General features: G+C 71.1%; 97 protein-coding genes, 1 pseudogene and 1 riboswitch (1 of these 99 cut by a window edge). Of the genes and pseudogenes, 58 read left to right on the top strand and 40 right to left on the bottom strand.

Annotation, left to right across the window (positions count from 1 at the left end; translation table 11 throughout):
• The 3 genes from ABZ826_RS03695 to ABZ826_RS03705 form a co-directional block, all read right to left on the bottom strand.
• Positions 1–40, bottom strand: the 5' end (the start) of a protein-coding gene (locus ABZ826_RS03695) for a sugar ABC transporter permease (RefSeq protein ID WP_361441556.1). The gene continues 854 nt to the left of window position 1, outside the view; 40 of the gene's 894 nt are visible here — the first part of the coding sequence; the start codon lies at positions 38–40; its stop codon lies off the left edge, out of view.
• The gene (locus tag ABZ826_RS03700) at positions 40–1,368 is read right to left on the bottom strand and encodes a sugar ABC transporter substrate-binding protein (protein ID WP_361441559.1); all 1,329 of its coding nucleotides are present in this window, start codon (positions 1,366–1,368) and stop codon (positions 40–42) included. The genes ABZ826_RS03695 and ABZ826_RS03700 overlap by 1 nt, the downstream gene beginning before the upstream one ends.
• A 231-nt stretch (positions 1,369–1,599) precedes the next feature.
• On the bottom strand, positions 1,600–2,682 hold the full coding sequence (locus ABZ826_RS03705; protein ID WP_361441562.1) for a substrate-binding domain-containing protein: 1,083 nt from the start codon (positions 2,680–2,682) through the stop codon (positions 1,600–1,602).
• A 198-nt stretch (positions 2,683–2,880) separates the two neighbouring features.
• Between ABZ826_RS03705 and ABZ826_RS03710 the strand changes: the two genes are divergently transcribed.
• Positions 2,881–4,410: a right-handed parallel beta-helix repeat-containing protein gene (locus ABZ826_RS03710; RefSeq protein ID WP_361441565.1), complete on the top strand. Its 1,530-nt coding sequence runs from the start codon at positions 2,881–2,883 to the stop codon at positions 4,408–4,410.
• A gap of 8 nt (positions 4,411–4,418) precedes the next feature.
• Here the strand turns inward: ABZ826_RS03710 and ABZ826_RS03715 are convergent, their stop codons facing one another.
• Together ABZ826_RS03715 and ABZ826_RS03720 are read right to left on the bottom strand one after the other, a co-directional pair.
• Positions 4,419–5,192 (bottom strand): SDR family oxidoreductase, encoded by a 774-nt coding sequence (locus ABZ826_RS03715; protein ID WP_361441568.1) that lies wholly within the window; start codon positions 5,190–5,192, stop codon positions 4,419–4,421.
• A 70-nt stretch (positions 5,193–5,262) separates the two neighbouring features.
• Positions 5,263–5,937, bottom strand: coding sequence for an MOSC domain-containing protein (locus ABZ826_RS03720; RefSeq protein ID WP_361441819.1), 675 nt, complete (start codon positions 5,935–5,937; stop codon positions 5,263–5,265).
• A gap of 90 nt (positions 5,938–6,027) precedes the next feature.
• Between ABZ826_RS03720 and ABZ826_RS03725 the strand changes: the two genes are divergently transcribed.
• Entirely contained in the window at positions 6,028–6,918 is an 891-nt protein-coding gene (locus ABZ826_RS03725; protein WP_361441571.1) for a LysR family transcriptional regulator, read from the top strand.
• A gap of 86 nt (positions 6,919–7,004) precedes the next feature.
• Here the strand turns inward: ABZ826_RS03725 and ABZ826_RS03730 are convergent, their stop codons facing one another.
• Entirely contained in the window at positions 7,005–7,337 is a 333-nt protein-coding gene (locus ABZ826_RS03730; RefSeq protein ID WP_361441574.1) for a WhiB family transcriptional regulator, read from the bottom strand.
• Between the two features lie 413 nt (positions 7,338–7,750).
• Between ABZ826_RS03730 and ABZ826_RS03735 the strand changes: the two genes are divergently transcribed.
• From ABZ826_RS03735 to ABZ826_RS03750, 4 genes are all read left to right on the top strand, one after another.
• Positions 7,751–8,362, top strand: a complete 612-nt coding sequence (locus ABZ826_RS03735; RefSeq protein ID WP_003948568.1) for a response regulator transcription factor — start codon at positions 7,751–7,753, stop codon at positions 8,360–8,362.
• A gap of 298 nt (positions 8,363–8,660) precedes the next feature.
• Positions 8,661–9,236 (top strand): sigma-70 family RNA polymerase sigma factor, encoded by a 576-nt coding sequence (locus ABZ826_RS03740; protein ID WP_093893485.1) that lies wholly within the window; start codon positions 8,661–8,663, stop codon positions 9,234–9,236.
• Positions 9,237–9,363: 127 nt separating this feature from the next.
• A complete protein-coding gene (gene guaB / locus ABZ826_RS03745; protein ID WP_361441578.1) occupies positions 9,364–10,869 on the top strand; it encodes an IMP dehydrogenase in 1,506 nt (501 codons plus the stop codon).
• Between the two features lie 105 nt (positions 10,870–10,974).
• Complete coding sequence (locus tag ABZ826_RS03750) at positions 10,975–12,099, top strand: GuaB3 family IMP dehydrogenase-related protein (RefSeq protein WP_361441581.1); 1,125 nt, start codon at positions 10,975–10,977, stop codon at positions 12,097–12,099.
• A gap of 72 nt (positions 12,100–12,171) precedes the next feature.
• On the opposite strand, the gene ABZ826_RS03755 is transcribed toward ABZ826_RS03750, so the two are convergent.
• Both ABZ826_RS03755 and ABZ826_RS03760 read right to left on the bottom strand, forming a co-directional pair.
• Positions 12,172–12,780 (bottom strand): hypothetical protein, encoded by a 609-nt coding sequence (locus ABZ826_RS03755; RefSeq protein WP_361441584.1) that lies wholly within the window; start codon positions 12,778–12,780, stop codon positions 12,172–12,174.
• A gap of 105 nt (positions 12,781–12,885) precedes the next feature.
• The gene (locus ABZ826_RS03760; RefSeq protein ID WP_361441587.1) at positions 12,886–14,148 is read right to left on the bottom strand and encodes a nucleotide sugar dehydrogenase; all 1,263 of its coding nucleotides are present in this window, start codon (positions 14,146–14,148) and stop codon (positions 12,886–12,888) included.
• Between the two features lie 251 nt (positions 14,149–14,399).
• Between ABZ826_RS03760 and ABZ826_RS03765 the strand changes: the two genes are divergently transcribed.
• The gene (locus ABZ826_RS03765; RefSeq protein ID WP_361441590.1) at positions 14,400–16,106 is read left to right on the top strand and encodes a glycerol-3-phosphate dehydrogenase/oxidase; all 1,707 of its coding nucleotides are present in this window, start codon (positions 14,400–14,402) and stop codon (positions 16,104–16,106) included.
• A gap of 96 nt (positions 16,107–16,202) precedes the next feature.
• Here ABZ826_RS03765 and ABZ826_RS03770 read toward each other — a convergent pair whose 3' ends face one another.
• A complete protein-coding gene (locus tag ABZ826_RS03770; protein ID WP_361441593.1) occupies positions 16,203–17,282 on the bottom strand; it encodes a serine hydrolase domain-containing protein in 1,080 nt (359 codons plus the stop codon).
• A gap of 120 nt (positions 17,283–17,402) precedes the next feature.
• Between ABZ826_RS03770 and ABZ826_RS03775 the strand changes: the two genes are divergently transcribed.
• The 5 genes from ABZ826_RS03775 to ABZ826_RS03795 all read left to right on the top strand — a co-directional run bounded on the left by ABZ826_RS03775 (position 17,403) and on the right by ABZ826_RS03795 (position 27,828).
• Positions 17,403–19,379, top strand: coding sequence for a serine/threonine-protein kinase (locus ABZ826_RS03775; protein ID WP_361441596.1), 1,977 nt, complete (start codon positions 17,403–17,405; stop codon positions 19,377–19,379).
• Positions 19,380–19,561: 182 nt separating this feature from the next.
• Complete coding sequence (locus ABZ826_RS03780) at positions 19,562–22,381, top strand: protein kinase (RefSeq protein WP_361441599.1); 2,820 nt, start codon at positions 19,562–19,564, stop codon at positions 22,379–22,381.
• A gap of 131 nt (positions 22,382–22,512) precedes the next feature.
• A complete protein-coding gene (locus ABZ826_RS03785) occupies positions 22,513–24,183 on the top strand; it encodes a serine/threonine-protein kinase (RefSeq protein ID WP_361441602.1) in 1,671 nt (556 codons plus the stop codon).
• A gap of 141 nt (positions 24,184–24,324) precedes the next feature.
• Positions 24,325–25,953, top strand: a complete 1,629-nt coding sequence (locus ABZ826_RS03790; protein WP_361441605.1) for a succinic semialdehyde dehydrogenase — start codon at positions 24,325–24,327, stop codon at positions 25,951–25,953.
• A gap of 48 nt (positions 25,954–26,001) precedes the next feature.
• Positions 26,002–27,828 (top strand): GMC family oxidoreductase, encoded by a 1,827-nt coding sequence (locus ABZ826_RS03795; protein WP_361441608.1) that lies wholly within the window; start codon positions 26,002–26,004, stop codon positions 27,826–27,828.
• A 113-nt stretch (positions 27,829–27,941) separates the two neighbouring features.
• Here the strand turns inward: ABZ826_RS03795 and ABZ826_RS03800 are convergent, their stop codons facing one another.
• Both ABZ826_RS03800 and ABZ826_RS03805 read right to left on the bottom strand, forming a co-directional pair.
• Positions 27,942–28,949, bottom strand: a complete 1,008-nt coding sequence (locus ABZ826_RS03800) for an LAETG motif-containing sortase-dependent surface protein (RefSeq protein ID WP_361441611.1) — start codon at positions 28,947–28,949, stop codon at positions 27,942–27,944.
• A 682-nt stretch (positions 28,950–29,631) separates the two neighbouring features.
• On the bottom strand, positions 29,632–29,955 hold the full coding sequence (locus ABZ826_RS03805) for a chorismate mutase (RefSeq protein ID WP_361441614.1): 324 nt from the start codon (positions 29,953–29,955) through the stop codon (positions 29,632–29,634).
• Positions 29,956–30,317: 362 nt separating this feature from the next.
• Here ABZ826_RS03805 and guaA point away from each other — a divergent pair, with 362 nt between their 5' ends.
• From guaA to ABZ826_RS03835, 6 genes are all read left to right on the top strand, one after another.
• Positions 30,318–31,913 (top strand): glutamine-hydrolyzing GMP synthase, encoded by a 1,596-nt coding sequence (gene guaA / locus ABZ826_RS03810; RefSeq protein WP_361441617.1) that lies wholly within the window; start codon positions 30,318–30,320, stop codon positions 31,911–31,913.
• A 114-nt stretch (positions 31,914–32,027) separates the two neighbouring features.
• Entirely contained in the window at positions 32,028–32,636 is a 609-nt protein-coding gene (locus ABZ826_RS03815) for a Uma2 family endonuclease (RefSeq protein ID WP_361441620.1), read from the top strand.
• Between the two features lie 116 nt (positions 32,637–32,752).
• Complete coding sequence (locus ABZ826_RS03820) at positions 32,753–33,523, top strand: class II aldolase/adducin family protein (RefSeq protein ID WP_361441623.1); 771 nt, start codon at positions 32,753–32,755, stop codon at positions 33,521–33,523.
• A 113-nt stretch (positions 33,524–33,636) separates the two neighbouring features.
• Positions 33,637–34,905, top strand: a complete 1,269-nt coding sequence (locus ABZ826_RS03825) for a hypothetical protein (RefSeq protein ID WP_361441821.1) — start codon at positions 33,637–33,639, stop codon at positions 34,903–34,905.
• Between the two features lie 122 nt (positions 34,906–35,027).
• Positions 35,028–35,537 (top strand): DoxX family protein, encoded by a 510-nt coding sequence (locus ABZ826_RS03830; protein ID WP_361441626.1) that lies wholly within the window; start codon positions 35,028–35,030, stop codon positions 35,535–35,537.
• Positions 35,538–35,552: 15 nt separating this feature from the next.
• Positions 35,553–35,699, top strand: a complete 147-nt coding sequence (locus ABZ826_RS03835) for a hypothetical protein (protein ID WP_361441629.1) — start codon at positions 35,553–35,555, stop codon at positions 35,697–35,699.
• Here ABZ826_RS03835 and ABZ826_RS03840 read toward each other — a convergent pair.
• Positions 35,694–37,031, bottom strand: a complete 1,338-nt coding sequence (locus ABZ826_RS03840) for a PspC domain-containing protein (protein WP_361441632.1) — start codon at positions 37,029–37,031, stop codon at positions 35,694–35,696. The two genes, ABZ826_RS03835 and ABZ826_RS03840, sit on opposite strands and share 6 nt — an antisense overlap.
• A 180-nt stretch (positions 37,032–37,211) precedes the next feature.
• On the opposite strand from ABZ826_RS03840, the gene ABZ826_RS03845 reads away from it, so the two are divergent.
• Together ABZ826_RS03845 and ABZ826_RS03850 are read left to right on the top strand one after the other, a co-directional pair.
• Entirely contained in the window at positions 37,212–38,510 is a 1,299-nt protein-coding gene (locus tag ABZ826_RS03845; protein ID WP_361441635.1) for a PspC domain-containing protein, read from the top strand.
• Positions 38,494–39,189, top strand: coding sequence for a response regulator transcription factor (locus ABZ826_RS03850; protein ID WP_361441638.1), 696 nt, complete (start codon positions 38,494–38,496; stop codon positions 39,187–39,189). The genes ABZ826_RS03845 and ABZ826_RS03850 overlap by 17 nt, the downstream gene beginning before the upstream one ends.
• Before the next feature lie 50 nt (positions 39,190–39,239).
• Here the strand turns inward: ABZ826_RS03850 and ABZ826_RS03855 are convergent, their stop codons facing one another.
• Both ABZ826_RS03855 and ABZ826_RS03860 read right to left on the bottom strand, forming a co-directional pair.
• Positions 39,240–40,013 (bottom strand): GNAT family N-acetyltransferase, encoded by a 774-nt coding sequence (locus tag ABZ826_RS03855; RefSeq protein ID WP_361441641.1) that lies wholly within the window; start codon positions 40,011–40,013, stop codon positions 39,240–39,242.
• A gap of 109 nt (positions 40,014–40,122) precedes the next feature.
• Positions 40,123–41,169 (bottom strand): C40 family peptidase, encoded by a 1,047-nt coding sequence (locus ABZ826_RS03860; RefSeq protein ID WP_361441644.1) that lies wholly within the window; start codon positions 41,167–41,169, stop codon positions 40,123–40,125.
• 356 nt (positions 41,170–41,525) lie between these two features.
• Between ABZ826_RS03860 and ABZ826_RS03865 the strand changes: the two genes are divergently transcribed.
• Complete coding sequence (locus ABZ826_RS03865) at positions 41,526–41,879, top strand: hypothetical protein (RefSeq protein WP_361441647.1); 354 nt, start codon at positions 41,526–41,528, stop codon at positions 41,877–41,879.
• A gap of 123 nt (positions 41,880–42,002) precedes the next feature.
• On the opposite strand, the gene ABZ826_RS03870 is transcribed toward ABZ826_RS03865, so the two are convergent.
• Positions 42,003–43,151 carry a C40 family peptidase gene (locus ABZ826_RS03870; RefSeq protein ID WP_361441650.1) on the bottom strand — a complete coding sequence of 383 codons (1,149 nt, stop codon included), beginning with the start codon at positions 43,149–43,151 and terminating at the stop codon, positions 42,003–42,005.
• 6 nt (positions 43,152–43,157) lie between these two features.
• Positions 43,158–43,323, bottom strand: a riboswitch (cyclic di-AMP (ydaO/yuaA leader).
• Positions 43,324–43,744: 421 nt separating this feature from the next.
• Between ABZ826_RS03870 and pcrA the strand changes: the two genes are divergently transcribed.
• A complete protein-coding gene (gene pcrA, locus ABZ826_RS03875; protein ID WP_361441653.1) occupies positions 43,745–46,189 on the top strand; it encodes a DNA helicase PcrA in 2,445 nt (814 codons plus the stop codon).
• A 172-nt stretch (positions 46,190–46,361) separates the two neighbouring features.
• Here pcrA and ABZ826_RS03880 read toward each other — a convergent pair whose 3' ends face one another.
• Positions 46,362–48,071: a M23 family metallopeptidase gene (locus tag ABZ826_RS03880; RefSeq protein WP_361441656.1), complete on the bottom strand. Its 1,710-nt coding sequence runs from the start codon at positions 48,069–48,071 to the stop codon at positions 46,362–46,364.
• A gap of 378 nt (positions 48,072–48,449) precedes the next feature.
• Between ABZ826_RS03880 and ABZ826_RS03885 the strand changes: the two genes are divergently transcribed.
• The gene (locus ABZ826_RS03885; protein WP_361441659.1) at positions 48,450–49,583 is read left to right on the top strand and encodes a winged helix DNA-binding domain-containing protein; all 1,134 of its coding nucleotides are present in this window, start codon (positions 48,450–48,452) and stop codon (positions 49,581–49,583) included.
• A 63-nt stretch (positions 49,584–49,646) separates the two neighbouring features.
• Here the strand turns inward: ABZ826_RS03885 and ABZ826_RS03890 are convergent, their stop codons facing one another.
• Complete coding sequence (locus tag ABZ826_RS03890; RefSeq protein WP_361441662.1) at positions 49,647–50,603, bottom strand: alpha/beta fold hydrolase; 957 nt, start codon at positions 50,601–50,603, stop codon at positions 49,647–49,649.
• A 320-nt stretch (positions 50,604–50,923) separates the two neighbouring features.
• Here ABZ826_RS03890 and ABZ826_RS03895 point away from each other — a divergent pair, with 320 nt between their 5' ends.
• A complete protein-coding gene (locus ABZ826_RS03895; RefSeq protein WP_266748044.1) occupies positions 50,924–51,337 on the top strand; it encodes a cobalamin B12-binding domain-containing protein in 414 nt (137 codons plus the stop codon).
• Between the two features lie 307 nt (positions 51,338–51,644).
• Here the strand turns inward: ABZ826_RS03895 and ABZ826_RS03900 are convergent, their stop codons facing one another.
• Together ABZ826_RS03900 and ABZ826_RS03905 are read right to left on the bottom strand one after the other, a co-directional pair.
• Positions 51,645–53,279 (bottom strand): DUF5691 domain-containing protein, encoded by a 1,635-nt coding sequence (locus tag ABZ826_RS03900; RefSeq protein ID WP_361441665.1) that lies wholly within the window; start codon positions 53,277–53,279, stop codon positions 51,645–51,647.
• A 22-nt stretch (positions 53,280–53,301) separates the two neighbouring features.
• Positions 53,302–54,750, bottom strand: a complete 1,449-nt coding sequence (locus tag ABZ826_RS03905) for an SWIM zinc finger family protein (protein ID WP_361441668.1) — start codon at positions 54,748–54,750, stop codon at positions 53,302–53,304.
• A 213-nt stretch (positions 54,751–54,963) separates the two neighbouring features.
• On the opposite strand from ABZ826_RS03905, the gene ABZ826_RS03910 reads away from it, so the two are divergent.
• The 6 genes from ABZ826_RS03910 (at position 54,964) to sucD (ending at position 62,841) form a co-directional block, all read left to right on the top strand.
• Positions 54,964–55,320, top strand: a complete 357-nt coding sequence (locus ABZ826_RS03910) for a hypothetical protein (protein ID WP_361441824.1) — start codon at positions 54,964–54,966, stop codon at positions 55,318–55,320.
• Between the two features lie 110 nt (positions 55,321–55,430).
• Positions 55,431–56,543, top strand: a complete 1,113-nt coding sequence (locus ABZ826_RS03915) for an AAA family ATPase (protein WP_361441671.1) — start codon at positions 55,431–55,433, stop codon at positions 56,541–56,543.
• Positions 56,540–59,050 carry a DUF5682 family protein gene (locus ABZ826_RS03920; RefSeq protein WP_361441674.1) on the top strand — a complete coding sequence of 837 codons (2,511 nt, stop codon included), beginning with the start codon at positions 56,540–56,542 and terminating at the stop codon, positions 59,048–59,050. The genes ABZ826_RS03915 and ABZ826_RS03920 overlap by 4 nt, the downstream gene beginning before the upstream one ends.
• Positions 59,047–60,264, top strand: coding sequence for a VWA domain-containing protein (locus ABZ826_RS03925; protein ID WP_361441677.1), 1,218 nt, complete (start codon positions 59,047–59,049; stop codon positions 60,262–60,264). The genes ABZ826_RS03920 and ABZ826_RS03925 overlap by 4 nt, the downstream gene beginning before the upstream one ends.
• 489 nt (positions 60,265–60,753) lie before the next feature.
• The gene (gene sucC, locus ABZ826_RS03930) at positions 60,754–61,935 is read left to right on the top strand and encodes an ADP-forming succinate--CoA ligase subunit beta (RefSeq protein ID WP_361441680.1); all 1,182 of its coding nucleotides are present in this window, start codon (positions 60,754–60,756) and stop codon (positions 61,933–61,935) included.
• A 21-nt stretch (positions 61,936–61,956) separates the two neighbouring features.
• Positions 61,957–62,841 carry a succinate--CoA ligase subunit alpha gene (gene sucD, locus ABZ826_RS03935; protein ID WP_361441683.1) on the top strand — a complete coding sequence of 295 codons (885 nt, stop codon included), beginning with the start codon at positions 61,957–61,959 and terminating at the stop codon, positions 62,839–62,841.
• A 139-nt stretch (positions 62,842–62,980) separates the two neighbouring features.
• Here sucD and ABZ826_RS03940 read toward each other — a convergent pair whose 3' ends face one another.
• Entirely contained in the window at positions 62,981–64,417 is a 1,437-nt protein-coding gene (locus ABZ826_RS03940; protein ID WP_361441686.1) for a helix-turn-helix domain-containing protein, read from the bottom strand.
• Between the two features lie 125 nt (positions 64,418–64,542).
• Here ABZ826_RS03940 and ABZ826_RS03945 point away from each other — a divergent pair, with 125 nt between their 5' ends.
• The gene (locus tag ABZ826_RS03945; protein WP_361441827.1) at positions 64,543–66,072 is read left to right on the top strand and encodes a DUF6350 family protein; all 1,530 of its coding nucleotides are present in this window, start codon (positions 64,543–64,545) and stop codon (positions 66,070–66,072) included.
• Positions 66,073–66,106: 34 nt separating this feature from the next.
• Here the strand turns inward: ABZ826_RS03945 and ABZ826_RS03950 are convergent, their stop codons facing one another.
• Entirely contained in the window at positions 66,107–67,036 is a 930-nt protein-coding gene (locus ABZ826_RS03950; protein ID WP_361441689.1) for a hypothetical protein, read from the bottom strand.
• Positions 67,037–67,376: 340 nt separating this feature from the next.
• Between ABZ826_RS03950 and purN the strand changes: the two genes are divergently transcribed.
• Both purN and purH read left to right on the top strand, forming a co-directional pair.
• On the top strand, positions 67,377–68,033 hold the full coding sequence (gene purN / locus ABZ826_RS03955; RefSeq protein ID WP_361441692.1) for a phosphoribosylglycinamide formyltransferase: 657 nt from the start codon (positions 67,377–67,379) through the stop codon (positions 68,031–68,033).
• A complete protein-coding gene (purH, locus tag ABZ826_RS03960; RefSeq protein WP_361441695.1) occupies positions 68,020–69,573 on the top strand; it encodes a bifunctional phosphoribosylaminoimidazolecarboxamide formyltransferase/IMP cyclohydrolase in 1,554 nt (517 codons plus the stop codon). Before purN ends, purH begins: the two co-directional genes overlap by 14 nt.
• An 82-nt stretch (positions 69,574–69,655) precedes the next feature.
• Here purH and ABZ826_RS03965 read toward each other — a convergent pair whose 3' ends face one another.
• Positions 69,656–70,378, bottom strand: coding sequence for an RDD family protein (locus ABZ826_RS03965; RefSeq protein ID WP_361441698.1), 723 nt, complete (start codon positions 70,376–70,378; stop codon positions 69,656–69,658).
• Between the two features lie 228 nt (positions 70,379–70,606).
• Here ABZ826_RS03965 and ABZ826_RS03970 point away from each other — a divergent pair, with 228 nt between their 5' ends.
• The 3 genes from ABZ826_RS03970 to ABZ826_RS03980 all read left to right on the top strand — a co-directional run bounded on the left by ABZ826_RS03970 (position 70,607) and on the right by ABZ826_RS03980 (position 73,845).
• Entirely contained in the window at positions 70,607–71,470 is an 864-nt protein-coding gene (locus ABZ826_RS03970) for a bifunctional methylenetetrahydrofolate dehydrogenase/methenyltetrahydrofolate cyclohydrolase (RefSeq protein WP_361441701.1), read from the top strand.
• Positions 71,471–71,499: 29 nt separating this feature from the next.
• Positions 71,500–72,342: a DUF3017 domain-containing protein gene (locus ABZ826_RS03975; protein ID WP_361441704.1), complete on the top strand. Its 843-nt coding sequence runs from the start codon at positions 71,500–71,502 to the stop codon at positions 72,340–72,342.
• Positions 72,343–72,855: 513 nt separating this feature from the next.
• Positions 72,856–73,845 (top strand): malate dehydrogenase, encoded by a 990-nt coding sequence (locus ABZ826_RS03980; RefSeq protein WP_266358614.1) that lies wholly within the window; start codon positions 72,856–72,858, stop codon positions 73,843–73,845.
• Between the two features lie 260 nt (positions 73,846–74,105).
• Here ABZ826_RS03980 and ABZ826_RS03985 read toward each other — a convergent pair whose 3' ends face one another.
• Together ABZ826_RS03985 and ABZ826_RS03990 are read right to left on the bottom strand one after the other, a co-directional pair.
• Positions 74,106–74,840 (bottom strand): isocitrate lyase/phosphoenolpyruvate mutase family protein, encoded by a 735-nt coding sequence (locus ABZ826_RS03985; RefSeq protein ID WP_361441707.1) that lies wholly within the window; start codon positions 74,838–74,840, stop codon positions 74,106–74,108.
• A gap of 78 nt (positions 74,841–74,918) precedes the next feature.
• The gene (locus ABZ826_RS03990; RefSeq protein WP_361441710.1) at positions 74,919–75,431 is read right to left on the bottom strand and encodes a carboxymuconolactone decarboxylase family protein; all 513 of its coding nucleotides are present in this window, start codon (positions 75,429–75,431) and stop codon (positions 74,919–74,921) included.
• A 47-nt stretch (positions 75,432–75,478) separates the two neighbouring features.
• Here ABZ826_RS03990 and ABZ826_RS03995 point away from each other — a divergent pair, with 47 nt between their 5' ends.
• Complete coding sequence (locus ABZ826_RS03995) at positions 75,479–76,897, top strand: PLP-dependent aminotransferase family protein (protein WP_361441713.1); 1,419 nt, start codon at positions 75,479–75,481, stop codon at positions 76,895–76,897.
• Between the two features lie 86 nt (positions 76,898–76,983).
• Here ABZ826_RS03995 and ABZ826_RS04000 read toward each other — a convergent pair whose 3' ends face one another.
• On the bottom strand, positions 76,984–77,847 hold the full coding sequence (locus ABZ826_RS04000) for a hypothetical protein (RefSeq protein ID WP_361441830.1): 864 nt from the start codon (positions 77,845–77,847) through the stop codon (positions 76,984–76,986).
• A 125-nt stretch (positions 77,848–77,972) separates the two neighbouring features.
• Here ABZ826_RS04000 and ABZ826_RS04005 point away from each other — a divergent pair, with 125 nt between their 5' ends.
• Both ABZ826_RS04005 and ABZ826_RS04010 read left to right on the top strand, forming a co-directional pair.
• Positions 77,973–78,248: a hypothetical protein gene (locus ABZ826_RS04005; RefSeq protein ID WP_361441716.1), complete on the top strand. Its 276-nt coding sequence runs from the start codon at positions 77,973–77,975 to the stop codon at positions 78,246–78,248.
• A gap of 48 nt (positions 78,249–78,296) precedes the next feature.
• A complete protein-coding gene (locus ABZ826_RS04010; protein WP_361441719.1) occupies positions 78,297–79,472 on the top strand; it encodes a glutathionylspermidine synthase family protein in 1,176 nt (391 codons plus the stop codon).
• A 162-nt stretch (positions 79,473–79,634) separates the two neighbouring features.
• Here ABZ826_RS04010 and rocD read toward each other — a convergent pair whose 3' ends face one another.
• A complete protein-coding gene (rocD, locus tag ABZ826_RS04015) occupies positions 79,635–80,840 on the bottom strand; it encodes an ornithine--oxo-acid transaminase (protein ID WP_361441722.1) in 1,206 nt (401 codons plus the stop codon).
• A gap of 221 nt (positions 80,841–81,061) precedes the next feature.
• Between rocD and trpS the strand changes: the two genes are divergently transcribed.
• On the top strand, positions 81,062–82,075 hold the full coding sequence (trpS, locus tag ABZ826_RS04020; RefSeq protein WP_361441725.1) for a tryptophan--tRNA ligase: 1,014 nt from the start codon (positions 81,062–81,064) through the stop codon (positions 82,073–82,075).
• A 112-nt stretch (positions 82,076–82,187) separates the two neighbouring features.
• On the top strand, positions 82,188–82,778 hold the full coding sequence (locus tag ABZ826_RS04025) for a 2'-5' RNA ligase family protein (RefSeq protein ID WP_361441728.1): 591 nt from the start codon (positions 82,188–82,190) through the stop codon (positions 82,776–82,778).
• A 45-nt stretch (positions 82,779–82,823) separates the two neighbouring features.
• Here ABZ826_RS04025 and ABZ826_RS04030 read toward each other — a convergent pair whose 3' ends face one another.
• Together ABZ826_RS04030 and ABZ826_RS04035 are read right to left on the bottom strand one after the other, a co-directional pair.
• Positions 82,824–83,624 (bottom strand): decaprenylphospho-beta-D-erythro-pentofuranosid-2-ulose 2-reductase, encoded by an 801-nt coding sequence (locus ABZ826_RS04030; protein WP_361441731.1) that lies wholly within the window; start codon positions 83,622–83,624, stop codon positions 82,824–82,826.
• Positions 83,625–83,772: 148 nt separating this feature from the next.
• On the bottom strand, positions 83,773–85,122 hold the full coding sequence (locus ABZ826_RS04035; protein WP_361441734.1) for an FAD-binding oxidoreductase: 1,350 nt from the start codon (positions 85,120–85,122) through the stop codon (positions 83,773–83,775).
• Between the two features lie 142 nt (positions 85,123–85,264).
• Between ABZ826_RS04035 and ABZ826_RS04040 the strand changes: the two genes are divergently transcribed.
• Positions 85,265–86,194: a YihY/virulence factor BrkB family protein gene (locus tag ABZ826_RS04040; protein WP_361441737.1), complete on the top strand. Its 930-nt coding sequence runs from the start codon at positions 85,265–85,267 to the stop codon at positions 86,192–86,194.
• Here the strand turns inward: ABZ826_RS04040 and ABZ826_RS04045 are convergent.
• Positions 86,142–87,410: a D-alanyl-D-alanine carboxypeptidase gene (locus ABZ826_RS04045; RefSeq protein ID WP_361441740.1), complete on the bottom strand. Its 1,269-nt coding sequence runs from the start codon at positions 87,408–87,410 to the stop codon at positions 86,142–86,144. The two genes, ABZ826_RS04040 and ABZ826_RS04045, sit on opposite strands and share 53 nt — an antisense overlap.
• Before the next feature lie 121 nt (positions 87,411–87,531).
• Here ABZ826_RS04045 and ABZ826_RS04050 point away from each other — a divergent pair, with 121 nt between their 5' ends.
• The 3 genes from ABZ826_RS04050 to ABZ826_RS04060 all read left to right on the top strand — a co-directional run bounded on the left by ABZ826_RS04050 (position 87,532) and on the right by ABZ826_RS04060 (position 90,934).
• Positions 87,532–87,777: an SCO4848 family membrane protein gene (locus ABZ826_RS04050; RefSeq protein ID WP_351074418.1), complete on the top strand. Its 246-nt coding sequence runs from the start codon at positions 87,532–87,534 to the stop codon at positions 87,775–87,777.
• A 54-nt stretch (positions 87,778–87,831) separates the two neighbouring features.
• Positions 87,832–89,190: a metallophosphoesterase gene (locus ABZ826_RS04055; protein WP_361441833.1), complete on the top strand. Its 1,359-nt coding sequence runs from the start codon at positions 87,832–87,834 to the stop codon at positions 89,188–89,190.
• A 187-nt stretch (positions 89,191–89,377) separates the two neighbouring features.
• Positions 89,378–90,934 carry an ABC transporter substrate-binding protein gene (locus tag ABZ826_RS04060; protein ID WP_361441836.1) on the top strand — a complete coding sequence of 519 codons (1,557 nt, stop codon included), beginning with the start codon at positions 89,378–89,380 and terminating at the stop codon, positions 90,932–90,934.
• Positions 90,935–91,020: 86 nt separating this feature from the next.
• Here ABZ826_RS04060 and ABZ826_RS04065 read toward each other — a convergent pair whose 3' ends face one another.
• The 4 genes from ABZ826_RS04065 to ABZ826_RS04080 form a co-directional block, all read right to left on the bottom strand.
• The gene (locus tag ABZ826_RS04065; RefSeq protein WP_361441744.1) at positions 91,021–91,731 is read right to left on the bottom strand and encodes a TetR family transcriptional regulator; all 711 of its coding nucleotides are present in this window, start codon (positions 91,729–91,731) and stop codon (positions 91,021–91,023) included.
• A 23-nt stretch (positions 91,732–91,754) separates the two neighbouring features.
• Entirely contained in the window at positions 91,755–92,192 is a 438-nt protein-coding gene (locus ABZ826_RS04070; protein ID WP_361441747.1) for a DCC1-like thiol-disulfide oxidoreductase family protein, read from the bottom strand.
• 7 nt (positions 92,193–92,199) lie between these two features.
• Entirely contained in the window at positions 92,200–92,631 is a 432-nt protein-coding gene (locus tag ABZ826_RS04075) for a hypothetical protein (RefSeq protein ID WP_361441750.1), read from the bottom strand.
• 67 nt (positions 92,632–92,698) lie between these two features.
• Positions 92,699–93,925 carry an MFS transporter gene (locus ABZ826_RS04080; protein WP_361441753.1) on the bottom strand — a complete coding sequence of 409 codons (1,227 nt, stop codon included), beginning with the start codon at positions 93,923–93,925 and terminating at the stop codon, positions 92,699–92,701.
• Positions 93,926–94,012: 87 nt separating this feature from the next.
• Here ABZ826_RS04080 and ABZ826_RS04085 point away from each other — a divergent pair, with 87 nt between their 5' ends.
• Entirely contained in the window at positions 94,013–94,522 is a 510-nt protein-coding gene (locus ABZ826_RS04085) for a MarR family transcriptional regulator (protein WP_361441756.1), read from the top strand.
• Between the two features lie 234 nt (positions 94,523–94,756).
• On the opposite strand, the gene ABZ826_RS04090 is transcribed toward ABZ826_RS04085, so the two are convergent.
• The 6 genes from ABZ826_RS04090 to ABZ826_RS04115 form a co-directional block, all read right to left on the bottom strand.
• Positions 94,757–95,323, bottom strand: coding sequence for a hypothetical protein (locus tag ABZ826_RS04090; RefSeq protein ID WP_361441759.1), 567 nt, complete (start codon positions 95,321–95,323; stop codon positions 94,757–94,759).
• A 181-nt stretch (positions 95,324–95,504) separates the two neighbouring features.
• Positions 95,505–96,263: a succinate dehydrogenase iron-sulfur subunit gene (locus ABZ826_RS04095; RefSeq protein ID WP_361441762.1), complete on the bottom strand. Its 759-nt coding sequence runs from the start codon at positions 96,261–96,263 to the stop codon at positions 95,505–95,507.
• The gene (gene sdhA / locus ABZ826_RS04100) at positions 96,263–98,017 is read right to left on the bottom strand and encodes a succinate dehydrogenase flavoprotein subunit (RefSeq protein ID WP_361441765.1); all 1,755 of its coding nucleotides are present in this window, start codon (positions 98,015–98,017) and stop codon (positions 96,263–96,265) included. The genes ABZ826_RS04095 and sdhA overlap by 1 nt, the downstream gene beginning before the upstream one ends.
• A gap of 29 nt (positions 98,018–98,046) precedes the next feature.
• Positions 98,047–98,523, bottom strand: coding sequence for a succinate dehydrogenase hydrophobic membrane anchor subunit (locus ABZ826_RS04105; protein ID WP_361441768.1), 477 nt, complete (start codon positions 98,521–98,523; stop codon positions 98,047–98,049).
• Positions 98,524–98,528: 5 nt separating this feature from the next.
• The gene (sdhC, locus tag ABZ826_RS04110) at positions 98,529–98,909 is read right to left on the bottom strand and encodes a succinate dehydrogenase, cytochrome b556 subunit (protein WP_072486591.1); all 381 of its coding nucleotides are present in this window, start codon (positions 98,907–98,909) and stop codon (positions 98,529–98,531) included.
• A gap of 239 nt (positions 98,910–99,148) precedes the next feature.
• Positions 99,149–99,736, bottom strand: a complete 588-nt coding sequence (locus ABZ826_RS04115) for a 2-oxo-4-hydroxy-4-carboxy-5-ureidoimidazoline decarboxylase (protein ID WP_361441839.1) — start codon at positions 99,734–99,736, stop codon at positions 99,149–99,151.
• A gap of 255 nt (positions 99,737–99,991) precedes the next feature.
• Here ABZ826_RS04115 and ABZ826_RS04120 point away from each other — a divergent pair, with 255 nt between their 5' ends.
• The 5 genes from ABZ826_RS04120 (at position 99,992) to ABZ826_RS04140 (ending at position 105,702) form a co-directional block, all read left to right on the top strand.
• On the top strand, positions 99,992–101,596 hold the full coding sequence (locus ABZ826_RS04120) for a glycoside hydrolase family 20 protein (protein WP_361441771.1): 1,605 nt from the start codon (positions 99,992–99,994) through the stop codon (positions 101,594–101,596).
• A gap of 176 nt (positions 101,597–101,772) precedes the next feature.
• Complete coding sequence (locus tag ABZ826_RS04125; RefSeq protein WP_361441774.1) at positions 101,773–102,585, top strand: DUF4328 domain-containing protein; 813 nt, start codon at positions 101,773–101,775, stop codon at positions 102,583–102,585.
• Positions 102,586–102,727: 142 nt separating this feature from the next.
• Positions 102,728–103,297, top strand: coding sequence for a hypothetical protein (locus tag ABZ826_RS04130; protein ID WP_361441777.1), 570 nt, complete (start codon positions 102,728–102,730; stop codon positions 103,295–103,297).
• 438 nt (positions 103,298–103,735) lie between these two features.
• Positions 103,736–104,524, top strand: a complete 789-nt coding sequence (locus tag ABZ826_RS04135) for an RNA polymerase sigma factor (RefSeq protein WP_361441842.1) — start codon at positions 103,736–103,738, stop codon at positions 104,522–104,524.
• Entirely contained in the window at positions 104,524–105,702 is a 1,179-nt protein-coding gene (locus ABZ826_RS04140; RefSeq protein WP_361441780.1) for a hypothetical protein, read from the top strand. Before ABZ826_RS04135 ends, ABZ826_RS04140 begins: the two co-directional genes overlap by 1 nt.
• Positions 105,703–105,932: 230 nt before the next feature.
• Here the strand turns inward: ABZ826_RS04140 and ABZ826_RS04145 are convergent, their stop codons facing one another.
• Positions 105,933–106,790: a L,D-transpeptidase family protein gene (locus ABZ826_RS04145; protein WP_361441783.1), complete on the bottom strand. Its 858-nt coding sequence runs from the start codon at positions 106,788–106,790 to the stop codon at positions 105,933–105,935.
• A gap of 331 nt (positions 106,791–107,121) precedes the next feature.
• On the opposite strand from ABZ826_RS04145, the gene ABZ826_RS04150 reads away from it, so the two are divergent.
• The 7 genes and pseudogenes from ABZ826_RS04150 to ABZ826_RS04180 all read left to right on the top strand — a co-directional run bounded on the left by ABZ826_RS04150 (position 107,122) and on the right by ABZ826_RS04180 (position 112,057).
• Entirely contained in the window at positions 107,122–108,702 is a 1,581-nt protein-coding gene (locus ABZ826_RS04150) for a methylmalonyl-CoA mutase family protein (protein ID WP_361441786.1), read from the top strand.
• Positions 108,703–108,899: 197 nt separating this feature from the next.
• Positions 108,900–109,250 (top strand): annotated as a pseudogene (locus ABZ826_RS04155) (Uma2 family endonuclease); the annotation flags it as partial.
• 223 nt (positions 109,251–109,473) lie between these two features.
• A complete protein-coding gene (gene leuE, locus ABZ826_RS04160) occupies positions 109,474–110,133 on the top strand; it encodes a leucine efflux protein LeuE (RefSeq protein WP_361441789.1) in 660 nt (219 codons plus the stop codon).
• A 9-nt stretch (positions 110,134–110,142) separates the two neighbouring features.
• Positions 110,143–110,358, top strand: a complete 216-nt coding sequence (locus ABZ826_RS04165) for a hypothetical protein (protein WP_361441792.1) — start codon at positions 110,143–110,145, stop codon at positions 110,356–110,358.
• Between the two features lie 232 nt (positions 110,359–110,590).
• Entirely contained in the window at positions 110,591–110,773 is a 183-nt protein-coding gene (locus tag ABZ826_RS04170) for a hypothetical protein (RefSeq protein WP_361441845.1), read from the top strand.
• A 69-nt stretch (positions 110,774–110,842) separates the two neighbouring features.
• On the top strand, positions 110,843–111,289 hold the full coding sequence (locus tag ABZ826_RS04175; RefSeq protein WP_361441795.1) for a DUF6879 family protein: 447 nt from the start codon (positions 110,843–110,845) through the stop codon (positions 111,287–111,289).
• Positions 111,290–111,478: 189 nt separating this feature from the next.
• Positions 111,479–112,057, top strand: a complete 579-nt coding sequence (locus ABZ826_RS04180; RefSeq protein WP_361441798.1) for a Scr1 family TA system antitoxin-like transcriptional regulator — start codon at positions 111,479–111,481, stop codon at positions 112,055–112,057.
• Positions 112,058–112,111 lie beyond the last annotated feature (54 nt).

Below are 112,111 nucleotides of genomic sequence, written 5' to 3' on the forward strand. Positions count from 1 at the left end.
GCAGGATGGCGGCGGCTCTGGTCGTCCGGGCGCGCTTCATCAGCCTGCGTCCTCGACCTTCAGACCGCGCTTCTTCAGCTCGGCGACCGTGGCGTCGTGCCCGGCCTTCACGGCGTCCTTGATGGTGGTGCCACCGCTCGCGACCTTGCCGAACTGGTCCTTCATGGTGGTGTTCGTGGTGCCGGTCGTCGGGCCCCAGTTCCAGTCGGGGCCGATGGACGCGGCGGCGCCCTCGAACACCTGGTAGATGTCCTCGCCGCCGTAGAAGCCGGCGTCGAAGGACTTCTTCGCCACCGGGCGCAGCGCCGCAGCGGCCGGGAAGGCGCTCGACGTGCCGGACTCGATGCGGGCCTTGATGCCTTCCTCGGTGGTCGACATCCAGGTGGCGAACTCGACCGCGGCCTCGGCCTTCTTGCTGGTCTTCGTCACCGCGAAGGTGGAGCCGCCGAGCATGCCGCTGGCCGGCTTGCCGTCCCAGCTGGGCATCGGGGCGACGGCCCACTTGCCGCTCTGCTCGGGCAGCGTGCCCTTGAGGACGCCCGCGCCCCAGGCGGCGCCGAGGTAGCCGACGGTGCCGCCGTTCTTGAGCGAGTTGGTCCACTCGGGGCTGAACGAGGCGTTGGCGCGGATCAGGTCGTCGTCGAGCAGACCCTGCCAGTAGTCGGCGACCTTGTTGGTGGCCGCGTCGGCCGTGCTGACCTTCCAGGTGTCGCCCTCGGGCTTGTACCACTGGGCGCCCGCCTGCCAGGCCATCGCCTGGAACGTGGTCGGGTCGTCGGGGAAGAAGGTGCCGATGCGGGCGTTCTTGTCGGCCTTCTTCACCTTCTCGGCGGCCTTGCGGAAGTCGGCCCAGGTCTTGGGGACCTCGACGCCGTACTTCTTGAACAGGTCCTTGCGGTAGTAGAAGGACTGCGGGGAGGCGTCGAACGGGACAGCCCAGTTCTTGCCGCCGAGCGTGGTCAGTTCGACCGCCTGCGGCAGCAGCTTCTTCCTGATGTCCTCGGTGAAGTACTGGCCGATGTCCTGGAGCGCGCCCTGGCTGACGTACTCCGGAAGCTGCGGGTACTCGATGGAGACCAGGTCGGGGGCGTTGCCCGCCTTGACCGCGTTGGAGATCTTGGCGTAGCCGCCCGCGTTGCCGGACGGGATCTCCTCGTAGACCACCTTGATGTTCTTGTGCGAGGCGTTGAACGCGTCGACGACCTCCTTGGACCCCTTGGTCCAGCCCCAGAAGGTGATGCTGACGGGCTTGCCGTCGCTTCCGGCGGCGGTCTTGTCGTCGCCGCTGCCGCCACAGGCCGTGAGAACGGCGAGGGCGGTGGCGGCGCCGACTACGGCGAGGGACGTTCTGCTCGAACTGCGGCTCACAGCGAGGCTCCTGAACAGGCGACGACATTGGCGTTGGCCGTGATCCTTGGACCAGCCGTGACCGAAGTCAAGAGCGAAAGAGCGATTGAGCGAAAAAAGATCAAACAAGTTGCGTACGGAAGTGGGTGGAATGCTTTGCGTGAGGGGTTCGCGAGCACCGCGGGAAGGCCGGCTCAGGAGCACGCTCCGAGGTCACCGTCTGCGTCTGTGCCTGCGTCCGCCGTCCGCGGCCTACGGGAGGGGCGCCCCGCACGAGTCCCGGACCCGCAGCTGCGGCAGCAGCGTCAGATGGCGCCGGGGTGTGCCGGCGCCCTGGCCGAGCCGCTCGACCAGCAGTTCCGTGGCATGGCGGCCCACGTCGCGCTTGGGCGGCGCCACCGCGGTGAGCGGGGTGTCCGCGAGCGCGGCCACCTCGTCGTCGTAGGCGATCAGCGCCAGGTCGTCCGGCACCCGTACGCCCAGTTCGGCCAGGCGCTGCACGACCTGGATCGCGTCCACGTCGTTGTGGATCAGCGCTGCCGTCGCCACGCCCGAGCGGACCGCCTCGCGCAGTGCCTGCACGGCCTGCTCGAAGGCGTCCGGAGCGAGTTCCGCCGGTACGGACTCGATCACGTCCTGCGGTGCGTCCAGCCCGAGCAGGGCCAGGGCCTCCGCGTACCCGGACCGCACCGCGACGGCGGTCGGGGAGTCCGCGCGGGCCATCAGCAGCGGCGCCCCGTGCCCGAGGTCCACCAGGTGGCGCACGGCGAGCAGCACCCCGTGCGCGTGGTCCGAGCAGACCCGGTCCAGGCCGTCCAGCGGGGAGCCCGCGGTGGGCCTGCGCTCCAGCAGGACGGTCGGCACCGGCAGCGAGGCGATCCAGTCGCCGAACGCGGCCGGATCGCCGGGGTGCTGCCAGCCAGGGGCGACCAGCAGGCCCTCCGCTCCGGCCGAGAGCAGGCCCTCGGTGCGGGCCTGGTCCTCCTGCGGCCGGTAGTCGGAGATCCGCAGGATCAGCCGGGCCCCGGCGCGGGCGGCCGCCTCATGGGCCCCGCGGATGACCTCCGCGAAGTAGTACGTCGACGAGGGCGCGAGCATGCCGAGGACCATGCGGCTGCCGGACCCCGCGGCCGACGCGGGGGCGGCGTCCTGCGGCCAGGAGACCGAGCCGTGGACCCGGTCGAGCAGGCCCCGGCCGGCCAGCTCCTCCACGTCCCGGCGCACGGTGACGGGCGAGACCCCCAGCTGCGAGGCCAGGTCCGAGACCCGGGCCGAGCCCCGTTCCCGCACCAGTCCCAGCAGGCGGTCATGTCGTTCAGCAGCACTTTCGCGCACAGCGGCAGTCCCCTCGCAGTGTGTGGCCCGGTCCCCGGTCCGGCCGATGCCGGGGCCGTTCTCCGACCCTAGAGCAACGTGATCGAACGATGGGAGTTTCGATCATTCAAACGCAATCCATTGACGTTCGATCAATCCGAGTCCAGGATTCCGGCGATGCCGACTCGTCCCGTCACTGACTGTTCGCACGGAGGAATTGTGAGACATCGCGTCACCGCCGCGGCGCTCGTGGCCCTGACAGCCGCCGCCGGGCTGACCGTCGCCGGTCAGAGTGCCGCACAGGCCGCACCCGCCGGCCGCACCTTCCATGTCGACTGTGCCGCCGCGCCGGCCGGTGCCACTGGAGGCAAGCAGCACCCCTGGACCACGCTCGCCGAGGCCAATGCGCACACCTACGGACCCGGCGACCGGCTGCTCTTCAAGCGCGGCGCCACCTGCACCGGCACCCTCGCCCCGCAGGGCACCGGCTCCGCCCGCGCCCCGTTCACCATCGCCGACTACGGGAACGGCCCGGCCCGCGCCAGGCTCGACGGAGCGGGCGCCCACGATGTCGTCCTGCTCTCCAACACGCAGTACGTGCACCTGAAGGCCCTGGAGATCACCAACGCCGACAACCCCGGCAGCGAGCGCAACGGCGTCCGCCTCCGCCTCATCGACTACGGCGTCGCCCGCGGCTTCGACGTCTCCGGCCTCTACATCCACGATGTGCGCGGCGGTGACTACAAGACGGTGTCCGGCTCCAGCGCGATCCATGTCGCGGTCGAGGGCACGGCGAAGGCCAGCTGGTACGACGGCCTGGACATCGGGCACAACCGCATCGAGGACGTCGACCGCGAGGGGATCTACTTCAAGTCGACGTTCTCCAAGCGCGATCTGGTCGGCCAGCAGCAGGACCCGAACGTCTACCCGGGGGAGTGGACGCCCAGCACCGGAGTCCGCGTCCACCACAACACGCTGAAGTCCCTGGCCGGCGACGGCATGAAGCTCGACACCACCAGTGGCGCCCGCGTCGACCACAACCGGGTCGACGGCTTCCAGCTCCGCTCGCCCTCCGCCAACGCGGGCATCTGGACCTTCAACACCGACGACACGACCGTCGAGTACAACGAGGTCTCGGGCGGCGGAAACACTCACGACGGAATGTCCTTCGACGCCGATGGTGCCTCGCAGAACACGGTCTTCCAGTACAACTACAGCCACGACAACAAGGGCGGCTTCCTGCTGATCTGCCCCTACAGCGGCGCAAAGACCATCGGCACGGTCGCCCGCTACAACGTGAGCCGTGACGACGGCGCCCGCCTGATCCAGAACTGCTGGGGCCCGATCCTCGGCACGGAGATCCACAACAACACCTTCCACAACAAGGAGCAGATCCCCGGATACCTCGTCCAGGACGACGCCGGCAGCCCGGCCACCACCCAGCACGAACTGTCCATCCGCAACAACGTCTTCGTGAGCGAGGGCACCGGCGGCTACGCCTTCAAGAACCCGACGGCCGGGCTCTCCTTCGACCACAACGCCTTCTACGGCATCGACATGACGCGTCCCGACCCCGGTGGCATCACGGCCGACCCGAAGCTCCGTACGGACTTCCGGCTCGGCGCGGGCTCGCCCGCCCTCGCCGCCGGAGCCGTCATCGAGAACAACGGCGGCAAGGACTACTTCGGCAACGTGCTGAAGCCCGGCGCCCCCAACATCGGCGCCTACGCGGGCCGGGGAGTGCGGTAACCGACCGCTCACTGAGGACCGTACTTGCGGCCTGTCTTGGAGGTGACCCCTCCGAGCAGGCCGCGCGGCGTCAGCTTCACGAGCCCCATCAACGCCTTGTACCGCGGGTCCGGCACCGAGACCGACTTGCCGCGCGCCAGGTCCACCAGGGCCGCCGCCACGAGCTTGTCCGCGTCGAGCCACATCCAGCCGGGGATGTTGCCGGTCCCCATCCCGGCCCGCTGGTGGAACTCCGTCCGTACGAAACCGGGGCACAGCGCCATCAGCCGCACCCCCGAACCCGCCAGGTCCTTCGCCGCGCCCTGGGTGAACTGCACGACCCACGCCTTGGACGCGCCGTACGTCCCGCGCGGCACGAACGCCGCCACCGAGGCCACGTTGACGACCCCGCCCCGCCCGCGCTCCCGCATCCCGGCCGCGGCCGCCGAGGTCAGCCGCAGCACCGCCTCACAGTGCACCTTCAGCATGTTCAGCTCGTCGGCCATGGGCACGTCCAGATAGCGGCCCTTGTTGCCGAACCCGGCGTTGTTGACCAGCAGATCGACCGGTTGGTGACGGTCCGTCAAGCGGTCCTCGACCGCGGCGATCCCCTTGTCCTCGGACAGGTCGGCCCGGAGCACCTCGGCCTCGATGCCGTGCCGGTCGTGCAGCTCGGTCGCCTGCTCGCGCAGCCGCTCGGTGTCGCGTGCCACCAACACCAGGTTGTGCCCGTCGGCCGCCAGCCGCCGCGCGAAGGCGGCTCCGATCCCCGCGGTCGCGCCCGTAATCAGTGCAGTCGTCATACGCGGCACGTTAGTGCCTGTCCGGCGGATCACGGCCGGACAGGCACCGGTGCCCCGCGCACCCCTGCGATCAGCCGCCCGCCGTCTCCTTCGCCACGTACTTCAGCGCGGCATCCAGCGTCTCGGGATGCAGCGTGTCGCGCGCCGCGAGCAGCTCCGGGAGCAGTTCGCGCCGCGTCGTCGTGGCCCGGAACTCCAGGTCCACGGTGACGTCGTGGCCGGGCCGGTGCACGATCTCGACCGGGTCCCCGGCACGGATCGCGCCCGGCTCGATCACCCGCAGATACGCGCCGGGGGCGGCCGCCCGCGTGAACCGCCTGACCCAGCCGCGCTCGTCGAGATGAGCGGCGAACGTACGGCACGGAATCCGGCTCGACGCGACCTCCAGCACCAGTTCCGGGCCGATCCGCCAGCGCTCGCCGATCTTCGCGCCGCTCACGTCCAGCCCGCTGGTCGTCAGATTCTCGCCGAACGCGCCATTGGGCAGCGGCCGGCCGAGCTCCCGCTCCCAGGCGTCGAGCTCCTCACGGGCGAAGGCGTACACGGCCTGGTCGGAGCCGCCGTGATGACGCAGATCGCACACCGCGTCCCCGGCCAGTCCGCTGCCGCCGGTGCCCTTGGGGCCGGGGTCGGTGACCTGTACCGGGCCGTCGACCGGCTGCTTGTCGATCCCGGTCGCGCCGCCGGGGGCGTCGGTGTAGTCGACGGTCTTGGGTCGTCCCACGTTCACGGTGAGCAACTTCATCGGCTTCATGCGGGAAACGCTAACCATGCCGGCCCCAAAGATGCACAGCAATAATTCGCATCCGATCCAAGAGCAGCTTATGGTTGAAGCGTGATCGAAGCTCGTCATCTCCGTGTCCTGCGCGCCGTGGCCGCCACCGGCTCGTTCTCCGCCGCCGCCCGCGAACTGGGCTGCACCCAGCCCGCGGTGAGCCAGCAGATGAAGGTGCTGGAGGCCTCCGCGGGGACCATCCTGCTGATCCGCACGGGACGCGAGATGCGGCTCACCCAGGCGGGCGAGGCCCTCGTCCGGCACGCCTCCGGCATCCTCGCCGGGCTCACCGCCGCCGAGGAGGAGGTCGCCGCGATCGCCGGACTGCGGGCCGGCCGGGTCCGGCTGGTCTCCTTTCCCAGTGGCAGCTCCACGCTGGTCCCGGGCGCCCTCGCGGCGCTGCGCGCGGCCCACCCCGGCACCCGGGTCTCCCTGGTCGAGGCCGAGCCGCCGCGCTCGGTCGAGATGCTGCGCGAGGGCGACTGCGACATCGCGCTGGCGTTCCGTTACGGCGTCCCCGGCGCCGAGTGGGACGACCTGGTCGTGCGCCCGCTGCTCACCGACCGGCTGATCGGCCTGGTCCCCGAGGGGCACCGGCTGTCCGGTTCGGCGGCGGTCGGCATCGCCGAACTGGCCGAGGAGCCGTGGATCGCGGGCTGCCCGCGCTGCCGCCGCCAGCTGGTGGAGGTCTGCGAGGAGTCCGGCTTCACGCCCCGGATCGACTTCGCCACCGACGACTACCCGGCGGTCGTCGGTCTCGTCGGCGCCGGACTGGGGGTGGCCGTACTGCCGGAGCTGGCGATCGAGTCGGTGCGTCCCAAGGGGGCCCGCACGGTGACGGTGGAACCGGCCATCGAGCGCGAGATCGTCGCCCTGACCCTGCCCGACCTGGCCCAGGTGCCGGCGGTGGCGGCCACCCTGGACCGGCTGTCCCTGGCCGCCGCACGCTGACGGGGGCCTGCCTGTGGCCCGGCCCCCCTCCGTGGCCGGGTGAAGTGCGGAAACGTTTTTCTATTTGGTGGGCGGGGCGGGCGGCGTCAGCCGTGCCCCGACGGGGACGGAAGGCCCGACGGCGCCGCCGCGATCAGACGATTGCGGGCCCGCCCCATGAGCTCCTCGCGCTCGTCCTCGGTCAGTCCGCCCCATACTCCGTAGGGTTCTCGTACCGCGAGTGCGTGGGCCGCGCACTCGGCACGCACCGGGCATCGCATACAGACCTCTTTTGCCGAGTTCTCGCGGGCGCTTCGTGCCGCCCCGCGTTCACCCTCCGGGTGGAAGAACAGCGAGCTGTCGACCCCGCGGCAGGCCGCCAACAGTTGCCAGTCCCACAGATCGGCGTTGGGTCCGGGAAGGCGGGAGAAATCTGCCATTGCTTGTCCCCTCGAAACCTTGCTGTGTCGGAATCGTCGTTGTCGTCCATTGGTGACCGTGTTCATGACACTTACATCTACGGTGTAAGTAGATGTAAATATGACTGATTGCGAATCTAGCCACAGACACCAGCAAAAGGGAAGAAAACCCGCTAAATGGGGCATATCTTTATCTGGAGTTTCGGTTGACTGTTGGATGATCCGCGCCGCTCTCCTCTGTGCACGCGTCCTCACGTAGAGTGCCGAACCCGGCCGTCCGACCCGTAACTCTTTCGAGTGACCGTCGTTGAGAGGGCGGAGGCGGTTGACAGAAAAAGCGATCGGGCAGGTGTCCGAGAGCGTCAACCGCTCAGGTGACGACTTGTAACAGCCTGGAGGCTCAAGGTGACGCGCATCAGCTGCGGAGGACGGTCATGACATCCGTCCTCGTCTGCGACGACTCCCCGCTTGCCCGAGAAGCGCTTCGTCGCGCGGTCGCGACCGTGCCCGGCGTCGAGCGTGTGACGACGGCGGCCAACGGCGAGGAAGTCCTCCGCCGCTGGGGTGCCGACCGTTCGGATCTGATTCTGATGGACGTACGCATGCCCGGTCTGGGGGGTGTGGAGACGGTCCGGCGGCTGCTCTCCGCCGATCCCGGCGCCAGGATCATCATGCTGACCGTCGCCGAGGACCTGGACGGTGTCGCGCTCGCGGTCGCCGCCGGGGCCCGCGGCTATCTGCACAAGGACGCCTCCCGCGCGGAGTTGCGGGCCACCGTCACCCAGGCGCTGGCCGATCCGACGTGGCGGCTCGCCCCGCGTCGGCTGCGGTCGGCCGAGATGGGTGCGGCGCCGACGCTCACCGCGCGTGAGATCCAGGTGCTCGAAGGGATGAGCCACGGCCGCTCGAACGCCGAGATCGGCCGTGAGCTGTTCCTCTCCGAGGACACGGTGAAGACGCACGCCAGGCGTCTGTTCAAGAAACTCGGCGCCTCGGACCGGGCGCACGCCGTCGCGCTCGGCTTCCGCTGGGGCCTGGTCCGCTGAGGTCCTGCCATGGCCGGCAGTCGTGCGGTCCCCCGTCCGCCCACCGGCGGACGGGGGTGATCTGACCGACGTGCGCGGGGCGGGCTCCGCGCCGCCGGTGGTGCCCTCCGCGCCGCCGGCATGTGACGCTTCCCGGCCGATGCCGCATCCTTGAGACGTGGAGTTCCTCGGGAACGATTCGGTCGAGCGGAAGGGGAGGGCGCAGGACATGACTTCCGGCGCACCCGCTCATAACGCTTCGGTGCACAACTACGGACGCGGCGGAGCGGAAGACGCGGCTCCGAGGCACCATGGTCCGATGCGCGACGACGAGACGACGGTGATCGGTGCACTGGTGCACCGTGCTGTCGAGGGGGACGCGCAGGCCACCCATGATCTGCTGGCCCATGTCCACCCCCTCGCGCTGCGCTACTGCAGGTCCCGGCTGAACCGGTTGCCCGGTGATGCCCGCCACTTCGTGGAGGACCTGGCGCAGGAGGTCTGTGTCGCGGTGCTGATGGCGCTGCCGCGCTACAAGGACACCGGCAGACCCTTCGAAGCCTTCGTCTTCGCCATCGCGGGCCACAAGGTCGCCGACCTCCAACGGGCCGCCATGCGCCACCCGGGATCGACGGCCGTGCCCTCCGACGAGATGCCCGAGCGCCCCGACGACTCGCTCGGTCCCGAGGAGCGCGCCCTGCTCAGCAGCGATGCCGCCTGGGCCAAGAAGCTTCTCGCCAACCTCCCGGACAACCAGCGCGAGCTGCTCGTTCTGCGGGTCGCGGTCGGCCTGACCGCGGAGGAGACCGGACAGATGCTCGGCATGTCACCGGGTGCGGTCCGGGTCGCCCAGCACCGGGCGCTGAGCAGGCTGCGGGCCCTCGCGGAGCAGTGAGCCGACTCCCGTCGCGGCCCGTACGAAGCTACAGAACCTCTAGGTGATCTTGCTCGTGGAATGAGACACCCCCGAAGGCCGTTAGCATGGACATCCGCACCGATCAAGGCCATTTGGGGAAGGTGTCATGACTGCAAACGTCGACGGAGTGCCCGAGAAATTCGCGACGCTCGGGCTGACATACGACGACGTGCTGCTGCTGCCCGGCGCGTCCGACATGGCGCCCGACCAGATCGACACCTCCTCGTACATCTCCAGGAACGTGCGGGTGAACATCCCGCTGCTCTCCGCCGCGATGGACAAGGTCACCGAGGCCCGCATGGCGATCGCCATGGCCCGGCAGGGCGGCGCCGGTGTGCTGCACCGCAACCTCTCCATCGCCGACCAGGCCAACCAGGTCGACCTGGTCAAGCGCTCCGAGTCCGGCATGGTGACCGACCCGATCACGGTGCACCCGGACGCGACGCTGCGCGACGCCGACGAGCTGTGCGCCAAGTTCCGCATCAGCGGCGTCCCGGTCACGGATGCCGCGGGCAAGCTGCTCGGCATCGTCACCAACCGTGACATGGCCTTCGAGTCGGACCGTACGCGCCAGGTGCGCGAGGTCATGACGCCGATGCCGCTGGTCACCGGCAAGGTCGGCATCTCCGGCGTGGACGCCATGGAACTGCTGCGCCGCCACAAGATCGAGAAGCTTCCGCTGGTCGACGACGCGGGGGTCCTCAAGGGCCTCATCACCGTCAAGGACTTCGTCAAGGCCGAGCAGTACCCGAACGCCGCCAAGGACAAGGAAGGCCGGCTGCTGGTCGGCGCGGCCGTCGGGGTCGCGGGCGACGCCTTCGAGCGGGCCCAGGCGCTCATCGAGGCGGGCGTCGACTTCATCGTCGTCGACACCGCCCACGGTCACTCCCGGCTGGTCGGCGACATGGTCGCCAAGATCAAGTCGAACGCCTCCGGCGTCGACGTCATCGGCGGCAACATCGCCACCCGTGACGGCGCCCAGTCGCTGATCGACGCCGGTGCCGACGGCATCAAGGTCGGCGTCGGCCCCGGCTCCATCTGCACCACCCGTGTCGTCGCAGGCATCGGCGTCCCGCAGGTCACCGCCATCTACGAGGCCTCGCTCGCCGCCAAGGCGGCCGGCGTCCCGGTCATCGGCGACGGCGGCCTGCAGTACTCCGGCGACATCGCCAAGGCCCTGGTGGCCGGCGCGGACACCGTGATGCTCGGCTCGCTGCTGGCGGGCTGCGAGGAGTCCCCGGGCGAGCTGCTCTTCATCAACGGCAAGCAGTTCAAGTCGTACCGCGGCATGGGTTCGCTCGCCGCGATGCAGACCCGTGGCGACCGCAAGTCCTTCTCCAAGGACCGCTACTTCCAGGAGGGCGTCGCCTCCGACGAGAAGCTGGTCCCCGAGGGCATCGAGGGCCAGGTCCCCTACCGCGGCCCGCTCTCGGCGGTCGTCCACCAGCTCACCGGCGGCCTGCGCCAGTCGATGTTCTACGTCGGCGGGCGTACCGTACCGGAGCTCCAGGCCAACGGCCGGTTCGTCCGGATCACCTCGGCGGGGCTCAAGGAGAGCCACCCGCACGACATCCAGATGACGGTCGAAGCGCCGAACTACAGCAGGAAGTAACGCGTCAGCGCAGCTGAGGGGCGGCCCGGGGTTCCCGGGACCGCCCCTCAGTCGTGTGTCGGGGATACTGGACAGCGCAGACATAGAGGGAAAGGCCACACCATCGTGACTGAGATCGAGATCGGGCGCGGCAAGCGCGGCCGCCGGGCGTACGCATTCGACGACATCGCCGTCGTTCCGAGCCGCCGTACCCGCGACCCGAAGGAGGTCTCGATCGCCTGGCAGATCGACGCCTACCGTTTCGAGCTGCCGTTCCTGGCGGCTCCCATGGACTCCGTGGTGTCCCCGCAGACCGCGATCCGCATCGGTGAGCTGGGTGGCCTCGGTGTTCTCAACCTTGAGGGCCTGTGGACCCGGCACGCCGATCCGCAGCCGCTGCTCGACGAGATCGCCGAGATGCCCGTCGAGTCGGCGACCCGCCGCCTCCAGGAGATCTACTCCGCCCCCATCCAGGAGGAGCTGATCGGCCGGCGCATCAAGGAGGTGCGCGACTCCGGCGTCGTCACCGCCGCCGCGCTGTCCCCGCAGCGCACCGCGCAGTTCTCCAAGGCCGTCGTGGACGCGGGTGTGGACATCTTCGTCATCCGCGGTACGACGGTCTCCGCCGAGCACGTCTCCGGTGCGGCCGAGCCGCTCAACCTCAAGCAGTTCATCTACGAGCTGGACGTCCCGGTGATCGTCGGCGGCTGCGCCACGTACACCGCCGCCCTGCACCTGATGCGGACCGGTGCGGCCGGTGTCCTCGTCGGCTTCGGCGGCGGCGCCGCGCACACCACGCGCAACGTCTTCGGCATCCAGGTCCCGATGGCGACCGCGGTCGCCGATGTGGCCGGAGCCCGCCGCGACTACATGGACGAGTCCGGCGGCCGGTACGTGCACGTGATCGCGGACGGCGGCGTCGGCTGGTCCGGCGACCTGCCCAAGGCCATCGCCTGCGGCGCGGACGCCGTGATGATGGGCTCCCCGCTGGCCCGCGCGACGGACGCGCCGGGCCGCGGCCGGCACTGGGGCATGGAGGCCGTCCACGAGGACGTGCCGCGCGGCAAGCTGGTGGACCTGGGCTCCGTCGGCACGACCGAGGAGGTCCTCACCGGTCCTTCGCACACCCCCGACGGCTCGATGAACATCTTCGGTGCGCTGCGCCGGGCGATGGCGACGACGGGGTACAGCGACCTCAAGGAGTTCCAGCGCGTCGAGGTGACGGTGGCGGACTCGCAGCACCGTCGCTGAGTACGCCCGGCAGCACGCAGGAGGCCCGGACCGCAGACGCGGTCCGGGCCTCCTGTCGTGTCCGGGCAGGCGTTACGCGGCCTTCTTGGCGCCACCGAACGCGGCTACGGCACCGAGCAGCAGGAAGAGGTAGCTCTTGAAGTCCGCCGCCTCGCTCCACGCCTTCGTCAGCACGTCGAAGCGGTCGAGGAAGAGGCTGGAGGCGGACTGGTGGACCAGGTCGGAGAGGATGATCGAGATGCCCACGAGCTGGCCGAGGTAGACGGCGCCCACCGACAGAACGGCGCTGACCACGGGCAGCACCGGGTTCTGTCCGCCGACCTTGCTCGCCGCGAAGCCGACGAGGAGCCCGACGCCGATGGCGATGTAGCCGACCTCGCGCTCGATCGCACCCGCGATGACGCCGTACAGGAAGGCCGCGACGAGCGCCGTGACCACGGCCGTCAGCAGGCCGAGGCCCAGGTTGTCGCGGGCGGGGGCCGGCGGGGAGAGCGGCGCTCCGCCGAACGCGGCGCCGGGCTGACCGGGCTGGCCGTAGGGGCCGGGCTGCTGGTCCGCGAACGGGTTGCCGGTGGGGGCACCGGGCCGGCCGGGCTGCTGGCCGGCGAACGGGTTGCCGCCGCCGGGCTGGACGTCGTACGGCTGCTGCGGCTGGTTCGGCGGCGGCACGGGCTGGCTCATGGTGGTATCCCCCTGGGACGGAAGCGCACGAATGTGCGAGAAGTGACGCCGCAGGCTAGCAGTCACCTGTGACATCGCCCACTGAAATCCCCGGGAAGGCCGTTCCTACAGCCGGTGTGCGGCCCCCGCCGGGGTCGCGCCCCGGGTGTCCAGGAGGAGCTGGGCCTTCACCGCGAGGCCCTGCAGATCGTACGTACGGTGGTGCTGGAGCAGCACCGTGAGATCGGCGCTCGATGCCGCCTCGTACAGCGAGTCGGCGCGCGGAACCGGGAGTTCACGTACCCGCCAGTCCAGGACGTGCGGATCGTGGTAGCCGATCTGGGCGCCCATGTCCATCAGCCGGGTCGCGACCTCCCGGGCGGGGGAGGCCTCCTGGTCCGCGAGGTCCGGCTTGTAGGTGACACCGAGGAGCAGCACCCGGGCACCGCGTACGGACTTGCCGTGCTCGTTCAGGAGGGTGGCGCAGCGCTGGATCACGTACTGCGGCATCCGGTCGTTGATCTCCTGGGCGAGCGAGACCATCCGCAGGGGGTGGCCGGGGGTGCGGCTGTGGTACGGGAGGTAGCCCGGGTCGACGGGGACGCCGTGACCGCCGACGCCGGGGCCCGGACGGAACGGCTGGAAGCCGAAGGGCTTGGTCTCGGCACACCTGATGACGTCCCACAGATCCACGCCGAGGTCGTGGCAGAGCACCGCCATCTCGTTGACCAGGGCGATGTTGACGTGCCGGAAGTTGGTCTCCAGGACCTTCGTCATCTCGGCCTCGCGCGGCCCGCGGGCCCGGACGACCTTGTCGGTGAGGCGGCCGTAGAAGGCGGCGGCGGACTCGGTGCAGGCGGGGGTGAGGCCGCCGATGACCTTGGGGGTGTTGGCGTAGACGTGGGTCCTGTTGCCCGGGTCGAGGCGGCTGGGGGAGTAGGCGAGGTGGAAGTCGCGTCCGGCGCGCAGCCCCGAGCCCTCTTCGAGCAGGGGCAGCACGTAGCTCTCGGTGGTGCCGGGCTGGACGGCCGATTCCAGCAGGACGGTGGTGTGCGGGCGCAGCCGGGCGGCGAGCGCGCGGCTCGCCTCGCCGACGGCGGTGAGGTCGAGGGTGCGGTCGGCGCCGAGCGGGGTGGGCGCGCAGATCACCGCAGTACGGACCCGGCCCAGTTCGGCCGGGTTGGTGGTGGGCCGGAAACCCCCCGAGAGCATCCGGCGGACGTCCGAGGCGGTGAGCGATCCCTCGACGGGGGTGTGGCCAGCGGAGAGCTCCGCGTAGGCGCGTGGGTCGGTGTCGTAGCCGACGGTCTGGACACCGGCGGCTACGGCGGCTTGGGCGAGGGGCAGGCCGAGGTGGCCGAGTCCGATGACAGCGAGGTCTGCGGGCATGTCGATGGGCCGTCCTTCCCTTGGACCGAGAGAGCGGAAAGCGCAACCGCTGGGGACAGCGCAATGTCAGACTAGGCGTAAATATGACCTATATGTCGCATTGTCGGGCTCCTGTCGTCCTGGTGTTGTCCACAGGCGGTGGCCGAAGTCGTGGGCGGCGGACAGAATCGAGGGGTGGGCGCGGGGCGTCCGACCGCTCGGTCGGGTCGCGTTCCGTGCCGGACCACCCCGATCTACCCCGGGAGGCAGCGGTGAGGACAGCGACACTGGGACCCGCGGAGCGCGCCGAGGCGCTCGCCGCGATGGCCGAGCGCGAACTGGACGTGCTGGTCGTGGGGGCGGGCGTGGTCGGCGCCGGTACGGCGCTGGACGCGGCGACGAGAGGGCTCTCGACCGGTCTGGTCGAGGCGCGCGACTGGGCCTCGGGCACATCGAGCAGATCGAGCAAGCTGATCCACGGCGGGCTGCGGTACCTGGAGATGCTCGACTTCGCGCTCGTCCGGGAGGCCCTGAAGGAGCGCGGGCTGCTCCTGGAGCGGCTGGCCCCGCACCTGGTGAAGCCCGTGCCGTTCCTCTATCCGCTGCAGCACAAGGGCTGGGAGCGGCTCTATGCCGGCTCCGGTGTGGCGCTCTACGACGCGATGTCGGTGTCGTCGGGGCACGGCCGCGGTCTGCCCGTCCACCGGCATCTCTCCCGCCGCCGCGCCCTGCGGGTAGCCCCGGCGCTCAGGAAGGACGCCCTGGTCGGGGCGTTGCAGTACTACGACGCGCAGATGGACGACGCCCGCTATGTGGCGACCCTGGTGCGCACCGCCGCCGGATACGGCGCCAAGGTGGCGAACCGGGCGCGGGTCATCGGTTTCCTCCGGGAGGGCGAGCGGGTCGTCGGTGCCCGGGTGGAGGACGTCGAGGCGGGCGGGGAGTACGAGGTCAGGGCCAAACAGGTGGTCAACGCGACCGGGGTCTGGACGGATGACACCCAGGCGCTGATCGGGGAGCGCGGACTGTTCCACGTCCGGGCGTCCAAGGGCATCCACCTCGTCGTCCCGAAGGACCGCATCCACTCCTCGACCGGTCTGATCCTGCGCACCGAGAAGTCCGTCCTCTTCGTCATCCCGTGGGGACGCCACTGGATCGTCGGGACGACGGACACCGACTGGGACCTGGACAAGGCGCATCCGGCGGCGTCCAGCGCCGATATCGACTATCTGCTCGAACACGTCAACTCGGTCCTGGCCACGCCGCTGACCAGGGACGACGTCCAGGGCGTCTACGCAGGCCTGCGGCCGCTGCTGGCCGGCGAGTCGGATGCGACCAGCAAGCTCTCGCGCGAGCACACGGTGGCGCATCCGCTGCCGGGCCTCGTGGTCGTGGCGGGCGGCAAGTACACGACGTACCGGGTGATGGCGAAGGACGCCGTGGACGAGGCGGTGCACGGTCTCGACCAGCGGGTGGCGGAGTGCGTCACGGAGGACATTCCGTTGCTGGGGGCGGAGGGATACCGGGCGCTGTGGAACGCCCGCGCGAGGATCGCGGTCCGGACGGGGCTCCATGTCGCCCGGGTGGAGCATCTGCTCAACCGCTACGGCTCCATGACCGAGGAACTCCTCGATCTGATCGTCGACGATCCGACGCTGGGCGAGCCGCTGCCGTCGGCGGACGACTACCTGAAGGCCGAGATCGTCTACGCCGCCTCGCACGAGGGGGCCCGCCACCTCGACGACGTACTGACCCGCCGGACCCGGATCTCCATCGAGACCTTCGACCGGGGCACGCTCAGCGCCCGGCTCTGCGCGAAGCTGATGGCTCCGGTGCTGGGCTGGGGCGACGGGCAGATGGACCGGGAGGTCGAGCACTACGAGAAGCGGGTGCAGGCGGAGCGGGAGTCGCAGCGCCAGCCGGACGACCTCACGGCGGACGCGGCGCGGCTCGGGGCTCCGGACATCGTGCCGCTGTAGGGCCGCCCGCTCGGATCGGGCCCGGCCGGGGCGCCCGCTCGGATCCTGCCGGGCCGGGCCTCCCGTCCGGATCCTGCCGGGCTCGTGGGGCCGGGCTCAGGCGCGGGGGATGCGACCGCAGAACTCCGCTTCGAGCAGCGCCGGTTCGAGTGCCGCCGCGTCGTTCAGAGTGTCCGTGTCGACGCGGAATGTGAGGGTGTGCCGGCCGTCGCGCGTGGTGGCGGTACGGACGTAACTGCCCGCTATGCGGCCGTTGTGGCCCCAGACGGTGGTGCCGCAGGAGAGCTTCTGCGGATAGATGCCCAGACCGTAGACGCCGTGCGTGGCGCCGGTGTCCAGCAGTCTCGCCAGCTGGGCGGGCGGGAGGAGGCGCCCGCCCAGCAGGGCCGCGTAGAAGCGGTTCAGGTCGGTGAGCGTGGAGATCAGCTCCCCGGCCGCGCCCGCCCTGCGCGGGTCGAGGTCGGTGACGTCGTGGAGACGGCCGTCGGCCGGGTCCCGGGTGAAGCCGCGGCCGTGCGGGGCGGGCAGCGCGGTACGGGCGCCAGGGAGGGAAGTGCCGGTGAGGCGGAGGGGGGTGATGATGCGGCGGCGGATCTCGGTGGCGTAGTCGTGTCCGGTGACGCGCCGGACGACGAGTCCGAGCACGACGTAATCGGTGTTGGAGTAGGCATAGCGGCCCGGCGCGTTCGTCGGGCGGTGGGTCAGGGCGAGACGGACCGCCGCGGTGGCGGAGACGGGGCGGGCGGAGGCGTCGGCGGTGTAGTCGTGGAGGCCGCTGGTGTGGCTGAGCAGGGCGCGCAGGGTGATGTGGCGGCCGTCGTTTCCGTTGCCGTGGATCAGCCCCGGCAGCAGCCGCTCGACGGGGTCCGACAGCCGAAGCCTTCCCTCCCGGGCGAGTTGGAGCACGACGGCGGCGACGAAGGTCTTGGTGATGCTGCCGGCCCGGAATCTGTCCGCCCTGCGGATACCGGGGCCCGTCGAGCGGTAGGTGCCGTACGGTGCGGATGAAGCGCGGTCGGCCAGCAGCGCCGCGGTGGGGGCGCCGCCCACGGCGACGAGCCGGGGAAGGTAGGAGGCCGCGGGCGTGAGATGTGGTTCGCTGGGCAGGGTCGCTGTTCCGAGGCCGAACAGCGCCAGCAGCAACGGGGCGGCGAGCAGCGCCCTGAGTATCGACATGGCAGGGAATCCCTTCCTACGGCCACATCATGACGGGCCCGCGGACCCGGCACCATGACCGGTCCCGGGGTGAGGGACAATGAACGCTCTGCCAGGGCGGGTTGATCGCAGAGGGGACGCATGTCGGAGGCGGAGCAGGCACGGGAGCCCCAACGGGACAAGGACGGACGTCTCCTTGCGGGGCGCTACCGGCTCGGGGAGGTGCTCGGCCGGGGCGGTATGGGCACGGTCTGGCGTGCCGTCGACGAGACGCTGGGCCGCACGGTCGCGGTCAAGGAGCTGCGGTTCCCCTCGGCCATCGACGAGGACGAGAAGCGCCGTCTCATCACGCGCACGCTGCGCGAGGCGAAGGCGATCGCCCGGATCCGCAACAACGGCGCCGTGACGGTCTTCGACGTGGTCGACGAGGACGACCGGCCGTGGATCGTGATGGAACTCATCGAGGGCAAGTCCCTCGCCGAGGCCATCCGCGAGGACGGGGTACTGACGCCCAGGCGCGCCGCCGAGGTCGGCCTCGCCATCCTCGACGTGCTGCGCTCTGCGCACCGTGAGGGCATCCTGCACCGCGACGTGAAGCCGTCCAACGTACTGATCGCCGAGGACGGCCGGGTCGTGCTGACCGACTTCGGCATCGCCCAGGTCGAGGGCGACCCGTCGGTCACCTCGACGGGCATGCTCGTCGGCGCACCGTCGTACATCTCGCCGGAGCGCGCCCGGGGGCACAAGCCGGGACCGCCCGCCGACCTGTGGTCGCTCGGCGGACTGCTCTACGCCAGCGTCGAGGGCTCCCCGCCGTACGACAAGGGGTCGGCCATCGCCACCCTGACGGCGGTGATGACCGAACCGCTCGATCCGCCGAAGAACGCCGGTCCGCTGAAGGAGGTCATCTACGGCCTGCTCGCCAAGGATCCCGATCAGCGGCTCGACGAAGCGGGCGCGCGCGCCCTGCTCGACGAGGTGATCCACGCCCCCGAGAAGCCGGATCCGGTGGTGCCCGCGCCCGCCGAGGCCACCCAGATCATGGCGCTGCCCGGACAGGCCTCCGCGTCCGGCGCCAGGACGGCCCCGAACCCCGGCGAGCAGGGCGAGGGCACACGGGACCGGCTGCGCGGTGCGCTGCGCTCCGTGCGCAGCGCGAAGGGGACGCCGGCCGCGGCCCCGGTCACCGCGCCGACCCCGCCCTCGACGCCCCCGAAGGCCGCCTCGGCGAGCGGCGCCGCGGCCCCCGCGAAGCCTGCCCGGCCGCCGGCCACGGCGACCGGGGGCGCGGCCTCCGCCGCCGTACCGCCGCCGCGCCAGGCCACGTCGTCGGCCACCCCGCCCCGCGCGTCCCTCACGGACGTGGTGCCGCGCCGCACCCTGGCGATCATCGCGGCCGTGATCGTGCTCGCCGTGATCGGCACGGTCCTCGCGCTCACTCTCGGCGGGGACGACAAGAACAACGCGGGCGGCGGCAGCGGCAAGGACGACACGTCGGCCTCGGCCGGGCCCTCTGCGACCGGCAGCGCCACGGACACCGACAGCGGCGGCGGCAAGGCCCAGGACCAGGGCGGCCATCAGGACCAGGGCAAGGGCGACGACTCGGGCAAGGGGTCGGACGGTTCCAAGGGGGACGACCCGGGCGCCAAGGGCGACGCACTGCCCGGCGGATACGGAACCATCACGAACAAGCAGTTCCACTTCACCATTGCGATGCCCGAGGACTTCCGGCTCGACCACACGTCCGGGAGCAACTCCGGTGGCATCTTCAATGCCGACGGGGGCTTCCCGCGCCTCCAGGTCGACTACACCGATTCGCCCGGCGGCGACGCCGCCGCGGCCTGGAACGCCGCGAAGGGCGGTGTCGAGGCCAGCAGCAACGGCTACCACCACCTCGGCGTGAAAAAGGTCCAGTACAACGGCTACCCGACCGTCGCCGACTGGCAGTTCGAGCGCACCCAGCAGGGGCAGCGGATCCGGGTGCTGAACAGGGGCTTCAAGGTCGACGCCACTCATGGCTACGCGATCATGATCAGCTGCAAGGCGGACGAGTGGGACGGCAAGGAGTGCCGGACGCTGCGCAAGACGGCGTTCGACACGTTCGCGCCCACCGACTGACCGATGGGTGAAAAGGGCCGGGATGCACCGACCCCGGCGCGCGCCCGGCACTTGCCACGTATCGTGAGAGCCTGAAGACCGTACGCAGCCGGAACGGCGGATCAATTGCTCGGTGAGTGAGCGCAATTGATGGATTCATACGGGTTCCGTGACCGGGGGACAGCGCGCTCTGGGGAGGCGTCGTGGACGACTACGCGGGTCGGGTGCTTGCCGACCGCTACCGCCTTCCGCTGCCCCCGTCCGACGAGTACGAACTGGTCGAGACCCGGGCGTTCGACACCTACAGCGGGCAGGAAGTCCTGATCCGGCAGGTGCCGTTGCCCGAAGTGGTGGACGCCGAGGTGCTCGACGCCGACGGCCCGGTGCCGACGGCCCGGCGCGTCACGGGGCACGCGGTGCGACGGTCCACGGACCCGGCGGTCCGGCGCGCCATCGAGGCCGCGCAGGCGGCGGCCCAGGTCCCCGACCACCCCCGGCTCGACCAGGTCTTCGACGTGTTCGCCGAGGCCGGCTCGCTCTGGATCGTGAGCGAATTCGTCATGGCCCGCCCGCTCGCCGCCCTGCTCGCGGAGCGGCCCCTCGACCCCTTCCGGGCCGCCGAGATCGGCTCCGACGTGCTGACGGCGCTTCGGGTGCTGCACGCCCATGGCTGGACCCACCGGAACATCACCGTCCGCACGGTGCTGATCTGCGACGACGGCCGCGTCGTGCTGACCGGTCTGGCGACCGGCGCGGCGCAGGAGGCGCTCTGCGGGTACGTCCCGACGCCGCAGCCCGACGACGGGGACGAGATCGCCTTCGGCCGCCCGGCGGTCGGGACGGGCCCGGCCGGGCCGTACGCACCGCCTCCGCTGCCCCCGTCGCCCCCGCCCGTCCCTCCGGCCGAGGTGCCGGCTTCGCGTGGCCCGGCGGCGATCGGGACGGGCCGCACCACGGGCGACCCGTACGGCGATGACGGGGCGCACGCCGATGATGCGTACCTTGGCGACCGGTCCGGCGACGACCTCCACGGCGATGTGCGGGGCAGTGCGCCGGGCGAACTGGAGGCCGTGCCGCGGCCGGTGAATCCCGCCCTTCCCGCGCCCGCCCCTGGAACGGGAAGCGCCGCGCGGTCGCGGGCCGAGCGCGCCGGAGCCATCGCCGCCTACGGCGCGGGCGCCCGCGCCGCCGCCCGGGTAGGCGAGGACCAGCGCCGGGCCGGGGCGGGCGAGGCGGAGGACACCGGCAGCATCCCGGTGCAGCGCGCCGCGCGGCAGCAGGACACGGGACCGTCCGCCCAGGACAGCCGCCCGCAGCCGACCGGCCCCTGGAACCGGGCCGACGAGGACCCCTACGCCAAGGGCCCGTACGCCGAGGACCCGCACGAGCACGACCCGTACGACGACGACCCGTACGACGACAACGACGAGGACGACGACAACGACGACGGCTACGGGGACGACGACCAGGCGCCCCCCGGCCGGCGGCTGCACCTCACCGGCACCTGGAGCGACGGCCCCGGCTCCGGACGTCCCGTCCCGGCCGGAGGCTCGGGCGAGGACGCCCTGCGCGCCGACGCCCGGCGCCACGGCAACTCCCCGGCGCTGCCGACGCATCCCTCCCCGCAGCGACAGCAGCCGGGCCGCTGGGACGACGGCGTCGCGGGCGAGGGTTCGGGCCCCGCCTATCGCGGCCCCACCACCACCCTCGCCGCCGAGCGCGCCCGGCAGACCCGGATCTCCCTCGTCGGCGCGGTCACCGAGCGCTGGGCGCCCGAACAGGCGGGCCCCGTGCACGAGAACTGGCAGCTGGCGCCGCCGATCGGCCCCGCCACCGACCTCTGGGCACTGGGCGCGCTGCTCTACCGCGCCGTCCAGGGCCACGCGCCGTACCCCGAGGAGAACGCGGCGGAACTGGTCCAGATGGTGTGCGGGGAGCCGCCCGCCTTCGCCGAGGAGTGCGGTCCGCTGCGCCCCGTCGTCGAGTCGCTGCTGCGCCAGGACCCCACCGAGCGGCCGGACTTCGAGGAGCTGAGCGGCTGGCTGCGTTCCCTCGTGCGGTCGGCGCCCGAGCCCGAGGCCGGTCTGGACGTCGTACCACTGCCGTCCGCCGACAGCGCCCGGCTTCCCATCGTGCGCCGCCGTGGCGAGCTGGTCCGCAGGCGCCGCTTCGGCCAGGGCTCGGCCCACGGCCGCCACCGCCACACCAAGGAGAAGGCCGACCGGCGCGACAGGCCCGGACCGGAGAGAGAGCCCAGAGCACCGCGTGAGCCCAAGGGCCCCAAGGCGCTGCGCACCCCGCCGCCCGACCCCCGGCAGGGCGAGGGGCGGGCACCGCGACGGCTGGGCCGGCTGCTGCTGGTGCTGATCCTGCTGGCCCTGGTCGCAGCCATCGCGTACGCGGTGCTGTTCATGCCCAAGGCGGACAGCGACTCCGGCGCCCGCTCCTCGGGCCAGGCGTCGTCGGCGTCCGGCTCACCGGAGCCCGGCGACGGCGGGACCGGCGGGCAGTCCTCCACACAGCCCCCCGGCGCCCAGCAGCCGCAGACCAGCCGCTCCGCCGTCGCGCTCGCTCCCGGCTACGCCCTGCGCAAGGACCCGGAGGGGTTCGAGGTCGCGGTGCCCAAGGGCTGGCAGCGCAGCCCCGCCAACGCGGACCGTCAGATCCATTACGACAGCGACGGATTCAGCCTGCTGGTCGTCCCCGGACGCGACACCGTCAAGGCCAATGGCGACGACCCCCTCGTCTACCAGGCCGAGAAGGAACTGGAGTTGCGGCCCTTCCGCGACTCCAGCTGGTCGGGATCGAGCGGGCTGCGCCGGATCGACGTCGGCCGGCAGGCCATGGCCGAGGGCCAGTTCACCTGGCAGGACGCCTCCGGCCGTGAGGTGTACGCCCGTAACCTCGCGATGATCGTCGACGGCCGCTACCACATTCTCCAGGCCATCGGCCCGGAGAACAGGCGCGACAAGGTTTCGGACATCTACGAACAAGCCATCGCGTCCTACCGTGTGACGCACTGAAACATCCCGACCACGCGGCCGGACGACGGCAGAGCGACAAGCATCACAGTGCGGTCTCGTGGGGGAGGCGAGGTTCCGTGGCCGTGCACCCTCTCCGTAATCTGGCCTCCGAAGGAACGGGGCGGGGAAACGTGGATCGATCACAAGGCACGGACGCGGGACTGGTGCTGGCCGGAAGGTACCGGCTCGGTGAAGTTCTCGGACGTGGCGGCATGGGCAAGGTCTGGCGGGCCCACGACGAGGTGCTGCACCGCACGGTCGCGGTCAAGGAGCTGACGGCCGGGCTGTACGTCGCCGAGGCCGACCGGGTCGTGCTGCACGCACGCACGCAGAAGGAGGCCCGCGCGGCGGCCCGGATCACGCACCCGGGCGTGGTCACGGTGCATGACGTGATCGAGTACGACAACCGGCCCTGGATCGTCATGCAGTACGTCGACGGTCCGTCACTCGCCGACGAGGCCAAGGAGTCCGGCGAGATCGAGCCGCGCGAGGCCGCCAGGATCGGACTTCATGTGCTGGGAGCCCTGCGCGCCGCACACGGCGCGGGGGTCCTGCACCGGGACGTGAAGCCCGGCAACGTCCTTCTGGCCAGGGACGGCCAGGTGCTGCTCACCGACTTCGGGATCGCGGCGATAGAGGGCGACTCGACCATCACCAGGACCGGTGAACTGGTCGGCTCCATCGACTATCTGGCGCCCGAACGGGTACGCGGCGGCGATCCGGGCCCCGCGTCCGACCTGTGGTCGCTCGGCGCCACGCTCTACACCGCGGTCGAGGGGCGCTCGCCGTTCCGCCGTACGTCCCCGATCTCCACCATGCAGGCCGTCGTCACCGAGGAACCGCCGCCGCCCGGGAAGGCGGGCCCGCTCGGCCCCGTGATCACCGCGCTGCTCCGCAAGGACCCCGACGACAGGCCGTCGGCGGCGGAGGCGGAACGGATGCTGCTGGAGGCCATGGAGGGCCGCGAACCGCGGGCCGCGCAGGCGTACGTACCGACGCAGCGCGTCCCCGACGAGGTGCTGCGCACGCTGGACGCCGAGTCCGGGGCGGGTGCGGCAAGCACGGCCCAACTGCCCCATCCGGCGGCCGGTTCCACCGCGGGCCCGGTGTCGCCTGCGGTGACCCGGCGCAGCGGCGGCCGGTGGCGTACGACGGTCCTGGTCATCGCCGCCGCCGCGCTGGTCGGCGGCGGCGCAGGGCTCGCCGCGATGAAGTACGGCGACCGCGCGGAGAACTCCGCCGGGCGCGGCGGCACGGGCACCCGTGCGAGCGAGACCCCCACGGCCCCCAGGACGCTCGGCACTCCGTCGGCGCCGAAGCCCGATCGCCCGGTCAACGGCATACCCAAGGGCTGGCACCGGGTGAACGACCCCGAGGGGTTCCGCCTGATCGTGCCCATCGGCTGGGAGCGCCGGGCGGACCGCAACCAGATCGACTACACGCCGGACAACGGGGTGCACTACATCCGGATCAGCGTCGACCCGGCGCCGGACTTCGAGAACTCGTACATGCACATGCTGAACCTGGAGAAGCAGCTGGCCAAGCGGCTGCCCCGGTACGAGCGCAGGACGCTGCATTCCAACACGTACCGCGACCGGGCGGGCTCGCTCTGGGAGTTCACCTGGACCGAGACCAAGACCCATCCGGGGCCGCGCCACGCGATCGAGCAGATGTACTTCGGGGAGGACAGCGGTCCGGAGTACGCGATGTACATGACGGGTCCGGCGTCGGACTGGGACACCACGCGGGAGCAGTTCGACACGATACTGCGCGGATGGCAGGCGCCCGACGACTCCGACTGAGGCCCACCGGATCGTGCCGACGACCGCAGGGGTCCTGATCAGGGGCTTTGTTGCCAGTGATCACTGGCTTGTTTGTGGGGAGTGTGAAAACCCGTTACTCACGGGTACCCAAAGCGTGCGGCTGGACGTACTCTCGCCCTCATGACGGACTCGCAGGCCTCCACGTCCACCTCCTCCGCCCCGGTCGGCACCAACCCCGTGGCCGCCGCCCCCGCGGGCGTGCGCACCGCCGCCGACGTGGTGACGCCCGAGGTGATCGCCCAGCTGACCCGCGGCGTCGTCGGCTCCGGCCGCACGGCCAACCACACCCCCTTCACCGGGGAGAAGCTGGCCGATCTGCCCGAGTCCACTCCCGAGGACGTGGCGACGGCCTTCGAGCGGGCCCGTGCCGCGCAGCCCGCCTGGGCCGCGACCCCCGTCCGCGCCAGGGCGGCCGTTCTGCTCCGCTTCCACGACCTCGTGCTCGGCCGCCAGGCCGAGGTGCTCGACCTCATCCAGCTGGAGACCGGCAAGGCCCGGCTGCACGCCCACGAGGAGGTGCAGGCCGTCGCCGTCGCGGCCCGCCACTACGGGCGCACGGCCGCCTCGTACCTGAAGCCCAAGCGGCACACCGGAGTCGTGCCGACGCTCACGAAGGTCACCGAGCTGCGTCAGCCGCGCGGCGTGGTCGGCCAGATCGCGCCGTGGAACTACCCCTTGGAGCTGTCCGTCGGTGACGCGCTGCCCGCGTTCGTCTCCGGCAACGCCGTTGTGATGAAGCCCGACACGGAGACCGCGCTGACCGCGCTGTGGGCCCGGGACCTGCTGATCGAGGCCGGGCTGCCCGCCGAGGTCTTCCAGGTGGTCCTCGGTGACGGACCGGTCGTCGGCCCCGAGGTCGTCAAGCACGCCGACTACGTCTCGTTCACGGGTTCCACCCGCACCGGCCGCGAGGTCGCGCAGGGTGCGGCGGCCCGGCTCGTCGGGGTCTCGCTGGAGCTCGGCGGCAAGAACGCCATGCTGGTCCTGGAGGACGCCGACGTGGAGAAGGCCGCCGCGGGCGCCGTCCGCGCCTGCTTCTCCTCCGCGGGCCAGCTCTGCATCTCCATCGAGCGGCTGTACGTCCACGAGTCGGTCGCCGACGAATTCGTGGCCCGCTTCGCCGCCCGTACGAAGGCCATGCGGCTCGGCAACTCCCTCGCCTACGGGGCCGACATGGGCTCCCTGGTCGGCGAGCGCCAGCTGGAGACGGTCACCCGGCATGTCGCGGAGGCCGTCGAGAAGGGCGCCACGCTCGTCGCGGGCGGCGTCGCCCGCCCCGACATCGGCCCGCTCTTCTACGAGCCGACCATCCTCGACGGCGTCGAGGCGCCGATGGCCGTCTGTAACGAGGAGACCTTCGGCCCGGTCGTCTCCCTCTACCGCTTCACCGACGAGGACGAGGTCGTCGCCCTCGCCAACGCCACCCCGTACGGCCTGAATTCGAGCGTCTGGACCAAGAACTCCAAGCGGGGCCACCAGGTCGCCGCCCGGCTGCGGACCGGCACGGTCAACATCAACGAGGGGTACGCCCCGGCGTACGGCAGCGTGCAGTCCCCGATGGGCGGCATGAAGGACTCCGGTCTCGGCCGGCGGCACGGCTCCGAGGGCATCCTCAAGTACACCGAGGCGCAGACCGTCGCCCAGCAACGGCTGATTCCGCTTGCCCCGGTCTTCGGCATGGACGACGAGAAGTACGCGGCGTTCATGACCCGCAGCCTGAAGGCGATGAAGGCGTTCCGTCTGCGCTGACTCCCCAGCACCGCAGCACCTTCTGTCCTTTTCGTACCGAGGAGAGTCATGCCCCAGGGCAGCCCTGCCCAGAATCGGCCCGTCTCCCCCGGACCGGCCGACGACGCTGCGTACGACTACGACGTCCTGGTCGTCGGCTCGGGCTTCGGCGGTGCGGTGTCGGCCCTGCGGCTGACCGAGAAGGGCTACCGGGTCGGGGTGCTGGAGGCGGGCCGCCGCTTCACCCCCGGGACCCTCCCCAAGAACTCCTGGGACCTCAAGAACTACCTGTGGGCCCCGGCCCTCGGGCTCTACGGCATCCAGCGCGTGCATCTGCTCGGCAAGGTGATGGTGCTGGCCGGTGCGGGGGTCGGCGGCGGCTCGCTCAACTACGCCAACACGCTGTACGTACCCCCCGCGCCGTTCTTCGAGGACCGGCAGTGGGCGTCCATCACCGACTGGCAGGACGAGCTGAAGCCGTACTACGACCAGGCCACGCGGATGCTCGGGGTCCGGCTCAACCCGACGACGACCCCATCCGACGTCCATCTGAAGGCGGCCGCGCAGGCGATGGGCGTCGGCGACACCTTCCATCTCGCCCCGGTCGGCGTCTTCTTCGGCGACGGCGAGGACGCCGATGGCACGGCGAGGGCGAAGCCCGGCGGCACGGTCGCCGACCCGTATTTCGGCGGCGCGGGCCCCGCCCGCAAGGCCTGCACCGAGTGCGGTGAATGCATGACGGGCTGCCGCCACGGCGCGAAGAACACCCTCAACGAGAACTACCTCCACCTCGCCGAGAAGGCCGGAGCCGTCATCCACCCGATGACCTCCGTCGTCGCGATCACGGATCATCCGGAGGGCGGCCACCGCGTCACCACCGTCCCCACCGACCGCCGCAGGAAGGCGAAGCCGACGCGGCTGCGCGCCCGCGAGGTGGTGGTCGCGGCGGGCACGTACGGAACGCAGACCCTGCTGCACACCATGAAGGACCGCGGTCTGCTGCCCCGGCTCTCGGCCCGGCTCGGCGAGCTGACCCGTACCAACTCCGAGGCGCTCGTCGGCTCGCAGACCAGCGACCGGCGCTACCGCAAGAAGCACGGCACCGCGAAGGCCGACTTCAGCCGGGGCGTCGCGATCACGTCATCGATCCACCCCGACGGGAACACCCACATCGAGCCGGTCCGCTACGGCAAGGGTTCCAACGCCATGGGCGCGCTGTCCATCCTTCAGGTGCCGTACGGCGGACACCGGGTGCTGGGCTGGCTCGGCAGCATGGCCAAGCATCCGACGCTCGCCGTGCGCTCGCTCTCCAACCGGCGCTGGTCGGAGCGGACCATCATCGGGCTCGTCATGCAGTCGCTGGACAACTCCCTGACGACGTACCGCAGATCCGGCGGCATCGGAAAGGGCCTGCTCACCGCCCGGCAGGGGCACGGCGCGCCCAACCCCACACAGATCGAGGAGGCGACGCGCAGCGCCACGCTGCTGGCTGACGAGATCAACGGCTTCGCCGGTTCGAACATCGGTGAGCTGATGGGCACTCCGCTCACCGCGCACTTCCTCGGCGGCTGCCCCATCGGCGCGAGCGCCGAGGAGGGGGTCATCGACCCGTACCACCGGCTCTACGGGCACCCCGGCATCTCGGTGGTGGACGGTTCGGCGGTCTCCGCGAACCTCGGCGTCAACCCGTCGCTCACCATCACCGCTCAGGCCGAGCGGGCGATGTCCTTCTGGCCCAACAAGGGTGAGGCGGACCCGCGCCCGGCACAGGGCGAGGCCTACGAACGGCTGGCCGCCGTCGAGCCGAAGGCGCCGGCGGTGCCGAAGGAGGCCTTCGGCGCACTGAGGCTGCCGTTCCTCGGGTTGCCGACCGTCCCGCCGAAGAAGAAGCCGTAGCGCCGACGGCGGCGGACCGGGACAGCGCAAAGGGGCTGCACCCCCCTCCGAGTGCAGCCCCCACGCCGACGGTGACGAAGCGCCTCAGAGCCTGTCGGCCGCCCGACAGGCTCTTACGCGGCCGCGTCACCGTTCCTGCGGCGCCGCACGATGAACATCGCGCCCGCGCCGAGCACTACGGCCGCACCGCCCGCGGTGGCGAACACCGGCACCGCGGAGGACGAACCGGTCTCCGCCAGCGTGCCGGAGACCTTGCCCGTCGGGTTGTCGGCCGGCTTGGTGGACGGCACCGGAGCGCTGCCGCCGGTCTGCGGCTTCGAACCGCTCTCCCCGGAGTTCACGATCTTGAACTTGTACGCGACGTCGCTGACGCCCGCGCAGTCCTTGTCGCCCACGTAGAGACCGGCACCGAGGGTGAAGCCGGCGCCGATGGGGGCGCTCGCCTTCACGTTGATGCGCAGCGGGATGTCGACCTCGTAGCCCCCGCGGATCTCGTCGGACCGGCCGACGTAGCCGACCGCGCGGCCGTCCTCGCTGAGCTCCTCCCACGTGCCGGTGTCCGTGTCGAGGGCCTGGAGACTGACGTGCTTGGACTTGAAGAGGTCGTCGCCGTTCTTGTCGGAGGCGGCGCCCGCGAAGTAGTCGATCTCCTTCACGGTGGACTTCGACGCGTTGTAGACGTTCATCTTGAACGTGTGCCAGCCACTGCCCCGGGCGATCTTGCCGGGCAGGCCGTTGATGGAGATGTCCAGGTCGGACTTGGCGCACTCCGTCGGCTCGGGGTCCTCGGACGGGGACGCGGACGGCGACGTGGACGCGCTCGCCGAAGCGCTCGGGGACGCACTGGTGACCAGGTCCGGGGCCGGAGAGGTGCTTCCGGTGGCCTCGGCCGTCTCGCTCAAGCCAGGCTCACCGGACCCCTCGGCGGGCGCCGAGGGGGACTCGGTGGCCGACGGGTCGGTCTCCGGGGACGCGGAGCCGCTCGGCTCGGGGGTGGTGGAGCTCTCGGCGACGGTGGTCCCGTCCGCCGAGTCGGCGAACGCGGCCGGGGCGGCCAGGATCGCGGCCGGCGCGATGACGGCCGTGGCGGCGGCGAGCGCCATGGTGCGGCGAAGCTTCATGAAGACCTCAGCAGTCCGGCGTACCGCTGTGAGCAGTACGGATATCGGGACGGGCCAGCCGTGAGGGTCACAGGCGGGGCCGGTGGTTCCGCATGATTGACCCGCGGTCCGGCGCAATGGTTGTCCGGATACTCACAGAACTTTTATGTGACGCCACTCACATCTCTCTCCGTGCGTCGGCCGACCACGGTGTGCCACGCACGGGTGGTGCGCGGTGCGCGAGGCGTCCGGACGGAGAGGCGCACGGTGCAAGAGGTGCGCAGGAGGCGCAGGAGGTGGCATGAGCAAGGGCCCCTGCGGACCGGGAACCGGTCCACGGGGGCCCTGCGTGAATCAGTGCCGGGGCGCGGTGTCGGCGCCGAGCCGGACGGGCTGCCCCACGCGGACCGTTCCGCCCGGATACGGTCGGCTCCGGGCGTCCCCGGAGCCGACCGTTCTTGGGGTGACCGGGCTGCTGTCCCCTGCCGACCGGTCACGCACGCTGGGGCGCGGTCCCACGGCGTACCCTGCAGTACGCCACACGCTCCAGCGGAGCCACGCGTGGTTCCTTCCAAAGCCGCCCCTGGCTGGCACGGACACCGGGACCAACGAAGCCGCGGCTGACCCGGTCACGCGCCGTACGGGTGAGAGTCGGCCCGAACTGGCGAACTGGGATACGCCCGGACACCCGGGCCGCGGGGCGTCAGGCCCGGCCGCGGCAGAGCTCCAGCAGCGTCATGGCGAGGGAGGTGCCGGGCTTCCCGAGCGCGTCCCGGTACTGGCCGAGGATCTCCATCTCGCGGGAGAGATTGATCCGCCGGCCGCCGGAGGTGATCCGTGCCTCCTGGATGACCGCCGAGACGGCCATCCGCTCCTGGACGAGCCCGATGATCCGGTCGTCGAGGGCGTCGATGCGGGACCTCGCGCCGCCGATCAGCGCGGCGGCCTCCTCGGTGTGCGCGCCGGTCTTCTCGGCGGCGGTCTTCGCGGGGGCGGCGGCGGTCTTCGCGGAGGCGGTGCTGGTCATGACGGTGACTCCTCATGGGATGCGGCCCCCCGAAGCCGACCGGTCCGGAACGACAGAACGCCCCGGGCCTTTCGGCCCGGGGCGCCTGGAACGTTGCTTGTCAGTGGATCAAGCAGCACGACCATGGCAGCCGGCGGGCCGGATGCCATAGGTAAAGACGAAGGTCGTGTGCTGACGCATGTTCTCAGTATGGCCCCGCCGCGCATCCGGACCAACACGGGGCCCGGATGCTGAGACACCCGCGGGCCGAGGGCCCGGGGCCCGCGCTTCCCGCACCCCCGTCCGGGCGTGACGACGCCCGCCTTCGCAACCCCGGTAGAATCGACAAAACCGACCCCCCTTCACCGCCGGAAGGCCGCCTCGTGCCAGCAGCACCCCCCGCCGCCCCCGACATCGCCACCGACGTGGTCCTCGTTGTCGACTTCGGGGCGCAGTACGCCCAGCTCATCGCCCGACGCGTCCGTGAGGCCCGGGTCTACAGCGAGATCGTCCCGTCCACGATGCCGGTGGCCGAGATGCTGGCCAAGAACCCCCGGGCGATCATCCTGTCCGGCGGCCCCTCCTCGGTGTATGCGCAGGGCGCGCCCTCCCTGGACCGGGCGATCTTCGAGGCCGGTGTCCCGGTCTTCGGCATGTGCTACGGCTTCCAGCTGATGGCCACCACGCTCGGCGGCACCGTCGACGACAACGGTGCCCGTGAGTACGGCCGTACCCCGCTCACCGTCTCCAAGTCCGGCTCCACGCTCTTCGAGGGCACCCCCGCCGAGCAGTCGGTCTGGATGTCGCACGGCGACGCCTGCTCCGCCGCCCCCGAGGGCTTCACGGTCACCGCGTCCACGGACGTCGTACCGGTCGCCGCCTTCGAGAACGACGAGAAGAAGCTCTACGGCGTCCAGTACCACCCCGAGGTCCTGCACTCCATGCACGGCCAGCAGGTCCTGGAGCACTTCCTCTACCGCGGCGCCGGCATCGAGCCGACCTGGACCACGACCAACGTGGTCGAGGAGCAGATCGCGCTGATCCGTGAGCAGGTCGGCACCAAGCGTGCCATCTGCGGACTGTCCGGCGGTGTGGACTCCGCGGTCGCCGCCGCACTCGTGCAGAAGGCCATCGGCTCCCAGCTGACCTGCGTCTACGTCGACCACGGTCTGATGCGCAAGGGTGAGAGCGAGCAGGTCGAGAAGGACTTCGTGGCCTCCACCGGCGTCCAGCTGAAGGTCGTCGACGCCGAGGAGCGGTTCCTGAACGCGCTGGCCGGGGTCTCCGATCCCGAGCAGAAGCGTAAGATCATCGGCCGGGAGTTCATCCGCGTCTTCGAGCAGGCCCAGGCCGAGCTCGTCGCCGAGGGCGCCGCCGACGGCGAGGAGGTCGCCTTCCTCGTCCAGGGCACGCTCTACCCGGACGTCGTCGAGTCCGGCGGCGGCACCGGCACCGCCAACATCAAGTCCCACCACAACGTCGGCGGTCTCCCCGACGACATCGAGTTCCAGCTCGTCGAGCCGCTGCGCCAGCTGTTCAAGGACGAGGTCCGGATGGTCGGCCAGGAGCTCGGCCTGCCCGACGAGATCGTCCAGCGCCAGCCGTTCCCCGGCCCCGGCCTCGGCATCCGCATCGTCGGCGAGGTCACCAAGGAGCGGCTCGACCTGCTCCGCGAGGCCGACGCCATCGCCCGCGAGGAGCTGACCGCGGCCGGTCTGGACCGCGACATCTGGCAGTGCCCGGTGGTCCTGCTCGCCGATGTCCGCTCGGTCGGTGTCCAGGGCGACGGCCGCACCTACGGCCACCCGATCGTGCTGCGTCCGGTCTCCTCCGAGGACGCCATGACGGCCGACTGGTCGCGACTGCCGTACGAGACCCTCGCCAGGATCTCCACCCGCATCACCAACGAGGTCGCCGACGTCAACCGCGTCGTGCTCGACGTGACGAGCAAGCCGCCGGGCACCATCGAGTGGGAGTGACCTTTTTTGCAGGGTCAACGCTGATGCCGTCGCTCATTCGTTTGGGCGGCGGCATTGTCGTACGGGCTGGGTACGCTGGTTGCGGAGACGAGACTCTGCCCCATGGGAGCAATCATGAGCGCCGCACCCGAGCCCAGGCTTGAGAAGCAGCGGTACCGGTGGCCTGTCCCGCCCGAGGGCGGATGGACAGCGGACGACCTCGACCGGATTCCGGGCCTCCCGCCCCACACCGAGCTGATCGACGGGAGTCTCGTCTTCATGAGTCCGCAGCGGAAGTTCCACACCCGCACCATGTGGTTGCTGGAGCAGGCCCTGCTTGCGCATCTGCCGCACGATCTCGACGTCGACCGGGAAATGACCATCAGACTCGACAAGAGGAATCGCCCGGAGCCCGACATGGTGGTGTACCGGGCGGAGGCGGACACCGGAGCCGACCAGACCTGGTACGCGCCCGAGGACGTGGTCCTGGCCGTGGAAGTGGTGTCACCCGATTCCCAGGACCGTGATCGTGACGTCAAGCCGCGCAAGTACGCCGCCGCCGGAGTAGTTCACTTCTGGCGGGTGGAGGCGGATGCCGACGGTCTGCCGATCGTGTACGTGTACGAGCTCGACCCGGCCCGGCAGGCGTACACCCCGACGGGGATCCACCACAACAAGCTCAGCTTGGATGTGCCGTTCCGGATCGAAGCGGACCTCACGCAGATCTATAGCCGCGGCAGGTAGTGGGCCTTGTGCCCGGGGTGGTTTTCCCGGTGAATCGCCCCCGGCCCCCCTGGCCACTTGCGGCAACCGGCGGTAACTTCCGATCCCGTACGCCCTGGGAGCCCCGAGGAGTCGCCATGCCCGAACCCACGCCCACACCCCTGGACCAGCTCCACTTCGCGATGCCGCCCGTCCACGAGTCCGTGGAGGAGGAGCGCGCGTACCGCAAGGAACGGCTGGTCGGGGCGTTCAGGCTGTTCGGGGAGTACGGGTACGAGGACGGCGTCTCCGGCCACATCACCGCGCGGGACCCGGAGTTCACCGACTGCTTCTGGGTCAATCCCTTCGGGGTGCCCTTCGACGGGCTCGTGACGGACGAACTGATCCTGGTCAACGGGGAAGGACAGGTCGTCGAGGGGTTGCGCCATGTCAATCAGGCGGCCTTCGCCGTCCACGCGCAGGTGCACCGGGCACGCCCGGACGTCGTCGCGGTCGCGCACACCCACTCCGTGCACGGCCGGGCCCTGTCCGCGCTCGGCGAGCTCATCGAGCCCATCACCCAGGAATCCTGTGCCTTCTACGAGGACCACGTGCTGTACGACGCGTACACCGGGGTCGTGGTCGACGAGGAGGAGGGGCGCCGGATCGCCGCCGCGCTCGGCGGGCACAAGGCGATCGTGCTGCGCAACCACGGACTGCTGACCGTCGGCGACTCGGTGGACGCGGCCGCCTGGTGGTTCATCGCGCTGGAGCGCTCCTGCCAGGTGCAACTGGCCGCGCGGGCGGCCGGAAAGCCGGTGCTGATCGAGCACCGGGACGCGGTCGCCACCCGTGAGCAGCTCGGCAGCGATCTGGTGGCCTGGATCAACTACCAGCCTCTGTGGCGCCGGATCAGTCGCACATTCTGACGATCCGCGCCGACAGGCTGCCCCGATGCGGCCCGGAGCCCTCCTGTACGGCACAATTCGCAGCATTAACAGCTGAGTTGGCTGTACCGGGACAGGAAAGGGCGGCGTTCTCCGTGGCGTTGGACGAGGCGAGGGCGAGCAGCACGCACGGCGGCGGCTGCACGTGCGGCGACTGCCCGCACGGGGCGCGCGAGGGCCACCGGCGCGCGGTGGCCGCCTTCCTGACCAAACGGGACGAATTCGCCGCCGGCCAGGGGCTGCCGCCCGGGGTCGCCCAGTCCGCCTCCGCGACCCGCCAGTGGGTCTCCGACGAGCTGACCCAGTCGGCCAGGACCGTCGCCGATCGGGGCCGGGAAGCGGGCGACGTCTGGCTGTACCGGGTGTGGCGGCGCACGCTGATCGCGGTGTGGGGGAGCCTCGTCGTCCTGGTCGTCGCCGAATCCGCCACCGCCATCGGTGCGGGCTGGACCAACGCCCGTACGGCGGGACTGCTCGCCGGACTCGTCACCGCGGGCCTGCTGACCGGTGCCGCCCATGTCCACCGGGCCCGCGGCGGTCTCCTCGCCCCGGTGATCGGCGAGGACAACCGGCTCTCCACCTCCCGGGCGGTCGCCGCGTCCTGGGTGCTGCTCGCGGTCTTCTCCGTACTCGTGCTAGCCCTCCAGCTTGCGGGCGCCTCCGGCCACGCCGAGCGTGACGAACTGATCGAGGGGCTGGATCTGGCCCGGGGCGCCGGGGTGGTGACCGTGCTGGCACTGGTGTGCGCCGTCGCCGTGGTCGTACGCCGGGTGGTGACCGTACGCGCCCTGTCGGGGCGGCTGCAGAAGCTGCGGGCCGACCGGCCGCGCGCCGCCGATCTGCTCACCGACGACTCCGGGCGGGGCAGCTTCACGGATGTGCAGTACGTGCTGGTCAGCACCGTCGCCGTACTGTTCGCCGCGGTCCGCCTGACCCGCAGGCCCGAGCAGTTGCCCGACCTGCCGTGGGGGCTCGCGCTGCTGGTCACCGTCTCGGCGGTCGCGTACTTCGCCGGGAAGTACGCGGAGGGCGGGCGCCCGGTGGTGCTCTCGGTGGTCCGGGCCCGGGAGGCCGGGGATCTGGACGCGCCGATCCGTACCGGCGACGACATCGAGATCCGCGGCGCGGGCTTCGTGCCGCCCGGGGCCGGGACGCCCGACCGGCTGGCCCGCATGGTCGTCCGGATCGGCCGGGTCCATGTGCACGTGCCGCTGATCCCGGTCACCGGCGGCTTCGCCAACCCGACCGACGGAGTGCTCACCGTGCCGGTACCGGTGGAGGTGGAACCGGGGCTGGTGGAGGTGCAGGTCGTGACCGCCGCCGGAGTGGAGACGAACCGCGTCGAGATCGATGTGACGGACTGACGGCCGGGGAAGGCCCAGCCGGGTGGCGGAGACCGGCCGACCGGCCGCCCCACCGGGTGGGCGGCGCGTGCACCGCGTACGTATGGTCTGGTGACGGGTCTACGGAAGGCAGGGCAGCCACCATGCAGGGTTACGGCACCAACGTACGCGGTCTGGGCGAGCCGAGGGGGCTCAGGGAACTGGCGCGGGAGCACGCCCTGCTGCCCCTGCGGATCTTCCTCGGCGTCACCTTCATCTACGCCGGGCTCGACAAACTGACGGACAGTTCCTTCTTCCGCGCGAGCGGCGCCGGATCCATCGGCGAGACGATGCACGCGGTACGCGACTCGTCCGCGATCCCGGCCCTCGTCGACCTCGCGCTGAAGAGCCCCGGCGGCTTCGGGTACACCATCGCCATCGGCGAACTCCTCGTCGGCATCGGCACCCTCCTCGGTCTGTGGGCGCGGCTTGCGGCGCTCGGCGGGGCGCTGATCTCGTTGAGCCTCTGGCTGACGGTGAGCTGGCAGGTCACGCCGTACTACTACGGCAACGACCTGGCCTACCTCATGGCCTGGCTGCCGCTGCTGCTCGGCGGGGCCGCGGCGTTCTCCGTGGACGCCCTGCGCGCGTCACGACGGCGACGGATCCGGTAGTTTACCCAGGTCGCGGTGGCGGCCAGCCAGAGTCCGCCGAAGAACAACGGGAAGAAGAAGACCCACGGGGCGTCCCAGGCCCCCGCCGCGTCCGCCGCGTATCCCGCCGCCAGGACGAGCATGGCCAAGCCCGCCACCGCCCGCCCGGGACGGATCTCATGACGCAGCACGGGTGACCTCCACCTGTCCGATGCCGACTTCGAGGGTGAGCGCGACCGTGCCGGCCGGTTTGCTGCCCGGGGGCGGCGGAAGCGTCCTGTGCTCCTGCCGCGACGGGGTGACGTTCACATCGACCTGCGGGCCCGGCTGCGCGCCGCTCGGCCGGCTGACCGGCAGCGTGATGTCGCCCAGGCCCGCCCGCGCGTCCACCTTCACCGTCACCGCCTTCGGTACGACGACGACCGCGCGGCCCGCCGCGACCCGCACCCGCGTCACGACGGTGTCGCCCCGGGGGACGGTGAGCTCGGTGAGGTCCAGCCGCGCCACCCCGGAGCCCAGTTCGTAGTGCGGCCGGACCGCCGCCACGGAGGCGGGACGCCAGCCCTCGCGCACCCACTGGGTGGTGATGTCCTTCGGCAGCGCGGACGCGCCCGCCAGCAGCGCCGCCGTGATCATCGACAGCATGACCGTGCCGAACCCGGTCCGGCCGAGGAACGCGCTGACCAGCATCCCCAGCCCGAACACCGCCAGCGCACCGGCCAGCCCGATCTGCAGACTCGTGCCCAGGGGGTGGGAGTCCCAGCTCAGGCCCGTGCCCAAGCCGCCCGCGATCAGCGCGAACAGGAAGACCAGGCCGCCGATCGAGGTCGGACCCGTGGTGCCGGGCTCCCGCCGCGGCGGGCGGAACGGGTCGTCCGGAGTCGCTCCGCGCGGGCGCGGCGCCCGCTTGTCGAGCGTCGTGTCGGCCGGGCCCCACAGATAGCCGGGACCCACCGGCCCCGACGTGCCGTCCTTGACGATCGGATCCCGCCACCACGACGGGCTGCCCGGCGACGGCGGGGCCTTCACCTCGGGTGGCGCGTCCGCCACCGCCTGCGCGGTCGCCGGATGCAGCGGATCCTCGGGCGCCGCCGCCCTGCGGTTCTGCGTCCAGACGGCGAATCCGACGACCGCGAGTGACAGCATCGCGGAGAACGCCAGCGTGCCGCCATTGCCCAGCATGGAGAGGAACAGTCCGCAGCCGATCAGCGCGAGCAGCACCGCGATCAGCGACGCGCCCTCGACGCGGCCGGACAGCAGCCTGCGCGCCTCGTTCTCGTCCTCGCCCTCCAGCGGGACCAGCAGCCAGGCGAAGCCGTAGAAGATCAGTCCGATGCCGCCGGTCACGGACAGCACACCGAGCACGATCCGGAAGATCACCGGATCGACGTCGCAGTACCGGCCGAGCCCACCGCACACCCCGGCCACGACCTTGTGCCGTGGGCTGCGCCGCAGCTGCGGCCTCGGTTCGGGGGGCGGTGCGACGCCGGGGGAGGCGTCCTGGGGAACGGTCATGGCTCCATGGTGACGGGCCGAGCGCCCGTCCGGGACCCGCGCCGACCCTGGCCGGTCCCTGATATTGCCCCCACGGACCCCTGGGGGCATGCGGCCACGCACCCCCGGGTCGGGCTCTCAGGGTCGCGTCGGGGGCGGACCCTGATGCCGTCACCCGTTCGGACATGTGACGATCGGTGCATGCCAGCCGCCACGTCCCGAGCCACGGGCTCCCTCAACGCCGACCCGGAGGAGCCGCCGTTGCGCAAGCTGTACCGCAGCGCCGACGGACGGCTGCTCGGCGGCGTCGCGCGCGGCCTCGCCGGGCACCTCGGGCTGCCCGTCGCCTGGGTGCGGTTCGTCTTCCTCGGCCTGTTCTTCGCGGACGGCCTCGGTGCGCTGCTCTACGCCGTGTTCTGGATCGTCGTCCCGCTCGGCGTCGGGGGCGTGGAGGCACCGCGCTCCGTTTTCGAGACCGCTCCGGACGGCAGACGCCGCCTCCGCAAACCCGACAGGGGCCAGGTCTTCGCCCTCATTGCGCTGTTCTTCGGCGCGATGATCTTCGTCGGCAATGTCGACATGGGCAGCAAGGCCGACCGCTACATCTGGCCCACGCTCCTGATCGGCGCCGGTTCGGTACTGGTGTGGCGGCAGGCCGACAATGCCCGGCGCGCCCGCTGGATGGAGGTCGGCAGCCGTCGCAGGGTCCTGCATCTGGCCCGAGGTCTTGCCGGGGTCGCCCTGGTCGGCCTGGGCCTGGCCGTCTTCATGGTGGTACGCGGCTCCGCGGCCCAGCTCGGCAACGTCCTGACCGCCGCGATCGCCGTCCTCACCGGCATCGCGCTGCTGGCCGGCCCCTACCTCGTGCGCATGACCCAGGACCTCTCCGAGGAACGCACGATGCGCATCCGGGCCCAGGAGCGCGCCGAGGTCGCCGCCCACGTCCATGACTCGGTGCTGCACACCCTCACCCTGATCCAGCGCAACGCCGAGGACGCGGGCGAGGTCCGCAGACTGGCCCGCGCCCAGGAACGCGAACTGCGCAACTGGCTCTACAACCCCGAGGGCACCGGCAAGGACGAGGACGACGAGCCCGAGACCCTCGCCGAGGCGGTCAAGCGCGCCGCCGCCGAGGTCGAGGACAAGCACGGCGTCCCGCTGGAGGTCGTCGTCGTCGGCGACTGCCCGCTGGACGAGAAGCTGGCCGCGCAGATGCAGGCCGCACGCGAGGCGATGGTCAATGCCGCCAAGTACGGTGGCGAGGGCGGCGCCGTGCAGGTCTACGCGGAGGTCGAGGGCCGCACGGTCTTCGTCTCGGTGCGCGACCGGGGCCCGGGATTCGATCCGGATTCCGTCCCGGGGGACAGAATGGGCGTACGAGAATCAATCATCGGCCGGATGCAGCGCAACGGCGGTACGGCGCGGCTGCGTTCGGTGCCCGGCGGGGGCACGGAGGTCGAGCTGGAGATGGAGAGGGCGAGCGATGACCAAGACCACTGAGGCGACCGGGGGCCCGGAGCGCCGGGTACGGGTCGTGCTCGTCGACGACCACCGGATGTTCCGCACCGGCGTCCAGGCCGAGATCGGCCGCACCGAGGAGACGGGCGTCGAGGTGGTCGGCGAGGCCGCCGACGTCGACCAGGCCGTCGCCGTCATCACGGCGACCCGCCCCGAGGTCGTCCTCCTCGACGTCCATCTGCCGGGCGGCGGTGGCGTCGAGGTGCTGCGCCGCTGCGCGCCGCTGATGGGAGCCGTGGAGAACCCGGTCCGTTTCCTGGCGCTGTCCGTCTCGGACGCCGCCGAGGACGTCATCGGCGTCATCCGCGGCGGCGCCCGCGGCTATGTCACCAAGACGATCACCGGCACCGACCTGGTCGACTCGGTCTTCCGAGTCCAGGAGGGCGACGCGGTGTTCTCGCCCCGGCTGGCCGGCTTCGTCCTCGACGCCTTCGCCTCCACGGACGCGCCGCCGGTCGACGAGGACCTGGACCGGCTGACGCAGCGCGAGCGCGAGGTGCTGCGGCTGATCGCCCGCGGCTACGCGTACAAGGAGATCGCCAAGCAGCTGTTCATCTCGGTGAAGACGGTCGAGTCGCACGTGTCGGCGGTGCTGCGCAAGCTCCAGCTGTCGAACCGGCACGAGCTGACCCGGTGGGCGACGGCGAGGCGGCTGGTCTGAGACCGACCGGCACATGGGCGGCGGCGCCCCCGTGTGCCGGTCGGTCCGAGTCAGCCGGCCGCGCCGTCGGGGTCGAGCGAGATGTTCAGCTTCTCGCCGACCCGGCGGTAGCCGATGCCCGCGTAGATCCGCTCCACGTCGGCGTCGCCGGGCTCCAGCCACACCACCCGGCAGCCCCGCTCGAAGGCGGTCGCGGTCAGGTGGGCACAGAGTGCGGCGCCGATGCCGCGACGGCGGAACGCGGCCGCGACGGCGAGGCCGGTCAGCTCGCTGAGACCGTCGACCGGGACGGAGCAGCCGCCCGCGCCCGCCGGGACGCCGTCGACGGTGGCGAGGGCCGCGACCCCGCCGCCCCCGGCCGCCTCGCGCAGCCAGGCCGCCTCGCCGCCCTCGGGCTCGCCGGTACCGCCGTAGCCGTGGTGCTGGACGAGTGCCGCGGCGTCGAACTCCGCGTCGGTGACCGGTTCGGCGATCACGACGGAGTCCACCGGCTTCGGCGGCAGCAGATCGGCGGAGGCGCAGGCCATGATCGGTGCCCGGTCCTCGACGGTGAACCCGGCGGCGAGCAGCGCGGGTTCGACGGCGGGCGCCCAGCCCGGCAGATACTCCAGCCGCGGCATCCGGTCGCGCTCGCGGAACGCCGCGATCAGCGCGTCGAGGTCCTCGGCCGTCGGTTCGGCGTCCTGGTCGGGTATCGCGTAATTGGCGTACTTGAGCGACCAGCCGGGGTTGTACCGCACGGTGAAGGGGCCGACCCGGAGGTGGTCGGGGGAGCGCAGGGCGAGCGTACGGGCATGGATCTGGACCTCGACGTCCATGGGCATGTGAGGTGTCCTCCGGTCGGCTGATCGATGGCGGGCCACTGCGACGACGGGCCGTTCCGACGGCGGGAGTTGCCCCGATGGCGGCCCGATCCGGATCGGAGTGGGGAGCCTATGCCACCCGGGTCGCTCCGGCGAAGGGCATCTGGTCGATCGGCGCGATCCTGACCGGCGCCCCCGGGCGCGGGGCGTGGATCATCCGGCCGTTGCCGATGTAGAGCCCGACGTGGCTGACGCCGGAGTAGAAGAACACCAGGTCGCCCGGGGCCAGTTCGGAGCGCGAGATGTGCTGTCCGGCGTTGATCTGGGTGTACGTGGTCCGGGGGAGCGAGACACCGGCGGACCGCCAGGCGGCCTGGGTGAGCCCGGAGCAGTCGAACGAGGACGGGCCGGTCGCGCCCCAGACGTACGGTTTACCGAGTGCTCCGAACGCGAACGCGACGGCTGCGGCGGCACGGGCGTTGGGGGCGAGGACGGGGCCGCGCGCGGTGTCCCGGTCGGCATGGTCGGCGGAACGCGCGCCGTCCGAGGCCTCGTAGGCGCTGCGTTCGGCCGGGGACAGGGTGGCGAGGAGCCGCTGCGCGTCGGCCAGCTTGGTCCTGACCGTCGCCTTGTGCTTCTTCAGCTCGGCCTGACGCGACGCCAGGGCGGCCAGCTTTCCCCCGGCCTGGGAACGGAGCTGGGCGATCCTGGCGACCTGCCGCTCCACCGTGTCGACCTCGGCGGCCTGGCGGTCGCCGATCCGGTCCACGTACGACGCGCGCTCCAGGTACTGGTCGGGGTCGGAGGAGAGCGCCAGCTGCAGGGCGGGGTCGAGGCCGCCCGTGCGGTACTGCGCGGCGGCGAGCGAACCCAGCGCGTCGCGCGAGGCGTTGAGGCGCTCGGTCCGGCGGGCGGCCTCGTCGCGCAGGGTGTCGACGGCGTCGGCGGCGGCAGCGGCCTTCTCCTTCGCGCCGTTGTACTGCTCCGTGGCGACCTCCGCGTCGTGGTAGAGCCGGTCCACCTCCGACCTGACCTGGGCGGGGGTGCGCTGGGGATCGGCGTGCGCGGAGCCCGGCAGAGCAGCAGCGGTGGCGGCCCCGGCGAAGGCGAGGGTGGCCGCGGTGCGGGCAGCAGAGCCGGTGTACGGGCGCTGCTTGGGTTTCCGATGCGCTGCCACGGGGGCGTGCGTCCTTCCTGGCGACTGCCCGACGGGGACTACCGGCGGGCTCGCCCGGGATCCGGTGGCGGGTCACCCACGGCTGGGCGGCCCGTCGCCGGATCCCCGGCGGGGTGACCGGCGTGCCGTCCGGGGGCGGAGCGACGGTGAAGACGGTCACCTGGTCAGGGACGCTAAACCCGGGGGATGGGGAAGAGTCGTAATGACGCTTATTGCCTGAATTTGGCGCGGCGCTGTCTCTGCTTGATCGGAAAAATGACAACAGAGTCAGGCAATTGGTGCAGACACGAGTGAAGTGCCAGGAAGCCGCACCTGCCTGCGGAGTGGTGATATAGGCGGGGCTAGGCTGCGGCCTCATGGACGTACTCATTCATGTCTTCGTCGCGCTGCACATCATCGGTATCGCCTCGCTGCTGGGCGGCTTCCTGACCCAGATGAAGGCGATGGGCGCGGGCGCGGCCCGGTTCGTCCCGGCGATGCTGCACGGCGCACTGACGATGCTGGTCACCGGGGTCGCGCTGGTCGGGCTCAACGAGGCCGACGACCACCATGTGAACAACATAAAGATCGGGGTCAAGCTGCTGCTCCTGGTCTTCATCCTCGCGCTCGTCTACGTCAAGCGGGACGAGGAGAAGGTCGACAAGGGCGCCTTCGCGGCGGTGGGCGGGCTGACCCTCGCCAACATCTTCATCGCCACGCTCTGGACCTGAGGGCCCGAAGGCCTGAGGGCCGCGGCCTGGTGTCCGGCGGTCGGGGCTGAGCCGGGCCGAGGCGATGTCCGGCCCGGCCGGCACGTGGGGCAGCCCACGCGCCGGCCGCTGGGGAGCGGGCCGTTACGCCGGCCGCACGCTGCCGTAGATCGGCATGTAGTAGATCGACTCCTCGCGCACATTCGCCCCCGGCTTCGGCGCGTGGATCATCATTCCGTCGCCCTGGTACATGCCGACGTGGCTGATGTCGTCGTAGAAGAAGACGAGGTCACCCGGGCGCAGATCCGCCGTGGCGACCTTGGTGCCTGTCTTCACCTGGTCCCAGGTGGTGCGCGGGATGTCGACGCCCGCGGCCTTCCACGCGGCCTGGGTGAGTCCGGAGCAGTCGTACGAGGACGGGCCCGTCGCGCCCCAGACGTACGGCTTGCCCAGCTGGGCCCTGGCGAAGGCGAGGACCTTCTCCGCCTTGGTGGTGGCGCTGCTGTCCGAGCCGGTCCCGGTGCCCGTCCCCGTACCACCGCCGGACCCCGCCGCCTTCGCGGCCTCCTCGGCCTTGCGGCCCGCCGCCGCCTTGGCGGCGGCCTGCTGCCGCGCGAGTTCCTCGGCCTTGCGCTCGGCCTCCGCCTCCTTCTTCCGCTCCAGCGCCGCCAGTCGCTCCTTCTCCTCGGCGGTCAGCTTCGACAGCGTCGCGCGCGCCTCGCCCAGCTTCCGCTGGACGTTCTGCTTGCTGGTGCGCAGCGTGGTCTGTGTCGTGGTCAGTGTCTCCAGGCTCTGCACCGCCTCGGCGCGCTTCTTCGAGGCCTTGACCTGCTGTGCGCGGAAGTCCGTGACCGCCTTCTGCTGCTGAGCCGTCATGCGGTTCATCAGCTGGCTCTGGTCGAAGTACGACTGCGGGTCGTCGGCCAGGAAGAAGGTGGCGTTGGGGGTGAGCGAGCCGGTGCGGTACTGCGCGGCCGCGTAGGCGCCGAGCGTCCTGCGGGCGTCGTTGAGTTTGTCGGCGCGCTTCGCCACGTCCTCCAGGAGGGCGTCGACCTCGGCGCGCTGGGAGGCGGCGTCCTCCTTCGCCTGGTTGTACCGCTGGGTCGCGGTGCCCGCCTGCCGGTAGAGGTCGTCGACCTTCTTCTGGACGTCCTCGATGCTGGGCTTCGGCGCGGGGGCCGCCGTGGCGCTCTGCGTGGAGAGCAGGGTCACGGACGCCAGCGCCGCCGTCGTGAGACCGACGGCCGGTGTGGTGGTGCGCACCCGGGTACGCGGTTTGCGATGCGATGCCAAGACGGCATCTCCTTCCGTGGACCGCCTACCGGGTTAGCTGTCGGGTTCGGGCGGAACGGAAGGCTGCCCTACGGTCCGAGTGGGGGATATGGGCCGATTCACCCCGGTTGTGCATGTGGGTCCCCGGTTCCGAACGCCCGCGTGGACAGCCCGGATTCGGCGAGGGCGCCCGCTCGGCGTGGTTCGCCTCAGGGGGTACGGGCCGCCCGGTCGAGCACGCTAGCCAATCCATGGTGCTGCTGTGAAGGTCGATGTTCGATATGCCCGATACATTTTCGTGACCTTCGTGGGGTGGGGGCGACGGGGCCGGCGGAGGCCCGGAAATCCCTACGGAATGTGGGTGTCCGCTTTCTTTGTGTACCTGGCTGCCGGGTGCGGTTCGCCATGCGGCAGCCGTGTGTCGGTGCGGCGGCCTGAGGGCTGTCCCGTAATCCCTGGCGGAACAGCGCGGGGCGTCGGATGCGGTGCATCGCAAGGCGGAGGAACATCCGCATACTGGACGTATACGGACGTTCCGACAGCGCAGCGAGGTGCCGTAGCTGTGGTCGTGCGCCCGCCCGGGATTACGGGACAGCCCTTAGACTCGACAAGCGATGAGCAGCCTCTTTGACGACAGCTTCCTGGCCGGCCTCCAGCACTCGGAGGAAGAGCCCCCGCCGCCTCCCGAGGACTCCGCACCCGAAGCGGTGCCGGAGGGCCTCTTCGCGGGCGTCTTCGACGGGCCCCCGCCGCCCCGGGACGCGTACTACCGTGACGGTGCGCACCGCCCCGTCATCGACTCCGCGGCGCTCCTCGACGGGCTGAACACCGAACAGCGCGCCGCGGTGGTCCACGCCGGCTCCCCGCTGCTCATCGTGGCCGGGGCGGGCTCCGGCAAGACCCGGGTGCTGACCCACCGGATCGCCCACCTCCTCGCCGAGCGCGGGGTGCACCCCGGCCAGATCCTGGCGATCACCTTCACCAACAAGGCCGCGGGCGAGATGAAGGAGCGCGTCGAGCAGCTCGTCGGACCGCGCGCCAACGCCATGTGGGTCATGACCTTCCACAGCGCGTGCGTACGCATCCTGCGCCGCGAGTCGAAGAAGCTCGGCTTCACCTCGTCGTTCTCGATCTACGACGCCGCCGACTCCAAGCGGCTGATGGCCCTGGTCTGCCGTGATCTCGACCTCGACCCCAAGCGCTTCCCGCCGAAGTCGTTCACGGCCAAGGTCTCCAACCTGAAGAACGAACTGATCGACGAGGAGACCTTCGCCGGCCAGGCCGCGGACGGTTTCGAGAAGACCCTCGCCCAGGCCTACGCGATGTACCAGTCCCGGCTGCGCGAGGCCAACGCGCTGGACTTCGACGACATCATCATGACGACGGTCCACCTGCTGCAGGCGTTCCCCGACGTCGCCGAGCACTACCGCCGCCGCTTCCGGCACGTCCTGGTCGACGAGTACCAGGACACCAACCACGCCCAGTACACCCTCGTACGCGAACTGGTCGGCCCGGCCGGCGAGGGCGACGCCCCCGCCGAGCTGTGCGTCGTCGGTGACGCGGACCAGTCGATCTACGCGTTCCGCGGCGCGACCATCCGCAACATCCTCCAGTTCGAGGAGGACTACCCGAACGCGACGACGATCCTGCTGGAGCAGAACTACCGCTCCACGCAGACGATCCTGTCCGCCGCCAACGCGGTCATCGAGCGCAACGAGAGCCGCCGCCCCAAGAACCTCTGGACGAACGCCGGCACGGGCGCCCGGATCACCGGCTACGTCGCCGACACCGAGCACGACGAGGCCCAGTTCGTCGCCGACGAGATCGACCGGCTGACCGACGCGGGCGACGCCAGGGCCGGTGACGTTGCGATCTTCTACCGTACGAACGCACAGTCCCGCGTCTTCGAAGAGATCTTCATCCGCGTCGGCCTGCCCTACAAGGTCGTCGGCGGCGTGCGCTTCTACGAGCGCAAGGAGGTCCGGGACGTCCTGGCCTACCTCCGGGTCCTCGCCAACCCCGAGGACACCGTCCCACTGCGCCGCATCCTCAATGTGCCCAAGCGCGGCATCGGCGACCGCGCCGAAGCGATGATCGACGCGCTGTCCCTGCGCGAGAAGATCACCTTCCCGCAGGCGCTGCGCCGGGTCGACGAGGCGTACGGCATGGCGGCCCGGTCGGCCAACGCCGTCAAGCGGTTCAACACGCTGATGGAGGAGCTGCGCACGATCGTCGAGTCCGGCGCGGGCCCGGCGGTGGTCCTGGAAGCAGTCCTGGAGCGGACCGGCTACCTCGCCGAGCTCCAGGCGTCCACCGACCCGCAGGACGAGACCCGCATCGAGAACCTGCAGGAACTCGCCGCCGTCGCCCTCGAATTCGAGCAGGAGCGCGGCGAGGCCGGCGAGGAGGGCGCGGGCACGCTCGCCGAGTTCCTGGAGCGGGTCGCGCTCGTCGCGGACTCCGACCAGATCCCCGACGAGGACGAGGACGGCTCCGGCGTCATCACGCTGATGACGCTGCACACCGCCAAGGGCCTGGAGTTCCCGGTGGTCTTCCTGACGGGCATGGAGGACGGCGTCTTCCCGCACATGCGCGCGCTCGGCCAGGTCAAGGAGCTGGAGGAGGAGCGGCGGCTCGCGTACGTCGGCATCACCCGGGCCCGCGAGCGGCTCTATCTGACCCGGGCGGCGATGCGCAGTGCCTGGGGGCAGCCCTCGTACAACCCGCCGTCCCGGTTCCTGGAGGAGATTCCGGACCAGCATCTGGAGTGGAAGCGGACCGGCCCGATGGCGGCCCCGGCCGGGCCGACGTCGGGGATCACCTCGTCGCTGTCCTCGTCGCGTTCGCGGTCCGGCCCCTCGGGCTTCGCGACCCGGCGGACCTCGGACAAGCCGACGATCACGCTGGTGGTCGGGGACCGGGTCACGCACGACCAGTTCGGGCTCGGCACGGTGACGGCGGTCGAGGGGATCGGCGACCAGGCGAAGGCGACGGTCGACTTCGGCGACGAGCGGCCGAAGAAGCTGCTGCTGCGGTACGCACCGGTCGAGAAGCTCTAGGACCACAAGGCCCGGGGGCTTTCGTCCGGGGCAAGCCGGATCAGCGCGCGATGCCGGGGCACACGAGCCCGGCGTGATCCGGACGAGAGCCCCCGGGCGGGGCGGCGGCCGGAGCCGTCGCGTCGGCCGCCAGCCGTCATCGGCGCGATGGCGGGGCGGCCGACGGGGCGGCTCAGGTCGGGTCGACGCCGTGGCTGCGGAGCCAGGGGAGCGGGTCTATGGCCGCGCCCCCACCGGGCCGGACCTCGAAGTGCAGGTGCGGGCCGGTCGAGTTCCCGGACTTGCCGGAGTACGCGATGACGTCACCGGCCTTGACCGCACCCGAGCGGATCCTGGTGCTGCTCAGGTGGCAGTACCAGGTCTCGGTGCCGTCGGCCATGGTGACGATGGCCATGTTCCCGTAGGCACTGTTCCACTGGGTGCGCACGGTGCCGTCGGTCGCGGCCATCACGGGCGTGCCGTACCAGACGGGGAAGTCGATGCCCGTGTGCACGGACATCCAGTTGACGCCCGCCTGGCCGAAGTACGCGCTGAGGCCGTGCTGCGCGACCGGCAGGACGAACTTGGGGCGCAGCGCCTCCTTGCGGGCGGCCTCCTCCTCGCGCTTCTTCTTCTCGGCGGCCTGCCGCTCCCTCAGATCGATGCGTTCCTGGGTACGGCTGGCGCGGTCGGCGAAGTTCTCGGCGTCGGCGCGGAGGTTGGCGAGCTGGGTGTCCAGCTTGTTGTTGGCCGCGACCGGCTTGACCGAACCGGGGTCGGCCGCCGCCATCGTCGTGGTGTTGTTGTCGTCCTTCTTGTCCTCGCCGCCGAGTCCGCCGACGGAGGCCGCGGCGATACCGGCCACGCTCATCACGCAGGCGGAGGGAACGGCGACGGTGAGGAGCGCGGAACGCTTCGCGGGGGAACGCCGCCGACTGCGGCTGCCACCACCGTTGCGGCCGGCGGGGCGGCCGAGGGGGCCGTGGGTGTCGGGCGCGGTGTGGACGGCAGCGGCTTCCGTGCCGTCGTTGCTGTCGTCCGGCGCGGCTTCGTGACCGTCGGTGTCGCGGCTGTCGATGCCGTGTCCGTCGATGCCGCGTCCGTCGATGCCGCGTCCGTCGGTCTCGAAGTCCGCTTCCGGTTCCGGGAGGCTGAACTCGGCGGTGCTGTGGGGTTCGTACGCGGCGAAGTCGAAGGAGTCCCGACCGGCGTAGGACTCGTACGACTGTTGCGTTCCGTGCGACTCGTGCGCTCCGTGCGCCGTGTGCGCTGTGTGTGCCTCGTGAGCTTCGTGCGCCGTCGGCGCCTCGTGCAACACCTGTGCGGCTTGCGTAGTTTGCGCGGTTTGCTGTTCGTGCTCGGGCGTGGCGCCGGTGTTCCAGGCGGTGGCGTCGTACGCGCCGGTGTCGTAGACGGCCGTGCCGGTCGTCGCCCACTGGCCGTTCCCGTACCAGCCGCTGGTGTCCCACTGGCCCGTGGAGTCCGGGGTGCCGGCCTGCGCCGGGATGTCGGCGAAGGCGGTGGTGGTGGCCGTGGTCCCTGCCGTGCCGTAGTCGGCTTCGGACGTCCAGGCGGTCGTGGTGTCGTACGCCGGACCCGCGGCGTACTGCGGCTGGGACTGCGTCGCGTACGGGGCGTAGGCGTCGTACCCACCTGTCGGGTGTGCGCCCGTGTCCCACTGCGTGGAGTCGTACTGGCCGCTGTATCCGGCCCGGGTGGCCTGCGCGGCCTGCGCGGCCTGGGTGGCCTGGGCGGCCTGAGCGATCTGCCCGGTGTCGTAGCCGCTGCCGTACGTGCCGTCGTAGCTGCCGGGGAGGGAGCCGAAGAGCGGATCGTTGTCGAAGCCGCCGGTGGCCTGGCTGTCGTATCCGGCGAACCCGGCGTGGGGGGGCTGGTCGTCCACCAACTTCTCTCTCGCCTCGGCAGCAGGACCTTTGTCTGGGGTCCGGCGGGGGATCCCAGGGGGGAGCAGTGGCCGCGACTGTACCCGGCGGTATGCGACGCCGACAATCTTCGGCAGGTTCGGGCGGCTCAGGAAACGGGCAATCGACCGTCTTTCGGCGGACTGTCCACACAGCCTTGGCTCTATGTTCGAAACGCGTTCCATTTGTGAGGCCTGCGGCGCGGGTGGCGCGGGGATGGGCATGCCCGGATTGTCTTCTCCCGGTGAAACCTCTGCTGCGAGACCGCGTGGGGCGTCGGGAGGCCCGTCGATGCCACAGCACCAGGGGCGGGGACCGTACCGGCGACGGCGGTGCGGCATGGGGCAGAATCCTGCGCTGTGACGATGACTGTTCGCGAGCTCAACCGGGCGACCCTCAGCCGCCAACTGCTGCTGGAGCGTGAGCCGCTGACCGTCTCCGACGGGGTGCGGCGCGTGGTCGCGCTCCAGGCCCAGCACCCGGCCTCGCCGTATCTCGCGCTGTGGAACCGGCTCACCGACTTCGCCCCGGCCGAACTCGACGCCGGTTTCATCGGACGTTCGGTGGTCAAGGCGACCCTGATGCGGATCACCTTGCACGCCGTGCACGCCGAGGACTACCCGGCCTTCCGCGCGGCGATGCAGCCCACGCTGTACGCCTCCCGGCTCGGCGCCCGCTTCGCCGCCACGGGGCTGACCCCCGCGGACGCCGACGAACTGGTGCCGGAGCTACTGGTCTTCACCCGTCGCCCGCGTACCTCGGCGCAGACGCAGGCGTGGATCGAGGAGCGGATCGGCGCCGAGAAGAGGGACGGGGCGTGGTGGGGGCTGAAGGGGTACGCGCCTCTGCACCACGCTCCGACGGACGCGCCGTGGTCATTCGGCCCCCGGCCGTCCTTCGTCGCGGCCGGGGCGGGGCCCGTCCCCACGGGGCAGACCGTGGACCCGCAGGCGCTGCGGACCCTGATCCTGCGCTATCTGGCGGGGTTCGGGCCCGCGTCGGTGGCGGACGTGGCGCAGTTCGCCCTGGTGCGGCGGGCTCCCGTCCGTGAGGCCCTGCGCGCGCTGGACGGCGCCGTCGAGCAGCTTCAGGGGCCGGACGGGGTCACGTTGTTCGACCTGCCGGGTGCCTCCCGGCCGCCCGCGGACACCCCCGCGCCGCCCCGGCTCATGGCGATGTGGGACAGCATTCTGCTGGCCTACGCCGACCGCAGCCGGGTGATACCCCCGGCCTACCGCCCTCTGGTGATCCGGAGGAACGGCGACGTGCTGCCCACCCTGCTGGTGGACGGCCATGTCGCCGGGGTGTGGCGCCCGGTGGACGGCCGCATCGAGGCCACGGCCTTCCACTCCTTGTCGCCCGCCACCTGGGACGGGCTCGCCGCCGAGGCCCGGTCCCTGGCCGCGCTTCTCGGCGACCGAGAGGCCGCGGTCTACAGCCGCTACCGCCACTGGTGGACGAAGCTTCCCGAGGCGGAGGTGCGGCTGCTGTGACCGCCGGTCCGTTGCTCGGGCCTCGGTGGCACGCGCTCGACGTTCGCCGGCACAGGGCGAGGATCACGCCACCGAAGCGGCCCCGGCGTCCCCAGTCGTTCCGGCGCCCGCAGCCGTTCCGGTGGCTCCTGCCGTTCCGGTGGCGCCTGCTGTTCCGGTGGCGCCTGCTGTTCCGGTGGCTTCGGCCAGTGCCTCGCGGGACTCCAGGGCCTGCCGGACCGCTGACGCGACGGTCGGGTGGACCGGGAGCGCGAGATGGCCGATCCCGCTGACGCGTACGTTCAGCGCGTCGAGATCCGGATGGTCGATGCAGGCCGCCTCGGCCGGGACGATCACCCGGTCCAGCTCGCTCCAGAAACTCACGAACCGGGTACGGCAGCCGGGTGCCGGCCTGCGCAGTTCCTCGATCGGTGCGGAGCCCGTGCGCATCTGGCGCACGATCGGGTGAGCACTCGCCAGCGGGGCGACGGCCGTGCCCCCGTGCGGTGTGCCGAGGGTGACCAGGGTGCGGACCCGCTGGTCGCCGCCCAGCCGCTGTACGTAGTAGCGGGCGATCAGGCCACCGAGGCTGTGCCCGACGATGTCGACCTCGTGGTGTCCGGTGCGGGCGCAGATCTCCTCGACGTGCCGCCCGAGCAGCTCGGCCGCCGTACGGATGTCGCAGGTCAGCGGCGAGTAGTTGAGCGACTCCAGGTGGCGTCGGCCGTGCCGGGCGAGGGAGCGGCGGAGCAGGACGAAGACCGAACGGTTGTCGATGAAGCCGTGCAGGAGTACGACGGGCGGCTGCTCGCCCCGCTCGGCCGGGAGGGCGGTCGTCCCGGCGGGTGCGGTACTGGCGGGCGGCCCGGCCGGACGTGGCGGAGGGCGCCGTTCCTCTGCGATGCCGGTGGGGTAGAGGAGTACGTGCCCGGCGAGGACCACCAGTTCGAGTGCGGTGGCCTTGAGCAGCGCGGATGACAGCCGGGCGCAGCACAGACGCGGCCGGCGCAGCGGTAGGGGAAGGAAAGGCAGCACCCTCATGGCCGACCTCCTGCTTCGGCAGGCGGGGAGGCGGCTCCCGTCCATGCCGATGGTCCCGATGCCGATGGGCCGACGGGCCGTACCGCCGTGCCGCGCGGCTGGCGGCGCGGCGGTACGGTGACCTCGTAGCGGCTCCCCTGGCGGCCGGGTCCCGCACGGCAGGTGTGCCGCGTGAATCGGGAACGGCGCCCGGTGAACATGTCCCACGTGTGATTTCCCCCTCCCCGCCCACCGCGAAACGGCGGGTTGCGGGATGCTGTCGATAACGTTCGTTCACATCCCCGGCCCTTCAGGCACGGGAGACGCATGTGGAGGCAGTGATGGGTGTGACCGGTCCTATCCGTGTGGTGGTGGCCAAGCCGGGCCTGGACGGCCATGATCGCGGGGCCAAGGTGATCGCGCGGGCGTTGCGCGACGCCGGTATGGAGGTCATCTACACCGGGCTCCACCAGACGCCGGAGCAGATCGTGGACACCGCGATCCAGGAGGACGCCGACGCGATCGGCCTCTCGATCCTCTCCGGCGCGCACAACACGCTCTTCGCCAAGGTGATCGAGCTGCTCAAGGAGCGCGAGGCGGAGGACATCAAGGTCTTCGGCGGCGGCATCATCCCGGAGGCGGACATCGCCCCGCTGAAGGAACAGGGCGTCGCGGCGATCTTCACCCCGGGTGCGACGACGGCGTCGATCGTCGACTGGGTCAACGCGAACGTCCGGCACCCCGCGGAGGCCTGACCCTTCCCACCACGAGGCAGCGGGCCGCTCGGTCCGGCTGCCCGGGGTGGTGGTCCCGGCCGCCCCGACCTCAGGCCGGGTGACGCCCGGACGCGGGTGACGGACCCGGGTGACGGCTGACTGACCCGCCCTCCCCAGCCGTGCACAGGTCCTGGTCCCTGCCCCGGCCCACGCGCAGACAGTCCGGTGCACCGGCGGCGCCCCCGAACCGGAGTCCGTCGAGCGAGCCCGGAATCCGTCGGACGAACCCGGAGTCTGTCGGACGAACCTGGAGTCCGTCGAGCAATACCCGGAGTCCGGCGCACCCTCAGTCCGGTATCAGCTCCACGTCCATCGTCGCGCGCAGCCGCAATGTGGAGACCAGCCGTTGGAACGCCTCCGACCAATAGCCGTTCGCGCCGGGTGAGGCGTTCTCCGGTTCGTCCGGGGTGGTGGTGAGGATTTCGAGACGGTCCGCCTCGGCCGGGTTCAGGCAGCGCTCGGCGAGGCCCATCACACCGCTGAAGCTCCAGGGGTAGCTGCCCGCGTCCCGGGCGATGTCCAGGGCGTCGACGACCGAGCGGCCGAGTGGCTCGGCCCATGGAGTGGGGCAGACCCCGAGCAGCTGGAACGCCTCGGACAGCCCGTGCGCCGCGATGAAGCCGGCCACCCATGCGCTCCGTTCGGGCGCGGGAAGTACCGCGAGAAGCTTCGACCGCTCGGCGAGCGACGCCGTACCGGGGCCGTTCGACGGGGGGACGGAGGGGGAGCCGAGCAGTGCGCGCGCCCACCGCGGATCCCGCTGCCGCACTGCTGCCCGGCACCATGCCGCGTGGAGTTCCTCCGCCCAGCCGTCGGCCACCGGCAGGGCGACCACTTCCTGTGCGGTACGGCGACCGAATCGCACCGGCCAGGTGGCGAGCGGTGTGGCCTCCACCAACTGGCCCAGCCACCACGACCGTTCGCCCCGCCCGGACGGCGGCACCGCCACCACGCCGTCGCGCTCCATCGCCGCGTCGCACTCGTGCGGGGCCTCCACGGCGACGGAGGCGGCGTCACCTGTGAGGTCCGGACTCACACAGGACATCGCGCGGGCCGCCATCCGTCCGGCGAACGCCGACTCCGGCAGCGCGGACAGCAGTTCGGCCGCAGTCGAGCGGACATTGCGGCTGCGGTCGGAGAGGGCCTGTTCCAGGAAGGACTCGTCCACCGCGGACAGTCCGGTGCGCAGAGAATCGAGGAACATCAGCCGGTCCTCGGCGCGCTCGGTCGTCCACGTGGTGGCGAGCAGCGCGAGCGCTTCGGCCGGATCGTGCGAGCGCACGGCTCCGAGCAGGGCGACCCGTTCGGCGAAGAGGCCCTCCTGCCAGAGCCGGGAGACCGCTTCCGGATCGGTGACGTCGGGCAGCGACGAGCCGCCGGGGGAGCCGCGCAGCGCGAACTTCCACTCGGGGTTCAGTCCGGCCAGCCACAACCCGCGCGGTCCCGCGAAGGCCAGTGCCTGAGGCCGCAGATCGGTGCGGGACCGGGCCGCGTCCAGCAGGGGCGGGAGCAGTGCGGGCGGTGCCCCGTAGCCGTTTCGGTTGGCGGTGGCCAGCCACTGCGGGATCAGCTCCGTGAGATCAGGGGCCGTGCCGCGCCGGCCGCCCGAACCGCCCGATGCCGAACGGTCCGTGAGGAGTTGGGCCAGCCTGCGCCGGGCGGCCGGGGGCAGCGGCGGGCGGGGATCGGCGGGCGCCGGGCGGGGGCGGGCGGCCGCGGTGGCGGGCAGCAGCCCCGCTCTGCGCCGCACGGTGTGGAGCGCCGCCGCGTCCAGCAGTCCGACCGGCCCGCCCCCTCCCTCCGGGGGGCGGCGGTCGGTGCCGAGCAGCGCCAAGGTGACGAGTTCTTCCCATGGCACGGCGGAGACGGTCGGTGGCATGGCTGTGGTGGTGCGGGGTGTGGCTTTCGTGGTGCGAGGCATGGGTCTCCCTTCGAATCCGATGTCAGATGAGCGGCACGGTTTCGGACGTCGTTGCGGCGCTGCTGATTTCGGCGCCGTCGGTCTCGGCACCGTCGCCATCCGCGTCCGTGGACCAGGCCGTGAGCGGGTCGAAGCCGCGGTGGCCGCATGTGCCGAAGACCGTGACCGGGGAGCCGCCGGAGAGCGCGACGAGCTTCCACAGGCCGGGCCGGGACAGCGCCGCCGGGGTGAGGGGCAGGGCTGCGTCCCCCGCCGCGTCCACCAGTTGCCAGCCGTCCCCGGACGGCACGGGTATGACCTCGCGCAGCGTCACCGGCCAGGAGTCCAGCCAGGGATCGTTCCGAAGCGCGTCCCCGTACGCACCGATCGCGGCCGCCACCGTGCCACCTGTCGGTGGCGCACCGGCCGATGACGGGACACCGAACTGCCGACCCAGCTCCGCCCGCAACTGGCCGGCGCCCGGAAAGGGCGTGACCTCGGCGTCGATCGTGACGCCCACCGGCAGTGCCAGACCGGGGGAGCGCCCGGCCGCCCCGAAGGAGAGCAGCAGCGCCACACGGCCCGAGTCCTTCCCGTACAGCCAGATCCGGCGCGTGACGAGCTTGCCGTCCAGGGTGTCGTACTGGGCGAGGACCAGCCAGTGGTCGCGGACCGACGGGCCCTCGGCGACGGCGGTCAGCCCCACCCGTGTGCGGACCGTGGCCGCCAGTGGCTCCGGCAGCCGGTCGATGCGCAGCCACGCGCTGTCCAGCAGATGGAGCAGCGCGCACTCCTCCAGCAGACGCACCGGCCAGCCCGGCCCGGACGCCGGGACGGCACCCAATTCCCTTACCCGTGAGGCCAGTCCGGGAGCCTGGGCGTCGACCATGCGGGCGGCCGTCTCCTCCCACAGCCCGTACCCCGACTGATCGGCCGCCGCCAGACCGCCGCGCAGCAGATCCCCCAGTCGCCGCTCCAGCTCCTGCGCACCGCCGGTGATCCGTTCGGCCCGGCGCTCGGCGCGCCGCCGGACGGCCTCCGGATCGGCCGGGCCGGTGGCCGGGGCGCCGCCGGCCGCAGCCCCGGCATTCCCCCCGCTCTTCTCCGCCACGCGCCTGCGACGGCCCGTCAGCCACTCACCGGCCCAGTCCGGGACCTCGCCTGCGGGCAGGGCCGATTCGCCGGACGCCCAGACCAGCAGCAGGCCCAGTGCGTGCTTGCACGGGAACTTCCGGCTGGGACAACTGCACTTGTATGCAGGGCCGGTGGTGTCGACCACCGTCTGATACGGCTTGCTTCCGCTTCCTCTGCACAGCCCCCACACCGCACCCGAACCGTCACACCCGGCGCCCGACCACGGACCGGCCGAACCGAGCTTGCTCCCCGCCTTGCGTGATGCCTCGTCAGGAGCCAGGGCCAGGACCTGCTCCACTGTCCAGCGCGCCGCCGGGTCGGCCGCGTGCAAGGGTTCTCCCCCGTGAGATAGCAGCATGGGAACGACGGTAGAGCGCGCCACTGACAATCGTTCTGACCTGCTGATTCGTCGTCATGCACGCGACTTGACTTTACTCTCTCTTTGCGATTCGCTGCGAGCTTTGACACTCGGATCCGGGGGGATCGACCGATGAGCTGCACCGTCCGCAACATCCGTGACGTCGGCGCCGTGCGTGCCGCCGTCCGCGCAGCCGTCGTCCTCGGCCTCGCCATGGGCCTCGGCGCCTGCTCCGAGGCCGTCGACCAGGTGGACAAGGCCGTGGACGAGACCTACGAAGTCACCTACGAGGTCACCGGCACGAACGTCGACGAGATCCAGTTCCACGGGGGCGGGGGCAAGGCCATGGAGCCGAAGATCGAGACGGTCGAGTCGCCCACCCTGCCGTGGCGGAAGACCGTCACGCTGCGCGGAATCATGCCTCCTGCCGTCATGCCGGTCGCCCTGGACGAGGACGGCGCCGAGGTCGCCTGCTCGATCACGTACAAGGGCAAGGTCATCAAGAAGGCCGAGGGCGAGGGCCTCCTCACCGCGGGCGGCTGCGTGGCGGTCTCGCCGGTGACGGGCTGAACTCCTCCCCGAAGCGGCTGAATCGGTCCTGACCTGCGGTCGGGGCCGATTGTCAGTGCCATGGTGCACGGTGGGAACCACATCAGGTCGACCGATCTGGAGGGGGATCCATGACCGTGTCCGAAACCACCGCAGCCGTTGCCGCGCAGGCGCTGCGACCGCATGCCGAGGACGCCTTCGCCCATGAGCTGAAGGCCCTCGCCGCGGCCGACGACCGCCCGCGGCCCGCCCGTTGGCAGCTCTCCCCGTGGGCCGTCGCCACGTACCTGCTCGGCGGCACCCTGCCCGACGGCACGGTGATCACACCCAAGTACGTCGGTCCGCGCCGCCTCGTCGAAGTCGCCGTGACCACGCTCGCCACCGACCGGGCCCTGCTGCTCCTCGGCGTTCCCGGCACCGCCAAGACCTGGGTCTCCGAGCATCTCGCCGCCGCCGTCAGCGGTGACTCGACGCTGCTCGTCCAGGGCACCGCCGGCACCCCGGAGGAGGCCGTCCGCTACGGCTGGAACTACGCGCAACTGCTCGCGCACGGGCCCAGCCGGGACGCCCTGGTGCCCAGCCCGCTCATGCGCGCCATGTCCGGTGGCATGACCGCGCGGATCGAGGAGCTCACCCGAATCCCCGCCGATGTGCAGGACTCGCTCATCACGATCCTGTCGGAGAAGACCCTCCCCGTCCCGGAACTCGGGCAGGAGGTCCAGGCGGTCCGCGGGTTCAACGTCATCGCCACCGCCAACGACCGCGACCGCGGGGTCAACGAGCTGTCCAGCGCGTTGCGCCGCCGGTTCAACACCGTCGTGCTTCCGTTGCCGGCCACCCCCGAGGCGGAGGTCGACATCGTGTCCCGGCGCGTCGACCAGATCGGGCGGTCGCTCGACCTCCCGGCCGCACCCGACGGCTTGGCCGAGATCCGGCGTGTCGTCACGGTCTTTCGCGAACTGCGCGACGGCGTCACCGCCGACGGGCGTACCAAACTCAAATCGCCCTCGGGGACGCTTTCGACGGCCGAGGCGATCTCCGTCGTCACCAACGGCCTCGCGTTGGCCGCACACTTCGGCGACGGGGTGCTGCGCCCCGGTGACGTGGCGGCGGGCATCCTCGGCGCGGTCGTCCGCGACCCCGCGGCCGACCGAGTGGTCTGGCAGGAGTACCTGGAGACCGTGGTCCGTGAGCGGGACGGGTGGAAGGACTTCTACCGCGCCTGCCGCGAGGTGTCCGCATGACCCCGGCCGCGCGTCCTGCCGGACCGCTGCTGCTGGGCGTGCGACACCACGGGCCCGGCTCGGCCAGAGCCGTCCGCGCGGCCCTGGAAGCCGCTCGTCCGGGGGCCGTGCTCATCGAGGGGCCCCCGGAGGGTGACGCACTGCTGCCGCTGGCCGCCGACGAGCAGATGCGGCCCCCGGTGGCGCTTCTCGCCCACGCCGTGGACGACCCCGGGCAGGCGGCGTTCTGGCCGCTGGCCGCGTTCTCGCCCGAGTGGGTCGCGATCCGCTGGGCGCTGGCGCACGACGTGCCGGTCCGTTTCATCGACCTGCCCGCCGCCAACTCCCTGGCCATGACACAGACGGAGGAGCGCCGAGCGGGCCACGAGGGGGACGGGAACGAGGACGGGGCCGAGGACGGGAACGGAGGCGGGAAGGGGGCGGCGGACGGGGACGCGGACCCGGGGGCGGGCGCGGGCGGCCCGCCCGTACCCGCACCGGTCGACCCCATCGGAGTGCTGGCCGGGACGGCGGGTTACGACGATCCGGAGCGCTGGTGGGAGGACGTCGTCGAACACCGCGCCCGGGACGGCGAGGACACCGATCCGCGGGCACCGTTCGCCGCGCTCGCCGAGGCGATGACCGCGCTGCGCGAGGTGTACGGAGACGGCGGTCATCCCCGTGACACCGTCCGGGAGGCGTACATGCGTCTCCAACTGCGCAAGGCGGTGAAGGAGTTCGGCGAGGACGTCGCGGTCGTCTGCGGCGCCTGGCACGTGCCCGCGCTCGGCGCGAAGACCACGCTCGCCGCCGACCGGGCCCTGCTCAAGGGGCTGCCCAAGGTCAAGGCCGAGCTGACCTGGGTCCCCTGGTCGCACCGCCGGCTCGCCCGGCACAGCGGATACGGGGCGGGCATCGACTCACCCGGCTGGTACGGACACCTCTTCGACGCCGCCGACCGTCCGATCGAACGGTGGATGACCAAGGTCGCCGGGCTCTTTCGCGACGAGGACCGGTTCGTCTCGTCCGCCCATGTCATCGAGGCCGTCCGGCTCGCCGAGACCCTCGCTGTCATGCGGGGCCGCCCGCTCCCGGGTCTGGGCGAGACGACCGACGCGATCAGGGCCGTGATGTGCGAAGGCTCCGATGTGCCGCTCGCGCTCGTGCAGGACCGGTTGATCGTCGGCGAGACACTCGGTGAAGTGCCGGACACCGCCCCCGCCGTGCCCCTGCAACGCGACCTCACCCGACAGCAGCGCACGCTCCGGCTCAAACCGGAGGCGCTGGAGCGGGAGTTGGAGCTCGACCTGCGCAAGGACACCGACGCGGCCCGCAGCCGGCTGCTCCACCGGCTGCGGATCCTCGCCGTCGGCTGGGGCGAGCCCGTCACCGGCCGGGCGAGCACCGGCACGTTCCGGGAGAGCTGGCGGCTGCGCTGGGAACCCGAGCTGTACGTACGCGTCGCGGAGGCCGGGACCTGGGGCACCACCGTGCTCTCCGCCGCGACCGCCAGGGCCGAGTCCCAGGCCGCTTCGGCGACCACGCTCGCCGAGGTCACCGCACTGGCCGAGCACTGCCTCCTCGCGGAACTGGCCGACGCGCTCCCCGTGGTGATGAGAGCCCTCGCCGACCGTGCCGCGCTCGACGCCGACGTCGGCCATCTCGCCGACGCCCTTCCCGCGCTGGCCCGCACCCTGCGCTACGGCGATGTGCGGTCCACGGACACGGCGGCGCTCGGCGGGGTCGCGGCCGGGCTCGCCGAACGGATCTGCGTCGGACTGCCGCCCGCGTGCACCGGACTCGATGCCGACGGTGCCGCCGAACTGCGCCGCCGGGTGGACGGGGTCCACTCCGCGATCGGGCTGCTCGCCGGGGGCGATCGGGCGGATGCCGACGGGGCCGGGCTGCGTGCGCGCTGGACCGCCGTACTGCGCAGACTGGCCGCCCGCGACACGGTCGCGGGCGTCATCCGGGGCCGTGCGGCCCGACTGCTGCTCGACGAAGGACAGCTCGCGGAGGACGACGCGGCACGGCTGATGGGCCTGGCCCTCTCGCCCGGCACACCCCCGGCCGAGGCCGCCGCCTGGATCGAGGGGTTCGTCGGCGGGGCCGCCGGGGGCGGCATGCTCCTCGTCCACGACGAGCGGCTGCTCGGCCTGGTCGACGCCTGGCTCATCGGCGTTCCCGCCGACACCTTCGCCGATGTACTGCCCCTGCTGCGCCGCACCTTCTCGGCGTACGAGGCGGGCGTACGGCGCACGCTGGGCGAGCTGGTACGGCGCGGTCCGGCCACCGGGGGGCCGGCGACCACCGGCACCGGCCCCGGTACGACGGCACCCGGCTTCGGCCCCGGACTCGACACGGACCGGGCCGATGCGGTGGTCCCGGTGCTGCGCCTGATGCTCGGCCTGGACACCGGCACCGGCACCGGCACCGGTCCGGACCCGGGCGGCGTCGGCCCGGACGAGGGGAACGAGGGGCACGACAGAGTCGAGAACGCCAAGGAGCCACTGGGGGCGACAGGATGACCACGGACACGGCCGGCACCGCACCGCATCCGGCCCACGGATCGCCGTCCGGCCCGGCGAACGACGAACGGCTGCGCCGGTGGCGGCTGGTCCTGGGCGGCGACAGCGCCCAGAGCACCGGCTGCACTCCCACCGGACGCGACGCCGCGATGGACGGCGCACTCAGCGCGCTGTACGGCGGTGGGGGGAGTCCCGGTGGCCGGGGCGGGAACAGCCGCTCGGCGGGGCTCGGAGCCTCCGCCCCCTCGGTGGCGCGTTGGCTCGGAGACATCCGCACGTACTTCCCCAGCTCCGTGGTCCAGGTCATGCAGCGTGACGCGATCGACCGGCTCGGGCTCTCCGCCCTGCTTCTCGAACCGGAGATGCTGGAGGCCGTCGAGGCGGACGTCCACCTCGTCGGAACGCTCCTCTCGCTCAACAAGGCCATGCCCGAGACGACGAAGGAGACCGCAAGAGCCGTCGTGCGCAAGGTCGTCGACGATCTGGAGAAGCGGCTGGCCACCCGTACCCGGGCCACACTCACCGGCGCGCTGGACCGCTCGGCCAGGATCAACCGCCCGCGCCACCACGACATCGACTGGGACCGCACCATCCGGGCCAACCTCAAGAACTACCTCCCCGAGTACGGCACCGTCGTCCCCGAGCGGCTCATCGGCTACGGACGGGCCGCGCAGTCCGTGAAGAAGGACGTCATCCTCTGCATCGACCAGTCCGGGTCGATGGCGGCCTCGGTCGTCTACGCCTCCGTCTTCGGCGCGGTGCTCGCCTCCATGCGCACCCTGCGCACCAGGCTCGTCGTCTTCGACACGGCCGTGGTCGACCTCACCGACCAGCTCGACGACCCCGTCGACGTACTCTTCGGCACCCAGCTCGGCGGCGGGACCGACATCAACCGGGCGCTCGCCTACTGCCAGTCGAAGGTCACCCGCCCCGCCGACACCGTCGTCGTGCTCATCAGCGACCTCTACGAGGGCGGTATACGCGACGAGATGCTGAAGCGGGTCGCCGCGATGAAGGCCTCCGGCGTGCAGTTCGTGACGCTGCTCGCGTTGTCCGACGAGGGTGCGCCCGCCTACGACCACGACCACGCGGCGGCCCTCGCGGCCCTGGGCGCACCCGCGTTCGCATGCACCCCGGATCTCTTCCCGGAGGTGATGGCGGCGGCGATCGAGAAGAGGCCGCTGCCCGTACCGGACAAGGAGATCGTTCAGTGACGAGTGGCGGCACCGACGCGGGGCCGGCACGACCGCCGAGCCGGCCGACCGGGCCGAGCCGGTCCGGCACGAGGGGACCGGGTGCCGAACACGGTCGAGGCCGCGGTCCCCGGCATGCTCCATGACGCCGCCGGCCGGCCCGGCGCAGGATCCAGCGGACCCTTCCCGTTCGAGCGGGGCAGCCGGGACCGGCTGCCCCTGAACCACCCGACTGGCTGGTCCAGGCGCCCTTCCCCGCAGACATCGCATCCGCGCCGTTCTGTCCACTGCGACCCGGCCACGGACCGGATCTGTGACCGTAATCACCGCTCAGGTGCGATCTGCGATTTAGGGTCCGGCGGAGCGCGGGGATAACCTGCGAGATGGACATGCCGCGTACCCGGGGTCACTGTGTGCGCCTTCCTGGTGACAGAGAAGTCACGTTGCCCCTCGCGGCACGCCCACGCAGATAACGAACCGCGAGACCATTTGATTAAGGGACGGACGCGCGTGGACCTGTTCGAGTACCAGGCGAGGGACCTCTTCGCCAAGCACGGTGTACCGGTGCTGGCCGGTGAAGTCATCGACACGCCTGAGGCAGCCCGCGAGGCGACCGAGCGGCTGGGCGGCAAGTCGGTCGTCAAGGCGCAGGTGAAGGTCGGCGGCCGCGGCAAGGCCGGCGGCGTCAAGCTGGCCGCCACCCCCGACGAGGCGGTCGCCCGCGCGACCGACATCCTCGGCATGGACATCAAGGGCCACACGGTCCACAAGGTGATGATCGCCGAGACCGCGCCGGAGATTCTTGAGGAGTACTACGTCTCGTACCTCCTCGACCGCACCAACCGCACCTTCCTGGCCATGGCCTCGGTGCAGGGCGGCATGGACATCGAGGAGGTCGCGGCGAAGACCCCCGAGGCCCTCGCGAAGGTTCCGGTCGACTCCAACACCGGTGTCACGATCGAGAAGGCCCGCGAGATCGTCGCCCAGGCGAAGTTCCCGGGCGAGGTGGCCGAGAAGGTCGCCGAGGTCATGGTGACGCTGTGGGACACCTTCGTCGCCGAGGACGCGCTCCTCGTCGAGGTCAACCCGCTCGCCAAGGTCGCCTCCGGCGACGTCCTGGCGCTGGACGGCAAGGTGTCTCTCGATGAGAACGCCGACTTCCGTCAGCCCGAGCACGAGGCCCTTGAGGACAAGGCCGCAGCCAACCCGCTCGAGGCTGCCGCCAAGGCCAAGAACCTCAACTACGTCAAGCTGGACGGCGAGGTCGGCATCATCGGCAACGGCGCCGGTCTGGTCATGTCGACCCTGGACGTCGTCGCGTACGCCGGTGAGAACCACGGCAACGTGAAGCCCGCCAACTTCCTCGACATCGGTGGCGGCGCCTCCGCCGAGGTCATGGCGAACGGCCTGGAGATCATCCTCGGCGACCCGGACGTCAAGTCCGTCTTCGTCAACGTCTTCGGCGGCATCACCGCGTGTGACGAGGTCGCCAACGGCATCGTCCAGGCGCTTGCGCTGCTCAAGTCCAAGGGCGAAGAAGTCACCAAGCCGCTGGTCGTGCGCCTCGACGGCAACAACGCGGAGCTGGGTCGCAAGATCCTTTCCGACGCCAACCACCCGCTCGTTCAGCGCGTGGACACCATGGACGGCGCGGCCGACAAGGCCGCCGAGCTCGCCGCGGCTGCGAAGTAAGGGACGAGGGACTCCAACACCATGGCTATCTTCCTCACCAAGGACAGCAAGGTCATCGTCCAGGGGATGACCGGTGCCACCGGCATGAAGCACACCAAGCTCATGCTCGGTGACGGCACCAACGTCGTCGGCGGCGTGAACCCGCGCAAGGCCGGCACGTCCGTCGACTTCGACGGCAACGAGGTACCCGTGTTCGGGACCGTCGCCGAGGCGATGGAGAAGACCGGCGCGAACGTGTCGGTTCTCTTCGTGCCGCCGGCCTTCGCCAAGGCCGCCGTCGTCGAAGCGATCGACGCCGAGATCCCGCTCGCCGTCGTGATCACCGAGGGCATCGCCGTCCACGACTCCGCCGCCTTCTGGGCGTACGCGGGCTCGAAGGGCAACAAGACCCGGATCATCGGCCCGAACTGCCCCGGTCTGATCACCCCCGGTCAGTCCAACGCCGGCATCATCCCGGGCGACATCACCAAGCCCGGCCGCATCGGTCTCGTGTCCAAGTCCGGCACGCTGACCTACCAGATGATGTACGAGCTCCGTGACATCGGTTTCTCCTCCGCCGTCGGCATCGGTGGCGACCCGGTCATCGGCACGACGCACATCGACGCCCTCGCGGCGTTCGAGGCCGACCCCGAGACCGACCTGATCGTGATGATCGGCGAGATCGGCGGCGACGCCGAGGAGCGTGCGGCCGACTTCATCAAGGCCAACGTCACCAAGCCGGTCGTCGGTTACGTCGCGGGCTTCACCGCCCCCGAGGGCAAGACCATGGGCCACGCCGGCGCCATCGTCTCCGGCTCCTCCGGCACCGCGCAGGCGAAGAAGGAGGCCCTTGAGGCCGCCGGCGTCAAGGTCGGCAAGACGCCGACCGAGACCGCCAAGCTGGCGCGCGAGATCCTCGGCGCCTGATCGCTCCACCACGTCGGAGCAGCACCGCAGTATCGCGTCACCGCACAGACGTCGTGGGCCCGTACCCCTGCACAGGGATACGGGCCCGCGACGTTTTCCGCTGTCCGCCGCCCCTCGCGCGGCCCGCCGGTTCGCGGGTTCAGCCGCCCCGGGGGACCAGTCGGCCCGGACCCTGCACGAGTTCGCCGTGCAACTGCTTCTGCAGCTCCAGGTCCTGCGGCGTCAGCTTCTGCGGGCCGCTGCGTGGCGGCACCCCGCCGACCTGCTGAGCGGGTGACTCCGGGGTCTCGTACCGCGTCGGGGCCGTCGCCAGGGTGAACAGCGTCAGACCGATGATCAGCGCGGTGAAGGAAACGGTCGCCCTGGTCCACAGTTGGGCCCTGCGCTCGCTGTTCGTACGGATCACGTCCGGCGAGGGGAGCTGGGCGGGGGCCTGGGTCCGGGCGAGCGCGCCGAGCCGTTCGTGCAGGAGCGCCGACTGCTCGCCGGACGACGAGGGTTCCGCCAGCTCGGGCAGCCGCTCGGCGACCGCGGCACGGGCGTTCATCAGCCTGCTCGCCGCCGCCGGGGTGCTGGCTTCCGTCTCCGCGGCGGTCTCCGGCAGGTCCAGGCCGACACCGTCGTACAGCAGCAGGGTCCGACGGTACGACGGCGGCAGGGCGAGCAGCGCGTCGAACAGCGCGCGCGCACCGGGTTCGGCGGGCGGCGGGTCGAAGCGGCGGTGCGTGCGGCGCAACCGGTGCCAGGGCGATGTCGCGTACTCGTACGCGGCGGCGCGCACCCAGCCGACCGGATCGCGATCCACCGCGACCTCGGGCCAGCGTTCCCAGGCCCGCGCGAAGGCCCGCGCGACGGATTCCTGGGAGAGGCCGCTGCGCCCGGTCAGGAGGAACGTCTGGTGCAGAAGGGCGGCGGCGCAATGTGCGTGGAGAGCGTCGAAAGCCTCGGCTGCCGCTCCGGGCGCCACAGCCGCCTCGGGCGCCTCATCGGCTCCGGGTGCTTCAGGCGCGATGTGGGCGGCAGGTGCCGCCGGCACCGCGGATGCGTCGCCCGCGCCCCTGGACGAGCCGAACGAGCCGAACGAGCCGGACGCGCCGGGTGTGCCCGATGTGCCGGACGAGCCGGGCGGATCGGGGGTGGTGCCGGGCTCGGTCGGGGCCATGGCGGTGCTCCCGGTGGCTTCGACGGGGGTCGGCGGGCGGGACGATTGAGGGGACGGCGGAGGGGGCGTCACCGGCTTGGACAGTCTCCCGACCGTCGTCGGCGTCACCGGTCGGGCCGCTCGTTTGGCGGCGGCCTTCGGCCGGGTACTCGGGGCGGTGGGCTTGGTCCGGGTACCCGCGGGCGTGGCCTGAGAGCCTGTCCGGCCCCCGCCGATCAGCCTGGCGTACGCCTCTCGCCTGCGCCCCTGGGGCGCGGTGCGGCCCCTTTCCCAGTCCCGCACCGTGGCCCGGGTGACGCCCATCGCCGTCGCGACCTGCTCTTCACTCAACGACTTCGCCTTACGCAGCCTGCGTCGCTCCTTGGGGGCGGGAAGCGGATGCGCGGTGGTCGCATCGGCCGAGCTCTGCGTCATGAATGCCCCCCCGAGGGCCTACGCCGGGTGGAAAAGTACATAAACGCATATTGAGCGACACAGCGGGTGTTCGCCTGTTACGCGGAATAAGCGCGTGTCGTTGGCAGCATGGCGGTGTGACCCAAGTGACCGAAGGCAGCCCCTCGTTGCCGGCCGAGCAGAGCAGGTCCGCCGTTCTGGCCTTCGCCTTCCTGCGTGGAGCGCTGGCCGCCGGACTGGGGCTGGGCGGGTTCACGGTGCTCGTCATGGTGCTGTGGATCAGCTCCCCGGCCCCCGACAACGGCCCCGGCGAGGCCCTTCACGCGTCGGCGGGACTCTGGCTGCTCGCCCACGGGGCGGAGCTGATCAGAGCCGACACGCTCAGCGGGGTCCCTGCCCCGGTCGGCCTCGTCCCGCTCCTGCTCGCCGTGATTCCGGTGTGGCTGGTGCACCGTGCGGCCCGGGACACCCTGGAGGTCGACGAGGGGCGTCAGGCACCCTCGGCGGCGAGCGCGTTCCTCCTGACCATCGGCGGATATCTGGTGGTCGGGACCGCTGTCGCGCTCTATGCGCGGGGCGGTTCGCTGTCCGTCCACGCGGGCTCGCTGCTCTTCCCTTCGGCCATTGTGGTGGCCGGTGCGGCGGCGGCCGGGGTCTGGACGGCCTCCGGGCGCCCCATCGGCCCGCCGCCGTCCTGGGCACCGGTGCGGGTGCACGAGGAGCTGGCGCGTACCCGGTTCAAGGAGCACGCCGACACGGTCGCCCGGTCGGCCGCTGCCGGGGTGGCGATGCTGCTCGGCGGCGGGGCGCTGCTGGTCGCGGTGTCGCTGGTCTGGCACGCGCAGCCGGCGCAGCAGTCGTTCATCCAGCTCTCCGGCGACTGGGCCGGCCGGGTCCCGGTGCTGCTGCTCGCGCTGGCCCTGGTGCCGAACGCGGCGGTCTGGGGCGCCGCCTACGGGCTCGGACCGGGCTTCGCCCTCGGTACGGCCTCCACGGTCACCCCGCTCGCTTTCACGGGGCGTCCGGCGCGGCCCGCCTTCCCGCTGCTCGCGGCGGTGCCGGACCAGGGCCCGGCGACCGTCCTGAACTGGGCGGCCGGGGCGGTGCCGGTCGCGGCCGGGCTGACGGTCGCCTGGTTCACGGTACGACGGGCCGCACCCGCCGACGCCGGACGGGAGGAGGCGTGGAGTCCGGGGGAGACCGCGCTGTCGGCCGGGCTGGGGGCGCTGGGGTGCGGGGTGGGCACGGCGGTGCTGGCCGGGGCCGCGGGGGGACCGCTGGGCACCGGGGCGCTGGCGGAGTTCGGCCCGGTGTGGTGGCTGACGGGCGCGGCGGCCCTGGCGTGGACGGCGGTGCTCGGTGTCCCCGGGGCGCTGCTGCTGCGGGCCTGGCGGCTGCGGGGGAGTGCCGGGGGGTGGTGGCGACGGGGTACGGAGCCGGTGACGGCGGCGGGGCAGGCGGTCGCCGGTCAGGAGTCTGCGGAGGTGCCCGAGCAACTGCCCGGAACGGGGGCGGCGCCGGTGCCCGTACGCCCCTTCAGGGGTGTGTCCCCCGCGGCGGCACCCCCTGCGGCCGGGAAGGACGAGGACTGCGAACCGTACGACTTCCTGCCGAGCGATCCCTGGCACGAACGGACGGCCCGGCCCGGGGACGCGGGGCCGTCCGTTCATTCCTGAGATGTCGTGCGGGGCCGGCGGGCGCCGGCGGGTGTCAGTTCTTGACGCCGAAGAAGGGCTCCAGCGGCTTCGGCAGCAGGTCGTTGCAGGCCAGTTGGCCGGACTTGGTCAGGGCGTCGTTCACGCAGGTGTAGTAGTCGCGGTAGACCAGCTGCACCGTGAACGTCGTCGCCACGATCGAGAGCGCGAGCAGCGCCGTCACCAGGCCGCTGACCGCAGCCGTGGTCTGCTGCCTGCCGTAGCCCGGAGCGGGGGCGCCGGGTGCGGATCCGGGCGCGGGGGGCGCCGGAACATGACCGGAACCGGAGCCCTGGAGGGGACCGGCGGCCGGGGGGCCGGACGGGGCGGCCGGCCCGGCCGCTCCGGTGGAGCCGCCCGGTGCGGGCGCGCCCTTCGGCTTGGCCCGGAGCGAGCTGATCGACCAGTACAGGGCGAGCGCGCCGAGCAGCAGGGCGATCTCCGGGAAGTCGAAGAGCGCGAAGAAGAAGGCCCACATGCCGCAGAGCAGTGCGTAGCGCGCGCGGCGCTGGGCGGGGTCGGTCGGGTCCCAGCGCAGTCCGCCCGGGCTGCCCTTGGGTCCACCCGGGCCGTTCGGCCCGTCCTGGCCTCCGGGGCGGCCGCCGAAGCCGCCGCTCTGGCGACCGGGCTGCCGGCTGCTCCACTGGCTGCCCCAGGCCGGCCGTTCGTCGGAGGAGCCGGCCTCGGGCGCCCCGTCGTCGTTGCCCCGGCCGCCGTTCCCGTCCCCGTTGCCGTTCCCGGCGTTCGAGGGGTGGCGGGGCTGCCAGGGCTGGTCGGGGCGATTCTCCGGCGGTGCGGCGAACGGGTTGTCGTCCGCGGGGCCCGTGGACCCCGACGCGCCGGAGGAAGAGGCAGGGCCCGTGGGGGACTGGCGCTCCCGCAGCAGTAGTGAGGTCCGCTCGGGCAGCGGGTGGCGGAAGGCGGTGCGGCGGCGTCGGTCCGGCATATGGTGAACGTCTTCCCCATCTCGTCATTTCCGCCCTGCGGACGGTTCCCTGTCCCCTGACGCTACCTCCCGGCCAGGAGGGGCCGAAAGCTGGGAGCGGCTGCGCCGGGCGGCCGGTAGCCGTCAACCGGGCGCTCCGGCGCTTCCCCATCGCTCCCGCCGCTCCCCGCGGCCGGCCCGCGGCCCCTCACCCCCGTCCCGCAGAGGGCCTGGGAGGTGCCGGTATCGTTGCTGACGGTCGGCTCGTTCGTAGAGTTCCCCGTATCGAGGGGTTCGGTTCATTCGTACGACCATACAAATCAGCGTCACTCTGCTTCACCACGCGAGAAAGGGCCCAGCCGTGGCCTCCCCGCCCCCCTCCGCCGCCCCGGCCCGCCTGGTCGTGCTGGTGTCCGGCTCAGGAACGAATCTCCAAGCCCTGCTCGACGCCATCGGTGACGATCCCGAGGGCTTCGGCGCGCAGGTCGTCGCGGTCGGCGCCGACCGCTGTGGCATTGTCGGCCTGGAGCGGGCGGAGCGCGCCGGGCTGCCGACCTTCGTGTGCAGGGTCAAGGACCACGCCACCCGCGAGGAGTGGGACGCGGCGCTGGCGGCCGCGACGGCCGAGCATCGCCCGGACCTCGTGGTGTCCGCGGGATTCATGAAGATCGTGGGCAAGGAGTTCCTCGCCCGGTTCGGCGGCCGGTTCATCAATACCCACCCCGCCCTGCTCCCCAGCTTTCCCGGTGCCCATGGGGTGCGTGACGCGCTCGCGTACGGCGTGAAGGTCACCGGGTGCACCGTCCACTTCGTCGACGACGGCGTCGACACCGGTCCGATCATCGCGCAGGGCGTGGTCGAGGTGACCGAAGCGGACACGGCGGAGGGCGAGGCAGCCCTCCATGAACGCATCAAGGAAGTCGAGCGCAAGCTGCTCGTCGAGGCCGTGGGGCGGCTCGCCCGCGACGGCTATCGCATTGAGGGACGAAAGGTTCATCTCGGTCATGTCGGTGAATAAGCCCATCCGCCGCGCCCTGGTCAGTGTCTACGACAAGACGGGGCTCGAAGACCTCGCCCGCGGTCTGCACGAGGCCGGTGTCGAGCTCGTCTCCACCGGCTCCACCGCCGGGCGGATCGCCGCCGCCGGAGTGCCGGTCACCAAGGTCGAGGAGCTCACCGGCTTCCCCGAGTGCCTCGACGGCCGCGTCAAGACGCTGCACCCGCGCGTCCACGCCGGCATCCTCGCCGACCTGCGCCTGGACGCCCACCGCGAGCAGCTCGCCGAGCTGGGTGTCGAGCCCTTCGACCTCGTCGTCGTGAACCTGTACCCGTTCAAGGAGACCGTCGCCTCCGGCGCCTCCGCCGACGAGTGCGTGGAGCAGATCGACATCGGCGGCCCCTCCATGGTCCGCGCCGCGGCCAAGAACCATCCGTCCGTGGCCGTCGTCACCAGCCCCGCGCGGTACGGCGACGTCCTCGCCGCAGTCAGGGCGGGCGGCTTCGATCTGACCGCCCGCAAGCGCCTGGCCGCCGAGGCGTTCCAGCACACCGCCGCGTACGACGTGGCGGTGGCCTCCTGGTTCGCGGACGACTACGCCGCCGCCGACGACTCGGGCTTCCCCGACTTCTTCGGTGCGACGTACGAGCGCAAGAACGTCCTGCGGTACGGCGAGAACCCGCACCAGCCCGCCGCGCTCTACACCTCCGGCACCGGCGGCCTGGCCGAGGCGGAGCAGCTGCACGGCAAGGAGATGTCGTACAACAACTACACGGACACCGACGCCGCGCGCCGGGCCGCGTACGACCACGCCGAGCCGTGCGTCGCGATCATCAAGCACGCCAACCCGTGCGGCATCGCGATCGCCGACGACGTCGCCGAGGCGCACCGCAACGCGCACGCCTGCGACCCGCTGTCGGCCTTCGGCGGCGTCATCGCCGTCAACCGTCCGGTGACCGTCGCCATGGCCGAGCAGGTCGCGGAGATCTTCACCGAGGTCATCGTCGCCCCGGCGTACGAGGACGGCGCGGTCGAGGTCCTGGCCCGGAAGAAGAACATCCGGGTGCTGCGCTGCCCCGACGCCCCGACCGCACCGGTCGAGGTGAAGCCGATCGACGGCGGCGCGCTGCTCCAGGTCACCGACCGCCTCCAGGCCGACGGCGACGACCCGGCCAACTGGACCCTCGCCACCGGCGAGGCCCTCTCGGAGGACGAGCTGAAGGAGCTCGCCTTCGCGTGGAAGGCCTGCCGCGCGGTCAAGTCCAACGCGATCCTGCTCGCCAAGGGCGGTGCCTCCGTCGGCGTCGGCATGGGGCAGGTCAACCGGGTCGACTCCGCGAAGCTGGCCGTCGAGCGGGCGGGCGAGGAGCGGGCGAGCGGCGCGTACGCCGCCTCCGACGCGTTCTTCCCGTTCCCGGACGGGCTGGAGATCCTCACCGCCGCCGGCATCAAGGCCGTGGCCCAGCCGGGGGGTTCGGTCCGCGACGAGCTGGTCGTCGAGGCCGCGAAGAAGGCGGGCGTGACGATGTACTTCACGGGTACGCGGCACTTCTTCCACTGACGGTTCCCCAGCGCGAAGGGCCGGAACTCCGTGCGGAGTTCCGGCCCTTCGTATGCGCGGCACGCCGGGCGTGCCGGATGCGCTACTTCTTGATCACCAGGGTGCCGGCGGCACGGTCGTGCCAGCCCTGCAGCTTCCCGGAGTTGTCGAAGAACGGCGAGAGGTAGACGAGGATGGCGCCGATGTAGCAGAGGAACGCGCCGACGATGGGAATGATGTAGCGGATGAAGCCGGAGCCGAGGCCCGGGTTCTGGCCGGTGTTCTCCTTCACGACACGCAGGCCGACGGCGAGCTTGCCCACGGTCGCGCCGACGAACGAGATCATCAGCCACTCGTAGAGCAGCGTGAAGACGGCGATCACAGCGATCCAGGTGAACATCACGGTGACGAAGCCGGCGCTGGCGTCATTCATGCACGAGGTGTAGTCCGCCGAGTTGGGATCGCAGTCCTTGGCGATGCCCACCGCGCCGGCCAGACCGATCCCCATGATGATGCTGAGGATGACGCCGATGACGACGCCGTCGATGGCGCGAGCGCCGAGGCGGCGTCCCATCGACGCGACCTGGACAGTGCCCAGGACCGGGACGTTTATGTACCCGTTGTTGGCCTGGAGCGTGCCCGGCGCCTGCTGCGGGTAGCCGTAACCCGGCTGACCCTGCTGCGGGTAGCCATAGCCGGGCTGGCCCTGCTGCGGGGGTACGCCCTGCGGCGGCTGTTGCGGGTGCCCGTAGCCGGGCTGGCCCTGCGGCTGCTGGCCGGGCTGCTGGCCGTAGGGGTTGTTCGAGTTCGGGTCGCCGAAGCTCATCTGGGCGTTCCTCCAACGTACGTGCGGGGACGAATGCGGCCGCGCGGAGGAAAGAAAACATCAGCGGTCCGCCCCCCGGTACTTCTGCGGCACTGCGTTCATCATCGTTATAAGCGGGACGTAAGTTTGTCCAGCGGGTATCGGTGGATGTTGCTCAAGTGCAACTTCGTGTCCACCCTCGGCGCCCGGAATTGGTATGCGGGCGGGGTCATCCGCGAGTATGGGGGCATGACTGCCCAGATTCTCGATGGCAAGGCCACCGCAGCCGCGATCAAGTCCGATCTCACCGTCCGCGTGGCGGCCCTCAAGGCGCAGGGCATCACCCCCGGCCTGGGAACCCTGCTCGTCGGGGACGACCCGGGCAGCCGGTGGTACGTGAACGGCAAGCACCGCGACTGCGCCCAGGTCGGCATCGGCTCGATCCAGCGCGAACTCCCCGACACCGCCACCCAGGAGGAGATCGAGGCCGTCGTACGGGAGCTCAACGCCAACCCCGAGTGCACGGGCTACATCGTGCAGCTTCCCCTCCCCAAGGGGATCGACACCAACCGCGTCCTGGAGCTGATGGATCCGGCCAAGGACGCCGACGGCCTCCACCCGATGAACCTCGGCCGTCTCGTGCTGAACGAGACGGGTCCGCTGCCCTGCACCCCGCAGGGTGTCGTCCAGCTGCTCCGCCACCACGACGTGGAGATCAACGGGGCGCACGTCGTGGTCGTCGGCCGCGGTGTGACCATCGGCCGCTCGATCCCGCTGCTGCTGACCCGCAAGTCGGAGAACGCCACCGTCACCCAGTGTCACACCGGTACGCGTGACCTCTCCGCGCAGCTCAGGCAGGCCGACATCATCGTCGCCGCCGCCGGTGTTCCGCACATCATCAAGCCCGAGGACGTGAAGCCGGGCGCGGCCGTGCTCGACGTCGGCGTCAGCCGGGACGAGCACGGCAAGATCGTCGGGGACGTCCACCCGGGCGTGGCCGAGGTCGCCGCCTGGATCTCCCCGAACCCGGGCGGCGTCGGCCCGATGACCCGCGCCCAGCTGCTCGTCAACGTGGTCGAGGCCGCCGAGCGCGACGCGGCCGCCGCGGTCTGAGCCGACCGACCCGATCCGGAAGGAACCCCATGGGTGCTGGTACGAGTCCGGCCGACCCGGCCGCCGAGGCGGACCGGACGTCTCCGGTGCCGTCGGACGCGGAGCTGCCCGCCGCCGGTGCGGCGGATGCGGCCGTGCCGGATCGGGCTGCGACCCGTGAGGGCGCCGCTTCGAAGGGCGCCGCCGCTGCAGGGGCAGTTGAAGAGGCGGCCGCTCGGGGCCCCGCGGACGTGGATGCGGACACCGGCGCGGACATGGATGCGGACGCTGATGTGAACGCTGATGTGAACGCGACCGCCGGCGCGGCGGTCGGTGCGGATGAGGGCTCGGAGCCGGAGTCCGGATCGGACTCCCGCACGGGCTCCGCCTCCGGTGCGAAGCAGGGCTCGGGCACCGGCTCCCGCTCGGGCTCCGGCGCCGACTCGGGCCGGGGCGAGGGTGCTCGTCCGCAGGCCGCCCCGCGCGAGGGGGCGCGTCCGTCGCGGAGGTTCCCCTCGCTCACCCGGGACACCGCACGCCCCGAGGGCGGTGGCCGTGCCGCGTCCGGGGACGCCCCCGCACCGGCCCGGCAGTGGCCCCTGCTCGCCGTGCTCTGCACGGCCGGGATCGGGTTGCTGATCGTGGCCGTCGACCCCTTCGCCGAGGCATTCAGGATCGGCACGATCCTGATCGGGGCGGCCCTCATCGGGGGCGCCGTGCTGCGGCTCGTGGTCCCGTCGGTGGGCATGCTGGCGGTCCGTTCCCGCTTCACCGACCTGGTGACGTACGGGCTGCTCGGCTTCCTCATCGTGATGCTCGCGCTGGTGGCGCAGCCCAAGCCGTGGCTGGACATGCCGTTCCTGGAGGACGCGGTCCACTTCACGATCCGCTGAGTCCGCCCGTTCGCCCGTTCGCCCGTTCGCCCGTTCGCCCGTCCGTCCGCACGGCCGCGCCGTTCGCGGACGGTGTCCGTCCCCTCCCCCGAGAAGGGACGGACACCCGAGGGCGGGGGGCCACCGGAGCGAAGTCGCGCCGGAATGTGGTGACTTGAGCGGCCTTGCCCCCGTCCTGACTTCAGCCTCGTCGACGGCGAAGACCAGTACAAGGGAGCCCTGTGGCCTGTGGCACGGAAGTGACCATTCCGCCACGGTGTGATCGTCCCGCAACGGTGTGTCCGGCATGACGATGACGAGAAGGCCCGCCATCGAGCGACCGCCTCCCGGGTGAGTGGATACGGCCGGGTGAGCGCTGTGTGACAGGTTGTGTGCGGTGCCACAGGGGGCAGGGGGGTCGGGAGGTTCCCGGTCGGATAGCCTGAACGCTGGATATCTCTTCACATCAAGATTCAGGGATGTCCAGCACCAGGGGCAGGGACCCCCACCGCCAGCTGTCTAACGGAGATCGCCATGACCCGCACTCCCGTGAATGTCACCGTGACCGGCGCAGCCGGCCAGATCGGCTACGCGCTGCTCTTCCGCATCGCCTCCGGCCACCTGCTCGGCCCGGACGTGCCGGTCAACCTGCGTCTCCTGGAAATCCCGCAGGGCCTGAAGGCCGCCGAGGGCACCGCGATGGAGCTCGACGACTGCGCCTTCCCGCTGCTGCGCAACATCGAGATCACCGACGACGCCAACGTCGGTTTCGCCGGTGCCAACGTCGCCCTGCTGGTCGGCGCCCGTCCGCGTACGAAGGGCATGGAGCGCGGCGACCTGCTGTCCGCCAACGGCGGCATCTTCAAGCCGCAGGGCAAGGCCATCAACGACAACGCCGCGGACGACATCAAGGTCCTCGTCGTCGGCAACCCGGCCAACACCAACGCGCTCATCGCGCAGGCCGCCGCTCCCGACGTACCGGCCGAGCGCTTCACCGCGATGACCCGCCTCGACCACAACCGCGCGATCTCGCAGCTGGCCGCCAAGACCGGTGCCGCCGTCTCCGACATCAAGAAGCTGACGATCTGGGGCAACCACTCGGCGACCCAGTACCCCGACGTCTTCCACGCGGAGGTCGCCGGCAAGAACGCCGCCGAGCTCGTCAACGACGAGGCGTGGCTGGCCGACACCTTCATCCCGACCGTCGCCAAGCGCGGCGCCGCGATCATCGAGGCCCGTGGCGCGTCCTCGGCCGCCTCCGCCGCCAACGCAGCCATCGACCACATCCACACCTGGGTCAACGGCACCGCCGCCGGCGACTGGACCTCCATGGGCATTCCGTCGGACGGCTCCTACGGCGTGCCCGAGGGCATCATCTCGTCCTTCCCGGTCACCACGAAGGACGGCAAGTACGAGATCGTCCAGGGCCTGGACATCAACGAGTTCTCCCGTACGCGCATCGACGCGTCCGTGCAGGAGCTCATCGAGGAGCGCGACGCGGTTCGCGAGCTCGGCCTGATCTGATCCGCCTGATCCGGTCCGCCCGGATCAGGTCCGTACGCCTGTTGACGCGTACCCCACCGCCCCCGGCAGCCGTCGCTGCCGGGGGCGGCCGCGTCAGGACGTACGGCCCCGGCCGGGCCTGACCCCGCACGGGCCTGACCCCGCGTGGCCGTCCTGGCGGGTCGGCGCACGGCCGGTCCATGAGGGCACCACCTGGCATGCGGCCGAACGCCGGGGCTCCCGCCCCTGACGCGCGGCCGAACCCCGGGCCGCCGGGCCGGCTACGCCGTGCGCAGCTCGTCCGCGATCTCGCGGACGGCCGCCATGGCCCGGCGCTGCAGCCCCGGACCGAAGGTGATCCGGGTGGCGCCCAGTCCGCCGAGCTCGCGCGGGGCCGGGCCGTCCGGCCGGGCCAGGGCGTTGAGCGGGCCGGGGACGGCGGCGGCCAGGCGCGGCAGGGCCTCGGGCGGGGCCGCGATCGGGTAGACGCAGTCCGCGCCCGCCGCCACGTACAGCAGGGCGCGGCGCACTGTCTCCGCCTCCCGGGCCGTGCCGTCGGGGACGCCGTGGAGGTATGTGTCGACGCGGGCGTTGACGAAGAGCCGGTCGCCCGCGACCGCCCGTACCTCGGCCAGCCGGTCCGCCTGCCGCCCGGCGTCGACGAGGGTGCCGTCGGCCGAGTCCTCCAGATTGCAGCCGACCGCTCCGGTGGCCAGGAGCCGTTCCACGAGCTCCTTCGGCGCCAGCCCGTAACCCCCCTCGATGTCCGCCGAGACCGGCACGTCGGCCGGGACGGCGCGCACGATCCTGGCCACGGCCGCGAACATCTCGGCGGCGGGCGTCGCCCCGTCCTCGTAGCCGAGTGACGCCGCGACCCCGGCGCTGGGGGTGGCGAGTGCCCGGAAGCCCGCCTCGGCGAAGACGCGTGCACTCGCCGCGTCCCACGGGCCGGGAAGGACCAGAGGATCCCCGGGGGCGCGGTCGTGGTGCAGGGCACGGAGGACGGATGCGGTCATGGCGGGGCTCCCGGGGCGGTGCGGCACAAGGGCGGGCAGGCAGGTGGGCGGGTTCGGGACGCGGCGGGCGTCGCCGCGTCAGCGGCTGATGTCGCCCGGCTTGTAGTGGCCGGGGACCATGCGGGTGGTCACGGCGAACCGGTTCCACGCGTTGATCGTGGTGATCGCGGCGATGAGGTGGGCGAGCTCGGTCTCCTCGAAGTGCTCGGCAGCCTTCTCCCACACCTCGTCCGGCACGAAACCGTCGGTCAGCACGGTCACCGCTTCGGTCAGCTCGATGGCCGCGATCTCCTTGGGCGTGTAGAAGTGCTTCGACTCCTCCCACGCGCTGAGCTGGACGATCCGCTCGACGGACTCGCCCGCCGCGAGTGCGTCCTTGGTGTGCATGTCGAGGCAGAACGCGCAGTGGTTGAGCTGTGAGGAACGGATCTTCACCAGCTCCCCGATGACCGGGTCGAGGCCGCTGCGGGACGCGGCGTCCAGCCGGACCATGGCCTTGTAGATATCGGGGGCCAGCTCGGCCCAGCGCGTACGCGGGGTGTGCTCGGCGTTGAGTTCGGAGGTCGGGTGGCTGTGCTCGTTCGTCGTCATGGGTACGACGTTACGGGGTGGGTGGCGCAGCGGTATGGTCCATTTCCATGACGGATACATGGGCCACTTTCGGCGCCGACCTGCATCTGGAGACGACGGGGTCGGCGGGGCTGCGGAGCGGGCTCACGGACGCCCTGCGCGAGGCCGTACGGACGGGGCGGCTGACGCCCGGGACCCGGCTGCCCTCCTCCCGAAGCCTCGCCGCGGACCTCGGCGTCGCCCGGAACACCGTCGCCGACGCCTACGCGGAGCTGGTTGCCGAGGGCTGGCTCATCGCCCGGCAGGGTTCGGGCACCAGGGTGGCGCTGCGGGCCGAGCCGCGCCCGGCGGTCAGGAGGACGGCGCGGCCCCGGCCGGCCCACTCCCGGCCCGCCCACAACCTGCTGCCGGGATCGCCCGACCTCTCGACGTTCCCGCGCGCCGACTGGCTCAAGGCGGCCCGCCGCGCCCTGACCGCCGCGCCCAACGACGCCTTCGGGTACGGGGATCCGCGCGGGCGCAGCGAACTGCGCACCGTACTCGCCGAGTATCTCGCCCGCGCCCGCGGTGTGTACGCGGAGCCGGAGCGGATCGTGATCTGCGCCGGTTTCGTGCAGGCGCTGAAGCTGATGGGGATGGTGCTGCGCAAGAGACGGGTGCGGGAGGTGGCCGTCGAATCGTACGGACTGGACGTGCACAGGAAGCTGCTCGCGGACGCCGGGCTGCGCATGCCCTGCCTGCCGGTCGACGGACTCGGTGCCAGGACCGGGGAGCTGTCCGGGCTGCGCGGTGCGGGCGCGGTCCTGCTGACGCCCGCGCACCAGTTCCCGACGGGGGTGCCGCTCCATCCCGAACGGCGGGCCGCGGCGGTCGACTGGGCGCGCGGTACGGGCGGGCTGATCCTGGAGGACGACTACGACGGCGAGTTCCGTTACGACCGGCAGCCGGTCGGCGCGCTCCAGGGCCTGGACCCCGAACGCGTCGTACATCTGGGGACGACGAGCAAGTCGCTGGCACCGGCACTGCGGCTGGGATGGATGGTGCTGCCGGAGAGTCTGGTGGCGGAGGTGGCCGAGGCCAAGGGACTGAGCGACTGGTCGTCGAGCGCGCTGGAACAGCTGACGCTCGCGGAGTTCATCGCGTCGGGTGCGTACGACCGTCATGTCCGTTCGATGCGGCTGCGCTATCGGCGCCGTCGCGACCAGCTCGTCGAGGTGTTGGCGGAGCGGGCGCCGGGTGTGCGGGTCAGCGGTATCGCCGCCGGGCTGCATGCCGTGCTCGAACTCCCGGAGGGCAGTGAGGCGTCGGTGATGCGGGCGGCGGCGTGGCAGGGGCTGGCGCTGGAGGGCCTCTCAGGCTTCCGGCACCCGGAGGCGGGACCGGGGCGTGACGCGCTGGTCATCGGATACGGGACGCCGACCGACAGCGCCTGGGCGGGCGCGCTCGACGCGCTCTGCCGGGTGCTGCCGCAGCCGGACCGCACCTGACCACCGCAGGCCGGAGGCCGCCGGCACGCGTGGGCGGGCCGGGCGGGGTGTCGAATGAAGGCCGGGCACCTCCGGGGGCCCGGACGTCACGGGCTTTGCGGGACGGTCGGTTCGGCCGGTTCGGACGTGTCCGCCGGGGCCTCGCCGAACCGGGCCAGGGCCAGCGCGCCCGCCACCGCCACCACGAAGCCGGCCACCGCCAGCCAGACGAGGCCCTCACGGGTGCGGTCCCCGAGCCAGAAGACGCCCACCAGCGCCGGGCCGATCGTCTCGCCCAGCACCATGCCGGCCGTCGCCGTCGTCACCGAACCGCGCTGCAGCGCCGAGGTGAGCAGCAGGAACGCCGAACCGCCGCCCAGCAGCAGCGCGTACACGGCCGGGTTGGTGAGCAGCGCCGACGGGGACACGTCGTCGATCAGCCGGACGGTGACCTCGACCACCCCGAAGCCGCAGCCCGCGCCCAGTCCCAGGACCAGAGCACGCGGCCGTTCCGGGAGCCGTCCGCCCGCCGTGCCGATCAGCAGAATGCCGAGGGAGATTCCCAGCATCCACCAGGCCAGGGCCGCCGGGCCGGTGCCGTGCCCCTCGCCGCCGGAGGAGAGGGCCAGCATGCCCAGGCCCGCACAGACGACACCGACCGCGGTCCATTCGACCGCGCTCAGCCGCACCTTGAGCAGCCGCGCGGCGACCACCGCCGTCACGGCGAGACTCGCGGCCAGGGCGGCGCCCACCGCGTAGATCGGCAGGGACCGCAGGGCGATGATCTGGAGGACGAAACCGCAGCCGTCGAGGGCGAGTCCGGCGAGGTAGCGCCACTGACGCAGGGCGCGCAGCAACAGCGCCGGATCGACCCCCGCGTCCGACCCCGGCGCGGCGGCGGCGCGCGAGGCGACGGCCTGGAGGACGGAGGCCGTACCGAAGCAGACGGCGGCGCCGAGCGCGCAGATCATCCCGAAGAGCACGTAGGGACTCTACTGGGGACGTCCGGTGGACCGGCTTCCCGTCCCAACCGGCGGCCCTTTAATCTGACGAACGGCCACATTGGCCTGATTCGCACGACGGGGGAGGCGGAAGGATGGCCGTACGCAGGCTGAGGTCGAGCACGGTGGTGCTCGGTGGCATGGGGGTGCTCGCGGCGATGATCACGTCCTGCGGTTCGGAACCGGACAAGCGGTGCGTCGACCCGGTCACCCGGGACAAGCTGCCGAGCTACGAGTGCAAGAACGGCAGCGGCAAGGGGTCGTACTACTACGGCGGCAAGAGCAAGAACGGCAAGGTGGAGGGCGGCAGCTTCGACAAGGCGGCCGTTCAACGCGGCGGCTTCGGCTGCTCGGGCACCGGCGGCGGCTGAACCGCTATGGAGTGACGTACCACGCAGCCGCGCCCCGGCTGGCAGCAGATGGTGGAGAGCCAGGGAGTCGTCTACCCGCTCACCCGTCACCCGGACGGCTCGCTGCGCCCGTACTGGGATGAGAGCGCCTACTACGTCTTCTCACTGCCCGAGGTGGAGGCGCTGGAGGAGGTCGTCGAGGAACTGCACGCGATGTGCCTCGCCGCCGCCGCGCACATGGTGGAACGCGGCCGCTTCGCCGAACTCGGCATCACCGACGGACGGTTGGCCACGTTGGTCGCCGATTCCTGGCACTGCCGCGACGAACTGCCGTCCCTGTACGGCAGGTTCGACCTGTGCTACGACGGAACCGGCCCGGCCAAGGTGCTGGAGTACAACGCGGACACCCCCACCTCGCTGGTGGAGGCCGCCGGCGCGCAGTGGTTCTGGATGGAGGACCGCTTCCCGGGCGCCGACCAGTGGAACTCCCTGCATGAACGCCTCGTCGAGGCGTGGAGTCGGCAGGCCGCGCTGCTGCCCGCCGGACCGGTGCACTTCGCGCACTCCGAGGGCGACGAGATCGGCGAGGACCTGATGACGGTCGCCTATCTGCGGGAGACCGCCGAACAGGCCGGCCTCGACACGGAGGCGCTCTCCGTCGAACAGATCGGCTGGGACCGGCTGGCCGGGCGTTTCGTGGACGAACGGCTCCGTTTCATCCGCAGCTGTTTCAAGCTGTACCCGTGGGAGTGGCTGGCGACCGACCGGTTCGGTCCGTACGTGCTGGACACCCTCGACAACGGTGGCGGCACCGGCACCACCTGCTGGATCGAGCCCGCCTGGAAGATGCTCCTCTCCAACAAGGCGCTCCTGGCAATCCTCTGGGAGCTCTACCCGGGCCATCCGAACCTGCTCGCCTCCTATCTCGACGGCCCGCGCGAACTCGCGAACCGGGGTGGGGATGCGGGCGCCGGGTGCGGTCGCGGCGGCCGGGGGTACGTCGCCAAGCCGCTGCTGGGCCGGGAGGGTGCCGGGGTCACGATCCATGAGCCGGGCAGTCGTGCCGTGCTGCGGGACGAGCCGTGCTGCTACCAGGAGTTGGCACCGCTGCCGGACTTCGACGGCAACCGGGTGGTGCTGGGCGCGTGGGTCGTCGAGGACGAGGCGGCCGGGCTCGGCATCCGTGAATCGGAGGGCCTGGTGACGGACGAGTACGCCCGCTTCCTGCCGCACGTCATTCTTTAGAGGAGCTCACAGCCGGGGCGCGCAGACGGGTTCCGGGGCCGACCGCCCCGGGACCCGTCTGCATGCGCCGGACCTCAGCCGTGCATGCGCCGGACCTCAGCCGTGCATGCGCCGGACCTCAGCCGTGCATGCGCCGGACCTCAGCCGTGCATGCGCCGGGCCTCAGCCGCGCAGGACGCCGCGGAGCTGCTCCAGCCCCCAGTCCAGGTCCTCCTTGCTGATCACCAGCGGCGGGGCGATCCGGATCGTCGAGCCATGGGTGTCCTTGACCAGCACCCGGCGGTCCATCAGCTTCTCGGAGATCTCCCGGCCGGTCCCGTGGATCGGGGCGATGTCGACGCCGGCCCACAGCCCCCGGCCCCGTACCTCCTCCACCGCGCCCCCGCCCACCAGCAGCCCCAGCTCCTGATGGAGGTGCTCGCCCAACTCGGCCGCCCGCTGCTGGAATTCGCCGGTCCGGAGCATCGCGATGACCTCCAGCGCGACCGCGCAGGCAAGGGGATTCCCGCCGAACGTCGAACCGTGCTCACCGGGCCGGTACACCCCCAGCACGTCCCGCGAGGAGACCACCGCCGACACCGGCACCACGCCACCGCCCAGCGCCTTGCCGAGCACGTACATGTCCGGGACGACGCCCTCGTGCTCACAGGCGAAGGTCTTTCCGGTCCGCCCCAGGCCCGACTGGATCTCGTCCGCGATGAACAGTACGTTCCGCTCGCGGGTGAGTTCACGCACCCGGGGGAGATAGCCGGGCGGCGGCACCAGCACCCCGGCCTCGCCCTGGATCGGCTCCAGCAGCACCGCCACGGTGTTCTCGGTCATCGCTTCCCCGAGCGCGGTCAGATCCCCGTACGGCACGATCTCGAACCCCGGCGTGTAGGGACCGAAGTCCTCCCGCGCCTCCTGGTCCGTGGAGAAGCTGATGATCGTCGTCGTCCGGCCGTGGAAGTTGTTCGCGGCGACGATGATCTTCGCCATGCCGTCCGGGACGCCCTTCACCCGGTAGCCCCACTTGCGGGCGGTCTTCACCGCGGTCTCCACGGCCTCGGCGCCGGTGTTCATCGGCAGCACCGACTCCATGCCGCACAGATCGGCGAGCCGGGTACAGAAGTCGGCGAACCGGTCGTGGTAGAAGGCCCGTGAGGTGAGCGTCACCCGCTCCAGCTGGGCCTTGGCCGCGTCGAGCAGCCGCCGGTTGCCGTGACCGAAGTTGAGCGCCGAGTATCCGGCGAGCATGTCGAGGTAGCGGCGGCCCTCGACATCGGTCATCCAGGCTCCGTCCGCCGAGGCGACGACGACGGGCAGCGGATGGTAGTTGTGCGCGCTGTGCGCCTCGGCGGAGGCGATGGCATTTTCCGTGGTCGACACGGGATCTCCGTTCGTCGTGCGGCGTGGGCGGGGGTGGTGCCCACTTTGTATCGTCGGTCGGAACCCCGGTGAGGAAACCTTCGATTCACGGCGCGCCCGTCCGCCGTGCGGCCGGGAGTGTGTTCCTGGTCTCATTCGCGACGGCGTGCGCCGTGCGGCCCGGCCGCACACCTTCCGCACCGGCTGCCGGAGATCGGTTCCGTACCTGAGACAATGGCCCCATGGCCTCTGAACGCCCCCGCGTGCTCTCCGGAATCCAGCCCACCGCAGGCTCGTTCCACCTCGGCAACTACCTCGGTGCGGTCCGCCAGTGGGTGGCGCTGCAGGAATCCCACGACGCCTTCTACATGGTCGTGGACCTGCATGCGATCACCGTTCCGCAGGACCCCGCGGATCTGCGCGCGAACACCAGGCTCGCCGTCGCCCAGCTCCTCGCCGCCGGTCTCGACCCCGAGCGGTGCACGCTCTTCGTTCAGAGCCACGTCCCCGAGCACGCCCAGCTCGGCTGGGTCATGAACTGCCTCACCGGCTTCGGCGAGGCGTCCCGCATGACGCAGTTCAAGGACAAGTCCGCCAAGCAGGGCGCCGACCGCACCACGGTCGGTCTCTTCACATACCCGATGCTGATGGTCGCCGACATCCTGCTGTACCAGGCCGACCAGGTCCCGGTCGGTGAGGACCAGCGTCAGCACCTGGAGCTGACCCGTAACCTCGCCGAGCGGTTCAACGCCGGCTACGGCGACACGTTCACCGTGCCGGACCCGTACATCCTCAAGGAGACGGCGAAGATCTACGACCTTCAGGACCCGTCGGCGAAGATGAGCAAGTCGGCGGCCACTCCGAAGGGCCTGATCAACCTCCTCGACGAGCCGAAGGCCACCGCCAAGAAGGTCAAGAGCGCGGTCACCGACACCGACACGGTCATCCGCTTCGACCGGGCGGAGAAGCCCGGTGTCAGCAACCTGCTGACCATCTACTCCACGCTGACCGACACCGCGATCGCGGATCTGGAGCAGAAGTACGAGGGCAAGGGCTACGGTGCGCTCAAGACCGATCTCGCCGAGGTCATGGTCGATTTCGTCACACCGTTCCGCACCCGCACCCAGGAATACCTGGACGACCCGGAGACGCTGGACTCGATTCTGGCCAAGGGCGCGGAGAAGGCCCGTGCCGTGGCGGCCGAGACCCTGGCCCGGACGTACGACCGGATGGGCTTCCTGCCCGCGAAGCACTGAGTCCAAGGACCCTGGCGGTTTCGTGACCGCAGGCGTCACACTGGCGATGGGATGTTGACCCGGTGGATGGCCGAAAACCGACCATCCACCGTCGAGGATTGAGGAGAACGACGTGGGGACCGTAACGCTCGGCGTTTCGATCGCGGTCCCGGAGCCCTACGGCAGCCTGCTCCAGGAGCGGCGCGCGAGCTTCGGGGATCCTGCCGCGTACGGCATTCCCACCCACGTCACCCTCCTTCCGCCGACCGGGGTCGAGGTGGCCGGTCTGCCCGCGATCGAGGCGCATCTCGCCCAGGTCGCCACCGGCGGCCACTCCTTCCCGATGCGGCTGTCCGGCACGGGGACCTTCCGTCCCCTCTCGCCGGTCGTCTTCATCCAGGTCGTCGAGGGGGCCTCGGCCTGCTCGTGGCTGCAGAAGCGGATCAGGGACGCCTCCGGGCCTCTGGTGCGCGAGCTCCAGTTCCCGTACCACCCGCATGTGACCGTGGCGCACGGCATCACCGAGCCGGCGATGGACCGGGCGTACGAGGAGCTCGGCGACTACGAGGCCGCCTGGACCTGTGACTCCTTCGCGCTGTACGAGCAGGGCCCGGACAGCGTCTGGCGCAAGATCAACGAGTTCCCGTTCGGCGCCGGGGGCGCCGCCCCCGCCGTGCCCGCGCAGAGCGGCTCCTCCGTGGACGCGCCCTCCCTGCACCCCTGAGAGCCTGTCGGGCGGCCTCTGAGGCCCCCCGGCGGCAGCCCCCGCTCAGACCGGCAGGCGCCGGAACAGCGGGCGCGGCACGTGCCGCAGTGCCGACATCACCACCCGTAGCGACCCCGGCACCCACACCGTCTCCGAGCGCCGCCGCAGCCCCGTCACGATGGCCGCCGCGACCGCGTCCGGGGTCGTCGTGAGAGGCGAGGCCTCCAGCGGCGCCTCGGTGAACCGTGCCGCGGCGAGCCGCGGCCCCGCGGTCCCGGCCGCCGCTTCCGGACGTACGACGCCGGGGCGCACGACCATCACATGCACCCCCGTGCCGTGCAGCGCGTCCCCGAGCCCCTGCGCGAACGCGTCCAGGCCCGCCTTGCTGGACCCGTAGATGAAATCGGCGCGGCGGACGCGCTCGCCCGCCACCGAGGACAGCACCACCAGCGAACCGTGCCCCTGAGCCTGCAGCGCGCCGGCGCACACCAGCCCGGCGGAGACCGCCCCGGTGTAGTTGGTCTGGGTGACCCGGACCGCGGAGAGCGGTTCCTCCTCGTCACGCTCCTGGTCCCCCGCGATGCCGAACGCGAGGAGCACCATGTCGATGTCGCCCTCGGCGAAGATCTTTCCGAGGACGGTCTCATGGGATGCGGAGTCGAGGGCGTCGAAGTCGACCGTACGGACGTCCGCGCCGCGTGCACGCAGATCGGCGGCGGCCCGGTCGAGGGCGGGGGAGGGGCGGCCGGCCAGCCGGACCGTGCGGGTGCGGCCGGCGATCAGCCGGCGCGCGGTGGCGAGAGCGATCTTCGACGTGCCGCCGAGGACGAGCAGGGACTGCGGGGCACCGAAGGCGTCCTTCACGGAAACACTCCTTGCGGACGAGGGGACGAGGGGACGAGGGGACGAGGGGACGAGCGGGCGAGCGGGCGAGCGGGCGAGCGGATGGGGACGAGCGGACGAGCGGAAGGCGGTTCGCGCGGTGCGGTGCGGCGGTGGTGGTGGCCGGCCGTCAGAGTGACAGGCGGCGCGACAGGTCCGAGCGGAACGCCCCGCTCGGGTCCAGCTCGGCGCGCAGGGACCGGAATTCGGCCAGTCGCGGATACATCGCGGCCATCATCTCCGGACGCAGCCGGGAGTCCTTCGCCAGACAGACCCGGCCGCCGGCCCCCGCCACCTCCTCGTCCAGCGAGTCCAGGAACCCGGCCAGGCCGGGCAGGGCGGCGGGCAGATCGAGGGCGAGCGTCCAGCCGGGCATCGGGAACGACAGCCAGCCCGGGTCGCCCCCGCCGAGCCGTTTGAGCACGGCGAGGAGCGAAGGGCAGCGCCGGTGGGAGATCCGCCGCACGATCCGGCTCAGCGCCTCCTCCTGTCCGTGCCCGACGACGAACTGGTACCGCACGAACCCGCCGCGGCCATGGACACGGTTCCAGTACGGCAGGCCGTCCAGGGGGTGGAAGAAGGCCGAGAGCCTCTGGAGCTCCCCGATGCGGTACGTGGGGGCGGTGCGGTACCGGAGCTCGTTGAAGAGAGCGACGGAGGCGCGGCCGAGCAGCCCCTGCGGTACGAGCGCGGGTGCGGCAGGCCGTTGTCCCGGGCGGAACGCGAGCGGTGTGCGCCGAGCGCGCGCGGGGAGCGCGTACTGGGGCAGGTGATCCCCGCGGGTGAGTACGGAGCGCCCCGTCGCCCGGCCGCGGGCGAGGAGATCGATCCAGGCGGCCGAGTAGCGGTAGCGATGGTCTCCGGCGGAGAGCCTGGCCAGCAGGTCGTCCAGGTCGACGGTCCGCTCGGTGTCGACCGACATCCAGGAACTGGTGACGCGGTGCAGCCGGAGCGTGGCCGAGAGGATCACCCCCGTCAGTCCCAGCCCGCCCGCGGTCGCGTCGAAGAGACCGGTGCCGGGCCGGACCGTACGGATCCCGCCGTCGGCGGTCAGCAGCTCCAGCTCCTGGACGTGCCGGGAGAAGGAGCCGGAGAAGTGATGGTTGTGGCCGTGGATGTCGGCGCCGATCGCGCCGCCCACGGTGACATAACGCGTGGTCGGTGTGACGGGGACGAACCAGCCGAGCGGCAGCAGCACCTCCATCAGCCGGTGCAGGCTGACCCCGGCGTCGCAGACCACCAGGCCGGACCCGGCGTCGATGGTGCGGATCCGGTTCAGCGCGGTCATGTCGAGGACGGAGCCGCCCGCGTTCTGCGCGGCGTCGCCGTGGGCCCGGCCGAGGCCCCGGGCGATGGACCCGCGGGGTCCGCAGCCGCGCACGGTGGCCGCCGCCTCCTCGTACGTACGGGGGCGAAAGCGCAGCGCGGTCGTCGGGGCGGTGCCGCCCCAGCCGGTCAGGGACACGGTGTCGACAGACATGGTGGTGACCGTATCGCCCGAGAAAACCCTTTCGAGGGATTTGTTACAACACTCACCAGTATGGGTGATTGAGGGGGTGCCAGCTCGTAGGGCAGTGAAGGGGAGGGCCGGTTTTCCGTGACCGGGAGGGTAGTCGTACGTCATGGACTGGCTGAAAAACCTCCCTGTCATCGGGCCGATCGTCTCGCGGCTGATGGCGACGCACACCTGGCGCTCGTACGAGACGCTGGAACGGGTCCACTGGAGCAGGCTCGCCGCCGCGATCACCTTCATCAGCTTCCTGGCGCTCTTCCCGCTGATCGCGGTCGGTGCGGCGGTCGGTGCCTCGCTGCTCTCCGCCGAGCAGCTCCACAGGATCGAGAACCGGATCGCCGAGCAGGTGCCGGGCATCTCCGACCAGCTCGGCATCAGCAATCTGGTGGCGCACGCGGGCACGGTCGGACTCGTGGCCGGTGCGTTCCTGCTCTTCACCGGGCTCGGCTGGATCGGCGCGATGCGGGGCTGTCTGCGTGCCGTGTGGGGCATGGACGACGTGGACCTGGGCAATCCGGTCATCCGTAAACTCAAGGACATCGGGCTGCTCCTCGGCCTCGGCGGGGCGGCGCTCGCGACCCTCGCCGTCTCCTCGGCCGGCTCCGTCGCCGTCGGCTGGACCGCCGGTCTGCTGGACATCTCGGACCGCGGCGCGGGCGGTGTGGTGCTGCAGGTGGCGGCCCTCGTCGTGGCGGCCCTCGCCGATTTCCTGCTGCTGCTCTATCTGCTGACGCTGCTGCCCGGGGTCGAGCCCCCGAGGCGCAGGCTGCTGGTCGCCGCGGTGATCGGCGCGGTCGGCTTCGAACTGCTCAAGCTGCTGCTCGGCAGCTATATGAGGAGCGTCGCCTCGAAGAGCATGTACGGCGCCTTCGGGGTGCCGGTCGCGCTGCTGCTGTGGATCAACTTCACCGCGAAACTGCTGCTGTTCTGCGCCGCCTGGACGGCGACGCGGAGCGGCAGGGGCACCGAGAAGGACTCCGCGCCCGTCAGCGGCGAGGGAGGCGGCGCACCAGGTCCGGCAGCGGCCAGCGCCGGTTGATCAGAAACGCGCCGCCGGCCAGCAGCACCACGGCACCTCCGGCGATCCCCAGTGCGATCCCCATTCCCCCGCCGCCCGCGCCGGCGGCCCTGGCGGCGTGCGAGGCGCCGTTCCTGCCCTCGTTCTCCCCGGTGCCCGCCGTGGGGCCCTTGCCGCTTCCGGTCCCGGTCCCGCTCTCGTCCCGGGTACTGGCGGACTTCGGCGGGACCAGCTCGCCGACCGGGGTCACCTTGCCGCTCGCGGCGAATCCCCAGTCCAGGAGGCTGGCCGCCTCCTTGTAGACGGCGTGGGGCTCCTTGGACGACGGGTTCATGACGGTGACCAGCAGCACCCGGCCGTCGCGTTCGGCGACACCGGTGAAGGTGTTGCCCGCGTGCGTGGTGTAGCCGTTCTTGACGCCCGCGATGCCCTTGTACGGGTCGACGCCGTCCGCACCGGTGAGCAGCCGGTTGGTGTTCTGGATCCCGAAGCTCTCGCGCTTCCCGTTCTTCTTCTCCGCGCCCGGGAACTCGGCCTCGGCCGTCGAGCAGTACTCCCGGAAGTCCGCCTTCTGCAGGCCGCTGCGGGCGAACAGTGTCAGGTCGTACGCGCTGGAGACCTGATCGGGCGCGTCGTATCCGTCGGGCGACACCACGTGCGTGTCGAGTGCCTGCAACTCCTCGGCGTGGGCCTGCATGGCGGCGACGGTCTTCGGGACGCTGCCGTACATCGCGGACAGCACGTGCACCGCGTCGTTGCCCGAACGCAGGAACACCCCGAGCCACAGGTCGTGGACCGTGTAGCTGAGGTGCTCCTTGACGCCGACGAGGCTGCTTCCCTCGCCGAGGCCGGCGAGGTCCTCGTCCTTGACCGTGTACGTCCGGGTCTTCGGCTGGAGCGCGGGCATCACGGTGTCCGCGAAGAGCATCTTCAGGGTGGAGGCGGGGGGCAGCCGCCAGTGCGGGTTGTGCGAGGCGAGCACCTGGCCGCTCTCCGCGTCCGCGACGATCCAGGACCTGCCCGTGAGCTCCTTGGGCAGTACGGGGGCGCCTGCCCCCAGCTTGACCTGCGTACCGGTCCGGCCCAGCAGCTCGCCGCCGACGCGGGACATGCCGGCGGGTGGCTTCGGCCGGTTGTCGGAGGTGTCCTTGCTGGTCGCCGATGCCGGACTGACGACAAAAGCGGACAACAAAGCGGCAGAGGTGACCGTCAATGCGATCTTATTCAGAGCAGACACGGTCGGAAACGTACAGGGCGAAGATGTGGATGGGGATACGGACGGCCTGACCCGCCGTGCATACCGCCGGGACAGCCCACCCCGGGCGACTTCGCCGGAGCGCGGCGGAGATACTGAGTCCATGAAGCTCAGCCGCCCCGTCTCCTGGTTCCTGCTCGCCTTCGGGGTGTGGAGCTGGTTCATCTGGATCACTTTCGTCAAGAATCTGTGGAAGGACGGCAGCGGACTCGCCTTCGACGACGCGGGTGACCCGACCACGTACTTCTGGGTGCATCTGCTGCTCGCCATCACTTCCTTTCTCCTGGGGACGGCAGTTGGTGTGATCGGGTTCCGTGGAGTCAGGGCTCTGCGCCGAGAACATGCGTGACAGGCCGTACGGCGGACGGGGGAAGCACGAGTGGCAGTGGCCCGAATCGCACTGATGGCGGTCGTGCTGCTCGCGCTGCTCGTCGGCGTGCACCGCTATCTGTGGCGCCGTCTCGTCGGTGACACGACGACCGAGGGCAGCGCCCTGCGCACCGTCGGCACGGTGGCCGCGTACCTCCTGCCGCTGCTGAGCATCGGCGCCCTGGTCTCCGGCCGTGCGGGTGCGCCCTTCTGGCTCCAGCGGGTGCTCGCCTGGCCGGGGTACCTGTGGCTCGCCGCGCTGCTGTATCTGACGCTGGCACTGCTGGTGGGCGAGGCGGTACGGCCGGTACTGCGACGGGTGCTCGCGCGCCGTGCGAGCGCACCGGACCGGGCCACGGCGACGGAAGCGCCCGCACCCGGGACCACCGGCGCCGCCCTCGCGGAGGCCGCCGGGACCGCCGGGGCTGCCGGGACCACCGGGGCCACCGGCGCCGCCCTCACGGAAGCCACCGGTACCGCCGGGGCCAGGGAGGCCGCCAAAACCACCGCCACCGCGGACACCCTCGTCCCCTCGGCCGCCACCCCCGCCCCGTCCCGTCCCGTCGCCCCCACGCGGAGGCTGTTCGTCGCGCGGGCCGTCGGGGGCGCCGCCGCCGTCGCGGGGCTCGGCACGGTCGGCCACGGCACGTACGGCGTGCTGCGCGGGCCCCGGGTCGAGCGGGTCACCGTGCCGCTCGCCAAGCTGCCCCGCTCCGCGCACGGCTTCCGGATCGCCGTCGTCAGCGACATCCACCTCGGCCCGATCCTCGGCCGCGCCCACACCCGACGGATCGTCGACACGATCAACCGGACCCAGCCGGATCTGGTCGCCGTCGTGGGTGATCTCGTCGACGGAACCGTCGCGGACCTCGGTCCGGCCGCGGAGCCGCTCGCGCGGCTGAGCGCCCGCCGGGGAAGCTACTTCGTCACCGGGAATCACGAGTACTACTCCGGCGCCGCCCAATGGGTCGACCAGGTCAGGGAATTGGGGCTTCACCCCCTGGAGAACGCCCGGGTCGAGATCGATGGATTCGATCTCGCGGGGGTCAACGACATCGCCGGGGAGAGCGAGGGGCAGGGGCCCGACTTCGGGGCCGCGCTCGGCGACCGGGACCGTACCCGGGCCGCCGTCCTCCTCGCCCACCAGCCCGTCGTCATCCATGAGGCCGTCGCCCACGGCGTGGATCTCCAGCTCTCCGGCCACACCCACGGCGGCCAGCTCTGGCCGGGCAACCTCATTGCGGGACTGGCCAATCCCACGGTCGCCGGACTCGACCGCTTCGGCGACACCCAGCTCTACGTCTCGCGGGGCGCGGGCGCCTGGGGGCCGCCGGTCCGGGTCGGCGCGCCCTCCGACATCACCGTCGTGGAGCTCGCCTCCCGGCAGGCCTGACCCTCCGTCGATGGCCGGTTACAGACCCTCCGGAAATGCGAAGGTTTCAAGTGCCGAACGAAAGGCTATGAGTCACAGTTTTGGTCTTCCAGATGTGAAAGTCGTGTGATTGGCTGATCGCGAGCATGTGGTGATGTGCGGATCTGAGCGCAACGCCGAGGTGGGGCTGGTAAGGGAGAGCACGTCAATGCGGTCGGTCCGGATACGGATTCTCGCGATTCTCGCGGTTTTGGTCATCGCAGGCGTCGGTGCCTGGCAGTTGCTTCCCTCGAACGAGGTGAAGTCGGACCCGATCGCGGTCGGCACCACGGACGAGGTCACCTCGCTCGACCCGGCGGGGGCGTATGACGCCGGTTCCTGGGCGATGTACAGCAACATCTACCAGTCCCTGATGACGTTCAAGTCCGGGGCGACCGTCCCCGAGCCCGACGCCGCCGAGAGCTGTCAATTCATCGGCCAGAAGCTGCAGACGTACCAGTGCAAGCTGCGTGACGACCTGTCCTTCTCCAACGGCCGCAAGATCACCGCCGCCGATGTCAAGTACTCCGTCGAGCGGATGATCAAGATCAAGACGGATGTCGGTCCGTGGATCCTGTTCCCGAGCCTCAAGAACGTGGTGGCCGACGGCCGCACCATCACCTTCAACCTCTCCTCGCGCGACGCGACCTTCCCGCAGAAGCTCGCCACGGGTGCCGGGTCGATCGTCGACCGCGAGACGTACCCGCCGAACAAGCTCCGGTCCGGGAACACGGTCGACGGCTCGGGGCCGTACCTCCTGAAGTCGTACCGGCCGGACGCCACCGCCGAGCTGGTTCCCAACCCCCGGTACAAGGGCGCGCTGAAGAAGACCGGTGTCCCGGTCACCGTGCGCTACTTCAAGGAGTCGGACGCGCTCCTGGCGGCCTGGAAGGCCGGACAGATCGATGTGACGCACCGCCAGCTGCCGCCGGCCACGCTCGCCGAGCTGAACCCCGGCGACCCCGACCTGCGCGTCACGGAGGCGGACAGTGCCGAGATCCGCAATCTCGTCTTCAACGTCCGTGAAAGCTCCCCGCTCGCCAACAAGAAGGTCCGGCAGGCCATCGCGTCGATCGTCGACCGCGCGCCCCTGGTGACCGACATCTACAAGGGCACGGTCGAACCGCTCTACTCGCTGATTCCTCAGGGCTACATCGGGCACAGCACGCCGTTCTTCGACGCCTACCCCGCGCCCGACCCCGCGCGCGCCAAGAAGCTGATGCAGGAGGCCGGCGTGCAGACGCCGCTGGCGATCACCTTCGCCTACCGCGGCGGCGACGAGGCCTACGCGCAGGAGACCGCGGAGCTGCGCCGCCAGCTGGAGGCGGACGGGCTGTTCAAGGTGTCGGTCAAGGCCGTCGACTGGCAGAAGTTCCAGAAGGAGTACGCGGCCGGCAAGTACGACGCGTACACCGTCGGCTGGCTCCCCGACTACCCGGACCCCGACACCTTCAGCCAGCCGCTGGTCGGCCACGACAACAGCCTCCACAACGGCTACTCCAGCAAGAAGATGGACTCCCTGATCAGCTCCACGTTGCAGTACAGCGACCGCGGCCGTACCTCGGCGGACTTCAAGGAGCTCCAGGCCCTGGTCGGCGAGGACGTGCCGCTCGTGCCGCTGTGGCAGAAGAAGGACTACGTCATCAGCAAGACCGACGTCTCCGGTTCGCAGTACCTCTCGGACGGCACCGGCATCTGGCGGCTGTGGGAGCTGAGGTGGATCTGACGGCCCGCCGCGCCCGTCCCGGCGCGTAGGACAGGGACTTGGGGGCGGTTGGTCCCGGCGCTGCCGGGCGGCCGCCCTTTGTCCGTTCAGGCGCGGCGCTTCGCGGCGCCGGGGAGGAACTCCTCCAGCACCTCGTGAATCTGTCGCACCAGCGGGCGCAGTACCCGGAACCGGGAGAGCGCGATGGCGCGGGCACCGATCGGGGCGGAGCGCTCGACCAGACGGCGACTGCGTTCGGCGTGCTCCGTCCGGTCGTACACCCAGTACAGCACCAGGCCCATCTGCAACAGCCACATCAACTGCGGTAGCAGCTCGGCCAGTTCGGGGTCGGTCTTGGTGTCGGAGCCGGCCAGGCAACGCCGGTGGATGGAGATCGCCGCCTCGCGGGCGGCGACCGAATCCGCCGAGAACGGGCTGAGCGGGCTCTCCGGGTCGGCGGCGTTCTTGAAGAACTGGGCGGCGAAGCGGTGGTACGGCTCCGCCACGTCCAGCCACGTGAGCAGGACCCCGCGCATCCGCACCGCGAGGTCCTTGTCACCGTCCAGGACCGGCCGCACCGCCGCTTCGTGCTCGGCGGCGAGCCGGTCGTAGAAGCCCTGGACGAGGTGTTCCTTGTTCGTGAAGTAGTAGTAGGCGTTGCCGACGGAGACGCCGGCCTCCTGGGCGATGGCCCGCATCGTCGTCTTGTCGTAGCCGCGTTCCTGGAAGAGCCGGAGCGCGGTTTCGAGGATGAGTGTGCGGGTCTGCTCGCTCTTGGGAGCCTTGACTTCCTTCACATCCTTCGCTTCCTTCACCACAGCCTTGAGGGTATCGGCCCCGGTCAGTCCTCGGGGCCGGGGCCGATACCCGCGGTGCAGGCTCCGTCCCCGTCGCCGCACGGCGGCGCGGTCAGCGAACGGTACTTCGCGGCGGCGAGCACGGTGGCCCGTGCGAAGGGGCGGCCCGCCGGGGTGGTCAGCCAGTGGGACCTGGGCCGGTGTTCGGCCAGCGCCCAGAGGCAGACGATCCACGCGGAGGTCCCGCGGTAGATCTGCCCCCGGTCGCCGATCACCGTGATCTCGTCGAGCGTCCCGGCGTGGTCGAGCCCGGGGAAGCGGCGGCGCGCCTCCTCGGAGGCCGCCGGGACGAGGTCGAGCGGGACGAGCTGACGTTGCTTCATCAGCCACTGGCGCAGATGGAGGCAGAGCGGGCACCGCACGTCGTACAGCACCGTGAGGTCCTGGACGGGGAGCCGCCGCCCGCCTGCTTCGGCGGTCATGGCGCGCTCAGGCCTCGGCGGCGGGCGCGGCCCACGGACCGTTGCCCGGTCCCGTCCAGTCCTGCGGTGGCACGGGCGGGGTCTGCTCCCGCTCCATCAGACCGCGACGGCGGATCTTGTTGAGCACATAGACATTGCCGAGGTGCAGCACACCGAGGACGAGCAGGACGACGCCGAGCTTCACCGAGAGTGCCTCGAAGAGCCCGCGGGCATCGGCGACCCGGTCGTTGTTCCGCAGATAGAGCGTGACGAAGCCCAGGTTGACCAGGTAGAAGCCGACCACCAGCAGGTGGTTGACGGCATCGGCCAGCTTCTCGTTCCCGTGCAGCACGTCGGCGAGGAACACCTTGCCGTTGTGGCTGAGCGTGCGCGCGACCCAGATGGTGAGCGCCACGCTGATCAGCAGGTAGATGACGTACGCGACAACAGTGAGGTCCATGCCCCACCCTCTCTTGAACGCGTTCAAAAGCTGTTGTCATGGACGGTAGGCCCATCTTTGAACATGTTCAAGTCGCCATTTCGGCGGCGGGTTCCGCCGCTTTGCCCAGGGCCCCGAAACGTCGCACACCCGGTACCGCGGCCGTCGCCAGGCAGGCCACGCCGACCGCCACCGCCGCGACGGCCAGGGGCACTTCGGCGCCCCAGGCCGAGGCGGCGAGCGGGGCCAGGGTGTAGCCGAGCGGCATCGCGCCGAGCGAGAGCAGCCAGTCGTACGAGGTCACGCGGGCCAGGGCCTGCGCGGGCACGGCGGACTGGACCGCCGTCTCCCAGACCGGGTTGAGGAAGCCGAGGCCCGCCTGAGCGACGCCGTACGCGGCGATGGTCACGGCGACCGGCGCGTGGACGGCCAGGAGGCCGAGCGGCAGGGCGTATGTGGCGAGGCCCAGGTTGGCGATCAGGACCGGGCGGCGGGGGCGGGCCCGGCCGGCCAGCAGGGAGCCGAGGAGCAGGCCGGCCGCGCCGGTCTGGAGCAGGGCGACCCAGACGCCCTTGCCGCCCAGCTCGTCGACGAAGAGGGCCGGACCCACGGTCATCAGGACCGCCGCCGCGCCGTTCCAGGCGGCGTGGGCGATCAGGCTCGTCCAGTACCAGTCGCGGCTGCGCACCTCGCTCCAGCCCTCCTTGAGGTCGCTGAGCAGGGAGCTTCGGGGGATGGGTATGTGTCGCACCTTCATGGCGGACAGCAGCGCCGCGCTCACCGCGAAGCTCGCGCCGTCCAGGACGAAGGCCCAGCCCGGCCCCGCGGTGAGGATCAGGGCTCCGGCGAGGGCCGGGCCGCCGAGCCGGGTCGCGCTGCTGACCACCGACATCAGCGAGTTGGCGCGCAGCAGCCCCGACTCCGCCACGGTGCCGCGGATCAGCGGGGACACGGTCGGCATCGCGAACGCCCCGGCGGCGCCGCCGATCGCCTCGGCGATCGCGATCTGCCAGAGCGCGGGGGAGCCGCCGAGCAGCTCCGCGCCGACGAAGAGCTGCGTCGCACACCGCACGAGATCGGTCGTGAGCGCCACGGTCCGGGCGTTGAAGCGGTCGCCGACGACGCCGCCCAGGGGTAGCAGGAGCAGCTTGGGGACCATCGCGCAGCCCAGCACCAGGGCGAGCGCCCCGGTCGAGCCGGTGGCCAGGTAGACGGCCAGGGAGAGAGCGGTGGGGATGGCGGCGTCGCCGAGGAGCGAGAGGGTGCGTCCGATGAAGAGCAGGCGGAAGGCGCGCGTGCGCAGAGGATGCGGCATGCGCGAAAGCTATTTCGGTACCGAACTATTCGTCAACGAAATATCTTGTACCGAAGGGAAGTTGGAGGCCGGGCGTAGGCTTTCCCCATGGAGCGACGCGACTGGACCGACGGACATGTGGAGCGCTGGAAGCCCGTCCTTCCCGACCTCGATCCCGATGTCGAGGGCGCGGTGACCCGGATGAAGAAGCTCTCCGTCCATCTGCGCCGGGTACGCGAACAGTCCCTGGTCGACTTCGATCTGGACCGCCAGGAGTTCGACACGCTCCACAAGCTGGCCGGACGCGGCGGGAAGGCGGCCCCCTCCGAACTCGCCGCGGACCTCGACCTCGCGCCCGCCTCCGTCACCGGCCGGCTGGACGCGCTCGAACGGCGCGGCTTCGTCCGCCGCAAGCCCTCCACCACCGACCGCCGGAGGGTCGATGTGGAACTCACCGACGAGGGCCGCTCGACCTGGCTGGGTGCGATGGACGTCCTCGGGCACGAGGAGTACCGGCTGCTCGGCGTCCTCGACAAGGACGAGCGCACCCTGCTCAACGACATGCTGCGGCGCATCATGGTGGTCGCCGAGGACCGGGGCGGCGCCGCCTGGGACTGAGCCGCCCGGCGCTCGGGGCCCGCGCTTCCGGTCGCCGCCTCGAAGCCGGGACCGTTCGGGTCCCCGACCAGGTGATCGGCCGGCTCCGACCGGAGTTTGTCCAGGTCCTGCGCCAGGAGGCGGCCGAGTACCCCGTTCCACCGCTCGGCCGCCCGCTCCACCGACGAACGGAAGCCGCGCCGTCGCCGGGTCCTCCGTTCCCGACACCGGGGAGCCGGAGGCTGCGGTCGTATGTCAGATGCTCATCGAGCGGGCGGTGTTGATCTGTGCCATGACCATCGGGAAGGTCTCCGGGCCCATCGCCGGGATCATCGTCGAATGGTGCCTGCCACCGCTGGTCACCGAGACCTGGATGAAGCCGGTCGTCGTCTTCTCCTTCATCAGGAGGAAGAGCAGACCGACCAGGCAGAGCAGCGCGAAGACGATCGCGAGGACGATCGCCACCGTCGGGATCCTCTCCTCGGTGCGCGACAGGTCGGTGGCCGTCCACACCGCGCCCTTGAGCGGCATCGTGCCGGCCGGCGTCACGATCTGGTCGTTCACCACGGCGATGTCACCGAACGTCAGCATCGGCACACCGCCACCGCCGGGAGGCATCCCCGGCTGCTGCGGATAGCCGTAACCGGGGTGGCCGTAGCCCGGTCCGGGCTGGGCCGCGGAGTCGGACAGCTGCTGCGGGTAGCCGTAGGCCGGCGCGGACTGCCCCTGGCCCTGGCCGTCCTCGACGGTGGGCGGATTGCCCGGCTGCTGGGGAGGCCCCCACTTGTATGAGTCGTCCGCGTACGGATTCGGATCGCTCAACGTTCCCCGCTTTCGATCAAGCCTGTGCGCCCCGTGCCCTGCTGCGCCGGAGGCGGCGAATCGGTGTCCGGTCCCGCACGACCGTACCGTCCGGACTTGGAGGGCGCAGCAAGAGGCCCCGCTTCCCGCGGTGTTCGTGCGGAAAACGGGGCCCGGGATGCGACCGGTGTGCCGGTGGTGGTCAGAAGCGGCGCGTGATCAGCGCCCGCTTGACCTCCTGGATCGCCTTGGTGACCTCGATGCCACGCGGGCAGGCGTCCGTGCAGTTGAAGGTGGTGCGGCAACGCCACACACCGTCACGGTCGTTGAGGATCTCCAGGCGCTGCTCGCCGCCCTCGTCGCGCGAGTCGAAGATGAAGCGGTGCGCGTTGACGATGGCCGCCGGGCCGAAGTACTGGCCGTCGTTCCAGAACACCGGGCACGAGGACGTGCACGCGGCGCACAGGATGCACTTGGTGGTGTCGTCGAAGCGCTCGCGGTCCTCGGCGGACTGCAGACGCTCGCGGGTCGGCTCGTTCCCCTTGGTGATGAGGAAGGGCATGACGTCGCGGTACGCCTGGAAGAACGGGTCCATGTCGACCACGAGGTCCTTGAGGACCGTGAGGCCCTTGATGGCCTCGATCGTAATCGGCTTCTCCGGGTCGATGTCCTTGATCAGCGTCTTGCAGGCGAGCCTGTTCTTGCCGTTGATCCGCATCGCGTCGGAGCCGCAGATGCCGTGCGCGCAGGAGCGGCGGAACGTCAGTGTGCCGTCGATGTCCCACTTGATCTTGTGAAGGGCGTCGAGTACACGCTCCTTCGGGTCGATCTCGATCTGGAAGTCCTGCCACTGGGCCTCGTCGGAGACCTCGGGGTTGAAGCGGCGGATCCGGAAGGTGGCCGTGATGTACGGCGAGGCGGCGGACTGCGCCTCGACCTTGTCCAGAGTCGGGGTTGCCATCAGTACTTACGCTCCATCGGCTGGTAGCGGGTCTGGACGACCGGCTTGTAGTCGAGCCGGATCGACTCGGTGCCGTCGGCCGAGACCTCGCGGTACGCCATGGTGTGGCGCATGAAGTTGACGTCGTCGCGGTTCGGGTAGTCCTCGCGGTAGTGACCGCCGCGGGACTCCTTGCGGGCCAGCGCGGAGGTCGCCATGACCTCGGCCAGGTCGAGCAGGTTGCCCAGCTCGATGGCCTCCAGAAGGTCCGTGTTGAACCGCTTGCCCTTGTCCTGGATGGACACGTCGAGGTAGCGCTTGCGCAGCTCGGCGATCTTGTCGACGGCCGTCTTGATGGTCTGCTCGGTGCGGAACACCATCACGTTGGCGTCCATGCACTCCTGCAGCTCCAGACGGATCGCCGCGACCCGCTCGGAGCCCGTCGAGTTGCGCAGCCGCTCGATCTGCTCCTCGACCATCTGCGCCGGGTTCTCGGGAAGCTCGACGAAGTCGTGCTTCGCGGAGTACTCGGCGGCACCGATGCCGGCGCGACGTCCGAAGACGTTGATGTCGAGCAGCGAGTTGGTGCCCAGGCGGTTGGCGCCGTGCACGGAGACGCACGCGACCTCACCGGCGGCGTACAGGCCCGGGACGACGGTGGTGTTGTCGGCCAGCACCTCGCCCTCGACGTTGGTCGGGATGCCGCCCATGGCGTAGTGCGCGGTCGGCTGGATCGGGATCGGGTCCGTGTAGGGCTCGATGCCGAGGTACGTGCGCGCGAACTCGGTGATGTCCGGGAGCTTGGCGTCCAGCTGCTCCGGCGGCAGGTGCGTGAGGTCGAGGTAGACGTGGTCGCCCTCGGGACCGCAGCCGCGGCCCTCACGGATCTCCGTGTAGATGGAGCGGGACACGACGTCACGGGACGCGAGGTCCTTCATGACCGGCGCGTACTTCTCCATGAAGCGCTCGCCGTCCTTGTTGCGGAGGATGCCGCCCTCACCGCGGGCGCCCTCCGTCAGCAGGATGCCCATGCGCCAGATGCCCGTCGGGTGGAACTGGAAGAACTCCATGTCCTCCAGCGGCAGGCCGCGGCGCCAGGCGGCGGCCTGGCCGTCACCGGTCAGGGTGTGCGCGTTCGACGTCACCTTGAAGAACTTGCCGGTGCCGCCGGAGGCGAAGATGATCGACTTCGCCTGGAAGACGTGGATCTCGCCGGTCGCCAGCTCGTACGCGACGACGCCTGCGGACTTCGTGACTCCGTCGACCTCCTGGAGCAGGAGGTCCAGGACGTAGAACTCGTTGAAGAACTCCACGCCCTCCTTGACGCAGTTCTGGTACAGCGTCTGGAGGATCATGTGGCCGGTGCGGTCCGAGGCGTAGCAGGACCGGCGGACCGGGGCCTCGCCGTGGTTACGGCTGTGGCCACCGAAGCGACGCTGGTCGATACGGCCCTCGGGCGTGCGGTTGAACGGCAGGCCCATCTTCTCCAGGTCGAGAACGGAGTCGATGGCCTCCTTCGCCAGGATCTCGGCGGCGTCCTGGTCGACCAGGTAGTCGCCGCCCTTGATCGTGTCGAAGGTGTGCCACTCCCAGTTGTCCTCCTCCACGTTGGCGAGCGCGGCGGCCATGCCGCCCTGCGCGGCGCCCGTGTGGGAGCGGGTCGGGTACAGCTTCGTGAGCACGGCGGTACGGCTGCGCTTGGTGGACTCGATCGCCGCGCGCATACCGGCGCCGCCGGCGCCGACGATGACGGTGTCGTACTTGTGGATCTGCATGATTTCCTCTGGTCCCTCTGGCCCGGCGCCTAGCGGATGTTCGGGTCGAAGGTGAAGATCACCAGCGTGCCCAGCAGGACGGTGAAGACCGTGGCGGTGTACAGCAGCATCTTCAGCCAGAAGCGGGTGTTGTCCCGTTCGGCGTAGTCGTTGATGACCGTACGGAGGCCGTTGGCGCCGTGCAGCATGGCCAGCCACAGCATCGCCAGGTCCCAGAGCTGCCAGAACGGCGAGGCCCAGCGGCCCGCCACGAAGGCGAAGCCGATCTTGGAGACGCCGCCGTCCAGCACCAGCTGGATCAGCAGGTGGCCGATGACCAGGACGACCAGGACGATGCCCGACAGGCGCATGAAGAGCCAGGCGTACATCTCGAAGTTGGTGCGAGAGGCCTTGGGGGTCTTGCCGGTCCGCTTGCGCGGCGGCTCGATGACCGGGGCCGGGTGGTCGACGTCGTAGAGGCTGACGCCCTCGACGGAGCCGATCGCGGCGGAGGACTCGGTGGACATTGGCCTCAGCTCCCGAAGACTTCGCGTACGGCGTGGCCGAGGACGGGGTACAGGGCCCCGACCATGAGCACGACCCAGATCCCCACGACGGACCAGAGCATCTGCTTCTGGTAGCGCGGGCCCTTGGCCCAGAAGTCCACGGCGACGATGCGGAGACCGTTCAGCGCGTGGAAGAGAATGGCGGCCACCAGGCCGTATTCGAGGAGCGCGACGATCGGCGTCTTGTACGTGGCCACGACGTCGTCATAGGCCTCGGGGGAGACGCGGACGAGAGCGGTGTCCAGGACGTGTACGAACAGGAAGAAGAAAATGAGGACACCGGTGACTCGATGAGCCACCCAGGACCACATGCCTTCCCGGCCGCGGTACAGCGTTCCAGCCGGCACGGAAGAACCCTCCGGGAGCGGGGATTGGGGCCGGCCGGCTTGACTGTCGGTCTGACCCGGCCGGGTACGGTCCACCGGCCCCGGCCATCGTAGCGACGCTTTGTCGGTTCGTTCGCGCGGGGGTCTCTGGTGTGATCAAAGTGGCAATCAAACAGGCACGGACGGGCTAGGGCCGCTCGTTCGGATCAGGCGAAAGGCCCTGGGACGGGCTGCCGGACGCCGTCGAACGGCCTATTCCGTTATGAATCCGATATCAGCCCGATGATGCGGCCCCGGGCGAGTCGCCGCATCTCCTCCGCGGTCACCACCCGCTCCTGGTCGGGGTCGTGCCCCAGTCTGGCCCGGATTCCGGCGAGCACCTGGTCCGGCTGTTCGGCGGGTTCGAACGCGTCCAGGCAGATCACGAAGACATGGCCGAAGCGGCACTCGTACGCGGCGTGCGCGGCCCGCAGCGCGAGATGGGCGGAGTGCGGCGCGGTGTCGTGCAGCCCGGGGGAGACCTCGGCGGCGAGCGCCTCGGCGAGACCCTCGGGGGACAGGTCGTAGCCGGCCTCGTCGGCGGCGGCGAGCAGCGCGTCGATGTCGGGGTACGGGCGGTGGGCGGCCAGCCGCTGCGCCCAGCGGCGGCTTCCGCAGCACTTCAGCAGCGTGGCCTCGGCCTCGGCGGACGGTGCGGTGTTGAAGCGGTCGAGGCCGGGGTCGCCGGCCCCGGTCGGGGCCGGTCCGGAGTCGCGCGGCGCCGATTCCTGGACGGGTACGGCAGTCCGGGTGGCCGGTCGGCGCAGTCGCTTCGGGAGGCCGGCGTGGGACTCGCTGGACCTGGACAGCGTGGGCTCCTCGAATCAACGACATCTGTGAACCTGGGTGCGGCGGGACGGGTGAGACCAGGCGGATACAGGGTGAAGGGAGAGACGGATGTGCCTCAAAGCTAGCGAGGCCGGGCAACGGTCGTCCGACGGATGCGCGAACTTCACCCGGACGGGAGAGTTCCGGAACGCTTGAGGGATCGTCTCCCGAGGAGCATGCGCGGCTGTCAGGCTGCTTTTGCCCTGTTTCCCACCAGTAATGGAGGTTTCTTACCGATGTCGCCCTCACGCGGCACTCTCGTGGCCGCTGCGGCCCTCACCGCGGCGGCCGCCGCGACGATCGCCGTCGTCGTCTGGCCGGAAGGCTCCGGCGGCGGCCTCGCGGGACAGTTGGGGGCCCGTACCCCCTCCGGCTCCCCGGCCGCCCCCTCGCCGACCCGGAGCTACCCGCTCTCGACACCGCCCCGCACCATCCCCGCCGTGCGCGAGCACATCGCCGCCCGCGGCCCCGGCTGGCGGCCCGGCCCCGCCGCCGGGGTCGTCATCGCCGGCGGCAGCGGAACGCTCGCGGACGAGGGGCAGCTGCTCGCCCAGGAGCTGAAGATCCATTACCGGGGCAGCGTGCCCGCCCGTGCCGGTGACGTGGAGCTGGCCCTCGCCCCGGGCCGGGGCACCCCCGAGTCGTACACCCTGAGGACTCATGACGGACGGGTCACGATCAGCGGACCCGACCAGGCCGGTGTCTTCTACGGAACCCGCACCCTGAAGCAGTCGGTGCGCGCCGACGGCGCCATGCCCGAGGGCGAGGTGCGCGACCGTCCCGACCGGCCGCAGCGCGGTCTCAACCTCGACATCGCGCGCAAGTACTACAGCGTCGCCTGGATCGAGGACCGGCTCCGCGAGATGGCCGACCTCAAACTCAACCAGCTCGGCCTGCACTTCTCCGACGACCAGGCGTTCCGCATCCAGTCCGACACCCATCCCGAAGTGGTGTCGCCGGAGCACCTGACCAAGGCGGAGGTGCGGCAGATCCTGGCGCTCGCGGACCGGCTGCACATCCAGGTCGTCCCCGAGATCGACTCCCCGGGCCATCTGGGCGCGGTGCTGCGGGCCCACCCCGACCTCCAGCTGCGCAATGTCTCGGGCGTGCGCTCACCCGGATCGCTCGACATCTCGAACCCGGGGGCGGCGAAGCTCGTCGACGAGCTTCTCGGCGAGTTCACGGAGCTGTTCGGCGGCCGGTACTGGCACCTCGGCGCCGACGAGTACCTCGCTCTCATGGCACGGGACCCGGCCGCCTCGTACCCGCAGCTGCAACGCGCCGCCCAGCAGAAGTACGGACCGCAGGCCGGTATCAAAGACCTCGCCACCGGCTGGCTCAACGACCGCGCGGCGGTGGTGCGCCCGCACGGCAAGCAGCCCAAGGCGTGGAACGACGGCTTCTTCCGCGACGGCGTCGTCCACGCCGACAAGGACATCGAGGTCGAGTACTGGACGGGCAAGGAGTACGGAGCCCGGCCGCCGGAGGAGTATCTGAGCGAGGGACGGCGGGTGGTCAACCTCAACGACGAGTTCCTCTATTACGTACTCGGCCAGCCCAACAACTTCGTCTATCCCACGGGCAAGCGGATCTACGAGCAGTGGACCCCGCTCGTCCTGCGCGGTACCCAGCCGGTCCCGGCGCGTTACTCCGGTCAGATCCTCGGCGGCCGGTTCGCGGTCTGGGGCGACCTCCCGCAGGCGCAGACCGCGGCGCAGGTGGCGCAGGGCATCCGGCTGCCGCTGCGGGCGACGGCCCAGAAGCTGTGGGACCCGGGCAAGCCGACGCTGAGCTGGGATCAGTTCCGGGCGCTGGCTGCACGGATCGACGGGACGGGCTGAGCGGGGCGGCCCGAGCGGCCCGAGCGGGGTGGGCGGGGCGGGCGGGCCGCTCGGGGCGGGCCGCATTTCCTGTGGACGGCGTGATGGGCCGGGGATACGTTCGCATGCCGCGCGCCCCGGGGGAGGGGCGCGCGTTTCCTGCGCACCAACCAAGAGTCCTGGGGGGTTCCACCATCATGCTGTGCTCCACCTGCCGTCTCAGACCGCCGGTCACCGAGGACGGGCGCTGTCTGCTCTGCGCCGGTCCGGCCGGGCCGGCCCCGATGCCACCGGTCTCGGCCTTCGTAGCCCCGCAGCAGTACCTGCGCCCGCCGGACGGGCTCGCGAAGGCCGTCGTCGTTCTGCTGGCCTCCGTCGCCGCGGCGGATCTGCTCGCCGTGGCGGCGGGGCTGAACGTCCGCCGTGTGCTCGGGAACGGGCTGGACAACGGCTTCGCCGCGTACGACGACGCGGAGGCGGATCTCGCGGACAACCTGTACGCGGGCGCGGGCGTGCTGCAGGTCCTCACGACCCTGGCCACCGCGGTCGTCTTCATCATCTGGTTTCGCCGGGTGCGGCTCAACGCCGAGGTGTTCGACCCGAGCGTGCAGCCGATGGGGGCCGGCTGGGCCGTCGGAGCCTGGTTCGTCCCGTTCGCCAACCTGGTGCTCCCGCGCCGGATCGCGGGCGGCATCTGGACCGCGAGCGCGCAGACCACCCCCGACGGCAGCCGGCGCACGGTCCCGGCCACCGTGATGAACCTGTGGTGGGGCGCGTGGGTCTGCTCGCTGGTCGCCTCCCGGTACACGTCCCAGCAGTACTGGAAGGCCGAGGAACCGCAGGAAATCATGGACGCGGCGGGCCTGCTGATGGCCACCGACGCTCTCGACCTCGTGGCCGCGGTGTTCGCCGTTCTCTTCGTGCGCAGGCTGACCCGGATGCAGGGGGAGCGGGCGGCCCTCGGCGCGCATCCGCTCACCGTGCGGCCCGCGCCGGGTCGGGCCCACTGACATCAGCCGGGGGCGTGCCCGTCGAGCGATGCAATTCAGCCGTTTGTAGTGACGATTGTGAGCCAGTTGTCGCTGAAGGCGGTAACAGGAAGCGCCGCGTCCCCGTGCGTGCACGCACGGGGAGTGCCGACGGGAGACGCCGATGAGCCTGCTGGAACTGATCGCCGCCGCCGATGAGCGGGGGCTCGCCACGAGCGCGGTCGCCTGCCTCGACCGCTGTCTGCCACAGCCCGCCGAAGGGGTCGATCCGGATCCGCTGCGCCCGCTCTGGGCGGGCTGCGCGGACGGCTCGCTCTGGCCGGAACGCCTGGCGGGGGCCCGAGCGGCGCTGGATGCCGCGGCCGACGCGGAAGGGACGGCACCGCAGATCCGGAAGCTGCTGGGCGAGGCACCCGCGGACCGGGCGGAGCCGGGGCTGCGGGAGTGGGCGGACGCCTGTTCGCTGCTGGCCCTGGAGGTCCACCTCGGGCAGGACACGATGCCGTCCGCCGCGGCGCGGACGGTGCGGGGCTGCCGCGACGGCGATACGGACGCGGCCGGTCCGTTGCTGGCCGGGGAGGTGTGGCGGCAGACCCGGATCCTGGAACTGCTGGCGGAGACCGCCGGCACGACGGGGGCGGGCGCCGGACTGCGCCAGGTGCTCGACACGTCGACGGAGGGGCAGCGGGTGCTGCGGGCGGCAGTTTCGCGCCGGGCACGCGGGCGGGGGTAGGCGGCGGGCGGGGCCGTCCGGCGGCCGTGCGTCGCGCAGGGGCCGGGGCCGGCCCCGACTCGGTCGAACTGGTCGACGGGGGAACGATGCTGGGCGGCATCCCGGACCGGCCGAACGCGGAAAACTGAGGAGGACGGGGAGAACCGGGGAACGAAGCCGGGGAGAACCGAGGAAGAACGAGGAGGAACGAGGACGACCGGGGCCGCCACCCCCCACAGGAGAGGCCCCGGTCGTCTTCCGCGGGGCCGTAGGACGACCCCGTACTCTTCTCAGCGCCGTCGCTGCGTTTTCTGTCACACCGCACCGCGTCCGAGGGATGTTGCGGGTTGTACAAGTCATGGACGTGGCCCCCGCGAAGGACGTAGCGTGCGGAGTCGCGCAGGGTGGCGCGGCAGTGATGACCAGCTGCGATTCGGGACAGCAGGGCGGGTTGAGGGAGTGCTGGGGGACGACGCGGAGCTCACTGCCGCGGTGCTCGCGGCACAGGACGGGGACGAAGACGCCTTCCGTACTGTGTACCGCGCTGTGCAGCCGCGGCTGCTGGGCTACATAAGGACACTGGTGGGGGATCCGGACGCCGAGGACGTGGCGTCCGAGTCGTGGCTGCAGATAGCGCGCGACCTCGACCGGTTCAGCGGCGACGCCGACCGCTTCCGCGGCTGGGCGGCGCGGATAGCCCGTAACCGCGCCCTGGACCACCTGCGGATGCGCGGCAGGCGTCCCGCGACCGGCGGCGACGAGTCCGAACTGGCCGAGCGGCCGGCCGATTCCGACACCGCCGACGAGGCGATGGAGGCCCTGGCCACCGGCCGCACGATGTCGCTGATAGCCCAGCTGCCGCAGGACCAGGCCGAGGCCGTGGTGCTGCGGGTGGTCGTCGGCCTGGACGCGAAGAGCGCGGCCCGGACACTGGGCAAGCGGCCGGGAGCGGTACGCACCGCGGCGCACCGGGGCCTCAAGCGGCTGGCCGAGCTGCTGCGCACGGACGGTGCGGACGAGGCCGACGGCCGCCCCGGCGGGGCCGGCGAAGGTGCCGACGACGGCGCGGGCATCGCCGGGGACCGTGCGCCCGCGGGCGATCCGGCGGATCGATCCGCCATCGACGAAAGCGCGGGGGCCAGGGCGGCGGAGCTCGGCGCCGTGCCCGCCCCACGCCCCGCACCCAATGGTCCGGCGGCGCCGGCCGGTGTGACGCATTCGCGTCCGTGGACGCAGAAGGACATGTGATGGCCGACGAGAGGTACGAATGGCTTGACAAGGGCGCGGCGGAGAAATTGCTCCGCGGTGAACCGGTCGAACCGGTCGTCGGTCACGGGTGTACGGAGGCGGAGAGGCTCGCGGCAGCACTGGGCGCCGCAGCACGGGCCGCCCGCCCGGCCACCGGTGAACTGCCGGGCGAGGCCGCGGCGCTGGCCGCCTTCCGCGCCGCGGCACGTTCCGCGCACGCGCGGACAACGGCGGCGGACCCGCAGGTGAAGGAGCACGCCGAGCGGACGGGTGAGGCGGGCCGGACCGGCGTACTCGAACCGGTGCGCATCCGGCCCGCCTCCGGCGGCACCGCACCGGGCACCTCCTCCTCGGCCGCGCGCCCCGACCGTAACCGCTCCCTGCGCTGGAGCCGCCCCGTCCGCTTCGGTCTGGTCGCCTCCTTCGCGGGCTGCGCGCTCGGCGGGGTGGCCGTGGCCGCGGGCACCGGGATGCTCCCCGGCCCGTTCGGCGGGCACGCCCCCGTACCGGCGACCTCCGTCTCGTCCGCGGCGACGCCGAAGGAGCTCGGCTCGGGGCCCACCACTGACGAGAGCCGGTCCGCACGGCTGCCCGCCTCCCCGGAGGCGGAGCACTCCGCGCGTCCGGGGCGTCCCTCCGCCCCCACCGGCGACGAGGACAACGGCAGGACCGGCAAGGGCGAGGACCACAAGGGCGACGACAGCGGGAAGTCCGACGGTACCGGCGGCGGATCCTCGAACAGCTCCGAGAACGGCAAGCAGTCCGGGGGGTGGGGGAACGGCTCCTCCGACACCTGGTACGCCACGGCGCTCAAGGCCTGCCGCGACTACCGCAACGGCAACCTGGACGACGACCGCAAGCGGTATCTCGAAGCGCTGGCGAAGGGCGCCCGCAATCTGGACCGGTTCTGCGACCGTGTGATCGCCAGGGACACCAAGGGCCAGAACGACTCCGGCAACGGAAACGGCTCCGGCAACGGAAACGACAGCAGTAACGGCAACGGCAACGGCAACGGTGACAGTGCCGAGCAGGGCGAGGACGGTGACGCGGACGGCGACGGAGGGAATGCCGTCACGCTCCCGGCGATCCGGTTCACGACCGCCCCGTCGCCGTCGCCGTCGACCTCGGACCCGGTCGCCCCGCCGGCGGCCGACGACGGCACCGGTTCACCCGGCTGAGAACGCCGCGCGCGGGTTCCTCGTCCCGCCGTCCACCACCGGGTGTGACGTTTTTCGAGGCTATGACGCAGTACAGATTGAGCCGACTGGTCATCGGCAGCGCACAGAGCCGGGGTTCCCCCCGTACCTACGGCTCAGCGCATCGGCGCGGGCGGGACACGTTCCCCCGGTCCCGTCCGCGCCTCCTTCACCTCGTCCGCCGGTCCGCGGGAGGACTCCCTCCGGTCGGCCTATCCGTAGACGACGACCTTGTCGCCCGTTTTCACCTGGGCGAAGAGCGAGGCGACCTTTCCCTCGTCCCGGACGTTGACGCAGCCGTGCGAGGCGCCGCTGTAGCCGCGGGCCGCGAAGTCCGCCGAGTAGTGGACCGCCTGGCCGCCGCTGAAGAACATCGCGTACGGCATGGCCGTGTGATAGAGCGTCGAGACGTGGTGCCGTGACTTCCAGTAGACGGAGAAGGTGCCCTCGCGGGTCGGCGTGTACTGGGAACCGAAGCGGACGTCCATCGACGAGACGACGCGTCCGTCGATCATCCACGACAGCGTCCGGCTGTTCTTGCTGATGCAGAGCACCCGGCCCGTCATGCACCGCTTGTCCGGCTTGGCGATGGGCACGGTGGTCGGCGGATTCAGCTCGGCAGCCGTCGGCGCGTGCGTCATTCCGAGCAGCTTCTGCCAGGTGACGGTGTCCGTCCGGCCCGTGCGGGCGAGGCCGCGCTTCCCCTGGAAGGACCGGACGGCGGCGGCCGTGAGCGTGCCGTAGTAGCCGGTGGGGGAGCGGTCGAAGTGGCCGATCTGCCGCAGCCGGGCCTGGAGCTCCCGCACCTGCTTGCCCTGGGAGCCGCTCGCCATCAGCGTCGTGCCCTGTGGGTCCGGCGTGGGGGTGGGGGTGGGTGTCGCGTCGGCCCGTGGGGGCGGTGACGACGCGTCCGGCGAGGGCGACTGTCGCGCGGCGGGTTTGGCGTCGTCGGTCGCCGTCGCCCGGGGCGGGGACGACGGGGCCGTCGACGCGCCGTCGGCGGGCCGCGCCTCGCAGCCGGAGGTCGCGGCGGTCGCGGCCGTCATGGCGAGAACGGCGAGCCCCACCATGGCCGTGGTCCCCGCCCGAGTCCGGTTCCTGGCCCGGGCCCTGCCCTGTGTTCCGTTCTGTGACGCGTGTGCGGTGCTGCTGCGTATCATCTCGGCCCCCTGATTCTCCGGGTCTCTCCGGTGTCCCCTTGGACGGATTCCCGCTCTGCCCGGTTGCCAAAGCCCGCGCATGATGGGGAGAGCGGCGGCGCGGACCGTGGGGGAGGGCTGTGAGCAAGGTCCCAGCCCATGCCCCTCCACCGGTCTCGTGCCCGCCGCTACAGTCCGTCACGGGAATCTTTGGTTACCAGTAAGTAGCTTTATTGAGCAGCTTCAGCGGGAGGCACCGCAGATGACGCGCGAGTCGGAGTCGGGACTGCCCATCGAGCCGGTGTACGGGCCGGACGCACTCGACGGGTGGAACCCCGACGACAAGCTGGGAGAGCCGGGTGCCTACCCCTTCACGCGCGGCGTCTACCCGACGATGTACACCGGCCGGCCGTGGACGATGCGCCAGTACGCGGGGTTCGGCACAGCCACGGAATCCAACGCCCGCTACCAGCAGCTGATCGCCAACGGCACGATGGGCCTCTCTGTCGCCTTCGACCTGCCCACCCAGATGGGCTACGACTCCGACGCGCCGATCGCGTCCGGCGAGGTCGGCAAGGTCGGGGTCGCGATCGACTCGATCGACGACATGCGGGTCCTGTTCGGCGGCATTCCGCTGGACAAGGTCTCCACGTCCATGACGATCAACGCCCCGGCCGCGCTGCTCCTCCTGCTCTACCAGCTGGTCGGCGAGGAGCAGGGCGTCCCGGCCGGGAAGCTCACCGGCACCATCCAGAACGATGTGCTCAAGGAGTACATCGCGCGCGGCACCTACATCTTTCCGCCGGAGCCCTCGCTCCGGCTGATCGCCGACATCTTCAAGTACTGCCGGGCCGAGATCCCCAAGTGGAACACCATCTCGATCTCCGGCTACCACATGGCGGAGGCCGGCGCCTCGCCCGCGCAGGAGATCGCGTTCACCCTCGCCGACGGCATCGAGTACGTCCGTACCGCCGTCGCCGCCGGCATGGACGTCGACGACTTCGCTCCCCGTCTCTCGTTCTTCTTCGTCGCCCGCACGACGATCCTTGAAGAGGTCGCCAAGTTTCGTGCCGCACGCCGGATCTGGGCGAGGGTGATGAAGGAGGAGTTCGGCGCGAAGAACCCCAAGTCCCTGATGCTGCGCTTCCACACCCAGACCGCGGGCGTCCAGCTCACCGCCCAGCAGCCCGAGGTCAACCTGGTGCGGGTGGCCGTTCAGGGCCTGGCCGCGGTCCTCGGCGGCACGCAGTCGCTGCACACCAACTCCTTCGACGAGGCGATCGCCCTCCCGACCGACAAGTCCGCCCGGCTCGCCCTGCGCACCCAGCAGGTCCTGGCGTACGAGACGGACATCACCGCGACCGTCGACCCGTTCGCGGGTTCGTACGTGGTCGAGAAGATGACCGACGACGTCGAAGCCGCAGCCCTGGAACTGATGCTCAAGGTCGAGGACCTGGGCGGCGCGGTCCACGCGATCGAGCGCGGCTTCCAGAAGAGCGAGATCGAGCGGAGCGCGTACCGCATCGCCCTGGAGACCGACAGCGCGGAGCGCGTCGTGGTCGGTGTCAACCGCTTCCAGCTCGACGAGGAGGAGCCGTACGAGCCGCTGCGCGTCGACCCGGCGATCGAGGCCCAGCAGGCGGCCCGACTGGCGAGGCTCCGCGCCGAACGCGACCAGGGCGCGGTGGACACGGCGCTGGCGGAGCTGCGGAAGGCGGCCGAGGGCACGGACAACGTCCTGTACCCGATGAAGGCCGCGCTCAAGGCGCGGGCGACGGTGGGCGAGGTCTGCGACGCGCTGCGGGGGGTGTGGGGGACGTATGAGCCGTCGGACGTGTTCTGAGGTGGTGGTGTCCACCCGCGGGAGTGATCTCTCGCTGAATCTCCACGGCCACGGTTAAGCTCACGAACAGTGGTCCCCGAAAGGAGGATGCCGTGGCCGTAATACAGCACGAGGAGCAGGTGCGGGAGCAGGAACGGCCCGAGCTGACGCTCGGCGAGGCAGCCGACCAGCTCGCACGCTCGCTGCCTGGGCATCGCGTGGAGATTCTCCAGGGGAGGCTCACTGCGACACCACCGGCGGACGTATCGCATGCTCTGGCCCTGTCCTGGCTGGGCGAGGAGTTCGGCGCCCGGGCACGCACGGTGGGGCTCAGACTGGTCCAGGGGGTCGGGCTGTGGTTGCCCTCCGGACCGGAGGACTACGCGATTCCCGATCTGTCGGTCGTCGAGGCCGACATCAAGGACGCCCATGTCATGAAGAACTGCTACGCCGCGCACGTCTTCCGCATGGTGGTGGAGGTGACCTCCACCAACTGGGCCGACGACCTCGGCCCCAAGGCCGAGGACTACGCCCAGGCGGGCATTCCGGTCTACGTCATGGTCGATCGCAAGCATGGCCAGGTGCTGCTCTGCAGCGACCCGCGCAGCGGCGCGGCGCGAGTACAAGAACAAGGTGCCCCACAAGCGCGGGCCCTCGTTCACCGTGCCGGACGTGGTCGGCGTCGAGATGAAGCTCTCCGTGGACCGCCTCCTCGACGGCGACGAGGACTGACCTCGGTTCTCACCGAACCCCCTGAACGGAGTGTCGTACCCACGTGCGACACTCCGTTTCATGCTGGGTGTCACCGACCTTCCGACCTATCTCGCCGGCCTGGTGCTGATCGTCCTTCTGCCGGGGCCGAATTCGCTGTACGTGCTGTCCGTCGCCGCCCGGCGCGGAGTGCGGACCGGCTATGTGGCCGCGGCCGGTGTGTGGACCGGGGACACCGTGCTGATGACCCTGTCCGCGCTGGGGGCCTCGTCCCTGTTGCGGACGACTCCGGTGCTCTTCGCCGTCGTCAAGTTCGCGGGTGCGGGCTATCTGACCTGGCTGGCGATCGGCATGCTGCGGACCGCGGTCGCCATGTGGCGCGAGCGGCACCGGCGGATGGCCGAGCTGACCGAGGAGAGCGCCGGAGCCGAGACCGCCGGGGCGATGGAGCGGCCGTACCGGAGGGCGCTGGTGGTGAGCCTCTTCAACCCGAAGGCGATCCTGTTCCTGATCTCGTTCTTCGTGCAGTTCGTTCCAGAATCAAACCCGCTACCAGCCTTCATGCTGCTGGGCATCCTGTTGCAGATTGCCAGCTTCCTCTACCTGTCGGTGCTGATCTTCACGGGGGCCCGGCTGGCAGCGGCGTTCCGTAGGCGCAAGACACTCAGCGCGGGAGCGACCTCGGCGGCCGGGCTGCTGTTCCTCGGGTTCGCGGTCAAGCTCTCGCTGGCCAGCGCCTAGGAGGCCGCCATGCCTAACCTCAACCAAGCCGCAGCCATGTTCGCCCGCATGAGCCCCCAGGAGCAGCGGGAGGCACTAGGAGCCTTGGGCGTGTCCGAGAGGCCCCAGGAGGGCCCCCAGGAGCCTGCCAAGGTCACCCCGTTCTCTGCGCTGGTCAGTACCCCCAGCAGGCGGAAGCGTCGGCCCATCACCGTGACGGTAGACACCACCAACGGCGTCGGTTAGTTCAGTAAGTTCAGTTCCTTCACGCAGGCTGGGTGTTGTTCCGGTGACCGGCCTGGCGGCCTCTCAGGCTGCCCAAGCCCTGTCGTTCCAGGTCCTGTTCATGCAAAGACGCGCATAGTCGCGTTCCTGCATAGACGGTTCACCAGCCCCGCTCGTACTGTCGTGGCCAGTTGGCCCAACCAGGGCCAGGGCGAGGGGGTTCGTGGCTATGGCGCGCGAGGAACTGACCTGACTGACCGGCAACGGGAACGGCAACTGCAACAACGACGACTGCCCGAACGTCTACCGCACCGCTTCCGGCTCGTTCGTGGTGCAGGGAGACGTATCCAAGGCGTTCACCGCGCCGGACGGCGAAGGACTCGTTGAGATCCCCGAAGAGACCTTGAGGGAGGCATTCCGTGCTCTTGGATGGTGAAGCCCGGACAGCCAAGGTTCAGGGCTTCAAGCGTGAGGCGTGGCGACTCGAAACCCTCCCCGTGTACAGGTGCCGAGTGAGGACGGAGACATCCGGGACTTCCTAGCTGGGCAACGGCTGGACCCTGAGAACTACTCCTCTGGCTACACAGAGGGCCTGCGGAAGATCAAGGCGGAGGGGAAGTCCAAAGGGCGGGTCCACATCGTCAGGCAGCCACTCACGGACTATCTCCGCTTTGAGTTCATGTACTACGACGTACATTCACGGGCCGGGGATGAAATTCGCAACTTGGACGTGACCGACCGACCCAACCCCCTTGAAGGGGTACCGGACTTCTGGCTGTTTGATCAATCGGAAGTCGTCCTCATGAAGTACGAGGATGACGGTACGCAGGTCAGTCGCGAACTCTACGAGGGTGATCCTGCGCCGTACGTCGAATACCAGCGCATCGCAATTGCGGAATCGGTGCCGTTCAGGGAGTACGTGAAACGGTGGCCATCGAGCCTGACCAGCTAGTGCCGCGACCGGCAATGTTTGCCCGGAAGGAGCGTCGTCCAGTGCGTGCGATCGCAAGGCGGTCGGAAGTCCTTGTAGCGGAGCTACCAGGGCTTTTGGCCAACGCGGCGAGCGTGCGCGCTGGGCGGCGCGACGGGGCAAAGCTTGCCGGGAGGGGCACTAGAACAGAGTGGCCGCGAACTGTCGGCCATGCTCAAGCACCTCCGCAAGCAAGCCGGGCTCTCAGGGGTCCGGCTTGCTGCGCGCTGCAACATGTCCCAATCCAAGATCAGCCGGATTGAGGGCAACAAGAGCCGTCCATCACTGCTCGACGTGGAACAACTCCTTCGAGGTCTTGCTGCCTCCCCCGCCGTGGCGGCTGAGGTCATGGCCCTGGCCCGTATCGCACAGACGGAATGGCCGGACGGGAGGACACTCCGGGGGAAGGGCCTCGACAAGAAGCAGGTACAGCTAGCCGGGCTCGAACAATCCTCGACTGAGTTCCGTTACTTCCTTCTCTCAATGATTACGGGACTCTTGGCCACACCTGAATATGTCCGTGCCAGTCTGACACAAGCCCCACCCGAGCAGCAGGCCAAGGCCGTTGCTATGAAATTGGATAGGCAAAGGGTCCTGTTCGACCGGTCGAAGAAGTTCACGTTCATCCTGACTGAGCAAGCCGTCAGATATCCGCTCGTCTCACCCGATGAACTAGCCATGCAGGTTGACCGCTTGGCATCCCTCACGCTGTCGGCAACGGCTGAAAACGGGACCAGTTCCAACGGTTGAATTGTGGGCCGTTTTGCGGTCTTGGTTGGTCAGTCGTTGTCGGTGGGGGTGGGG

Source organism: Streptomyces sp. NPDC047515 (assembly GCF_040643055.1).
Lineage (GTDB): Bacteria > Actinomycetota > Actinomycetes > Streptomycetales > Streptomycetaceae > Streptomyces.

What these genes read in the sequence shown, in the direction of transcription:
- ABZ826_RS03715 (WP_361441568.1), bottom strand. Translation starts at nt 5,192, where the DNA reads ATGACGACTGCACTGATTACGGGCGCGACCGCGGGGATCGGAGCCGCC.
- ABZ826_RS03720 (WP_361441819.1), bottom strand. Translation starts at nt 5,937, where the DNA reads ATGAAGTTGCTCACCGTGAACGTGGGACGACCCAAGACCGTCGACTAC.
- ABZ826_RS03730 (WP_361441574.1), bottom strand. Translation starts at nt 7,337, where the DNA reads ATGGCAGATTTCTCCCGCCTTCCCGGACCCAACGCCGATCTGTGGGAC.
- ABZ826_RS03735 (WP_003948568.1), top strand. Translation starts at nt 7,751, where the DNA reads ATGACATCCGTCCTCGTCTGCGACGACTCCCCGCTTGCCCGAGAAGCG.
- ABZ826_RS03740 (WP_093893485.1), top strand. Translation starts at nt 8,661, where the DNA reads ATGCGCGACGACGAGACGACGGTGATCGGTGCACTGGTGCACCGTGCT.
- guaB (WP_361441578.1), top strand. Translation starts at nt 9,364, where the DNA reads ATGACTGCAAACGTCGACGGAGTGCCCGAGAAATTCGCGACGCTCGGG.
- ABZ826_RS03755 (WP_361441584.1), bottom strand. Translation starts at nt 12,780, where the DNA reads ATGAGCCAGCCCGTGCCGCCGCCGAACCAGCCGCAGCAGCCGTACGAC.
- ABZ826_RS03760 (WP_361441587.1), bottom strand. Translation starts at nt 14,148, where the DNA reads ATGCCCGCAGACCTCGCTGTCATCGGACTCGGCCACCTCGGCCTGCCC.
- ABZ826_RS03770 (WP_361441593.1), bottom strand. Translation starts at nt 17,282, where the DNA reads ATGTCGATACTCAGGGCGCTGCTCGCCGCCCCGTTGCTGCTGGCGCTG.
- ABZ826_RS03775 (WP_361441596.1), top strand. Translation starts at nt 17,403, where the DNA reads ATGTCGGAGGCGGAGCAGGCACGGGAGCCCCAACGGGACAAGGACGGA.
- ABZ826_RS03790 (WP_361441605.1), top strand. Translation starts at nt 24,325, where the DNA reads ATGACGGACTCGCAGGCCTCCACGTCCACCTCCTCCGCCCCGGTCGGC.
- ABZ826_RS03795 (WP_361441608.1), top strand. Translation starts at nt 26,002, where the DNA reads ATGCCCCAGGGCAGCCCTGCCCAGAATCGGCCCGTCTCCCCCGGACCG.
- ABZ826_RS03800 (WP_361441611.1), bottom strand. Translation starts at nt 28,949, where the DNA reads ATGAAGCTTCGCCGCACCATGGCGCTCGCCGCCGCCACGGCCGTCATC.
- ABZ826_RS03805 (WP_361441614.1), bottom strand. Translation starts at nt 29,955, where the DNA reads ATGACCAGCACCGCCTCCGCGAAGACCGCCGCCGCCCCCGCGAAGACC.
- ABZ826_RS03815 (WP_361441620.1), top strand. Translation starts at nt 32,028, where the DNA reads ATGAGCGCCGCACCCGAGCCCAGGCTTGAGAAGCAGCGGTACCGGTGG.
- ABZ826_RS03820 (WP_361441623.1), top strand. Translation starts at nt 32,753, where the DNA reads ATGCCCGAACCCACGCCCACACCCCTGGACCAGCTCCACTTCGCGATG.
- ABZ826_RS03830 (WP_361441626.1), top strand. Translation starts at nt 35,028, where the DNA reads ATGCAGGGTTACGGCACCAACGTACGCGGTCTGGGCGAGCCGAGGGGG.
- ABZ826_RS03840 (WP_361441632.1), bottom strand. Translation starts at nt 37,031, where the DNA reads ATGACCGTTCCCCAGGACGCCTCCCCCGGCGTCGCACCGCCCCCCGAA.
- ABZ826_RS03845 (WP_361441635.1), top strand. Translation starts at nt 37,212, where the DNA reads ATGCCAGCCGCCACGTCCCGAGCCACGGGCTCCCTCAACGCCGACCCG.
- ABZ826_RS03850 (WP_361441638.1), top strand. Translation starts at nt 38,494, where the DNA reads ATGACCAAGACCACTGAGGCGACCGGGGGCCCGGAGCGCCGGGTACGG.
- ABZ826_RS03855 (WP_361441641.1), bottom strand. Translation starts at nt 40,013, where the DNA reads ATGCCCATGGACGTCGAGGTCCAGATCCATGCCCGTACGCTCGCCCTG.
- ABZ826_RS03865 (WP_361441647.1), top strand. Translation starts at nt 41,526, where the DNA reads ATGGACGTACTCATTCATGTCTTCGTCGCGCTGCACATCATCGGTATC.
- pcrA (WP_361441653.1), top strand. Translation starts at nt 43,745, where the DNA reads ATGAGCAGCCTCTTTGACGACAGCTTCCTGGCCGGCCTCCAGCACTCG.
- ABZ826_RS03890 (WP_361441662.1), bottom strand. Translation starts at nt 50,603, where the DNA reads ATGAGGGTGCTGCCTTTCCTTCCCCTACCGCTGCGCCGGCCGCGTCTG.
- ABZ826_RS03895 (WP_266748044.1), top strand. Translation starts at nt 50,924, where the DNA reads ATGGGTGTGACCGGTCCTATCCGTGTGGTGGTGGCCAAGCCGGGCCTG.
- ABZ826_RS03900 (WP_361441665.1), bottom strand. Translation starts at nt 53,279, where the DNA reads ATGCCTCGCACCACGAAAGCCACACCCCGCACCACCACAGCCATGCCA.
- ABZ826_RS03905 (WP_361441668.1), bottom strand. Translation starts at nt 54,750, where the DNA reads ATGCTGCTATCTCACGGGGGAGAACCCTTGCACGCGGCCGACCCGGCG.
- ABZ826_RS03910 (WP_361441824.1), top strand. Translation starts at nt 54,964, where the DNA reads ATGGGCCTCGGCGCCTGCTCCGAGGCCGTCGACCAGGTGGACAAGGCC.
- ABZ826_RS03915 (WP_361441671.1), top strand. Translation starts at nt 55,431, where the DNA reads ATGACCGTGTCCGAAACCACCGCAGCCGTTGCCGCGCAGGCGCTGCGA.
- ABZ826_RS03920 (WP_361441674.1), top strand. Translation starts at nt 56,540, where the DNA reads ATGACCCCGGCCGCGCGTCCTGCCGGACCGCTGCTGCTGGGCGTGCGA.
- ABZ826_RS03925 (WP_361441677.1), top strand. Translation starts at nt 59,047, where the DNA reads ATGACCACGGACACGGCCGGCACCGCACCGCATCCGGCCCACGGATCG.
- sucD (WP_361441683.1), top strand. Translation starts at nt 61,957, where the DNA reads ATGGCTATCTTCCTCACCAAGGACAGCAAGGTCATCGTCCAGGGGATG.
- ABZ826_RS03940 (WP_361441686.1), bottom strand. Translation starts at nt 64,417, where the DNA reads ATGACGCAGAGCTCGGCCGATGCGACCACCGCGCATCCGCTTCCCGCC.
- ABZ826_RS03950 (WP_361441689.1), bottom strand. Translation starts at nt 67,036, where the DNA reads ATGCCGGACCGACGCCGCCGCACCGCCTTCCGCCACCCGCTGCCCGAG.
- purH (WP_361441695.1), top strand. Translation starts at nt 68,020, where the DNA reads ATGTCGGTGAATAAGCCCATCCGCCGCGCCCTGGTCAGTGTCTACGAC.
- ABZ826_RS03965 (WP_361441698.1), bottom strand. Translation starts at nt 70,378, where the DNA reads ATGAGCTTCGGCGACCCGAACTCGAACAACCCCTACGGCCAGCAGCCC.
- ABZ826_RS03970 (WP_361441701.1), top strand. Translation starts at nt 70,607, where the DNA reads ATGACTGCCCAGATTCTCGATGGCAAGGCCACCGCAGCCGCGATCAAG.
- ABZ826_RS03975 (WP_361441704.1), top strand. Translation starts at nt 71,500, where the DNA reads ATGGGTGCTGGTACGAGTCCGGCCGACCCGGCCGCCGAGGCGGACCGG.
- ABZ826_RS03980 (WP_266358614.1), top strand. Translation starts at nt 72,856, where the DNA reads ATGACCCGCACTCCCGTGAATGTCACCGTGACCGGCGCAGCCGGCCAG.
- ABZ826_RS03985 (WP_361441707.1), bottom strand. Translation starts at nt 74,840, where the DNA reads ATGACCGCATCCGTCCTCCGTGCCCTGCACCACGACCGCGCCCCCGGG.
- ABZ826_RS03990 (WP_361441710.1), bottom strand. Translation starts at nt 75,431, where the DNA reads ATGACGACGAACGAGCACAGCCACCCGACCTCCGAACTCAACGCCGAG.
- ABZ826_RS03995 (WP_361441713.1), top strand. Translation starts at nt 75,479, where the DNA reads ATGACGGATACATGGGCCACTTTCGGCGCCGACCTGCATCTGGAGACG.
- ABZ826_RS04000 (WP_361441830.1), bottom strand. Translation starts at nt 77,847, where the DNA reads ATGATCTGCGCGCTCGGCGCCGCCGTCTGCTTCGGTACGGCCTCCGTC.
- ABZ826_RS04005 (WP_361441716.1), top strand. Translation starts at nt 77,973, where the DNA reads ATGGCCGTACGCAGGCTGAGGTCGAGCACGGTGGTGCTCGGTGGCATG.
- ABZ826_RS04010 (WP_361441719.1), top strand. Translation starts at nt 78,297, where the DNA reads ATGGTGGAGAGCCAGGGAGTCGTCTACCCGCTCACCCGTCACCCGGAC.
- trpS (WP_361441725.1), top strand. Translation starts at nt 81,062, where the DNA reads ATGGCCTCTGAACGCCCCCGCGTGCTCTCCGGAATCCAGCCCACCGCA.
- ABZ826_RS04035 (WP_361441734.1), bottom strand. Translation starts at nt 85,122, where the DNA reads ATGTCTGTCGACACCGTGTCCCTGACCGGCTGGGGCGGCACCGCCCCG.
- ABZ826_RS04040 (WP_361441737.1), top strand. Translation starts at nt 85,265, where the DNA reads ATGGACTGGCTGAAAAACCTCCCTGTCATCGGGCCGATCGTCTCGCGG.
- ABZ826_RS04050 (WP_351074418.1), top strand. Translation starts at nt 87,532, where the DNA reads ATGAAGCTCAGCCGCCCCGTCTCCTGGTTCCTGCTCGCCTTCGGGGTG.
- ABZ826_RS04055 (WP_361441833.1), top strand. Translation starts at nt 87,832, where the DNA reads ATGGCGGTCGTGCTGCTCGCGCTGCTCGTCGGCGTGCACCGCTATCTG.
- ABZ826_RS04060 (WP_361441836.1), top strand. Translation starts at nt 89,378, where the DNA reads ATGCGGTCGGTCCGGATACGGATTCTCGCGATTCTCGCGGTTTTGGTC.
- ABZ826_RS04070 (WP_361441747.1), bottom strand. Translation starts at nt 92,192, where the DNA reads ATGACCGCCGAAGCAGGCGGGCGGCGGCTCCCCGTCCAGGACCTCACG.
- ABZ826_RS04075 (WP_361441750.1), bottom strand. Translation starts at nt 92,631, where the DNA reads ATGGACCTCACTGTTGTCGCGTACGTCATCTACCTGCTGATCAGCGTG.
- ABZ826_RS04080 (WP_361441753.1), bottom strand. Translation starts at nt 93,925, where the DNA reads ATGCCGCATCCTCTGCGCACGCGCGCCTTCCGCCTGCTCTTCATCGGA.
- ABZ826_RS04085 (WP_361441756.1), top strand. Translation starts at nt 94,013, where the DNA reads ATGGAGCGACGCGACTGGACCGACGGACATGTGGAGCGCTGGAAGCCC.
- ABZ826_RS04095 (WP_361441762.1), bottom strand. Translation starts at nt 96,263, where the DNA reads ATGGCAACCCCGACTCTGGACAAGGTCGAGGCGCAGTCCGCCGCCTCG.
- sdhA (WP_361441765.1), bottom strand. Translation starts at nt 98,017, where the DNA reads ATGCAGATCCACAAGTACGACACCGTCATCGTCGGCGCCGGCGGCGCC.
- ABZ826_RS04105 (WP_361441768.1), bottom strand. Translation starts at nt 98,523, where the DNA reads ATGTCCACCGAGTCCTCCGCCGCGATCGGCTCCGTCGAGGGCGTCAGC.
- ABZ826_RS04120 (WP_361441771.1), top strand. Translation starts at nt 99,992, where the DNA reads ATGTCGCCCTCACGCGGCACTCTCGTGGCCGCTGCGGCCCTCACCGCG.
- ABZ826_RS04125 (WP_361441774.1), top strand. Translation starts at nt 101,773, where the DNA reads ATGCTGTGCTCCACCTGCCGTCTCAGACCGCCGGTCACCGAGGACGGG.
- ABZ826_RS04130 (WP_361441777.1), top strand. Translation starts at nt 102,728, where the DNA reads ATGAGCCTGCTGGAACTGATCGCCGCCGCCGATGAGCGGGGGCTCGCC.
- ABZ826_RS04140 (WP_361441780.1), top strand. Translation starts at nt 104,524, where the DNA reads ATGGCCGACGAGAGGTACGAATGGCTTGACAAGGGCGCGGCGGAGAAA.
- ABZ826_RS04145 (WP_361441783.1), bottom strand. Translation starts at nt 106,790, where the DNA reads ATGGTGGGGCTCGCCGTTCTCGCCATGACGGCCGCGACCGCCGCGACC.
- ABZ826_RS04150 (WP_361441786.1), top strand. Translation starts at nt 107,122, where the DNA reads ATGACGCGCGAGTCGGAGTCGGGACTGCCCATCGAGCCGGTGTACGGG.
- leuE (WP_361441789.1), top strand. Translation starts at nt 109,474, where the DNA reads ATGCTGGGTGTCACCGACCTTCCGACCTATCTCGCCGGCCTGGTGCTG.
- ABZ826_RS04165 (WP_361441792.1), top strand. Translation starts at nt 110,143, where the DNA reads ATGCCTAACCTCAACCAAGCCGCAGCCATGTTCGCCCGCATGAGCCCC.
- ABZ826_RS04180 (WP_361441798.1), top strand. Translation starts at nt 111,479, where the DNA reads ATGCTCAAGCACCTCCGCAAGCAAGCCGGGCTCTCAGGGGTCCGGCTT.